Source organism: Lentzea miocenica, assembly GCF_033949945.1.
Lineage (GTDB): Bacteria > Actinomycetota > Actinomycetes > Mycobacteriales > Pseudonocardiaceae > Lentzea > Lentzea miocenica.
On sequence record NZ_JAXAVW010000006.1, the window covers coordinates 1 to 110372 of the forward strand.

Sequence of the window (110372 nt, forward strand, 5' to 3'; positions counted from 1 at the left end):
GTTTGGAGACGTGACACGGCGCATTTGGCGCTGTGTGCGGTCAAACGCGCCTTCATGTGCGCTGAAATCAATCAATTAGAGCTGAAATCGTCAGCTCACTCTTTGAAGGGCCATTCCTATGCGTACTTCTGTGTCTTCTGTTCACTCCATCCGCGAGACCGCTTGGGTGCTCGGCATCAGCCAGGGACTCGTGTTTCGGGCGATCCGGCTCGGGCTGTTGACGGCTGAGCGCCAGTACGGCCGTCTCGTCGTCCCCGGTAGCTCGCTTCGGCGAGTGCTCTCGGAGCCGGGGGTGCTTCGTGACTGATCTGCGGCTGGTCGGGATCGCCTGGTCGCTGGACGACCTGCGATGGGTGCCGACCGATGAGTTGACCGACGTCGTTCAGAGCGACGGGCTGTGCATGTGGGCGTTCACGGGGGATCCACCGTGGGCGGACGAGGAACTCACCGATCGAGAGCTGGCTGAGCGGCAGTGCTCCGGGTGTCCCGTGCGGGACGAGTGCTTGGAGCTGGAGTTGCGCACGGCCGGCGCTGAGACGGTCGGTGTGTGGGGTGCGCTGCCGGAGGACGAGCGGCGCGAGGTGCACCGGCACTGGCTTCAGCGCGGCGAACGGGCCGAGATGGGGCCGCGTTCATGAACGCCATCAGCGTCACTCCCACTCAGGTGCTGGCTGCGGTCGGTGTCCTCTTGGTTCTGGTGTTGGTCTGGCGGGCTGGCTCTCGTCGGGCGAAGGCCGCGGCGAACGCGGCGCGGACAAGCGTTCGACTGATGTCACTCGGTGGGCGCGTGGTCGTGAACGCCGTGCTGATCGTGATCGTTCAGTGGGTGGTCGTGACGCACGGCGGGAACGGCTGGCTGTTGTTCGCGGTGCTCGGAGTGCCGGCGTTGCTCGCGTCCTACACGCTGACGAAGGCACTCACGGTGACCACGTACGAGCCTCGTGGCCGTGGTGGTGATCGGAAGTGAGCGAGCCGATCGAGCGAGTTGCTGTGCAGGTGGACCGGTTGTGCTGGACCGGGATCCTGCTTGGGCTCGCGTTCACGATGACCAACGTTCAGCAGTTCGCCGCAGCTGGTGCAGCGGTGTGGTCGCTGGCCTGGTTTGCGGCGTGGCTGTTGGACCCGATGGTGTCGCTGGTGCTGCTGGCGATCCTCCGTGCCGAGCAGGTGACAGCTCGGCACGGGGTGCGGCTTGGCGGATGGGTGCGGGCGGCCAAGTGGTTCACGCTCGGGGCCACGTACGTCATGAACACCTGGAGTGCGTTCGTGGCCGGGTCCGCGGCGCTCGTGGTGTTGCACTCGGTGCCGCCGCTTGTTGTGTTCGTTGCTGCTGAGGCTGTGACGGAGTTGCGGGACAAGCTTGGGACTGCTGCGGAGGCCGTGGCACCCGCTCCGCGGACGTCGTTCGCGGAGTACCTGGCGGTGGCTCGTAAGGCTCGGAAGTCAGGGGCGAAGGTCTCGCCAGCTTGGGTCCGTGAGGTCACGGGTTGCTCGCGCGGGCTGTCCTCGAAGCTGGCAGCCGCGCTGAACGGGGACCAATGATGAGCGGGGAGCTGGTGCCTGCGGAGCAGGTCATCGAAGGGGAACTGGTCGACGAGCGTGCGGCGCTCGTCCGGCGGATCGAGACGACCTGGCGCTACTCGCGTGTGGTGCCTCCGGCGCTGAAGTCTCGGGAGGCGCTGAAGCTCGCCGCGAAGGATGCGCTCGCTTGGATGCTTCGGGCTCCACTCCGGTGTGCGAGTGCCGTCGGTCGTGGCCTGGTGGTTGCCGCGCGTGGCTGGCGGAACTGGGTTCGGGTGCGGGACTACCGCGACGCTGCCGAGCAGTCGGAGAAGCTGGCGGACAAGTTCGTTGAGATCCGCGCGCTGACGCTGTTCCGGTGGAAGGTCACCGGGACCGTGCTGCTTGCTGGTGGTGCGGTGATCACCGTGGCTTGGGTGCTCTACGGCGACGTGGTGTTGTGGAGCGTTGGAGGCGTCGGTGCGGCTGTGCTGGCGATCGTTGGACGAGCGAAGGACGGCTCACCAGGTCGGAAGTCCGTGCTCGCCGGACCGCGCAGGCTGACGTGGACGATGGATTCTCAGGTGCTGGTTGACGCGTTCCGGGATGCGAAGTTGATCGGGAAGGACGAGTCGCTGCGGCTGGTTGAGCGGGCGTCTCGGCAGGGCGCTGGTTGGGCGATCACGGTGGATCTGCCTGCTACGCGCAAGGCGGCCGACGTCGTGAAGCACCGGGAGGACCTGGCGTCGGCGCTGGCGGTGGACGAGATCCAGCTGAGTGTTGAGCGCGTGCGCGGCAATGGCGGTCATGCCGGGCGTGTGGCGATGCGGGTGGCTGATGAGGATCCGTACGCCTCACCGCCGATCGGAACGCCGTTGCTCGCGGTCGAGCGTTGGGACGCGTGGCGGCCGGTGCCGTTCGGTACCGATGCGCGTGGACGGCGGATCGACTTGCCGTTGGTGTGGACGTCGGTGCTCATCGGCGCGATTCCTCGGCAGGGCAAGACGATGGCCGAACGGTTGGCTGCTGCTGGGTTGATTCTCGATCCGTATGCGCGGCTGTACGTCGCCGACTTCAAGAACGGGAAGGACTGGCAGGCTGCGGAGCAGGTCGCGCACCGGTTCATGGCTGGCGACGACAGCGAACACGTGTTGGCGTTCCTGGACTGGCTCGTGGAGCTGGTTGCGGACGTTCAGCGGCGGTATCGGCGGATGCAGGACTTGGACGACGTGACGTGTCCCGAGTCGAAGGTGACTCCGGCGATGTCTCGTGATCCGTCGCTGGACATGCCGATCACGGCGTTGATCGTCGACGAGGTCCACATTGCACTGGAGGATCGCACTCCTGTTGTGGTGCAAGGGAAGAAGCTCACGGCAGGGGAGCAGATCGGCGAGCTGCTGACGTGGCTCGCGAAGAAGGCTCCGGCGGCCGGCCTGGTCCTGGTGCTCGCTACACAGCGGCCGGACAGCAACACGATTCCGTCGAAGTTGCGGGCGGTGCTCGGGTCGCGGTTCGCGTTGCGGGTCATGGACTGGCGGGACAGCAACATCGTGCTCGGGGAGCAGATGAACACCCGCGGGTACGACAGCAGCCGATTGCTTCCGTCGCACAAGGGCGTCGGCATTCTGCGGCCGGACGGTGAGACACAGGCTGGGGCCGATGTGCTCGCGCTGACCGTGCGGACGTTCTACATGCCCAACGAGGACTGGCGGGCGATCTGCGAACGAGGCCGTGCGCTCCGAGAGGTCGAAGGCACGTTGACCGGTCAGGCTGCTGGGCAGGACGCGCCGTTGCTCCATCGTGCGGAGGTTGTGCAGGGGAGCGGTGGGCCGAGTCGCGACGAGATCGAGTTGCCGGAGCCGTTGGCGGCGGTCGTGGACTACCTCGGTGACGGACTGGACGAGCGGGAGTTCGTGCCTACGGCCGAGCTGGTGGAGGCGCTGGACGTCGAGCCCACGACGTTCGGGAAGGACATGGGCGACCTTGGTTGCCGGCCCACGAGGCAGTACGTCCAAGAGGAGGACAGCACACGCCGCGTGCGCGGTTACCTGACGGCGGACATCCGAGCGTCGATTGTTGAAATCGGCGCATCAGGTGGATCAGTCTGATGACCTGCGGAGAAGCTGACCGGCTGCGGGTGGTCGTTCATGTTCCTGCTGATCCGCCTGTTCTCACCAGGGAGGCAAGCCGCATACTGCTGGAGATGTTGCGTGACGCAACCGAGGTCGAGGCGCTTGATGCGCCTCGGGAGAGGGGGTCGAGTGACTGTTGAAATCAGCCCGAATCCATGGGCGACGCTGGATGAACTGCTCGGTGTCGAAGTCGTTGACGCGAGGCGTGATGACGTCGGGCCGGTGGCGTTCTACGGTCGCTGTTCGACCGAGGACAACCAGGACCCTGAGACGTCGCACGCTTGGCAGTTCGGCAACGCGCAGAAGTTCGTCGAGCCCTTGGGAGGAGTGCTTATCGATGAGTTCTTCGACATCGGGCAGTCTCGTTCCGTCCCGTGGGAACGACGTCCGCGCGCCGCACGGCTCTTGGAGTCGCTGAAGGACCCGAACCGCACCTGGACTGCCCTCGTAGTGGGGGAGGGGACGCGATGCTGGTTCGGCAACCAGTTCTCGCTGATCGCTCCGCGGTTCGAGGCGTACGGCGTCGATCTCTGGGTGCCGGAACTGGGCGGCAAGTACGACCCACGCAATCCCTCGCACAAGATGCTGATGAGCGTGCTTGGCGGCATGAGCGAGTCGGAGCGACAGCACGTTCAGGCACGTGTCCGGGCAGCGATGGATGCGCAGGTGGTGAACGAGGGGCGTCACCAGGGCGGTCGTGCGCCGTACGGGTACACCGTGGTTGATGGCGGGCCGCATCCGAACCCGCGTAAAGCAGCTGAGGGCTACCGACTGCGAATTCTCGCGGTCGATGACGAGACGGCCCCGGTTGTGAGGCGGATCTTCGCGGACTACCTGACGGGTGAACTCGGGGATCGAGCGATCGCGGCTCGGCTCAACCGAGACGGCGTGCCGTGTCCGTCGGCGCATCGGCCTGAGCAGAACCGACACCGACCGGGTGACGGCTGGCAGGGGAGCACCGTGCGCGCGATCTTGGACAACCCGCGATACACCGGGTACGCGGTGTTCGGTCGCTGGCGGAAGTTCGAGACGTTGCTGGACTTTGATGACGTCGCTGCTGGCCACGTCGTCAAGTTTCGGCGTTCGACCCCTGATCAGGTTGTTCGGTCGAGAGTGCCTGCGCATCCGGATTTGGTGACTGTCGAGGACTTCACTCAGTCGCAGCTTCTGCGCCGTTCGCGGGCAGCGGGAGGAATGAGGGGACGCGCGAAGTTGGAACGCACCCGTGTGAGGGGTACACGGCCGTACATCTTCCGAGGGCTGGTGAGGTGCGGGATATGTTCCCGAAGGATGCAAGCGGCGACGATTCGGAAGAGCCACACCTACTACCGGTGCCACGCTCGCACCTTGGCGCCGGGCTCACATGCGCTGTCTGAGCATCCGCCCACGGTGAACCTCGCTGAGGAAGTTGTTCTCGAACCGCTCAACAAGTGGCTGTGCCAGATTTTCAACCGGCAGAGCATTGATCGGACTGTCGCGGGGATGGTCGCGTCCCAGGACGATCCGAGCGGAAGATCGAGCAGGGAGGTCGTAAAGAAGCGCCTGGCGGACGCGGAAGCCAAGCTGCGGCGTTTCCAGGCGGCGATCGCGGCTGGCGTCGATCCGGTCGCGCTGGTGGATGCGATCAACGAGACGGAGGAACAGCGGGCCGCGGCCAGTGCTGAACTGAACGGTCTACCCGCGCCGAACCTGGCGTCCGCGGCTGAGTTGCAGGCGGCGGTGGACTCGCTGGCGGATGTGACGGCAGTCATCAAGGAAGGTGAGCCGGAGAAGCTGGCGAGACTCTACGGAGAACTCGGGATCGAGCTGAAGTACGACAAAGCAAAAGAGGCCGTCTATGCGACGACCTCTCCGCGTGTACTTAGCGGTTGTGTCCGAGGGGGGACTTGAACCCCCACCCCCTTTCGGGGACTAGCACCTCAAGCTAGCGCGTCTGCCATTCCGCCACCCGGACGTATTCAGTTCTGCCGCAGCTCACGCCGTGGTGTGCCCATAGATTACATGATCGTCGACGCGCGCCAAAATCGGGGCGTTGGGTGGGTGTTTGTGCTGGTAGGGGCGATGTTGGTGGGCTGGTTAGGGCGGGAGAAAGTCGATCACACCGGCTGTGATGTGGGGCGGTGATCATGGCTTCGGTGGCTTGAACGCGTGGGTGAGTGAGGTGCGGCGAACAGAGGTGGCCACCGCTTGCGAGGGTGGGCCCGGTCGGGTCGTATGTCGCTGGGCGGGTGCCTGGCGCGGTTAGGGTCGCTGGGTGGGTGAGTTGACGGGGTGGTTGCTCGACTCGGATCCGGCCCTGCGGTAGCAGGTGGAGCGGGACTTGGTGCGTGAGCCTCGGGCGGTTTGGGAGGCGACGCGGGCTCGGGTTGCGGTTGAGGGGTTTGGGGCGCGGCTGCTTGAGGCGCAGGGTGCGGACGGGATGTGGGCTGGTGGGGCGTTCTTTCCCGCTGGGTTTGGAGGGGGAGGGGGTGGACAGCCTTGGACGGCTACTACGTGGTCGTTGACGTCGCTTAGGGAGTGGGGGCTCGACGCTGAGGTGTTGCGGCGGCGGCGGACGGTTGAGTTGTTGGCCGCTAATGCTCGGTGGGAGTACGAGGGGTTGCCCTATTGGGGTGGGGAGGTTGACGTCTGCATCAACTCTTGGACGTTGGCCAACGGGGGTTGGCTTGGGGCCGATGTGCGGGGGATTGCGGAGTGGTTTGGGGCGCATCAGCTTGGGGAGGGTGGGTGGAATTGTGAGTGGGTTGAGGGGTCTACGAGGTCGTCGTTTCACTCGACGCTCAACGCGCTCAAGGGGTTGTGGGCTTATGAGCAGGTGACTGGGGTGGGTGGCTCGGAGCGGGAGCAGGGGGAGGAGTACCTGCTTGAGAGGGAGTTGTTCAGGCGGTTGTCCACTGGCGAGGCGGTTGCGGAGTGGGTTGCTGAGTTTCGGTCGCCGTTCAGGTGGGGGTACAGCGTGCTCAACGCGATGGAGTACTTCCGGGCGGCTGGGCGGAAGGACCCGCGGATGGGGGCGGCGATCGAGATGATTCGGGCGGCCCGGCAGGAGGACGGGACCTGGTTGCAGGCTGGGCGGCATCCTGGGGCGGTGTGGTTTGAGATCGACGTGCCACGAGGGGAGCCGTCCAAGTGGCTCACGTTGTTCGGCACGCGGGTTCTTGAGTGGTGGGACAGTTAGATCCAGCCTCGGGCTCTTGCGAAGCGGGCGGCCTCGTGGCGGTTGGAGGCGCTGGTTTTGCCCACGGCTGAGGACAGGTAGTTGCGGACTGTGCCTGGGGACAGGGAGGCTCGGCGGGCTATTTCGTCGATGGGGGCGCCTTCCAGGGCCAGTTCCAGGACGTCGGCTTCTCTTGGGGTTAAAGGATTGTCGCCTGCGCTGATGGCTTCGGCGGCCAGGGCGGGGTCCACGTAGCGGCCTCCTGCGTGGACGGTGCGGACGACGGTGGCGAGGACGTCGGACGAGACCGTTTTGGGGAGGAAGCCGCGTACGCCGGCGGCCAGGGCTCGTTTCAGGTGGCCTGGGCGGCCGTGGCTGGTGACGATCATGGTGGAGCAGGTGGGTAGTTCGGACGACAGGGCTTGGGCTACTGAGACGCCGTCGAGGTCTGGCATTTGCAGGTCGATCACGGCCACGTCCGGGCGGACCACTCGGGCGGTGGCCAGGGCTTCGGCGCCGGTGGCGGCTTGAGCCACTACTTCCAGGTCGTCTTCCAGTGACAGCAGGGCGGCCATGGCGCCTCGGATCAGGTGTTCGTCGTCGGCCAGCAGGATGCGGATCACGGGAGCTCCACGGTCAGCACGAAGCGGTTCGGGGGTTCGGGGGTCGCGGTTACCGAACCGCCCAGGGCTGAGACGCGTTCGCGCAGGCCTGTCAGGCCGCTGCCGAAGCGGAAGCCGGACGAGGTGACACCGTCGTTGGTCATGGTGAGAACGTTGCCGCGCAACGTGATCGTGCACGTGGTGGCTTCGCTGTGGCGCAGGACGTTGGTGACGCCTTCGCGGACGGCCCAGCCCAGGGTGTCCGCGTGGTCGGCTGTGCTGACCTCGCCGATGACGCGGCAGTCGATGCCCGCGGAGTCGAGCAGCGAGCGGGCGCCGGCCAGTTCTACGGAGAGGTCGGCGGTTCGGTAGCCGCTCACCACGGCGCGCAGTTCGTCCAGCGAGTCGTGGGCGATGCGGCGGACCTCGAGCATCTCGTCGATCGCGGAGAGGCGGCCGCGGCGTGCCAGTTGGGCAGCCAGGTCGGCTTTGAGCGCTACGACGGAGAGGTTGCGGCCCACCACGTCGTGCAGGTCGCGGGCGAAGCGGAGGCGTTCTTCGGCCACGGCCAGGCTGGCGCGGATCTCGCGGGAGCGGTCCAGCTCCCACACGAGGCCCAGCATCCACAACGTCGTGCGGAACGCGAAGACCACGAGTTGCAGCATGAGCGCGCCGAAGAAGGCTTGGTCTGGCGGAGAGGTGAGGAACAGGAAGGCGCCGCCGGCCGCGGCCACCAGGACGAGAACGCGGGGACGGAGCACGGCCGAGAGGCTCGTGACCGTCAGGACCAGGAAGATCACCGCGATGCCGTTGGCCGGGCTGTCGTTCTTGCCGGGCGTCGGATGCGGGTACGCGAGCTGGCCGGCTACCAGCACGACGCAGGTGAAGATCAGCAAGGCCGCCAGCAGCCGGCGCGGGAAAGGGGCCTTGCCGAGGTGGTGCTCGATGCCGAAGTGGACGAGCGGGGCGCTCAGCGCCGTGTGGATCAGCACCGCCGCCACCAGTGCGATCAGGGCGGCGGTGCTGATCTCCGCGGTCAGGCTGATGATCAGCAACGGTGGCAGGACCAGGTAGCTGAGGTAGAACGTCGCGCGGACGTAGAAGTCGAACCGCTTCGCGTTGCCGCGGGACTGCCACCAGCCGAGCAAGGTCACCTCCTGGGATCCCAGCGGAACCACCGGCGTACAGCGTAGATCCCCAGGCCGATCCACACCGCCAGGACGATCATCGGCTGCAGCACGGGACCGTCGGCCCAGCCCGCCCGCACCAGGTCGAGCACCGGGGTCAGCGGCAGCAGGCGCACGACGGACCCGACGCCGTCAGGGAAGACCGACAGCGGGAAGAACAGCCCTGAGCCGAGCAGGCACGCGATCAGCACCGGCAGCGACGTCACCTGTGCCATCTCCACGGTCCGTGTGAACGCCGACGACACGGCGGCCAGCAACGCGAAAACGGCCACGCCACCAACAACGCCCAGCACGAGGAACCACGGCCGTGACGGCAAATCGGCACCGGTCACCACACCGACGATCACCGCGAACAACACGATCTGTCCCAACGCCACCACGACGGACGGCAGGGAAGCGCCGAACAGGATCTCCGGATCCCTCAGCTCGCCAACGCGAAGACGCTTCAGAACGAGCTCCTCACGCCGTGCCACGAAGGTGGTGACCAGGTTGTAGTACACCGCCATCAGCAGCACGAACCCGACGAGCCCCACGATCAGCGGCACGCCCTCCGCGTTCGCGGCCATCAACGCCGGCGCGATCAGCAACGGCAGCAGCAGCGAGTTGAACAGCGCGGTCTTGTTGCGCCAGAACAACGTCAGCTCGGCCTGCCCGACAGCCACGGCCCTCATGCCGCCTCCTCCGCGATCGCCAGGAACGCCTCCTCGAGAGACGCCGACCGGGCGTCCAATCCGGACAGTTCCACCGAATTGGCATGAGCCCACGCAAGCAACTCGTGCAGCGTTTCCTGCAAGTTGTTGGTCCGCACGTTCGCCCGCCCCGACGTGTCGACATCGGCCACAACGGGCAGCGCGACCCCGGCGGGAGCGAAGAACGAAATGCGAGACGGATACGCGTCCACCACCTCGGACACCGTTCCCTGTGCGACGATCCGGCCGCGGTGCATGATCGCCAGCCGATCGGCCAGCGCCTGCGCCTCCTCCAGATAATGCGTGGTCAGCAGCACCGTCACGCCCTCACGCAGCAGAGCGCGAATCAGTTCCCACGTGTTGCGGCGACTTTCCGGATCGAGTCCGGTCGTCGGCTCGTCGAGGAACAACACCTCGGGCTTGCCCAGCAACGCCAGCGCCAGATCGAGCCGCCGCCGCTCACCGCCGGACAGCTGCTTGACCCGCACCGAAGCCCGATGTGTCAGGTCGACAAGAGACAACGCTTCATCAACCGGGCGCGGGGACGTCAACGTCCCCGCCCACATCTTTGTGGCCTCGGTCACGGTCAGGTCAGGCGGGAAACCGCCTTCCTGCAGCATCACGCCCATCCGAGGCCGAACGAGAGAGCGCTCTCGAAACGGATCATGGCCCAGCACCGAAACAGTGCCCTCCGCCGGACGTGAGAGCCCTTCCACAACTTCGACGGTGGACGTCTTTCCCGCACCGTTCGTACCGAGCAAAGCGAACATCTCGCCCCGCTCGACATCAAATGAGACGCCCCGCACGGCTTCGAATCCCCCGCTGTACCGGCGCGTCAGCCCTCGCACCTCGATCACTGTCATAGGCCCAGGATCTCGGCAAACACGGGTCGAAGGCAGTGCCGTGGCACACCAGAAAGCCATGACAGATGTCATGCCCGCTATCTGAGGGGTTTCCCCGAGTCCACTCGCGACGGTCGCGCTCTCACCTAGTCTCGCCTCAGTGACCGACCCGGTCCAGCTGCGCCGCCGCGCCGGGTCAGGTCACCGCCGGGGTCCGGCGGGCGGCAGGGGTCCGCCGGTCCCCGTCCAAGCCGAGGGGAGTCGTCACGTGCAGGAACAGCTGCGCGGACGCCACGGGGAGCTCGCCGCGCTGCGGGCCGCGTTCGAGGCCGCCGCCACCCGCGGACGTCTCGCCGTGGTGCGCGGTGAGCAGGGGAGCGGTCGAACCGAGCTGCTGCGGCAGGCCGCGGCGATGTGGCGGGCGGAGGGGGTGGCGGTGGTCAGCCACCGCCCGCGATCACGCGCTGTCGTGCTGGTCGACGACGCCGACCACCTCCCGGACCCGGTCCTCACCGCGACCGCGATGAGGATGCCCGGCTGCCTCGTCGTCGCCGTCTGCGTGAACGACACCGAGCTGGCCGAGGTCGCGGACGTCGTCATCGACCTGTCAACGTTGTCGGACCATAGCCGGTCCGCTGGAACAACCGCGTCAGCTTCGCCTCCACGCTCTTCTCGGTCGTGCGCAGCACTCCGGCGAAGTTAGCGGTTCGTCAGCCCTTCCGCGACCAGCGAGGCCAGCAGCCGTTCCTGCTCGGCCGTTGTCGCCGCACGACCAGGGGTCGCGGGTGGCGTTGGCGACGGCGATGCTCACGGGTGAGTACCGCTGACGAGTGCGTCCACCACCACGGACGCAGGTTCGGACAGAGTGAGCCACGCCACGACAACGCGATGCCTCTCTCGCGAACCGCGCACCCGTAGCACTTGCACGCCATGAGGAACTGACCCTGCGAGAGACTCGGGCAACGTCGTGATGCCGGCCCCGGAAGCAACGAGTTGCAGCTTCGCCATCCAGTCACGGGCCATGTGCGCGACGGCAGGTCGTTCGTCCAGACCGGGCCACACGCCGAGACCTGGTGGCGGGCTCGCGATCCACGCCCAGCCCCGCAGATCTGCGACGTCCACGAAGTCCCTGTGCGCCAACGGATGCGTGGACGGCACGGCCAGCAGCAGCTCGCGCTCGTCGAGAACCTTGGTGCGCAGCGCCGGTGTTTCGTCGTCCAGTGGCGATTCGGACGTGAGCACCGCGAGATCAACGGTCCGGGCTCGCAGCGCGCGCACGAGTGATGCGGTGGTGCCCTCGCGTGTGGTCACCGTCAACGCCGGATGGCTGCGCCTCAACGCTGCCAGTGCCGTCGGGACGAGAGTGCCGCCCGCGCTCGTGAACCATCCGAGCCGTACGGTGCCCGCGGTCGCAGGCAGTCCGGACAACTCACGGCTCGCGGCGTCGAGTTGCGCAAGCACCAGACCTGCGTGCCGCAGCAGCACGTGCCCGGTATCGGTCAGTAGAACGCCATCACGCTGACGATCGAGCAACGGCGCACGCACGACCCGTTCGAGAGCGGCGATCTGCCGGGACACCGCGGACTGCGTGTAGCCCAGCGCGGAGGCCGCCGAGCTGAGCGTGCCCCGCTCGGCCACCTCCTGGAACACCCGCAACGCCACCAGCGGAACCGCCGTGAGATCCATGACCGCCATGTATACGGGTCACGGGTGGTAGCGCCCCAGAATTTCAGTGATCCCCCCAGCACCGTTGAACGTCAGGCGTGGCGCGTAGGGCGGCGACGACCGGTGCCGCGGTCGCGACCGGCCGAGGACGGGCTGCGTCAGGTGAGGTCGTCCAGTTGTCGCTGCACTCGCGCGGCGTCCTCGTCGCGGCCCTGGTCCCGGTACAGCTGCAACGCCTCGCGCCAGGCCGCGCGCCTGCTCGTGGCGGCCGAGCGCGGCGAGGGGATGGCCCACGCCGTCGAGGGAGTTCGCGACCTCGTAGGCGTCGCCGAGGGCGCGACGCAGGGCGAGAGCTCGGTGGTAGTCGTCGACGGCCTGGTGGTCGCCGGCGCGATGAGCGATGAACCCCAGGCTGTCCAGGGTCGCGGCCTCACCGTCGGGGTACCGGTGTTGCCGATGCAGGGAGAGGGCGTCGTGACAGCGGGCGCGAGCGGTGTCGAAGTCGCCCAGTGCCGCGGCGTACCAGCCCACCTGGTTGAGCGCGTGGGCTTCCTCCACCGGCTGGTCGGCCGCGCGGTGCAGGTCCAGGGCCTGCCGGGCGTGGTTCAGGGCCTGCCGGTCGTGTCCCCGTTGTCCCCAGGCTGACGCGAGTGCCCGGTGGCTGTGTGCTTGTTCGGCCAGGTCGCGGTGGAGCACAGCCAGGTCGAGGGCCTGATCCAGGTGTGCGACAGCCTCCTCGTGCAGACCCAGCCGGGAACAGGCGTTGCCGAGGCTTCGGTGGGCGCGGCTGCGGGCGGTGGGGTCGTCGGGCAGGTGGCCGAGCGCCGTGCGCCACACCGCGACCGCGTCGTGCCGGTGTCCCCGCCGGACGTGGAAGGTGTCCAGTGCCCAGGCGAGGTGCCACACCACGTGGTGGCGGCCGAGGGCCGCGGCGGTCCGCTGGGTCGCGAGGAGGGTGGCGTGCTCGGCGTCCAGCCAGGTCATGGCGGACGCGGCGGCGGGCAGCGGTTGCGGATGGACGCCGGGCGCCGGCGGATCGAGGTGGACGAGGGGGCGGTGAAGGTTCAGCAGAAGGTCGGCGGCGTGGGCGGTGTGCAGGTGGAAGTCCATCACCCAGGTCAGAGCGGTCAGCCGCACGTCGTTGTGGAGGTCGTGGGCGGTGGTGGCGGCGTAGGCACGGACCAGGTCGTGCATCGCGTACCGGCCGTGTGGCCGTCGCTCCAGCAGGGACGCCTCTTCCAGCACCGACAACGCTCTGCGCGCGCGGTCCGGAGGAAGGCCGGTCAAGGCCACCACGGCGGGCAGGGTCGTGTCCGGGCCGGGACTGATGCCCAGCAGCCCGAACACGGTCCGGTGTTCGTCGCTGAGCCTGCGCAGGGAGCAGGACAGCACGGCGGGCAGGCTCGCGGCGGGATCGGTGTCGTGATCGAGCATCTTGAGGCCCAGCTCACGCAGTTCGGCGGCGATCTCGGACAAGCGGATGCCGGGGCGCGAGGCGTGGCGGGCGGTGATCGACAAGGCCAGCGGGTAGCCACCGCACACGTCCAGCAGCTCTTCGACCGAATCGGGCTCGGCGGCGACGCGGTCGGTGCCGAGGCGTGCGGTCAGCAGCGCGCGTGCCTCGTCATGGGTGAGGGCGCCCAGGGGCAGGTGCCGGGAGCCGTGCCGGTCGATCAGCGAAGCGGGCCTCTGGCGGCTGGTGACCAGCACGGTGCAAGCCGCGCTGCCCGGCAGCAGAGGAACCACCTGCTCAGAGTCGTTGGCGTTGTCGAGCACGATCAGCATCCGCCGGTCCGCCACCAGGCTGCGGTACAGCGCCGCTTTCGTGTCCAGGCCGGCGGGCACGCGGTCCGGGGACACCCCGAGTGCCGTGAGGAATCCGAACAGCGCGGCGTCGGGCGCGACCGGTTGTTCGGTGGGGTTGAACCCGCGCAGGTCGGTGAACAGCTGCCCGTCGGGGTACAGGTCCGCGTGCTGGTGTGCCCACCACAGCGCCAGCCAGGTCTTGCCGATCCCGCCCGCTCCGCCGATCGCCGAGATGACCACCGTTGCGGCGCCCGGTTTCAGCGCTTCGTCCAGGCGGGCCAGTTCGGCGCCGCGGCCGGTGAACCACAGCGGCAGCGCGGGCAACTGTCTCGGCACCGGCTGGGTCGGTCTCACCGGTGCCTCGCCGGTGAGGATGCGCTGGTGGAGGCTTTGCAGAGCGGCACAGGGATCGGTGCCCAGCTCGTCGACCAGCCGCCCGCGCAGTTGCCGGTAGTGAGCGAGGGCATCGGCCGTGCGTCCGGCACGGTGCAACGCCTCCATGAACTGGCCGGCCACACGTTCGTCCAACGGCCATTGGGCGGCGCGAGCGCTCAGCGGAGCCACCAGGTCTTCGGTGTCGCCCAAGCGCAGCAGAACGTCGGTCAGATCGCACTCGGCGTTCAGGTGCTGCTGGTTCAGCCGGTCGCGTTCGGCCTCCGCCCACTCGCCCGTCACCCCGGTCAGCGGCTCGCCGTGCCACTGCTCCAGCGCCTGTTCCAGCACTGCCGCGCGCTTCCCGTCGTCATCGCAGGACCGGGCCTGCGCGCACAGATCGGTGAAGCGGTGCAGGTCGATGGTCGAGCGCTCGACCTCCAGGCAGTAACCCCCGGAGCGGCGGGCGATCACCGAAGCACCGGCGCCGGCGAGCAGCGGTCGCAGGCGGGACAGGTAGTTGAGCAACGTCGCCCTGGCGCGCAGCGGCGGGTTCTCGCCCCACACCCGCTCCATCAGCCGGTCCACCGACACCACCTGGCCCGCGTCCACCGCCAGCGCGGCCAGCACGCATCGTTGCCGTGCGGGTCCGAGGTCGAGCGCGCGGCCGCCGGTCAGCACCGCTGTTCCACCCAAAAGCAGAAATTCCATCCGGTGGTCCCCGAAGGTCACTGGTTTTGATTCGTCCTACCAGTGCTGACCAGCGGATTGTTGAAGAACGCTGAAGTTTCACGGAGATGGCCGCCCACTGTGGATCCCGCCGCAACAGACACCCGGACAGCGGGGTCACGGCGAATCCATCGGAGGGGGAGCTTCATGTTCGCAACGCTCAAGAGGACCGGCCTGGCCCTGGTGCTGGCCGCTGGTGCCGTGCTCACCGGAGCGGCGCCCGCACCAGCTACGGTGGCCGCGGAGGTCGCGTGCGACAGCTACACCCACGTGAGGGTGCCCAGCGTCAGCGGGTGGTACCTCCACGTGCCGTCGCTCGGCGCGAACTCCGGGAACTACAACTGCGTCGTGGTCCGGGGGCACCGCGGCTTCCCCGTCCTGGTGCTGCAGGAGAGCCTGGTCGCGTGCTACGGCCAGTACGTCGGCCCCAACGGCCCGGACAGCGATTTCGGCGGCAACACCGAGCACGCGGTGAGGAACGCCCAGGCGAGGATCAGCCAGCCCTCGGTGAGCGTGGACGGCCGCTTCGGCCCCAAGACCAGCTTCTACTTCTCCTTCCAGGCCTACGACCACAACAACGGCGGCAGGCACACCAGCGTGTGCTACCGCAGGTGACTCGGGGGCACGTTGCGGTCGTGAGATCGACACCGTAATGTCACGACCGTACTAAAAACCGGCGGCGAGCCGGGACGGCGGGGAGGCCGTCCGGCTCGCCGCCTTCTGCCGACGGGGGAACGAGTGACACTGGGGCTGGTCGCGGCGCTGGCGGGGTTGGCGTTGCTGGACTCGACGAGCATCGGGACGTTGTTCATCCCGATCTGGCTCATGCTCACGCCAGGACGGCTGCGGCTGTCCCGGTTCGGCGTCTACCTCGGCACCATCACGGTGTTCTACTTCGCGGTCGGCGTTCTGATCGTGCTGGGCGCCTCGCAGGTGGTGGACCACCTCGACGGCCCGGTCGCGCTGTGGGCCCAGCTGGTGATCGGCGTGTTCCTGTTCGTCGTCAGTTTCCGGTTCGACAGCAAGAAGAAGCCGAACACCGGGAAGTGGCAGAGCCGGATCAACGCCAACGGGTCGGTGGCGGCGCTGGCGGGCGTCGCGGTGCTCGCGGGCGTGGTCGAGCTCGCGACGATGCTGCCGTACCTGGGTGCGATCGGGATGATGAGCGCCGCCGACCTCGGTCCGGCCCAGATCGGGTTGCTGCTGGCCGGATACTGCCTGGTCATGATCGTGCCGGCGGTGCTGCTGCTCGGCGGGCGGCTGGCGTTGCGGAGCCGGGTCGAACCATTTCTGCGCCGGATCAGCACGTGGTTCGCGGAGAAGGGCGCGGGCATGACGGGCTGGATTCTCGGCATCGCCGGGTTCCTGGTGGCACGAGATGCCATCGCTCGGCTGTTCTTCCTGTGAACCATTTGGTCCAGTTGGCTGAACGACCCGGTTTCGTTTTTCTCCTACACTCGCGTGGATGACTCAGCTGGACGATCCCCGCAGATCGGTCCCGCGGGAGCTGGCGCCGTTGCTCCGAATGGAAGTGGCGCCGGTGGCGGTCAGCATTTTCGAGGCGATCGAGAAATCGATTCCGGAATACAGCCAGTTCAGGGACAACGTCGTCGATGGCATTCGACAGGCGTTGGTGAAGTTCGTCGACATGATCGCCGCGCCGGATTCCGAACCGGATCCGCACGACGACATCCACCGCAAGCTCGGCGCCTGGGAGTTCAAGTCCGGCCGCAGCCTGGACAGCCTGCAGGCGGCCTACCGGATCGGCGCGCGGGTCGCCTGGCGGCACGTCTGCGGGTTCGCTGAGCAGCGAGAACTGTCGCTGCGGCAGATGTCGGTGCTGGGCGAGGCGATGATCGCCCACGTCGACGAGCTGGTGAGCCTGTCGGTCGAGGGGTACGCGGCCGCGCAGGCGAGCGCGGCGGGCACGCTCGAACGCAAGCGGCGCAGGCTGATGGAACTGCTGGTCGGCGATCCGGCGAGCAACTGGCAGGCGGTGCTCGACGCGGCGCAGGCGGCGGCGTGGCCGATGCCGGACCGGCTCTCGGCGGTGGCTCTGGAGCCGTCCGCCGCGCCGGCCGACGACCTGCCGGCCGAGGTGCTGGTCAACTTCGAGGACGCGACGCCGTACCTGCTGGTGCCGAATCCGGCGGCTGTCTCGCGCTGGCTGCGCAGGGCGTTGCCCGGCTGGCGGGCCGCGGTAGGGCTGCCGGTGGCTCCCGCCGAGGCGCGCGGGTCGCTGGCCTGCGCTCGTCGCGTCCTAGCGCTGAGCAGGGAGAAGGTGCTGCCGGACCGCCCGGTTCTCGACTGTGCCGACCACCTCGTCGAACTGACCGTGCTCGCGGACGAGTTCCTGGCCCGGCAGCTGGCCGAACGGGCGCTCGCGCCGCTGGCCCCGCTGACCGACCGGCAGCGCACGAAACTCGCCGAGACGTTGCTGGTGTGGCTGTCGGCACGGGGCGGCGCGCCCGAGGTCGCCGCGCGGCTGCGAGTGCATCCGCAGACCGTGCGCTACCGGGTGAACCAATTGGACGAACTGTTCGGCGACCGAATGCACGACGCGGGAGAGCGGTTCACCCTGGAGCTGGCGCTGCGCGCGCACTATTTGTTGCAGCGCGACTGATAAATCGCACGAAGTCATTTCGTACGCGGGTGACAAAAGTGCGTTTTTTCTTGCACTGCGGAATCCGGGGTGGTTACTTTACTGGCGAGTAAAGCAACACCGCCTTCTTGCAGTTCAATGTCGTACTCAGGAGGTCCCTGCAGATGAAGACCGGATTTTTCACTCGCGCCGCCGCGGTCGTTCTGGTTGCCGGAGCGCTGAGCGTGGCGACGGCCGGCACCAGTTCCGCCGCGACCGCCTCGCTGGACATCACCTACGTGTGCGAGTTCTCGATCACGGGCGTGCACGACGTTCCCGCACTTGTCACGTCGCCGGACGTACCCGACTCCGCCACCGTCGGCGTGCCGACCGCGCCCGCGTCGCACACGGTGACCGCCACCGTGTCGGACGACATCAGGAACACCCTGTGGTGGATTGGAGGCCGCTCCGTCGACGGCACGCTGACCACCAACGTCGCGGTCGACAACGCCGGCACGGTGCAGAACCTGACGGCGACGTCGACGATCCCGAACACCGCGGTTCCCTCCTCGGGCACGTTCCAGGTCGTCGCGACGGGCACGCTGCCGTCGATGACGCTCGCCAACGCCGGCACGACCACGATCTCCCTCGGCAACGCGACCCTTTCGCTGACGCCGCGCTACGCGAACGGCGACCCGACGTGGATCGGCACCGTCAACTCGCCTTGCACGGTCAAGGCCGGTCAGGCCACCAAGTTCCACGAGTTCCAGGTGGCGTAGTGCCGGTCCCGTGATGGGATTGGCGGCATGGAGCTCCAGGATCTGGTCGACCGCATCGCCTCAGAAGTCACACCGGGTGGTGCCGTAGCCGACTACATCCCGGCGCTCGCCAGGATCGACCCGCACGCCTTCGGCCTCGCCGTCGCCACACTGGACGGCGAGGTCTTCGGCGCCGGGGACTACCGGACCCCGTTCTCGATCCAGAGCATCTCCAAGGCGTTCATGCTCGCCCTGGCGCTCTCCCAGGACGACGGCGTGTGGACGCGCGTGGGCCGTGAACCGTCCGGCTCTCCGTTCAACTCGCTGGTCCAGCTGGAGACCGAGCAGGGCATCCCGCGCAACCCGTTCATCAACGCGGGCGCGCTCGTCGTCACCGACCACCTCGGGCTCGGCGCCGCCGACCGGCTGCTGGACTTCCTGCGGCAGGAGAGCGGCAACTTCGCGCTCGACGTCGATCCCGAGGTCGCCAAGTCCGAGCTGGACCACTCCGACCGCAACCGCGCGCTCGCCCACTTCATGGGCTCGTACGGGAACATGCGCAACTCCGTCGACGTCGTGGTGCACGAGTACGTCCGGCAGTGCTCGATCGCGATGAGCTGCGCGGATCTTGCCAAAGCCACCTTGTTCCTCGCACGCCACGGTGTCCGCAACGACGGCACACGGTTGTTGGGCGTGAGCGGCGCCAAGCGGGTCAACGCCGTGATGCTCACCTGCGGCACCTATGACGCCGCCGGCCAGTTCGCCTACCGGGTCGGCCTGCCCGGCAAGAGCGGCGTCGGCGGCGGGATCATCGCCGTGGTTCCCGGAAAGTGCGCGATCTGCGTGTGGAGTCCAGCATTGGACGCGCGAGGGAACTCCGTCGCGGGAGTCGACGCGCTGGACCGTTTCACCACTCTCACGGGCTGGTCGGTGTTCTGACGGATTGGCCAAGAACTGACAGGTGGTAGGAAGACGGGGTGAGCACAACGGGGAACGCACTGGCACTGGCAGAAGACGAGGCCGTCACGCTGGTCAGCGAGCTGATCAGGATCGACACCACCAACACGGGTGATCCCGCGACGGTGGTGGGGGAGCGCGAAGCCGCCGAGTGGGTGGCCGAGAAGCTGTCCGAGGTCGGCTACGAGACCACCTACGTCGAGTCCGGGGCCAAGGGCCGCGGCAACGTGATCGCGCGCCTGGCCGGCGCGGATCCCAGTCGTGGGGCGCTTCTGGTGCACGGTCACCTCGACGTCGTGCCCGCGGACGCCTCGGAGTGGTCCGTGCACCCGTTCTCCGGTGCCGTGCAGGACGGTTACGTCTGGGGGCGCGGCGCTGTCGACATGAAGGACATGGTCGGCATGACGCTGGCCCTGGCGCGGCACTTCAAGCGCAACAACATCATGCCGCCGCGCGACATCGTCTTCGCGTTCCTCGCCGACGAGGAAGCGGGCGGGCTGTTCGGCGCGAAGTGGCTGGTGGAGAACCGGCCGGAGCTGTTCGAGGGCGTCACCGAGGCGATCAGCGAGGTCGGCGGGTTCTCGATCACGCTGAAGGACGACGTCCGCGCGTACCTGGTCGAGACCGCCGAGAAGGGCATCCGCTGGCTCAAGCTGCGGGTCAAGGGCACCGCCGGGCACGGCAGCATGATCCACCGCGACAACGCGGTCGCGAAGCTCGCCGCCGCCGTCACGAAGCTCGACCAGCACAAGTGGCCGTTGATCGTGCGTCCGTCGGTGCGGGAGTTCCTGGACGGGGTCAGCGAGATCACCGGCCTCGACTTCCCCGAGGACGACATCGAGGGCTCGATCGGCAAGCTCGGCGCGCTGTCGCGGATGATCGGCGCGACGCTGCGCGACACGGCGAACCCGACCATGTTGTCCGCCGGGTACAAGGCGAACGTGATCCCGTCGACCGCGGAGGCCACTGTGGACTGCCGGATCCTGCCGGGCCGCGAGGAGGCGTTCGACCGCGAGCTCGCCGAGCTGCTCGGCCCGGACGTCGAACGCGAGTGGGTCGGCCTGCCGCCGGTGGAGACGACGTTCGACGGCGCGCTGGTGGACGCGATGACGGCGTCGCTGATCGCCGAGGACCCCGGCGCCCGCGTGCTGCCGTACATGCTGTCCGGCGGCACGGACGCCAAGTCGTTCCAGCAGCTGGGCATCCGCAACTTCGGCTTCTCGCCGCTGAAGCTGCCCGCCGACCTCGACTTCTCCGGGCTCTTCCACGGCGTGGACGAGCGCGTGCCGGTGGAGGCGCTGAAGTTCGGCGTACGCGTTCTGGACCGTTTCCTGCGCAACAGCTGAGGAGAGTCTCGTGTCCACTGTGGACCTGACCGGTCAGGTAGCGCTCGTCACCGGTGGCGCGAGAGGAATCGGCGCGGCCGCGGTGCGCAGGCTCGCGAAGCTCGGGGCTCGGGTGGCGGTGCTCGACCTGAACGCGGCCGGTGCACAGCGGATCGCGTCCGCGGTGGGCGGGATCGCCATCACTGGTGACGTCGCCGACCCCGACACGATGCCCGCCGTCGTGGAGCAGGTGGAGAAGGTGTTCGGGCGGCTCGACGTCGTGCACCTGAACGCCGGGATCGGTGGCGGTCAGGCCGGGGTGGACGACGCGCTGGACGTCGCCCGGTACCGGAAGCTGGTCGGGGTCAACGTCGACCACGTGGTGTACGGGCTGTGCGCAGCGGTGCCGGCGTTGCGGCGGCAGGGTGGCGGGAAGATCGTGATCACCGCGTCGCTGGCGGGGCTGGCGGCCATGCCGGCGGATCCGTTGTACACGCTGACCAAGCACGCGGTGGTCGGGTACGCGCGGGCGGCGGGCAGGGCGTTGGCCGCCGACGGGATCGTGGTGGCCGCGCTGTGCCCGGGGTTCGTGGACACCTTGCTGCTCGGGGCGGCGAAGGAGGAGTTCGACTCGATGTCGTTCCCTCTGCTGACGCCCTCGGACATCGCCGACGCGCTGCAGTCGGTGCTGGCAGAAGGGGAGCCGGGGGAGGCCTGGATCATCCAGCCCGGCGGTCAGGCCTCGGCCTACGAGTTCCGCGGTGTGCCTGGGGTTGCCGGGCAGGTGCCACCCGATGTGGTGCTCGGCCGCGTTTAGATCGTGTCCTTTCGCCGTGTTGTCTCGTTAGGACGAACAGACGACACGGCGAAAGGAAACCCATGGTGCGGCTGGAGGACGGGACCGAGCTGAACGTGGTGCGCGCGGGCGACCCCGAGGCGCCGGTGACGGTCGTGCTGACACACGGCTACGCACTCGACCACCGGAGCTGGCACAAGGTCGCGGAGCTGCTCTCCACGGACTTCCAGGTCATCTCCTACGACCACCGCGGGCACGGCAAGTCCGGGCCGGCGACCAAGGAGACCGCGACGATCGACCAGCTCGGCGAGGACCTGGGGGAGTTGATCGAACGGGCCGTGCCGGCGGGTCAGGTCGTGGTGGTCGGGCATTCGATGGGTGGCATGGCGGCGCTGGCGATGGCCGAGCGCCGGCCGCGGCTGTTCCGGCAGCGGGTGCTGGGCAACGTGTTCGTGTCGACGGCGGCGAGCGGGATGAGCGAGACCTCGCTGGCGTGGCCGAAGGCGCTCGGGAAGCTCGTGCGGGAGCTGGAACGGGCGTTCGGGCCGATCGTGCGGGCGGTGCGGGAGAAGATCGAGCCGACCAAGACCGCGGGGCTGCGGTGGTGGTTGTTCGGCGATCAGCCCGACGACCAGGACGTGGAGCTGACCGCGGACATGGTGTGGGGGCACTGGCCGGAGACGGTCGCGCTGTTCCGGCCCGCGGTGGACCGGTACGACCGCGAGGCCGGGCTGACCGTGGCCAAGGAGAAGGCCGTCGTCGCCGTGGTCGGGGACGAGGACCGGCTGGTGCCGGAGACGGACGCTGTGAGGTTCGGCGGAACTTCGGTCGTTCTGGCCGATGCCGGACATATGCTCCCCTTGGAACGGCCGACTGAGCTCGCGAACCTGATCCGCGAGGTGGCCGCCAAGGCATAGCTGGGGGCTGGTGCTGAAGTACCTGGAGCCGCGGACGGACGTGCCCGCGAAGGACGACTGGTCGACGAGACTGAGTCTGCGGGACGATGGCGTCGGCACCGAGCACCGCGTCGTCGCGTTCCTCGCCGTGGTGACGTTCGCCGCCTGCTTCTTCGTGCCGTCGTCGGCCGCGAACACCGTCGCGATGGTCGTGCTGGGCTGGATCCTGCTGCTCTACCTGGTCGCGCCCCTCGTCGGCGTGGCCGGGGCCCGTGCGCTGCGGCGTGGCCTGCTGGACGAGCCGTGGCGGCGCGTGCCCGCCACCGTCGCGGAGAAGCCGGAGAACGACCCGTGCGACCGCGTGCTGCTCGACGGGCTGGTGCTCAAAGGCTCGTTCCACGACCTGCCGGACATGATCCTCGACCGGCAGGAGGTCTTCGTCTGTGGCCCGGACGCGGACGGGCGGGCGATGATCCGGGCCGCTGGGTCCGCGGACATGCGTCCCGCCGAGGTCGACGAGGGGGAGTACCCGCCTGCGGCACGGGTGGACCGCGCGCTCGGCCGTCCCCAGGACGATCCCGCGCTCCGGGAGGCGGCGCGGCTCGTCAGGGTGCTCATCCCCGGAATGCTGGGGCTGCTGACGGTCAGCCTCGTGATCGCCGGCGTGCTGGTCGCGCTGAGCGTCTCGCCGGTCGTGCCGACCGGGCTGATGGCCGCCGGCCTGCTGGTGCTGCCGACGGTGCTCGACCTGCCCGCCGGGATCGGGGCGGCCCGCCGGGCGCGCGTCGCCGCGAACGCCGTGCTGCACTCGGAGCAGTGGGTTCCGGCACCGATCACGCTGTTCCCCTGGCGGCGAGGTCACCACCTCGCCGGGATCGCCGACCTGCCGGACGGGCCCGCGTTGGTGCGCTTCCCGAACCCGGACGTGGACGTGACCGCGAACGTGGTCGACACCGGCGTCGTGTGGATCGCGGGCAGGCACGGCGACCTGATCGCGGTGGGTGTGCCGTGGACGAACTCGCTGGCGCACGCGGTCGTGTCACCGCGTCGGGCCGGCCAGCAGGCCGACCCGACGTCGTGGTTCCGGCGGTGGCGCCAGAAGGACCTCAGCGACCTGCCGGGCTCGACCGGCGTCTTCCCGGCGGGCGGCCGAAGAGCCGCACGTGCTCGTCGACCAGCCAGTCCTTCAGCGGCGCCCACTCCGGATGGTGGTTGAGCACCAGCAGGCGGTGCATCCACCAGTTCGGGTCGTCGTGACGGGGGAACGCCGCCAGCCACGCGGCGCGCCCGTCGGCCGACAGGCCCCACAGGTGGGCCAGCTGACCCTGGGCGTCGGTGTCGAGCTGGGCGGTGATCCGCCCTCCCGCGGTGTGCCATTCCGCGCGTAATTCGCGCAGCACGGCCATTGCGCGTTCGTCGCCTTCCTCAGCCGAGACGACAACTGTGTGCAGACCCTGCGCCGCGGCTTCGGCGAGCAGGGCACGGGTGGACGTTTCGTCGTGCGGCAGTGCGCTGTGCGCGACCCCGACTTCGTGCGGCACGAGCTCCATGACAACGAATCTGATCACATCTGCAACCAGTTCGGTGTATTTTATTGTTTCAGTGTTGACTGAAGTAAGCCGTTCCCCGGTTGCTCGTCCCAGTTGCACGAACGTTGTTGTACGACGCCCGGACGTCGACACCGCACAACGTTTTCGCACTACAAATGGGGCCGAGAGGGATGGTGAGGGTGTTGTTCAGCAAAGAGGCCTCGGGTCGACGCCGGGGAAGTAGTGCTCCCAGTGCCGAGTGGACAGGTGCGCCGTCGTAGTAGCGCACACGCGGGCCGCGGTCGCCTCGACGTCGATGTCCCAGATGCGGACCGTCCGGTCCGTTCCCGTGGTCGCGAGGGTGCGGTTGTCCGGCGCGAAGGCCACGCCCCACACCCGTTCCGTGTGACCGTGCAGCACTGCCCGCACCTGGGGGTTGCGGGGATCGCGCACGTCCCACACGCGAACGGCGTCGTCGGTCGTCCCGGCGGCGATGTGGGTGCCGTCGGGGGAGAAGACGAGGCGTTGCAGCGGTCCGCCGTCGTTCGGCAGGGAGCCGAGCTTGCGCGGCTGTGCGGGATCACTGATGTCGTACAGCGCGCCGCTGCTGCCCATGTTCGCGAACGCCATGACGGTGCCGTGGATGACGACGGTCATGACCTCCTCCCGCCCGGCCTGCCCGCCGCGGCGGATGGGGTCGGGGTTGTCGTCGGTGCGCAGCGCCGGGTGGGCGCGCGGCTTGGCCGGATCGCTGACGTCCCACAGCTGGAGCTCGCGGCTGCCGTTGGCGACGACGAGCGTGCGGTCGTCCTGGGAGAACTCGATCTGCCACACGGTGTCGGCCTTGCGGACGGCGAAGCTGCCCGTCTGCACCGGGCGGGCGGGGTCGGTGACGTTCCACAGCCCGATCAGGCCGTTGTCCTCGGAGACGGCGAGCGTCCTGCCGTCGTGGCTGAAGGTCGCGGCGACGAGCGGTGACGTTCCGGTGATCGCCCTGCTGAGCTCGCGGGGCTCGGCGGGGTCGCGGACGTCCCACAGGACGCTCGCGGAGTAGGTCGAGGCGAACAGGAGGTTTCCGTCGGGGCTGATGTCGACGGTGGCCGCCTCGTCGCCGGGGGTGAGCTTCGGCAGGGTGGAGATCTCCTGGGCGTGCCGGTCCTCCGGCCGCCACAGCTTGACGGTGCCGTCGGAGGAGGCGGTGGCGAAGAACTTGCCGCCCGTGTCGTAGTCGAGCTTCCACGTCGTCCAGTTGTGGCGCGGGTAGTTGAGGTTGGCGACGTCGAGCACGCGGACCTCGGCGTCGGTGGTGGCGGTGACCATCTGCCGGGAGTCGGGGCTGAACGCGACGGACCAGACGGAGTCGGTGTGGCCGGCCAGCCCCGCGGCCAGCCGGATCGACCGCGGGTCGGTGATGTCCCAGAGCCGGGTGCTCTTGTCGCCGCCGCCGGTGGCGAGGAACCTGCCATCGGGGGAGAAGGCGACCGCGTGGACCGAGGAGTCGTGCCCGCTGGCCGTGCCGAGCAGTGCGGGGTTGCGCGGGTCCTTGACGTCCCACAGCCGCACGCCCTCGTTCTCGGCGCCGGTGGCGAGCATGCCGCCGTCTGGGGAGAACGCGACGGCGTCCGAGGAGAAGTTGGTGGGGGAGAGGACGATCGTGGCGAGGTGGTCGCCGGTCGCGAGGTCCCAGATCTTGGCGGTGCCGTCCCAGGACGAGGACGCGATGGTGGTGCCGGCCCGGTTGAGCGCGACGGCGTGCACGAGCTTGTCGTGGGCCTGGATGGTTCGCACGAGGGTGGCGGGGCCGGAGATGTTCCAGATCCGGATGGTCTTGTCCTCGCCGCTGCTGACGAGGGTGCGGCCGTCCGGGGTGAACTGGACCGCCTGGACCTGGCCGTTGTGGCCGGTGATGCGGGCCTTCTCGACGGGTTTGCGCGGGTCCGTGAGGTCGTAGAGGCGGATGAGGCCGTCCCAGCCGGCGGTGGCGAGGGTGCGGCTGTCCGGGCTGAACGCCATGCCGTGGATGGCGTCGTCACCGGCGGGCACGCGGCCGAGTTCGGCCGGGTGGTAGCGGTCGGAGAAGTCCCAGATGATCAGCATCTTGTCGTCGGCGGCCGTGGCCATGAGCTTGCCGTCGGGGCTGAACAGCGCGAACGAGGTGGCGTCCGCGTGCCCCCTGGCCACGGTGACCTGGGGTTTGGTGAACGTGCTGAGCAGGCTGTCGCGGGCGGCCGGCAGTCCGGTCAGGCGGTAGGCGGCCAGCCGCAGCTGGCTGGCGAGGCCGGGATCGCGGTCCTGCAGGCCGTTGGCCTCGGCGATGGCCTTCTGTGCGAGCGCGTTGGTGCGCTGCTCGGTGGTCTGCCGTTGCGCGCGTACGGCGAACACGGTCGCGGTGGTGGCCACGAGCAGCAGTACGGCGAGCAATGCGACCACGCGACGCAGGTTGGTGGTGCGGTGCTTCTCGGTGGCGAGTTCGTGTTCGGCGGCGGCCTTGCTGGCGTCGAGGAACGCCTGCTCCTGGGCGTTGAGGGCGCCGGGTTCGCGGTTGGCCCAGTCGGTGGCCTGGGTGAGCGGGACGCCCCGGTAGACCGAGCCGGGGTCGCGGTCGTGCGCCTCCCAGTACGCGGCGGCCGCGGTGAGGCGGCGGTGCACGCGCAGGTCGTCGCGCGCTTCGGCGAGCCAGTCCTTGAGGCGGGGCCAGCTGCGGATGACGGCTTCGTGGCTGATCTCGACGCTGTCGTCGTCGACGGTGAGGATGCGGGCGTTCGCGAGGTGTTCGACGACCTCGTCCGCCGCGAGTTCGGACCGCTTGACGCGGCGTTTGGTGTCCTCTGTGGTCTGCCCGGGGGTGACCAGGCGGAGGAACACTTGGCGTGCTTGGGTTTGCTGGTGTTCGTCGAGGCCGGTGTAGGCGTTCTCGGCGGTGGTGGCGATGGCGCGGGCGATGCCGCCGCTCTCGTGGTAGCTGGTGAGCGTGAGGGTGTTGCCGCGCTTGCGGTGCCACGTCTCGAGCAGTGCGTGGCTGACGTGGGGGAGTACGCCCGGTTCGCCGGTGGCGTCCGCGATGAGCCGCGCGACGAGTCCGGTCTCGAGTGCGCAGCCGACCTCGACCGCGGGCTGGGTGATGGCCCTGCGCAGTTCGTCGGTGGTCATCGGGCCGACCAGGACCTGCGCGTCCTCGACGGCGTCGACGAGGTCGGGGTAGCGGGCGCAGTGACCGTAGAAGTCGGCGCGCATGCCGATGACGGTCTTGTGGGCGCGCTGCGTCAGGTCCGCGATGAACTCGTCGCGGTGGGGAAGCTGGAAGATCTCTTCGAACTGGTCGATGACCAGCAGTTTCTCGGTCCGGGGGAGAGTGCCGTGGGTGCTCGGGGTGATCAGCTCGCCGTCGTTGCGGGCGAGCAGGCCGGCCCGCAGCAGCGAGGACTTGCCTGAGCCGGACGCGCCGACGACGAGCACGGTGTCGTGGTGTTCCAGCTTGCCCAGCAGCTTGCCGACGAGGCGTTCCCGGCCGAAGAAGCGGTCGGCGTCCTGTTCGGTGAACGCCTTGAGGCCGACGTAGGGGGAGTCCGGGGCGGGTTGGTCCGCGTCCTGCTGGCCGATCTCGCGCCAGCGTCGTTCCCAGGTCTCCTCGTCGCCACCGCAGGACCGGACGAACGCGAGGGTGACGGCCAGGCTCGGGAGTCGCTGGCCGCGGGCGGCGTCGGCGAGGGTGCTGGCGGAGTAGTGGCTGAGCCTGCCGAGTTCGCGGTAGCCGGGGGAGCCGGCCTTCTCGCGGAGCTTGCGCAGGTCGAAGGCGAACTGTTCGACAGGCCCGGCGAACGGGTCGAGCGGTCGTTCCGGGCGAGGCATGACGGCGATTCTTCCATCCGGTCTTGGCTCGTCATGCTCTATAGCTTCAGTGTTGACTGAAGTAGGCCATCAAACGGTGTTCGGCTTCTCCTGCCAGGTGCAGCGTCTCGAACACGAGGAGGTGAGGGCCCCAGCGCTCGGTGCCGGTGGTGGGAGGGAGCGAGGCGGCGGAGTTGTACCGGTCGGTGAAGGCGGTGCCGGCGGTGATGGACAGTTCGAACGCGAGTGCCGCCGCGGCGTGGTCGCCGAGGTCCGCGGCTGCCCGGAGTGCGGCGGCGCGGTCGTTCGCGATCTGGTCCCAGTCGGGGTAGTGGGCCTTGGCGTCCTGGCTGAAGGCGAAGCGAACGAGGTTGGGTTCGTCGTCGAGGCCCGAGATCTCGCGGAACCGCTCGGTGCACGCCAGGACGTCGCCCGCGGGACTGAGCACGCAGGCGGCGTTCGGTTCGAGTGCTTCCAGTGTCATGAGGACGGTCGGCCGCAGCTGTGGGGGACCGGGTGGCGCGCAGGTGCTGTCCGCCTTGATCAGGCGGTACAGGTGGACGCGTTCGTGGGTGGTCAGCGCGAGCGCGTCGGCGAGGGAGGCGAGGACCTGGCCGGAGGGGGAGCGGTCGGTGCCGCGTTCGAGGCGGGTCAGGTACTCGACGCTGATGCCCGCGCGATCGGCGAGTTCGCCGCGCCGGAGTCCCGGGGTGCGGCGGCGCTGTGCTGCGGTGTCCGGTGGGGTGGTGGCTTCGCGGCGGGCGCGCACGAACCGGCCCAGTGCGTTGTCGGCCATGACCGCCGAGTTTAGAGGGGCCCTGAGCGGGACTCCCTCCGTTTTCGCTCGGCGGTGATGCTGTGGATCATGCGATATCGGTTGTTCGGGCGGACGGGTCTGCGGGTGTCGGAGTTGTTGCTGGGCACCATGACGTTGCGCTCGGAGGAGGACGCGCGGCGGGTGATCGACGTGTACGCCGACGCCGGCGGGAACTTCCTGGACACGGCTTCGGCGTACGGGGAGAGCGAGGAGGTGCTCGGCGCGGTGCTGCGGCGGCGGGACCGGTTCGTGGTGGCGACGAAGTACACGTTGTCGCGGGACGTGCGGGATCCGAACGCGGGCGGGAATCACCGCAAGAACCTGGTGCTGTCGCTGGAGCAGTCGTTGCGGCGGTTGCGGACGGACTACGTGGACGTGCTGTGGGTGCATCTGTGGGATCGCCACACGCCGGTCGAGGAGACGATGCGGGCGCTGGACGACGTGGTGCGGGCCGGGAAGGTGCTCTACGTCGGGGTGTCGGACGCGCCGGCGTGGTTCGTGGCGCGGGCGAACACGCTGGCGGAGTGGCGGGGCTGGACGGCGTTCGCGGGGTTGCAGGTGCCGTACAACCTGCTGCGGCGTGATGTGGAGCGTGAGTTGCTGCCGATGGCGTCGGCGTTGGGGATGAGCGTGGCGGCGTGGTCGCCGTTGGCCGCGGGAAAGCTTTCCGGCGGTACGCAGCGGGCGGGCCGGCTGACCGAGCGGGAGGAGGGTGCGGCGTGGGCCGTGCGCGCGGTCGCGGAGGAGCTGGGCGCGACGCCGGCTCAGGTGGCGCTGGCGTGGGTGCGGTCGTCCGGTGTGCTGCCGTTGGTGGGCGCGCGGACGCCGGAGCAGGTCGCGGACTGCCTGGGCGAGGTGGTGCTGCCGCCGGAAGCGGTCGCGCGCCTGGAGGCGTCGGCCCCGTTCGAGCGGGGCTTTCCGGCGGACTTCATCGCGGAGTGCGAGGCGAGTCCGTTCGCGTTCGGTGAGGCGGTGGTCAGCTGACCGGGGTCAGGTGATCAGTCCTGGTACCAGTGCCGGCTGGCGCTTGCGGCGCAGCCAGATCTTGCGGGAGCCGTCGCCGTAGAGCAGCGTGCGGGACAGTTCCCAGCCGGCGAACTCGGCGTGGATGGCCAACTGCGTGGTCGCGGTGCGGCGTGAGATTCCCGGCGGCAGACGCAGCGGCCGGTACTCCCAGTCCCCGTCGATCACCCCTTCGTTCATGGCGAGATCACCTGTATCCCTCCGTTGTCGCCGGACGTGACCGTCACACGTCCGGAGTCCTGGTCGACGCTGACCGTGTTGGGCTGACGCACGGTGGGGAACCGGTGCTTCTCGGTCGGTTCGCCACCGGCGACGTTGAGTCCGACGACCTCGTTGCGCTCGGTGAGCGTGATCCACGCGATGTCGCGCTTGGCGTCGTAGGCGATGCCATAGGGCGAGCCGGGCACGGGGTAGCGCTGGCGCATGATCAGCGGGTTGATGGAGAACGCGATGAACTCGCCGCCGCGGGTGTCGACGACGAGCAGCCGTCCGAAGCGGTCCGGCACGCCGTTGGTGGCGCCGTCTCCCGCCCGGATGCCGGCGCCCCTGGTCTCGGTGCCCTTGTCGTCGGTGGTCATCTCGAACACCGCGCTGCGCAGCCGGTCGAGCTCGACGTTGCGGCCGTTGACCTGGAACTTCAGCGTGGTGTCGCCCTCGGTGAACGTGCCGCCGGGCGTGATCTGGCCGGGCGGGGTGGCGTTCTGGGCGGGGGAGTGGGCCGGTTTCGCGGCTTCGAGGGTCTCGGCTACCTGCAGCGGATCCTGTGACCCCTCGCTCTGGCCGCACGCTGCCAGCGTGGCGGTGGTCAAGATCAGAGCTACGAGCCGGCGCAAGATCGGTTCCTCTCCCAAGGTCGTGGACTTCCAGCATCCCTGACGAGCGGTCACAGGTCACGCAAGGGGTCGGGTGAAACCTCGGTTGGCCGAATCCGTTGGTTATCTCTATCGCTTCAGTGTTACCTAAAACTAATGTTTTTCAAGTTCAACCACCCTGCCCGAACTCAAGTCGTAAGAAGCCGCAATGAGACCAAGGGCGTTCCTGGCCATGGCCGTGCGGATGATGACGCTGCGTTCTTGCAGGATCTCGGCGGTGCGGAGGGCTTGTTCGGCGACGCACGCGGCGAGGAACGCGCGGTCGTCCGGGTGTGGGGCCGTGGCGCGGACGGCGGGTTCGATGGTGCGGACGAGCGTGCTGATGTCGCCGGTGACGTGGCCTTTTCCGCGGATGACGTCGATGGTGGCGCTGACGGCGCCGCAGCCGGCGTGGCCGAGGACCACGACGAGGGGAACGTGGAGGTGTTCGACGGCGTACTCGATGCTGCCGATGACGCTCGAGTCGAGGACTTCGCCGGCGGCGCGGATGGTGAAGATGTCGCCGAGGCCGTCGTCGAACACGATCTCGGGTGGCACGCGGGAGTCGGCGCAGCCCAGGACGCAGGCGAAGGGGTGCTGGCCGTCGACGAGTTGTTCGCGCCAGTGGCCGGTGGCGTGGGGGTGGATCTGGTGGCCTTCGACGAACCGGGCGTTGCCTTCGAGGAGGCGGTTCCAGGCGTCGTCGGCGGCGCGGGGCTGGGCGCCGGCTGCGGGTGTGCTGACCAGGGCGGTTGTGGTGAGGCCGACGAACGCGCGTCGTGTTAATCCGGGCACGGCGCGCAAGGTAGACCTACTCCGTTCGGCCTAATGTCCCGGGGTGTGTGTCAGGGCATGGGGCGTTCGGGATAGCCGAGTTCGATGGCGCTGACGTCGTCCAGGGCCGCGCGGATCGCGGGTGGCAGCGTCAGCTGCTCGGCCTCCAGCGAGGCGATCAGCTGGTTCGTGTCGCGTGCTCCCACCACGGGTGCGACCACGCCGGGCCGGTCGCGCACCCAGGCGAGGGCGACGCACAACGCCGAGGTTCCGAGCCCGTCGGCGGCGGTGGCGACGGCCTGGACGATGCGGGCCGCTCGCTCGTTGCGGTGCTGTTCGACGTACCCCGCGAAGTGCGCGGACGCGCCGCGGGAGTCCGGTGGGGTGCCGTTGCGGTACTTGCCGGTGAGGACGCCGCGGCCGAGGGGTGCCCATGGGAGCAGTCCGAGTCCGTGGTGCAGGGCGGCGGGGGCGACTTCGCGTTCGATGCCGCGTTCCAGCAGGGAGTACTCGACCTGGGTGGAGGTGAGCGGGTACGTCGAGGGGGTGAGGACGGCGGTGGCGAGTTGCCAGCCGCTGTAGTTGGAGATGCCGGCGTAGCGGACCTTGCCGGAGGAGATTGCCTGGTCGAGGGCGGAGAGCGACTCCTCGATCGGCACGTTGACGTCCCAGGCGTGCAGTTGCCACAGGTCGATGTGGTCGACGCCGATTCGTCGCAGGGAGCCGTCGAGGGCGGACAGCAGTGCGCCGCGGGAGGCGCCGCCGCCGAAGGGGCCTTCGGTGCGGCGGGCGACGGCTTTGGTGGCGATGACGAGTTCGTCGCGGGGGACGATTTCGCCCAGGAGGCCGCCGAGGATGCGTTCGGCTTCGCCTTCGGTGTAGACGTCGGCGGTGTCGATGAGGGTGCCGCCGGCGTCGGCGAAGGCCATGAGCTGGGTGGCGGCCTCGTCCGCGTCGGTGTCGCGGCCCCACGTCATCGTGCCCAGTGCCGTCCTGGACACGCGGAGGCCGCTGCGGCCGAGGTATCGCTGTTCCACGTGCGCGATGCTAAGGGGTGATCATCGGCTGAGCCTGGCAATCGGTGTTACTGACCGGTAGGGTCACGGCTCGTGAAGCTCGGACTGAACCTCGGATACTGGGGCGCCGGCAACGACGCCGCGAACCTTGAGCTGGCCAAAGAGGCCGACCGACTCGGTTTTTCGGTGGTGTGGGCCGCGGAGGCCTACGGTTCCGATGCGCCGACGGTGCTCGCGTGGGTGGCCGCGCAGACCGAACGGATTGACGTCGGTAGCGCGATCTTCCAGATTCCGGCGCGGACGCCGGCGATGGCGGCGATGACCGGGGCCACTTTGGACACTTTGTCCGGTGGCCGGTTCCGGATGGGTCTCGGCGTGTCGGGTCCGCAGGTGTCGGAGGGCTGGCACGGTGTGCGGTTCGACAAGCCGTTGGCGCGCACGCGTGAGTACGTGGAGATCGTGAAGAAGGCTCTCTCGCGCGAGAAGTTGCGTTATGAGGGTGAGCACTACACGTTGCCGCTTCCGGATGGTCCCGGTAAGGCGTTGCAGCTGACGGTGCACCCCGTGCGGGACCAGATTCCGATCTACCTGGCTGCTGTGGGTCCGAAGAACCTGGAGCTGACGGGTGAGATCGCGGACGGCTGGCTGGCGATCTTCTTCTCGCCGGAGTACTCGGCGGAGTCGCTGGCGAGTGTGAAGGCGGGCCGGGAGAAGGCCGGGCTGACGATGGACGGGTTCGACGTCGTGCCGACGGTGCCGTTGATCGTCGGTGAGGACTGGAAGGCGTGTGCTGATCCGGTTCGTGCGTACACGGCGCTGTATGTCGGCGGTATGGGTTCGCGCAAGCAGAACTTCTACAACAACCTGATGGTGCGCATGGGTTTCCCGGCTCAGGCCGAGGAGATCCAGGAGAAGTACCTGGCGCGTGACTACGCCGGTGCGATGGCCGCGATTCCGCTGGAGTTCCTGGACGCGACGTCGTTGCTGGGCCCGAAGGAGCGCATAGCAGACAAGATGAAGGCGCTCGCTGCCGCGGGGGTCACCACGCTGTCCGTTTCGCCGATGCTGCAAGATCTCGAGCAGGGGATCGCGGGCCTTCGCACCGCGGCCGAAGCTTTGGATCTGGCAGGAGTGGGTAGTTGAGCTGGTTGCAGGCTCTGGTCCTCGGACTGGTCCAAGGACTGACGGAATTCCTGCCGATTTCCAGCAGTGCGCACCTGCGCATCACGTCGACGCTGTTCTTCGGCAACGACGCGGGCGCCTCGTTCACCGCGGTCATCCAGCTGGGTACCGAGGTGGCGGTGCTGATCTACTTCGCCAAGGACATCGGGCGCTTCATCAGCGCCTGGTTCCGCGGCCTCTTCAGCGCGGAGGCGCGCAAGGAGAAGGATTACAAGCTCGCCTGGTACGTGATCATCGGTTCCGTGCCGATCTCTGTTCTCGGTTACCTGTTGAAGGACGAGATCCGGACGTCGGCGCGGAACCTGTGGATCACGGCGACGATGCTGGTGGTGTTCGGTCTGCTGCTCGGTCTGGCGGACCATCTGGCCAAGCATCAGCGGGACGAGTTGCGGATGAAGGACGCGATCGGGATGGGGCTGGCGCAGGCGCTGGCGCTCATCCCGGGCGTGTCCCGTTCGGGTGGCACGCTGACGGCGGGTCTGTTCCTGGGGTTGAACCGCGAGGCGGCGGCGCGGTACTCGTTCCTGCTGGCGATTCCGGCGGTGTTCGGGGCTGGGTTGTTCTCGATCCCGGACGTGCTGGAGCGCTCGGGTGGTGGTGAGCAGGCGTCGATTCCGCAGATGATCGTGGCGACGCTGATCTCGTTCGTGGTGGGTTACGCGACGATCGCGTGGTTGTTGAAGTACGTTTCGAAGCATTCTTACTCGGCGTTCGTGTGGTACCGGTTGATGCTGGGTCTCGTGCTGATGGGGCTGCTGTCGATGGGGTTGCTGCAGCCGATCTAAGGTGGGTCCGTGGCCACGGTGATCCTGCTTCGACATGCTCGTTCGACCGCCAACGGTTCCGGTGTGCTCGCCGGGCGATCTCTCGGGGTCGGGTTGGACGAACGCGGTCAGGCTCAGGCCACGGCTCTGGTGGGCCGGTTGAAGGACATTCCGGTCGCGGCGGTGGTGTCGTCTCCGTTGCAGCGGTGTGAGGAGACGTTGGCGCCGTTGCTGGCGGATCGGTCGCTGGCGGCGGTGGCGGAGCCGGACGTGTCCGAAGTGGACTACGGCGAGTGGACCGGTAAGGCGTTGAAGGACCTGTTCAACGAGCCGTTGTGGGCTGTTGTGCAGCAGCATCCTTCCGCCGCTGTTTTCCCCGAGGGTGAGGGCCTCGCGCACGTGCAGGCTCGTGCGGTGGCGGCTGTGCGCGCGCATGACGCCCGGATCACCGCGGAGCACGGTCCTGGTGCGGTGTGGGTGCTGTGCTCGCATGGTGACGTGATCAAGGCCGTGCTCGCTGACGCTCTGGGTGTGCACTTGGACGGTTTCCAGCGGATCGTCGTCGATCCGTGCTCGATCTCGGTCGTCCAGTACACGCAGACGCGGCCGTTCGTGTTGCGGGTCAACGACAACGGGGGCGATCTGGCGGGTGTGGTGCCCGCGGCGCCGCCGCAGGAGGAGCCGTCGTCGGACGCTACCGTGGGTGGCGCGACCGGGAGCTGAGGTAACGCCGCTCCGGCACGCTCAGCGTCAGCTTCGCCGCCTTCTCGTACTCCTGCTTCGCCGCGTCGTGTTGTCCTTGCAGGTCGAGGAGATGTGCTTTGACGGCGTGTACCCGGTAGTGGTCGAGGTCCAGTGTGGACAGTTCGCCGAGTGCTTGCTTCGGGCCGTGGACCATGGCGACGGCGACGATCCGGTTCAGTGCGACCATCGGGCCGGGCGCGGTGACGGTGAGCAGGTCGTAGAGGCCGAGGATCTCGTGCCAGTCGGTGTCTTCCGCGGTCTTGGCTTCCGCGTGGACGGCCGCGATCGCCGCCTGCAGCTGGTACGGGCCGATTTTCGCGGTGTTGAGGGCGTTCTGGATGAGTTCGGTGCCCTCCGCGATGGCCTGCGGGTCCCATTTGGCGCGGTCCTGCTCGGCGAGTGGGATGAGCGCGCCCTGTTCGTCGGTGCGGGCGGGCCGGCGGGCGTCGGTGAGCAGCATCAACGCCAGCAACCCCGCGAGTTCGCCGTCCTGTGGTCGTCTGCGGTGCAGCTGGCGGGTCAGCCGGATGGCTTCGGCGGTGAGGTCGACTCGGACGAGGTCGTCGCCCGAGCTCGCGGTGGAGCCTTCGGTGAAGATCAGGTACAGCACGTGCAGGACGGCGGTGAGGTCCTGTGGTGCGCGGAACTTGGCGCCTTTGACCTTCTGCTTCGCGCGGCTGATCCGTTGCGCGACCGTGGCTTCCGGGACGAGGAACGCCCGGGCGATCTCGGCGGTGGTCAACCCTCCGACGGCTCGCAGGGTGAGGGCGATCTGCGAGGCCGTGGTGAGGCTTTCGTGGCAGCACATCGCGAGGATCGTGAGCGTGTCGTCCTGGGCCGGCGCCGGATCCGGCGGTGCGGGGGTGAGCGCGACGACCTTCTCCTCGCGCTGCCGTCGTGCGGTGTCGGACCGGTACTGCTCGATCCACCGTCTGCTGGCCGCGGTGATGAGCCAGCCCTTGGGGTTGTCCGGGACGCCCTGCACCGGCCACTGCTGGGCGGCGCCGAGCAGGGCTTCCTGCACGGCGTCCTCGCAGACGTCGAACTGGCCGTGGCGGCGGACGAGCACGCCGAGGACCTGCGGCGCGAGTTCGCGCAGCAGGCCCTCCAGGTGAGGCGTCACATGTCGTCCAGCATCAACATGTCCCACACCGGCCGGACCTCGATGCCGTCGTGGTGGGCGTCGGGCAGTGTGGCGGCGTGGGCGATGACCTGGTCGATCGTGTCGGCCTCGACCAGGTAGAACCCGGCGAGGTACTCCTTGGCCTCCGCGAACGGCCCGTCGGTGACCACGACCTCGCCGTCGCGGATGCTCACGCCCTTGCCGGTCTCCGGTCCGGGGAGGCCTTCGCTGACGATCAGCTCGCCGGACGCGCGGAGCTTGTCGCTGAGGTCGTAGTGGTCCTGGCCGAACTTCATCTGCTGCTCGTCGGCCAGCTTCTCCCAGGCGGCCCGCGACTTCGGGTTGCTGTAGATCAGGATCAGGTACTTCACTCCCTGCCTCCATCTCGTCGGCTCGAAAAAATCTTCTCACCGCCATGTCGAGACCGCGGGTCGTGTCTCGACATCGGTGTGTCAGCCAACTTGACGGAGGTTTCGAGATGACGCACACGCTGGTGCAGGACGAGGTCGCGATCCGCGCGTTGTTCACCGAGTTCGTGGAGGGCATGCGGGAGCGGTCGCCGTCCCGGATCGTGGCGCGGTACGCGGAGGACGCGGTGACGTTCACGCTGGCCCCGCCGCTGCGCAACACGGGTCTGGACGCCCGTGACCCGGAGGCGCTGGCCGGGTGGATGGCGGGGTTCGACGGGCCGATCACCGTCGAGCACCGCGACCTGGAGATCGTGGTGTCCGGTGACGTGGCGTTCGTGCACGGGTTGTCGCGGATGGCCGCGGTGCCGGTGGGATATCCGGAGGGGTTCTCGATGTGGATGCGCACGACCGTGGGGCTGCGGCGCCGTGACGGACGGTGGCTGGTGACGCACGAGCACCAGTCGGTGCCGTTCTACATGGACGGGTCGTTCCTGGCGGCGACCGACCTGGAGCCCTGAGCGTCGAGGACGCTCGAGGGTGTCGCCGATCTCGTAGTCCCGCGGGGTGACGTGTCCGAAGTGGAACCGCGCGGTGTGGTCGCTGACGTGCCCGCGGCGCGGGCACGTCAGTTCGCGGAGCTTGGGGTGGTTGTACATCCCCATGGGCACAGCAGATCAGGCGCCGTGGGTGTTCGCGACAGAACTGTGCCGAGGCCCGGACCGTGCAGGGGGTCGGTCCGGGCCTCGGCGCTCGTGGGGCGGCTACTTGACGTTGACCGCGGCCCAGGCCCGGTTGACCGCCGCGTACTCGGGCGACGAGGCGCCGTAGAGGTCGGCCGCGGCGGCGAGGGTGCCGGTGCGGGCGGCGGCGTACTTGGTGCTGGAGGTGAACTTGGTGGTCAGCGCGCGGTACCAGATCTTCTCGGCCTTGGCGCGGGTGATGCCGGTGACGGGCTGGCCGTCGACGGTGGGGGAGTCGTAGGCGACGCCGTTGATCGTCTTCTGGCCGCTGCCCTCGGAGAGCAGGTAGAAGAAGTGGTTGGCGATGCCGGAGGAGTAGTGCACGTCGACGTTGCCCGCGGTGGAGGACCAGTAGTCGAGGCTCTTGCCGTCCTTGGAGGGCTTGTCCATGTAGCGCAGCGGCTTGCCGTCGCCGCGGATGTCGATCTTCTCGCCGATCAGGTAGTCGCCGGCGTCGGCGGCGTTGGCGGCGTAGAACTCCGTGGTGGAGCCGAAGATGTCGCTGGTGGCCTCGTTGAGGCCGCCGGACTCACCGGAGTAGACCAGGCCCGCGGTGGCCGAGGTGACGCCGTGTGACATCTCGTGCGCGGCGACGTCGAGCGAGGTCAGCGGCTTGCGGTTCTGGGCTCCGTCGCCGTAGGTCATGCAGAAGCAGGAGTCGCTCCAGAAGGCGTTGCTGTAGTTGTTGCCGTAGTGGACCTTGCTCAGGGCGCCCACACCGTTGTTCTTGATGCCGCTGCGGCCGTGGATGTTCTTGTAGTAGTCCCACGTCTTCGCGGCGCCGAACGCCGCGTCGACTCCGGCGGTGGCCTTGTCGGTGTAGGTGCCGTTGCCCCACTTGTTGTCGGCGTCGGTGAACAGCGTGCCGGTGCCGGAGCTGTTGTTGAGGTTGTTCACGGCCTGGTTGCCGCGCGCGGGGTCCTTGAGCTGGAACGTCGAGCCCGACTGGGTCGTGCTGAGCGGGACGGTGCCGCTGAAGGTGGACTGGCCGGTGCCCTCCGCGACGTGGATGTCGTCGTAGGACAGCAGCGTCTCACCGGTCTTGGCGTCGGTGAACGTGTGCAGCTCGCTGGGCGTCTGGTCTTCCTTGACGCTGTGCTTGACGGTCTCCCACGCCAGCACGGGCGCGTGGTCCAGCGCGAACACGACGAGCTTCGCGTCGGCCTGCGCGGTGGCGGGCGCCGAGGTGTCGAGGCCGGCGAGGGAGGCCTCGGACGCCTTGGCGACGCTGCTGATCCGGCCGGCCTTCTGCGTGACGACGAGGTCGCCGCCGATGACCTTCAGGCCGTTGAGGGTGCGGTCGAACCGGAGGTGGTGCGTGCCGTCGGCGTCGCGCACGACGTCGCGGGGGACGAGCTGCTCGCCGCCGGAGAGGCCGAGGGCGGTGGAGATCGTCCCCGCCTGCTCGGCCGCGCTGGCTCCGAACGTGCCCGTGGCGGCCAGGGCCGCCGCGGACACCAGGGCGGTGGTGATGCCCATGGTTTTGCGCTTCATGAACGCTCCTTGTTCCGGTGCAGGGAGTGATCGCTCCGGCGTTACAGGGGTGCCGGGTCGAACACCGTGGAACATCCCGACCATCGTCGATGACCGGGCGTGGTGATCGTATTGCTCTCAGTGCATGCGACCAGCCACTCCCAGAATGCGAGATTGCTTCACGAATCGAGCTGCTTGCCTGGTCAGGAGATCGGAATTTGTCCGAATGGTGGAACAAAAGAGCAGCTCAACCACTGTGGAAACACAACGGAAACTTCCGGGTTCGACCGTGCCGACGGCCTAGCCCGCTGCACCGTTTGGTGCAGCCCTACCGGCGGGGATCTTGTTTAGAGTTAACCGCCCGCGCTGAGACCTGGGTCACAAGATCACAGGCCCAGGCGGGTCACGGCGTTGTCCTCGAGCGGGTTCGCGGTCCGGATGTAGCGGTGCACCGTCCGCGGATTCGTCCACCGGCCCTGCCGCATGATCTCCCGGTCGCTCGCCCCGCCCAGCGCCGCCTGCGTCGCGAACCCCGCCCGCAGCGAATGCCCGCCGAACAACGCCGGATCCAGCCCCGCCTTGAGCGCGTACCGCTTCACCAGCTCCGCCACCGCACGCCCCGACATCGCCTTGGTCCCGATGCCGCCGTGCCGGTTCACCACCGGGAACACCGCGCCCGTCCGGCGGGTCATCTCGTAGCCGTGGCAGCGGTGCAGACCGGTCTCGGCGATCTCCCGGCCGTCCAGCACGTCCGTCCAGTCCGCGAACGCGCACACCGGGCACGTCGGCCGGCGGCTCCCGCGCGGCAGCACCACCGACTGCTGGTGCTTGCCCGTCTGGTCCGTCTTCGTCGTTCCCAGCCGGATCAGCAGCAACGGCTCGTGCGTGCGCGGATCCACGTCCACGCTGACGTCCTCGAACTCGATCCGCGCCAGCTCGCTTCGGCGCAACGCGCCGGCGAACCCCACCAACAACAGCAGTGCGTCCCTCGCGCGCGCCGGACCGTCCTGCGGTCGTTCGTTCAGCAGCGCTTCCAGCGTGTCGAGCAGTACGGGCCGTTTGCGCCTGGGCTGCGCCTTGCGGCTACGGCGAATACCTCGCAACGTCAGCCGCACGACATCACTGCGCGTCGGGCTCGGCAACCCGTTCGCCGCGTGCACCGCCGAGATCGCCGCCGACTTGCGTTCCAGCGTCGACGCCCCGAACGCCGGCGACCCGTCCGGCTTGACGGTGTCCGCCGCGGCCGCCAGATAGACCGCCACATCGAGGGGATCCGCCGGCAACGCCTGCCGTCCCTCCGCCTGGCACCAGCCCGCCCACGCGATCCAGTCCGACCGGTACGCCCGCACCGTGTTCGGCGACTGCGCACTGCGCAGGTAGTGGCTCAGCGAGGCCGCCTGCTCGTCGTCGAACCGCTCGCGCACCCTCGCGAGCGCGTCGACGTCGATCAGCACCGAGTGCGAGACCCGGACCAGCGCGTGCTGGACGGGTTCGGGCAGGCTCACACCCGCGATGGTAGTCCTCTGATCAACTCCGCGACCTCCCGCGGCGCGAAGTCCAGCCCGCTGATCCCCACGCTCACCTCGAACGCGCACCGGCGCGGATCAGGATTGGACCGCGCGTACAGGAACAGCTTGATCCCCGTGTCCTCCACGAGCTTCCGCGCGGCCTGCTCGGCGTCCTGCTTGGACATCGGCAGGTGGACGTGGAACAGGGGAGTGGCCGGCACCTCCGGCGTGGTGTGCGCGAACCCGTCGTCGTTGATCGCCTTCGCCAACGCCCGCGCGTGGGCCCGGAACTCGCGCATCCTCGGCAGGTTCTCGTCCATGCCCATCAACGCGATCGCCGCCAGCGGCCACGCGTCCACGATCGCCCCGCCCAGCCTGCGCCGCCACACCGCGGCATGCTCGATCGTCTCCGCGTCACCGGCCAGCACCGCACCCCGCGCGCCTTCGAGTCCTTTGTAGAGCGACACGTACACGGTGTCGAACAGGCCCGCGATCTCCGCGAGCGACGCGTCGTACCCGGTCTGCGCCTCCCAGAGCCGCGCACCGTCACAATGCGCCGCCGCACCCTGCTCACGAGCCCACCGGGTCTGCGCCTGAAGGTCCTCGAACGCGGGCAACCGGCCGCCGATGTCCCGCTGCGGCAGTTCGATCACCACCGCCGCCAGCGGTTCGCCGACGGACTTCAGGTCGTCGAGGGTGAGCAGCGCGTGGCGGTCACCGGCCGGATGGAACCTCAAGCCGTGCACCGCGCTGTAGCCCTGGTTCTCCCACACGTGCAGATGCGTCTGCGGATGCCCCGCGAACGCGTGCCGGCCCGTCCGCTCGGCGTGCACCCGCAGCGCGCTCTGCTGCGCCATCGTCCCCGACGGGAAGAACAACGCGCGTTGCTTGCCCAGCAGGCCCGCGACCCGTTCCTCCAGCAGCCGCACCGGATCCTCCGGCCCGACCTCCGGCGTCATCCACTCGGTCAACCGCCGCAACACCTCGTGCGGCGACCGGCGCGGACCCGCGTAGCTCGACAACGAACGCAGGACGTCCATCAGGCGGCCGCACTCAGCCGCGCGTCCAGCTCCGCCTCATCGGCGACGAACCACAGCTGCCGGCCCTTGTTCGACTCGTAGACGAAGTCGCGCAACGCGGTGCTGGCCTCGACGTACCCGGCGATGTCCCCGACCACCACCACACGGAACCCGTACTGCTGGAACTTCTGCACCACCGCGCCCGCCACCCGCGTGCGCAGCACGAAGAAGTCCTCGGTCAACCGCTGGGCCGGCAACACCAGCCACTGCACGTCCTGCCCCCACAACGTGCCGATCAGATCCACAGCGGACTGCTCGTCGGTGATCGGCGGCCCGTCCGGCGCGCACATCAGGACCGTCGCGCCGTGGCGCGTCCGCACAACATCAGACATGACACCGAAACCTAGTAGCGCCACCCACCGCCTGTCGCCGCCAATTCCTGCGACGGAAGGGATCACCGCTTGATAGGGTCCCCGCACGCGATCGACCGGAGGAGGTGAGTCCCATCAACGCGGTGAACCCAGGTGGGCGCTCCTCCACACGTACGGCCTGACGCGTTCGACGCGCGTCGCCACGGGAGCGCTCCACGCATCCCGAAAGGCGAACGACCATGCGCTTCCTCTCCGAATCCACGTCCGACGGCGCCACCGAACGCGAGTTCGTCCACGACGGCGTTCCCGGCATCCTCTGGACCCCGGCCGGCACCGGCAGCCCGTCACGACTCGTGCTCGGCGCACACGGCGGCGGCCAGCACAAACGAGCCCCCCGCTCGGTGCAGCACGCCTCACGTTGCGTCGCGGCCGGTCTCGCGGTCGTCACCCTCGACTCGCCAGGCCACGGCGACCGGCCCCGATCAGCGCAGGACGATCAGTTCATCACCGACATCCGGTCCGGCATCGCCGCGGGCCAGGACGTCGCCGCGCTCCTGTCCGAGTACAACGCCCTGATGGCCGCGCGAGCGGTCCCGGAGTGGCGGTCCGTGCTGGACGCACTGCTCGGCCTTCCCGAGATCAGCGGCGACGGCACCGGGTTCTGGGGCATGTCGATGGGCAGCGCCATCGGCATCCCGCTCGTCGCCGCCGAACCCCGCATCCGCGCGGCCGTGTTCGGACTCGTCGGCGCGTCCGGCACCCTCGTGAACGCCGCGGCACAGGTGACCGTCCCGCTGCGGTTCCTGCTGCAGTGGGACGACCAGCTGATCGCCCGCGACGCCGGACTGGCGTTGTTCGACGCCTTCGGGACACGCCAGAAGACCCTGCACGCCAACCCCGGCGGACACCACGACGTGCCCGAGTTCGAGATGGACAGCGCCGTGCGGTTCCTCGCCCGGTAGCGCGGCAGCGCGCGGGAAATTGCCAGGCGCACGCGGGCGGGCCTGGGTAGCGTCGCGCCACATGCGCGATCTTGTGACGTTGCCCAAAGCCCACCTGCACGTGCACCTGGAAAGCACCGTGCGAGCGGACACCCTCACCGAACTCGCCGACCACCACGGTGTCGACGTGCAGGCGCGCACCGGGTCGTTCGACGACTTCACGCAGTTCGCCGCCCACAACGGGGCAGTGCGGGACTGCCTGCGGCGAGCCGAGGACTTCCACCGGATCGCGTACGAGTTCTGCGCCGAGGAAGCAGCGCAGGGGACCCGCTACGCCGAGGTCACGTTCACCGCTGCAGCGCACGGAGAACGGCTCGGAGATCCGGACATGCCGCTCGAGGCGGTGTTGTCCGGGCTCGCCGCAGGACAGACCGCCCACGGCATCGAATGCCGTGTGATCGTGGACCACCCCAGGAAGAGGTCGGTCGAGCGCTTCGAGGCCTCGCTTCGGCTCGCGACAATGCACCCACAGGTCGTGGCGATCGGGATGGCGGGAGCGGAGGACTACCCGCTGACGCCGTTCGCCGCTGTGTTCCGTGCCGCGCGAGAAGCCGGGATCGGGCTCGTGCACCACGCCGGGGAGTGCTGCGCGGCACCGAGTGTCGCCGAAGCCGTGACCGTCGGGCTCGCCGACCGGATCGGCCACGGGTTCCGCGCACTCGAAGACCCGGAGGTCGTCGCGCTGCTGCGGGACCGCGCCATTCCGCTCGAAGCGTGTCCGTCGTCCAACGTCGCGTTGGGACTGGTCGACTCACTCTCCTCTCATCCGTTGCCACTGCTGATCGACGCCGGGCTGACCGTCACGCTCAGCACCGACATCCCGTCCTCGACCGGCACCACGCTCACCGGCGAGTACCAGGTGCTGCGCGACGTGCTCGGCTTCGACGACGACACCATCACCGCGATCGCCACCAACGCCGTCGACGCCTCCTTCGCACCCGAGGACACCAAGACGGCGCTGCGTCAGGACATCGCCACCTGGCGCGCCGGCTCGTAACACACCAGGCCGTGCCGCGAGGCCAGCAACGCCACCAGATCCAGCACCTGCCGCTGACCCGGCCACACCACGTGCACGATCACCGCGTCCGTGCCCACCGTCAGCGCCTCGTTCCACGACACCGACGACGACGGATCCGGTGACGTCTGCCGCAACTCGCGCACGAACGCCGCCACCGCCGTGTCGAACGCGCCCAGCGGCGAGGACCGCAACTCCGCGTACCGCGCCGCCGCCTCCGCGAACGACGCCGGGCCAGGAGCCCGCCACACCACCACGTCCACCGGCACATCCCCAGGAACATCCACTACGGGAACATCCACGACTGGGACATCCACCACTGGGACATCCACCACTGGGACATCCACCACTGGGACATCCACCACTGGGACATCCACCACTGGGACATCCACCACTGGGACATCCACCACTGGGACATCCACCACTGGGACATCCACTTCGACGTCCATCACGCCACCTTCCCGAACAACGCGCCCAACCGCGGAACCCGCGCCGCGATCTCCGCCGGATCCGCGAAATCCCACTGCTCACCCGCCGGATCCGGCGACGCGAGCAGCTCACATCCGCGCTGCGCCAGCACCGGCTCCAGCTCACCGCCGAACGCCTCGGCCGCCACGTAGTCGAGGCCCTCCCAGTCCGGCCAGTCCGCATCGGCCCACGCGTGCACGCCACCACGCGACGCCAGCACCCGCACGTGCGGCAGATCCGCCAACGCGTCCGGAGACCCGACCACCGACTCGAACACCTCCCGGCCCTGACCGACCAGCCACGCCTGGAAGTAGAAGAACCCGTCGTCCGAGCACAGCCCACCGCAGATCACGTCGGCCGCCTGCCAGTGCGCCCACGTGTCCACCCGCCGCCGCACCTCGTCCAGGCGCAGCGCGAACTCCAGGGCTTGCTCGCCGGCCAGCGCGGCGGTCAGCCACTCCAGCCGCTCGTCCTGGCCGGAGGTCTCCACAGCGGACCTCTCGACCAGGGCCCAGAACGCGTTCAGGTCCATGTGAAGCACGCTAGCGAGAGGGTCTGACAATTTTCGAAGCCCGGCTTCCGGCGCAGCTCAGGCGGCCTCCTCGAACCCCTGAGCCAGCTCCCACAACCGCGGCAACCGCACCGCGGCCTCCAACGGCGAGTCGAGATCCCACACCGCACCCGAGAACGGCCCCGCGTCCGTCACCGGCACACACCCCAGCACCGCCAGCGCGTTCGCCAGCGACCGCCCGGTGGCGGCGAAGAACGCCTCCCGCGCCACCCGCTCCAGCCCCTCCCACACCGGCCACGCCGCGTCCGGCCACGACTCCGCCCCGACCGCCAGCAACGTCCGCACCGCCGGCACCTCCGCCAACTCGTCCGGACAGCCCGCCACCGCCCCCAGCACCCCGCGCCCCAGCCCGATCAGCCACGACTGGAACGCGAAGAATTGCTCCGCCGAACACAACCCATCACACAGAACATAAGCCGCGTGCCAGTGTGAGAACGTGTTCACCCGACCACGAGTCGCACTTAACAACACCTCGAAACCAACAATGTCGCCCGGCAGCAGCGCGGCAAGCCGAGAGGTCAGCCACACGCGGCGTTCCTGCTGGTCAGAGGTAACGCGAGCCGACTCGTCGAGCAGGTCCCAGAAGACGTCGAGGTCCATACCCGCAACGCTATCGGAGGGGTCTGACAATTTCCGGAGTGCGCCGATCGGGCGAGCACGCACAATTCACGGGACAACAACACGCGAGCACGCAATCCACAGTGCGATACCGGCGAACGCCGAGGCACGCACCGTCCAGCCGCCATGGCCTGCTCCGGCGGCGGAGGTGACGGGGCCGGCCGATATTGGCGCGAACGATTTGAACGTCCTGACTATCCTTGAGCCCAAATGGACACCCCGCTCGCTGAACTGCACAAACGCCTGCCCGAGCTCATGCCGCGTGATCAACGCCGGCTCGCCAGGCGCCTCGACGGCGTACGCAGGGTCAAGGACCCGCTCGCCCGCAAGAAGATCACCGAGGAGATCGCCTCCGAGATCGACGAGGCCGCCCTCAAGGTCGAGGTGCGCCGGGAGTCCGTTCCCAAGATCACCTACCCGGCCGAACTGCCGGTCAGCCAGCACAAGGACGACATCAAAGAGCTGATCGCGAACAACCAGGTCGTGATCGTCGCCGGCGAGACCGGGTCCGGCAAGACCACCCAGCTGCCCAAGATCTGCCTGGAGCTGGGCCGCGGCGTCATCGGCCAGATCGGGCACACCCAGCCGCGCCGGATCGCCGCGCGCACCGTCGCCGAACGCGTCGCCGAGGAGCTGAACACCAAGCTGGGCGACGCCGTCGGCTACAAGGTCCGGTTCACCGACCAGTCCGGCGACGACACCCTGGTCAAGCTCATGACCGACGGCATCCTGCTCGCCGAGATCCAGACCGACCGTACGCTGTCGCGCTACGACACGATCATCATCGACGAGGCCCACGAACGCAGCCTCAACGTCGACTTCCTGCTCGGCTACCTCAAACAACTCCTGCCGCGCCGCCCCGACCTCAAGATCGTGATCACCTCGGCCACGATCGACCCGCAGCGGTTCAGCCAGCACTTCGAGAACGCCCCGATCATCGAGGTCTCCGGCCGCACCTACCCCGTCGAGACCCGCTACCGGCCGCTGGAAGAGGACGACGACCAGACCCAGGGCATCATCAACGCCGTCCACGAGCTGCAGGCCGAAGGCCCCGGCGACGTGCTGGTGTTCCTGTCCGGTGAACGCGAGATCCGCGACACCGCCGACGCCCTCAAACAAGAGGACCTCCGCAACACCGAGATCCTCCCGCTCTACGCGCGGCTGAGCGTCGGCGAGCAGCATCGGGTCTTCCAGCGCCACACGGGCCGGCGGGTCGTGCTCGCCACCAACGTCGCCGAGACCAGCCTCACCGTGCCGGGCATCAAGTACGTCATCGACCCCGGCAACGCCCGCATCTCCCGCTACAGCCACCGCCTCAAGGTCCAGCGCCTGCCGATCGAGCCCATCAGCCAGGCCAGCGCGAACCAGCGCAAGGGCCGCTGCGGCCGCGTCAGCGAGGGCATCTGCATCCGCCTGTACTCCGAAGAGGACTTCGAGGCCCGCCCGGAGTTCACCGACGCGGAGATCCTGCGCACCAACCTCGCCAGCGTCATCCTGCAGATGACCAACATCGGCCTGGGCGACGTCGCGGCGTTCCCGTTCATCGACCCGCCGGACTCGCGCAACATCAACGACGGCATCGGCCTGCTCCAAGAGCTCGGCGCCATCAACGCGGCCGAGAAGAAGCTCACCGCGACCGGCCGCAAACTCGCCGCGCTGCCCGTCGACCCGCGCCTGGGCCGCATGGTGCTCGAAGCCGACACCACCGGCTGCCTCAAAGAGGTCATGATCATCGCCGCGGCACTGTCCATCCAGGACCCCCGCGAACGCCCCGCCGACCAGCAGGAAGCCGCCACCCAGCAGCACGCCCGGTTCGTCGACAAGGAATCCGACTTCGTCACGTTCCTCAACCTGTGGCAGTACCTGAAGGAACAGCAGAAGGAACTGAGCGGCAACCAGTTCCGCAAGCGCTGCAAGGCCGAGTTCCTCAACTACCTGCGCGTGCGCGAATGGCAGGACATCTACCTGCAGCTGCGGCAGGTCGCCAAGCAGATCGGCATGCACCTCAACGAGCAGCCCGGCGACCCCGGCAACATCCACATCGCGCTGCTGTCCGGCCTGCTGTCCCACATCGGCGTCAAGGACGTCCTCAAAAAGCAGGCACCGGGCGACAAACGCCGCCCCATGACGGAGTTCCTCGGCGCCCGCAACACCAAGTTCGCGATCTTCCCCGGCTCCGCGCTCGCGAAGAAGCCACCGCAGTGGGTGATGGCCGCCGAACTCGTCGAGACCAGCCGCCTGTGGGGCCGCATCGTCGCCAAGATCGAACCCGAATGGGCGGAACGCCTCGGTGAGCACGTCGTCAAACGCCAGTACTCCGAACCGCACTGGGAGACCAAACGCGGCTCCGTCGTCGCCCTGGAGAAGGTCACGCTCTACGGCGTGCCGATCGTCGCCGGCCGCAAGGTCAGCTACGGCCGCATCGACCCCGAGCTGAGCCGCGAGCTGTTCATCCGCCACGCGCTCGTGCAGGGGGAGTGGACCACCCACCACCGGTTCTTCCACACCAACCGCGCGATGCTCGAAGAGGTCGGCGAGCTGGAGAACCGGGCACGGCGGCGCGACATCGTCGTCGACGAGGAAACGCTGTACGAGTTCTACGACAAGCGGGTCGCCGCCGAGGTCGTCTCCGCGCGGCACTTCGACTCCTGGTGGAAGAAGCAGAAGGACAAGAACCTCCTGACCTTCACCAAGGAGATGCTGGTCAACGACCGCGCCGACGTCAGTCCCGAGGCCTACCCCGACCAGTGGCGCCAGGGCGAGCTCACGCTGCCGCTGAGCTACCACTTCGAACCCGGCACCAAGAACGACGGCATCACCGTCCAACTGCCGCTGCCGGCGCTCACCAGCCTGGACGACGACGCGTTCTCCTGGCAGATCCCCGGCCTGCGCCACGAACTCGTCGTCGCGCTGATCCGGTCGCTGCCCAAGCAGATCCGCCGCAACTTCGTGCCCGTCCCCGACGTCGCCACCGCCGTCCTCGCCCGCATCGACCCCAAGGACACCAGCCTGCTGACCGGTGTCGAACGCGAGCTCCGGGCGCTCACCGGCGTCACCGTGCAGCGCGAGGACTGGCAGTTCGACGCCGTCCCCGACCACCTCAAGCTCACCTTCCAGGTCGTCGACGAGCAGAACCGCACCCTCGCCGAGGGCAAGGACATCGCCGCGCTCAAGGAGAAGCTGCGCGACGAGGTCCGCGAGTCGCTGAGCCAGGCCGCCGGCCACCTCGAACGAACCGGCCTCACCACCTGGGACTTCGACGCCCTGCCCCGCACCATCGAGCAACGGCAGTCCGGCATCACCGTCACCGCCTACCCCTCACTCGTCGACCAGAGCTCGGCCGTCGCGATCAAGGTCCTCGACACCCCCGGCCGCCAGGCCCACGCCCACCGCCGCGGCGTGCGCAGACTGTTGCTCCTGGGCATCAACTCCCCGGTCAAACACCTGCAACGCCACCTCGACAACGCCGCCAAACTCGCCCTCACCCGCAACCCGCACGGCGGCGTCGCGGCCCTGCTCGCCGACTGCATCATGGCCGCCGTCGACCGGCTCATGGGCGACCCCGCCTGGGACGCCAAGTCCTACGCGGCACAACTGAAGAAGGTCCAGGCCGCGCTCAACGACACCACCTGGGTCGTCGTCCAGGAAGTCCGCAAAGTCCTCGAAGCCGCCCACGAGGCCGAGCTGAAACTGACCGCCCTGAAAGGCGCCCCGGACTCGGTCGCCGACATCCGCGCCCAGCTCAACTCGCTGGTGTACAAGGGATTCGTCACCCGCACCGGCTACGACCGGCTGCCGGACCTCGTGCGGTACCTCAAGGGCATCTCGCGGCGCATCGAGAAGCTGCCGGAGAACCCGCGCCGCGACCTCGACTGGACCGCCAAGGTGCACCAGGTCCACGCCGAGTACCGGGAGCTGCGCGCGCAGACACCGGCCGACGAACCCGCGCCCGAGCTCGACGAGATCCGGTGGATGATCGAGGAACTGCGGCTGTCGTACTTCGCGCAGACCATCGGGACGCGGTACACGGTCAGCGACAAACGCATCTACAAAGCGCTGGACGCCGTGCCGTTGTGAGCGGGCTACCGTGGAGCATGAACTTCACGGAGGATTCCACGTGGGTGATCTCGAGCGGCGACGGCGGCACGTTTCCCCTGTTCGTCCGTGACGCACTGGGCATCAGCACACCGATGGCGGACTCGATTCCGCGCCTGGCACCGCCGGTCCCGCGCCTGACCGGCGTCGAGGTGCCGGGGCTCGCACAGGGCTGGGACCGCTGGTGGCTCGAGTGCGCCACTGGGTCCAGCCACGAGCCGGTCGGTGTTCCCAACCACCTGCGCGCCGCCTATACGCGATGGAGCGACCCGCGGTCACTGCAGTCCACATACATCAGGGACGAGGTCCGCAGGACCTTCTCGGCCTCGCTGCACGAGGTGGTCACCGAGCTCCAGGAGGAACTGGGGCGCCAGCTGGTCTTCTCCCTCGACGTCCTGCAGATCCCCGTCGAGGGACAGTTCTGGCGGCGGCTCCAGCGCGACAGGGTGCTCGTCTCGGAAGAACTGCTGCTGTCTCGCAACGTCATCGCGCCGCTGGAGTCAGTGATCCGCGAGCTCGCTCAGTAGCGCCTCACCCGTCCGGTACAGCTCGACCAGCAACGGCCGCAGCAACAACCCCTTCGACGTCAACGCATACGACGTTCGCACCGGGAAGCCGGGGGAGCGGGAGCACGACACCACACCCTGCGCCACCAACGAGTCCAGCCGCTCCGTCAACACCTTCGCGCTCAACGACGGCAAACCGGCCCGCAGCGCCGAGAACGACCGCGGCCCGTCCATCAGGTCGCGCAACACCAGCGTCGCCCACCGGCCGCTGATCGCCGCCAGCGCCACCTCCACCGGGCAGTCCGCTGTCGGACGGTCCCAGGTCACCGTTTGGTGACCCACTTCGGCGCGGGCGACGCTGTCGGCATGCACCCGTCCAGTGTGGCCCACGCGTTCGCCGAAGCGTTCAACGCCAAAGACACCCACGCCGTCGAGGCCGTCTACGAACCCGGCGGCCTGTTCGTCCCCGAACCCGGCCAGACCGTCACCGGAGCCGCCCGGCAGGCCGCCAACCAGCGGTTTCTCGACCTCGGCCTGCCCATCGACGTCAAGCCCCGGCACGTCTACGAGCACGACGGCATCGCGCTGCTCATCGTCGACTGGACCATCGGCGACGTGACCGGCACCGCCACCGACGTCGCGCGCAGAGGCGCGGACGGCCGGTGGCGGTACGTGATCGACAACCCCTTCGGCACGGCCTAGTCGCGGCCTAGTCCGGCGCCTGATCCGCGGTCGGTTCCGAGGTCGAATCCGATGTCGAATCCGGTGGTGGTTCCATCGCGCCGGTCATGATCGCCACCGCGTCCGACATCGACACGGACTTCGGGTCCACCACCGCCTTGCGGCGCCCGAGCCGCTGGATGTGGATGCGGTCGGCCACCTCGAACACGTGCGGCATGTTGTGGCTGATCAGGATCACCGGCAGCCCGCGGTCGCGCACCTGCAGGATCAGGTCCAGCACCGCGCGCGACTCCCGCACGCCCAGGGCGGCGGTCGGCTCGTCCATGATCACGACCCGGCTGCCGAACGCCGCCGCCCGCGCCACCGCCACCGCCTGGCGCTGGCCGCCGGAGAGGGTCTCCACCGCCTGGCCGGGGTTCTGGATGGTCATGATGCCCAGCGCGTCGAGCTGGCGGCGGGCCTCCTCGCGCATGCCGTTGCGGTCGAGCATCCGGAACACCGAGCCCAGCACGCCGGGACGGCGTCGTTCGCGGCCCAGGAACAGGTTCGCGGCGATGTCGAGCGACGGCGCCACGGCCAGCGACTGGTGCACGGTCTCGATGCCGGCCTCCCGCGCGTCGATCGGCGTCGAGAACGACACCTGCTGACCGTCGACGAAGATCTCGCCCTCGTCCGGGATGACCGCCCCGGACAGGGCCTTGATCAGCGACGACTTGCCCGCGCCGTTGTCGCCGATCACCGCGAGGATCTCGCCGGGCAGCAACTCCAGGTCCGACCCCGCGAGCGCGGTCACCTTCCCGTACCGCTTGACCAGGCCGCGGGCCTGCACCACCGGCGTGGTCATGCCTTCACCTTCCTGATCCACTGATCCAGCGACACCGCGACGATGATCAGCACACCCACCGCCATCGTCTGCCACAACACGTCCACACCCGCCAGCGCCAGGCCGTTGCGGAACACCCCGACGATCAACGCGCCGATCAGCGAGCCCACCACCGCGCCGCGGCCGCCGAACAACGACGTACCGCCGATCACCACCGCGGTGATCGAGTCCAGGTTGTCGGTCTGGCCCGCCTGCGGGCTCGCGGAGGCGATGCGGCCGATCAACGTCCACGCCGCCACCGCGTAGATCAGCCCCGCCATGGCGTACACCGACAGCAGGACCCGCGCGGTCCGGATGCCCGACAGGCGGGACGCCTCGAGGTCGTCACCCGTGGAGTAGACGTGGCGGCCCCACGCGGTGTTCTTCAGCACGAACGCCATCGCGCCCACCAGCAGCACCAGCATGATCGAGCCGTAGGTGATGCGCGTACCGGCCACGTTGATGGTCTGGCCGGTCCACAGCAGCAACGACGGCATGTCCGTGCCGCGGATCGTGGCGCTGGCCGAATACCAGAGGTTCAGCGCGAAGAACACGTTCAGCGTGCCCAGCGTGACGATGAACGGCGGCAGCTTCAGCCGCGTCACCAGCAGCCCGTTGAGCAGGCCGCACAACGTGCCCACCAGGAACCCCAGCAGCAGCGCCGGCAACCCCGGCAGCCCAGTCTCGGACGCCACCTTCGCCATCACGATCGACGTCAGCACCATGATCGCGCCGCACGACAGGTCGATCCCGGCCGTCAGGATCACGATCGTCTGCCCGACCGCGAGCGTCCCGACCACCGCGACCTGCTGCAGGATCAGCGAGATGTTGCCCGGCGTCAGGAACCGTTCCGACAGCAACGCGAACACGATCACCGACGCCAGCAGCACCACCGCCGGTCCGATCGTGGCCTGCGCGTGCAGCACGTGCTGCACGCGGGTCAGCAGCGAGCGGTCCCGCTCCTCCACCACGGCTGTCATCGCTCAGCCCCAGCAGTTCTGCAGGCCGAACGCCGAGTCCTTCGACTCGACCCCGTCAGCCGGCTGGTCGGTGATCAACGTGACGCCCGTGTCGGTGTTCTGCGGCTTCGAGCCGTCCTTCGCGAACTTCGTGACCGCCTCCACGCCCAGCTGCGCCATCTTCAGCGGGTACTGCTGCGACGTCGCACCGATCACCCCGGCCTTGACGTTGTTCACGCCGGGACAGCCGCCGTCGACCGAGACGATCACGACGTCCTTCTCCTTGCCCGCCGCCTTCAACGCCTCGTACGCGCCCGCCGCGGCCGGTTCGTTGATCGTGTAGACGAGGTTGATGCCGGGATCCTTCTGCAGCAGGTTCTCCATCGCCGTGCGGCCGCCCTCCGGCGCGCCGTCGGTCACGTCGTGGCCCACGATCCGCGGATCGGCCTCGTCACCGATGCGGTTCTTGTCCTTGACGTCGACGCCGAAACCCTCCAGGAAGCCCTGGTCGCGCTGCACGTCCACCGACACCTGGTTCGGGTTGAGGTCCAGCAGCGCGATCTTGGCCTGCTTGCCCTCCTTGGTGAACTTCGCCTTCGCCCACTGCCCGATCAGCAGCCCTGCCTTGTAGTTGTCGGTCGCGAACGTCGCGTCCGCCGCGCTCGCCGGCTCCAGCTGCGTGTCCAGCGCGATCACCAGCAGACCCGCCGCCCGCGCCTTGTCCACCGACGGCACGATCGCCTTCGAGTCGCTCGGCGTGATCAGGATGCCCTTCGCGCCGGAGGCGATCAGGTTCTCGATCGCGTCCACCTGCGACTGGTTGTCGCCGTCCTGCTTGCCCGCGAACGACTGCACCGTCGCGCCCGCCGACGAGGCCGCCTGCTGCGCGCCCTCCTTCATCTTCACGAAGAACGGGTTCGTGTCCGTCTTCGTGACCAGGCCGACCAGCGTGGCGCCGCTCGACGAACCACCACCGCCGTTCCCGCACGCCGCCACTGTCAGCGCCAGCAACGCCACCGCCGTCAGACCGAACGCTCTGCGCGACATGACTCCTCCTACGTCAACGTTGACGTAACCGGCCGCGCGTCGGAACTCGTGGTGAAGTGGGCGCGGTTACGCGGGTACTCAAGCCGAGTAGTGCTAAAGATCCTGGTCGCCCCTGCCCGTTCGAACCAGGCGGGAGAGAACCGGGGATTCCATTACGTCATCGTTGACGCTAGCTTTCCGGGAGAAGACGCGACAAGCGGCCGTTACGCAAGCGTTACCCGAGGCAGGCGGACATGGATCAAGCAGGCGCAAGACGCGAACCCACGATGCGCGACGTCGCGGCGCTGGCGAAGGTCAGCACCAAGACCGTCTCCCGCGTCATCAACGGACTGCCCGGCGCCGGGCAGGAGGTCGTCGACCGCGTCCGCGCCGCCGCCCGCACCCTCGGTTACCGCCCCAACCTCACCGCCAGCAGCCTGCGCCGCTCCGACCGCCGCAGCGCCACCATCGGCGTGCTGTTCGAGGACCTCTCCAACCCGTTCGACTCCGCCCTGCTGCGCGCCGTCGAGGACCGGGCCCGCCAGGGCGGCGTCCTCGTGCTCGCCGGCAGCAGCGAGGACGACCGCGCGCTGCAGGGCGAACTGCTCATCTCGCTGTCCGCCCGCCGCGTCGACGGCGTCGTCGTCATGGCCGCCGGCGGCCACCAGGACGCGCTGCAGCAGGAACGCGAACGCGGCACCCCGATGGTGCTCGTCGACCGGCCACCCACCTTCGGCGGCACCGACTGCGTCACCACCACCAACCGCGACAGCTCCCGCGAAGCCGTTCTGCAGCTCGCCGCACTCGGGCACCGCGACATCGCGTTCCTCGGCGACCGCCGCACCCTGTGGACCAGCCAGGAGCGCTACACCGGCTACCTCGAAGGCCTCGCCCAGGCCGGGCTCACCCTGCGCGAGGAACTCGTCCGCACCGACCTGCACGGCGCCGACCTCGCCGAGACCGCCACCACCGCGCTGCTCGACCTCGACCGCCCGCCCACCGCCCTGTTCACCGCCCAGAACCTCGTCACCGTCGGCTCCATGCGCGTGCTGCGCGCCCGCGGCCTGCACCACCGCGTCGCGCTCATCGGCTTCGACGACTTCCCGCTCGCCGACATGCTCGAACCCGGCATCACCGTCGTGCGCCAGGACGTCCCCGGCATCGGCCGCAAAGCCGCCGAGCTCATCTTCGCCCGCATCGACGGCGACACCTCACCACCCGTGCACGCCGTCGTCCCCGCCGCACTCGTGCGCCGCGGCTCCGGCGAGATCGCGCCGTCAGCGCACTGACAGCACCGCGTCGACCACCTGCGGACCCGACAACAACACGTCGTCGTTGTGATCGGCACCGGAGATCTCGATCAACCGCGCCCGCGCCGCCGTCGCCACCTCGCGGCTCTGCGCGGGCGGCACCACCGAGTCCGCGGTCCCGAGCAGCACCACCGTCGGAACGTCCACCCCGGACACCCGTTCGACCAGGGGATACTTGTCCTGCAACAGCATCTTCACCGGCAACCACGGATAGTGGTGCGACCCGACCGCCGCCAGCGACACGAACGGTGACCGCAGCACCAGCCCGAGCGGCGCGCGGTAGGTGGCCAGTTCGACCGCGACGGCGGCACCCAGCGACTCGCCGAAGTAGATCACCGGCCCGTCGATCAGGTCCAGCGCCGCCCGCGCGTCGAAGGTCAGCCCCTCCTCGGTGGGCTTGCCCGGGTTGCCGCCGTAGCCGCGGTAGTCGAACAGCAGCACCGACAACCCGCGCGAGATCAGCTCCCGCGCCAACGGCACCCGCCCCAGCCGGTTGCCGCCGTTGCCGGGGAACACGATCACCGTCGCGGGCGCGTCCGGCAGCTCGAAGTGCCACCCGTCGAGCAGCAGACCGTCCGCCGTCACCAGCCGGACGTCGCGCCCGCCGGGCACGACCTCCTCGGCGGACGGCAGCGGACCGGGGGAGGGGAAGTAGACCAGCTTGCGCTGAAAGGCGAAGACCACGGCGACGATGGTGACAACCACCGCCACCGCGATCAACACCGGCCTCCACATGGAGACAATTTCAGCAGCGCTTGTCCGTGTTCGCGAAGTACGCGTACTCCGGGTTGTCCACCATGTGCCCCTGCGCCTGAGTGCACACCGACAACGTGTCAGTGCCCTTCGACCACACCTCACGGTCCCGGTTGGCGCCCTTCACGTGCCCCGTCGAACCGGGAGCGAGGATCGTCGCCGTGACGTAGTAGCTGTTGCCCTTGTTGTGGTACGAGTCCCACACGTACACATACGCCCAGTTCCTGCCACAACCCTTGAACTGCTTCACCGACGCCACCGGGCCACCGCCCTCGTCGATGTAGGCGGTCCTGCCGATCTGCGTCACCGGACCACACCCCGGCGCCGACTCGGCGTGCGCGACACCGGACGACAGCCCGGTCAGTGCGAATGCGGCCACCGCCGCGACAGAAACGAATCTCACGCCCCGACGGTGCCGCGCTCCAGTTGGTCAGCGGTAAATCAGCTGTGCCCGGTCATCCGGCGGCCACCGCGTACAGGAACCACGTCGAGTGCGGGATCCACTGCTCCAGCCACCGCCAGTCCGTGTTCGGGCCCGACGACGCCACCCCCGGATCCCACTCGATCCCACGCCCGTCCGCCGCACGCCCGGTGATCCCGTTGACGATCCCGCCCGCCGCCCGGATCCACTGCCACGACCCGGCCTCCGAGCCCTCCGGATACTCGAGGTAGATCGGCGCCGTCCGCCCGCTGCCCTCCAGCATGCACACGTCGAACGGGTTGCAGCCCACGATCCAGTTCAGCTGATCCGCCGCGTACGACCGCAACCGGGCCGCGAACGCCGCGTCGAACCGCGGTGCCGCGAGCCGGGCCGCGGCCGCGAGAGACGCCAGGCGGGCGTTCTCGCCCTGCCACCACGTGCCGGCCGCGTCGTGCGGGAAGAAGAAACCGTCGAACCGGTCGCCCGCCGCCGTCTGCACCGCCTGCCGCGCGTAGCCGAACGGGTTCGGCACCGCCGAGGTGATCGACAGCTCGAACTCCAAGGACTTCCGCACCGCCGCGAGCACGTCGGAACCCGCGATCGACGAGTACGCCAGCAGCGCCACGACCGGCATGCCCGCGTCCGACGGGTGGAAGTACGGCCGATCCCCGTCGTCCGCCCGGAAGTGGCCCCTGGGCATGATCCGCGAGACCAGGGCCGCGGCCCGCTTGTCCGCCTCCGCCCGGTACGAGACGTTCGACGTCGCCTTGAACAGCTCCACGGCCGCGAGCAGCACGTTGTAGTCGTCCTGGATGTTCTCCTTGCCGTCGTTGGTCAACCGCACGTTGTTGACCTGCAAGAACGAGAACGCCGCCTCCGCCGCCGCCAGATACCGCGACCGCGGGAACTCCCCGTCGACCGTGCCCCGCGCCGCACGGGCCAGAGCCGCGATCGCGACACCACAGCCCTCGCGGTAGTTCAGCGGACCGCGACGCAGGAACCGCTTCGACGGGTCGATGCCGATGTCGTCCTCCTGCGGCTGCCGCACCGACCCGTAGAACGACCCACCCGGCATCCGCACCCGCACCAGGTAGTCGGCTCCGTACAGCGCCTCGTCGTGCAGCAGTTCGCGCAGGTGCACGAAGTCCGGCACCGCACGCCGCGTCAGCTCGTCGTAGGACGCCCACAACACGTACGCGGTCAACGGCAGCTGCAGCGTGTTGCAGAACGAGTACCGCGACAGCTGTGTGAAGTGTTTGGACCAGTCCGCCGCCGCGTCGTACCAACCGCCGTGCGCGTCCACCCGCAGAGCAGGATCACCCTCGTACGGCAGCGACCGGTCCACACGGTCGTACTCGCCGAGCGACCGTGAGTCCTTGAAGAACCGCACCACGTGCGGCAACGTCCGCCGCTCCAGAACGAGCGGCTCGATCACGAACGGACGGGACACCCCGCCGTCCGTCGACAGCACGAATTCACCAGAACGTGTGAACTTCGAGAAGTCCGCGACCGAGTAGAACGACGGCACCGCGGGGAACTGGTTCGCCTTCCAGTCCGTCACCGGGCCCGCGAACCGTGCGGTGCCGCGATGCACCACGGCACCTGTGCCGTGCTCCACGAGCGAGAACTGGTGCACGCCCGGCGTCGAACAGGCGATCACCGCCCGCTTCGAGCCGGCGGCCTCGTACCCGACGTTGTTCGTCAGCACCCACGTCACGCGACCAGGAGCAGCCGAAGCCGTCCCGGCAGCGGCCAAAGCACCCGCCGTGCCCAGCAGGAACCCGCGCCTACCTGTGCCCATCCCGTACGCCTCCAAAGCACTACGGAGGGCGGCGGCGTCGCTACTCTACGGCGCGAGGGGTGAACGGCACCAGCACGACGGTGATGTTGTCGTGGCCGCCGGCTTCCAGGGCGACCTTCACGAACTCCTCGGGCCCGCACGGCAGCAAGGGCTGCAGGTCCTCGGGCTGCGGGCGGTAGTTGTGCAGCCCGTCCGAGCACAGCAGGAACACGCCGGGCCCGGTCGGCTGCAGCGTCACGACCTGCGGAACCACCTGTCCCGCGTCGGCGCCGATCCAGCGCGACAGCACGTGCGCGCGACGGTCCGTGCGGGCCTGTTCCTCGGTCAGCACGCCCTCGAAGACGAGCTGCGCGGCCCAGGTGTCGTCGGTCGTGAGCTGCTTGGAGCCCTCGTCGGCCAGCCAGTAGGCGCGCGAGTCGCCGACCCAGCCGATCGTCACCGAGTTCTCCGTGACCAGCGCCGACACGAACGTGCACGACGGCGCGACGCCCCGGCCGCCCGCCTCCATCGGCTCGGCTTCCACGAGCTGCTCGACGGAGAAGCAGGACGCGGCGACGGCGTCGATCATCGCCTGCTCCGGGTCCGCGGTGTCGATCAGCGCGTTCAGAAGCACGTCGACGGCAGCGTCGGCGGCGGCCTGGGAGGCCTGCTCCGCCCGTTCGGACGAGGCCACGCCGTCGCAGACCACGGCGGCGACACCCTTGCCCGCGACGTGCCCGAACGCCATCGAGTCCTCGTTGCGCGCGCGCCGCTTGCCCCGGTCGCTGACCCCGGACACCGCGCCGAGGGTGTACTCGACCCGGTCACGCGCCGATGGCTGGTGCCGGCCGCACTGGGTGCAGTAGTCCTCGTCATCGATGTCCGGCGAGCCGCACAGGATGCACGAGGCCTGCGCGGGACCGGTCGGTCCGCCCAGCGGCGTGCGGCGGACCAGCAGGTTGCGTCCGCACGCCTCGCAGAACCGGTCCTCCGGCGCGACGGGCGCGAAGCACTCCGGGCACTTCAGGGTGTCCATCAAACCAACGTCCTAGGCCTTACCGCGTTCGCGCGGTCCACCAATGCGATCCGTTCCTCCGGCGTGGCCGCGAACCGGGCCAGCGTGCGGTAGCGCGCCTCTAGACCCAGCCGAAGCTCGTGTTCGGAGAGTGCACAGTCCAGCACCTTGCCCTCGGCGGCCTGATTGCGGGTCACGTAGTCGTACGCCGCCTCCAGCACCTCCGCCGACAGCTGGGTGTGCGAATGAACGTCGATGTCCAAGGCGTGCAACCGTTCCCCGGCCGCGACGAGGTCCTCGGCCGCGCAGTCGCCGAGCTGCGCGCGCACCGCCGCGATCTGCGCGGCGAGATGTTGTGAAGACGTGTCCGGAACGGACAGCAGCACCTCGACGGCCCGTGACCGGTCCCCGCAGGCGAGCAGCACCCGCGCCAGGCCGAACGCCGCCGACACGTACGCGTGGTCGGTCCGCCACACCAGCTCGTACCAGCCCGCCGCCGCCTTCAGATCATCCGTGGCCTCGTAACAGACGCCCAGCGCGAGCTTCGGCGCCGCCTCACCGGGCACGGCCGAGCACACCGCGTCGAAGAACCCCAGCGCGTCCCCGGCCCGTCCGTCGGTCAGCGCGGCGAGACCCCGGTACCAGTCGGGCCGCCAGTCCTCGGGGTCGATCTCGGACTCGTCGAACATCGACGGCGCCGTCAGCGCCTCCAGCTCGCGCAGGGCGGCCTCGGTGTCACCGGACTCGATCAGCACCCGCACGATCCGGAACCGCACCTCCACGGTGAACTCCGGCGCCTTGCGCAACCCCGCCGGATCCGACGTCGTCGCCGTGGCCAGCCAGGAGGCGGCCGCGTCGGAGGTGTTCACGCTCGGTGCCGGCAACGCCAGCGCCACCTCGGGCAGGTCGAGCGCGCCCTCCACGCCGAACCGGCGGCGTTCCGGCGTGAACTGCCGCGACGGGCCCGGCCGCTGCACGCCGTCCTCGATCGCCAGCACCTCGCGCAGCACGCCCGTGAGCTGGTCGGCCATGTCCTCCGCCGAGGAGAACCGCAGCTCGGGGTTCGGGTTCGTGGCGCGCAGCAGCAGCCGGTGGAACGACTCGAACCGGCCCAGCAGCGGTTCCTCGTCGACCGTCGGCAACCGGTCCTTGCAGCGGCCGCGGAAGTCGAACGGGAAGCTCATCACCGCGAGCGCCCGCCCGACGGTGTAGATGTCGGAGAAGATCGACGGCCCGATCGTGCCGATCTCCGGCGCCTGGTAGCCGATCGTGCCGTAGATGGGGGAGTGGTGGTCGTCGACGCGCCGCACCGCGCCCAGGTCGATCAGCTTGAGCTGCTCCTCGGTGTGGATCATGTTGTCCGGCTTGAAGTCGCAGTACAACAACCCCACGCCGTGCAGGTAGCCGACCGCGGGCAGGATCTCCAGCACGTACGCGATCGCCTGCGCCAGCGGCAACGCCTCGTCGCCACGGCCGTCCCGGCGCCGGCGCGTGATCATGTCCTTGATGGACTCGCCGCCGACGTACTCCATCACGATGTACTCGACGAGCTTCTCGCTGTCGCCGCTCTCGTGCCGGATGAAGTTGTGGATCTTCACGATGTTCGGGTGCTCGACCTCGGCGAGGAACCGCCGCTCGGCCAGCGCCGCCGCCATCGCGTCCGCGTCACCCGAGTCGAGCAGGCCTTTCAGCACCACCCACCGGTCGCTCACCGCGTGGTCCAGCGCCAGGTAGAGCCAGCCGAGACCGCCGTGCGCGAGGCATCCCAGCACCTCGTACTGGTCGTGCAGCACCTCACCCGGCGCCAGCTTCGGCGTGAACGAGTACGCGTGCCCGCACTGCGGGCAGAACCCCTCCACCCGGCCCGGCTTGCCGTCCTTGCGCCGCCCGACCTTCTTGCCGCACTTCGAGCAGAACCGCTTGGCCTCCGGGACCTCCGGGTTCTCCAGCACCGCGGTCTTCGGATCCCGGTACGGCACCCGCGGCACCTCGACCAGCCCGGCGCCCAACCGGCCACGGCTCATCGACCGCGCGCTGCCCCGCCGCGACCGCCCCGATCCGGACCGGGACGCCTCCTGCGACACCGACCACGGCGCGGTCCCCGGCGACGTCGCGGGCCCGGTCGCGGGCAGATCCAGTTCCTCGCTCGTCTCGTTCATCAGGCGACCCCTCCCTAATCCCGATAACGAGCGACAGGCGGCACTGGTGCCGGACCCAGCGTGCTGAGCCAACGACCGTAGATCACGCCCCACGTGCCGTCGGCGCGCATCCGCTCCAGCACGCCGTTGACGAACCTGACCAGGTCCTCCTGGCCCTTGGGCACGCCGACGCCGTAGGGCTCCTCGGTGAACCGCGCCCCCACGACCTCGGTGTACGGGTCCTGCGCCGCCAGCCCCGCCAGGATCGTGTCGTCGGTGGAGATCGCGTCCGCCTGCCCCTGCTGCAGCATCACCAGGCAGTCGGTCCAGTTCGGCACGCTCACCGTCGTCCGCACCCGGTTGATCACGTTGTTGAGCGACGTCGACCCGGACGCCACGCACACCTTCTTGTCCTGGAGGCTGTCCACCCCGGTGATGCCCGAGTTGCGGCGCACCAGCACGCGTTGGCCGGCCTGGTAGTAGACCTGCGAGAAGTCCACGTCCTTGAGGCGGTCGCAGGTGATCGTCATCGTCCGCACGACGACGTCGACCTCGCCGCGTTGCAGCATGCCGATCCGTTCCGCGGCGGTGACGACCTTGAACTGCACCTTCTTGTCGTCACCGAAGACCGCCTTCGCGATCTGCCGCGCCACGTCGACGTCGAAGCCCTCGATCTCGCCGGTGAACGAGTTGCGGAACCCCATCAGGTACGAGTTCTGGTCCACCCCGGCGATCAACCGGCCGCGCTTGAGGATCCGTTCCATGTTCGACCCCGCCGGCATCTGACCCGCCGCCGGCAACGCGCCCGGCCGCAGGCTCGCCGTGGGGTCGCACGACGGCGCCGGGGCCGCTGAGCTGCTCGGTGCGGCCGTGACCGTGCTGGCGTTGGCCGGTTGGGGCGCGGGAGCGGTGCGCGGCACTATGTCGCTCGGCGCCGGTCCCGCCGAACACGCACTGAGCAGCATGATCGCCGCGAGTGTCAGTCGCCTCACCGGTACTCCTTGAGTCGCTGCCACAAGCCCATCGTCGACCCGATCGCGCTGATCACCGCCAGCACCAGCACCCCGACCACCGTGCCCGCCAGCGACGCCCGCGCCACCGCCACCTCGTCGCTGAAGTCCTGGCGGGCCTCCCCGATCGCCCGCACCAGGTCCTGGTCCAGCGAGTCGAAGTACGGGTTGTCGATCAGCGCCACCGCGTCGTTGTACTGGCCGGCGTCGTCGGCCTCGCGGATGCGTTGGTGCACCTGCTGCCACTGCCGGAAGTGCCGCATCGCCTGGTCGACGGCCTCGGTGCTCTCCAGCTGTTTTGCCTGGTCCAGCTGCCCCTCCAGGCGTTCGGAGACCTCGACGAAGTTCTTCTCGTACGCCTGGCCCGCACCACGCGCGACCAGCGTCAGCGTCTCGTCGCCGCGTGCGGTCAGCGTCGCGATCCGCGCCTGCGCCAGCACGTCGGCCTTCTCCGACGCCGTGCGGGAGTCCGCCACGTCGTTCATCACCAGCACCGACACCGTGGTGACCCACAGCAGCGACACCACCGCCGCGCCGGTCGCGATCAGCAGGCCGACGTTGAGCAGCCGGTTCGTCTTGCGGGTCAGATACCGCTGGGTGAGGAACAGCGCGACCACGAACGCGAGCGCGACCGACACCGAGCCCCACGGGAAGTCCGCCTCGTCCTGGGCCCGTGCCACCCGGTCCGTCTCCGCCCGGTACAGCTCCTGCGCCGCCGGCAGCAGCTGCGCGCGCATCAACCCCGAGGCTTCGCGGAGATACGCCGCGCCCACCGGGAAACCCTGCCGGTTGTTCGAGCGCGCCGTCTCGATCAACCCCGTGTAGACCGGCAGCTGGGCGGCCAGCGTCGCCGTCAGGTCGGGGGAGGAGGCCGTCGCGACCGAGAGCGCGGCCTGTGCCTGCGCGATGTCCGCCTCGTAGCGTTCCCGCAGCTTGGGAGGCTCCAGCCCGCCGGACAGGAACGCGCTCGCCGCCGTCGCGTCGGCGTCCTGCAGCGCCCGGTAGACCTCCTGCGCCGCGTGCGCGAGAGGCTCGGACCGCGTCGCCAGGTCCTCCAGCGCCTGCTCCTGCCGGACCACGCTCCACGTCGTCAGCGCGCCGCTCACGAGACTCGCCAGCGCCAGCACCACGATGATCAGGCTCAACCGCCCCGGTGTCGACCGCGCGAGACCGGTGACCCGGCGCACCAGCGCCTGCCGGGGCTGCGAGTCCATCACCACGAGCAGGCCTCCCACGGTGGCGAGTTGATCGGCGTGGCGTAACTGTAGGCACCCGGAGGACACCGCGTGGGAATTAACGACGCATCCCGCCAGGTGTCACTCAGGTGTTACTGGCGCCGCGACTCGATCAGGCGATTGACGCCGTCCAGGATCATCTCCAGGCCGAACTCGAACGAGTGCTCCGGGCTGAACGCGCTCTGGTGCGCCTCCCCGACGGCGCCGCCGACCCGTGCCGCCACCGGATACCGCGCAGGGTCGAACACCGTCATCAGGAACGGCGCCGCCGCGTCCCACCACTGCTGGTCGGTCAGCCCCGTCTCCTGCTCGGTCACCGCCGCCGCGGTCAGCCCGCGGGCCGAGTTCTGCACGTGCCCCAGCACCAGGTTGAGCACCGAGTCCAGCTCCACGTCCGACAGGCCGACGCCCTCCAGCCCGCGCAGCTCGAAGTCGTACTTCGCCGCCACCTGCGGACCCAGCACCGTCCGCGACGGCGCCACCTGCAACAACCACGGATGCCGCCGGTAGAGCGCCAGGTTCTCCCGGGCCACGTACGTCAGGTGCGCGCGCCAGTCCTCGGCCACCTCACGGCCGGTCGCGGCCTGCACGGTGTCGACCATGACGTCGATCAGCTCGCCCTTGCCGGGCACGTAGGTGTACAGCGACATCGTGCCCACGCCGAGCGACTCGGCGACGCGGCGCATCGACAGGGCCTTGAGCCCGTCCGCGTCGGCCAGCGCGATCCCCGCCTGCACGATGCGGTCGACGCTCAGGTCCGGTTTGCCCTTGCGCGAGACCCGCTCCTGGGTACGCCACAGCAACGCCAGCGTCCGCGCCGGGTCACCGCTGCCCGTGTGTTCGATCACGACCGCCACCCTAGCGTACCGTATGGTGTACGGTACAGAGTATGTTCGTGCCTGCGGACCCACCCCGCCTCGGCCAGTTCAACGGAAAACCCCTGTTCGAAGCCTTGCCTGACGCGCTGCACGACGACGGTTACTGGGGAGTGGCCACCGCGACCGCGCTCAACCTCGTCGCCCGTGGCCGGATCGTGCCCGGCGTGACGGCCGGCAACCACGACACGTGGCGCATCGGACCGCTCGACCACGCCGACGAGCTCCACCTGCGCCGGCTCGCCGCGCACGGCGACTACGAGCAACTCCGCCAGTTCCTCGACGCCGTCGCGGACACGCTGCCCCGGTCCGGCGACGGTCCGTTCGCGAGCCCCGAACCCCACGACGTGCCCGAGCTCAAGGCGTGGGCCGACGAGCAGATCAAGCTGTCACTGCGCATCGAGACCACCGACGACCTGCGGTTCCGCGCGATCGTCCAGGTCCGCGCCATCACCGACGCCTATCCGCGGGACGTCCGCGGCTCCGGTCGCGAACTCGACGCCATCAAGGCCATCGGCCGCGCCACCTGGCCACCTCTGCAACGCCTGCTCGACCAGGCCGAGCTCACCGATGGCGAGGTCGCCGAACTCCTCGACACCGACATCGAGGTCCACTGGCCCAAGAACCTCACCACCACGCTGTCCGCGAAGGCGGTCATCGGCGAACCCGGCGGCCAGTTCCAGGCCGACGACCTGCTCACGTTCAACTGGCGGCTCGCGCTCGGCGACGACGAGCTGACCGACGCCGAGATGGACGTCGTCGCCGAGGCCAGCCGGCCCGTGATCAGGCTGCGCGACCAGTGGGTCCTCGTCGACCCGAAGCTCAGGAAGAAGGCCCGCCGGCAGCTCGCCCCGATCACCGCGGTCCAGGCCGTCACCGCCGCCCTCACCGGCACCGCGATCATCGACGGCGAGCACGTCGACGTCGCCCCGCACGGCCTCACCACCGCCATCACGACCGTCCCGCAACTCCCACAGCCGTCCGCGCTCAAGGCCCACCTGCGCGACTACCAGCTGCACGGCCTGAGCTGGCTCGCCCACATGACCGGACTCGGCCTGGGCGCCTGCCTCGCCGACGACATGGGCCTCGGCAAGACCATCACCCTCATCGCCCTGCACCTGCACCGCCGCCACGAACACCCGACGCTGGTCGTCTGCCCCGCCTCACTGCTCGGCAACTGGGAACGCGAGATCCAGCGCTTCGCCCCGGGAACCCCGGTCACCCGCTACCACGGTCCACAACGGACCCTCGCCTCCGAAGGCATCGTGCTCACCACCTACGGCACCATGCGCCTGGACGCCGAATCACTGAGAAACCACACGTGGGGCATGGTCGTCGCCGACGAGGCCCAGCACGTCAAGAACCCGCATTCCGGCACCGCCAAGGCACTCCGCGGCATCCCGGCAGGCGCGCGCGTCGCCCTGTCCGGCACCCCGGTCGAGAACTCGCTGTCCGAGCTGTGGTCCATCCTGGACTGGACGACACCCGGCCTGCTCGGCACGCACCGCGCGTTCCGCACCCGCTGGCCGGAACCCGACGACACCCTCGCCAAGGTCGTGCGGCCGTTCCTGCTGCGCCGCCGCAAGTCCGACCCCGGCGTCGCCCCCGAACTGCCCGCCAAGACCGAGACCGACCGGTTCGTCTCGCTCAACACCGAGCAGGCGGCCTTGTACGAGGCGCTGACCAGGGAAACCCTCGACCAGATCGCGAACAGCGACGGCATCGCCCGCCGCGGCCTAGTGCTCAAGCTGCTGACCGGCCTCAAGCAGATCTGCAACCACCCGTCGCACTACCTCGGCCACGACGCGCCGCAGGGCACGTCCGGCAAGCTCGAACTCCTCGACGAACTGCTCGACACGATCATCGCCGAGGACGGCTCGGCGCTGATCTTCACCCAGTACGTCGGCATGGCCCGCCTGCTCGAACAGCACATCAAGCAGCCCACCCGGTTCCTGCACGGCGGCACGCCCATCCCGCGGCGCGAGCAGATGGTCGACGACTTCCAGCAGGGCAAGGCACCGGTCTTCCTGTTGTCTCTCAAAGCCGCCGGCACCGGCCTCAACCTCACCAGGGCCGACCACGTGATCCACTTCGACCGCTGGTGGAACCCCGCCGTCGAGGACCAGGCCACCGACCGCGCCTACCGCATCGGCCAGACCAGGCCCGTCCAGGTGCACAAGCTCGTCACCGAGGGCACCGTCGAGGAACGCATCGCCGCGCTCCTGCAGGACAAGCGCGACCTCGCCGACGCCGTCCTGCACGGGGGAGAGGCCGCGTTCACCGAGCTCACCGACGCCGAACTCGCCGAACTCGTCCAGCTCAGGAGCGTTTGATGACCGCACGCGGATTCGCCGCGTTCCCCAAGGTGAAACGCCGCGTCGCCACGACGTGGTGGGGCAAGGCGTGGGTGAAGGCGCTGGAGGACACCGCGCTCGACAACGCCATGATCCGCCTCGGCCGCCGCTACGCCCACGCCGGCGTCGTCGGCCCGATCACCGTGAGCCCCGGACTCCTGCACGCCCAGGTCCACGACGACGACACCGTCTACAGCACCACCGTCCGCGTTCCCGCCCTGTCCGAAGTCCAATGGGGACGGTTCCTCGACCGCGTCGCCGAACAGGCGGGCCACATCGCCGCCTTGCTGGACAACAACATGCCGCGCGACCTCGTCGCCGCCGCCGAAGAGTCCGGTGTGGACCTGCTGCCCGGCATCGGCGACCTCGAACCCGACTGCGACTGCGACGGCTGGGAACTCCCGTGCCGCCACGCCGCCGCACTCGCGTTCCAGGTCGGCTGGCTGCTCGACGCCGACCCGTTCGTCCTGCTGCTGCTCAAGGGAAAACCGGAACAGGAACTCCTCGACGCGCTGAAACAACGCGTCGCCGGACCCGTCGGAACCAGAACACCTGTGGTGGTCTCGCACGAACCCGCAGGTCAACTGCCCGCCCGTCCCACCCTTCCGGCCACCACACCTGTGGTGCTCGCGGTCGAACCGCCACCCGGATTCGACGCCGCGGACCTCACCGCGTTGATGGAGATCGCCGCGAAGAGAGCACGCGCGCTGCTGCGTTCGGGCACTCTCGAAGGGTGATCACCGAGAAGCAGAAGATGATGACCGGCCGGCTGTACAAGGACTCCGACCCCGAACTGGTCGCCGAACGCCGGCGCGCACAGCAACTGGTGGACGAGTTCAACGCCACCCGCTCCGACACGGTCATCAAGGAACTCTTCGGCTCCATCGGCGAGGGCTCGTGGGTCATGCCGCGGTTCCAGTGCGACTACGGCTACCAGGTCCACCTGGGCTCCAACAGCTTCCTCAACTACGACGCCATCCTGATGGACTGCGCCACGATCACCATCGGCGACGACGTCTCCATCGGCCCCCGAGCCCAGCTGCTCACCGCCCTGCACCCCGTCGAGGACCACGAGGCCCGCCGCCAGCGCTTCGAGTCCGCCGCGCCGATCACCATCGGCGACAACGTGTGGCTGGGCGGTGGCGTCATCGTGTGCGCGGGCGTGACCATCGGCGACAACGCCGTGATCGGCGCGGGCAGCGTCGTCACGCGCGACATCCCGCCGCGCGTGCTCGCGGTCGGCAACCCCTGCAAGGTGATCCGTGACCTGTGAGCGCTCCGCCACCGAGCCGTTGATCCTGCTCGCCCTGACCGCTGCCGCCCTGGTCGTCTCGGGCATCAACCCCCACGACCGCGCCACCTGGTACCTGGAGGTGGCACCGGCCGTGATCGGCGCCGCCATCCTGATCGCGACGTACCGGCGGTTCCGGCTGACACCGCTGCTCTACCGCCTGATCTTCGTCCACGCGCTGGTCCTGATCCTCGGCGCCCACTACACCTACGCCCGCGTGCCCGTCGGGTTCTGGGTGCAGGACCTGTTCGACCTCGCGCGCAACCACTACGACCGGTTCGGCCACTTCGTCCAGGGCTTCGTGCCGGCTCTGCTGGCTCGCGAACTGCTCGTCCGCAAGACGCCGCTGCGGCCGGCCGGGTGGCTGTTCTTTCTCGTGGTGTGCGTGTGTTTGGCGTTCAGCGCCAGCTATGAGCTGCTCGAGTGGGGGTCGGCGGTGCTTGGCGGTTCGGCCGCGGATGATTTTCTCGGGACTCAGGGCGATGTGTGGGACACCCAGTGGGACATGTTCATGGCGCTGTTGGGGGCGATCATCGGGCTGGTGACGTTGGCGCGCGTGCATGACCGGGAGCTCGCCCGTGGGGTTTGAGCAGGCGATCGCGCACGTCGCCGCACGGTCGACCGGCGGTCCGCTGTCACGTGACCTGCGCGTCACGCTCAACTTCCACCCCGGACGCGGCGTCCTGGAGAGGCTTGCTCATGACGGCGTCTACCGCTCGCAGTTCGAGACCGGAACCAGCAACGGCGGCCTGACCGCCCACCCCGGCGGCGCTCGCTGGGAGTGGGAGAGCCGGCTCTTCGGTGGCGCCTACGACGACGCTCCGCCCTCCGACAGACCCAAGTACGGAGCGCTCAACCATCTGGGCCGTGAGCACGGCGGCGCGCCGAGGTTCGGCTCAGCCCACCTGCGGCTGCGCGAAGACGTGCTGGACCGCACCACGTTCTGCTACCCCGACAGCGTGTTCGATCCCGTCGACTTCGGCACCGCCCAGCGCTTCGCCCTGCTCGACCTGGTCGACGACCGCGACCCGCTGGACAACTACGTCGAGGCCCACATCCACGGCCCGGTCACGCTGGACGACGTCGAAGCGCTGGTCCTGGACCCGAGCTTCCCCGACGTCGACCTGCCGTGCCCGGTCGAGCGCCACGCCGGGTTCCGGCTGTCCACAGAGGATCTGCTGCGTCACGCGGACTACCGCACACCGGAGTCCGTCGCGTTAGGACTGGCGATCGCGCAGGACGGGTTCATCGACCCGCACATCCTCGAGAACGCGGACGCGGCACCACAGGTCGTGAAGCACCTGTGGCACCACCTCGCGCGCTACGGGATCACGTGTCCTGGATCTCGTGGAGCTGCAGGTGCCGGCCACCCACCCGCCAGTTGCGGCAGGTAGATCGACGCCAGCCGACGCACCGCCTCCGCGACCTCCTCGCGCAGCTCGGCGGGCGCCAGCACCTCGACCTCGCCGCCCATCCGCAGCAGCATCCCGGCCGCGTGACCGATGGACTCGATCGGAATCGTCGCCCTGATGTGCCCGCCGTCGTCCACCGCGGACTCCCGCGCCGCACGAGCCACGACAGGCAGCACGTGGGACGAGAACGACTCCCAGCCACGCGGCGAGAGCCTGATGACCGCCTCACCGGTGTACTGCCGCGCCTGGAAGTCCTCCAGCGACGCCGCCCAGTGCGTCGCCAGGTCGAATCCCGCCGGCCGCTCGAACGACTCGTCCAGCACCTTCACCGCCTGGATCTGCGCCACCCGGTACGTCGAGATCCGCGACGACCCCTGCGCCACCAGGTACCAACGCCCGGCCTTCAACACCAGCCCCAACGGCCGCAGCATCCGCGTCACGTCCTCCGGCGACTGCCAGCGCCGATAACTGACCTCCAGCAGCCGCGAACGCCACACAGCGTCCGCCACACGCTCCAGGAACGGCGACCGCTCCGGGTCGTAATACCAGGCAGGCGCGTCGAGGTGGAACCGCTCGGCCATGTGCGAAGCCCGGTCCCGCATCGACGACGGCAACGCCGCCATCAGCTTGAGCTGCGCCGCCGACACCGCGTCCCCGAGCCCCAGATCCGCCGCCGGCCCCGGCAACCCGGCCAGGAACAGCGACTCCGCCTCCTGCTCGTTCAACCCGGTGAGCTTGGTCCGGTAACCGTCGAGAAGCTGGTAACCGCCGGCCGGCCCCGCGTCGCCGTAGAGCGGCACACCGGCCGCGTGCAACGACTCGACGTCGCGGTAGATGGTGCGGATCGACACCTCCAGCTCGTCGGCGAGTGCCTGCGCGGTCATCCGCCCCTTGGTCTGGAGCAGGAGGAGCAACGACACCAATCGACTCGCGCGCACGCGAAGACACTGTCACAGGTTGTCAGTGACCCACGCGCGTACCGGCTGGAACGCCAACGACGTCGTTCACTAGCAGGTGTAGATCGAGGTGCACGACGCGGGCGCGGACGCGTTGTCCATGATCATCAGCGCGATGAACAGGGCAGCGGCCGCGACCGGCACGATGACCAGCATCGACATGAGGATGCGGCGAATCGAGTGCAGAAGGATCACTGCTTCGGTCGTTGCCTGCACGCCCGCTTCCTCGATCGTTGCGAAGGCGCGGATACGCCGCAGTGACCCTGCGGGATACGGGTTCTGCCAATCTGGGCCTGTGCCAAGACCAGTCGCCTTCTGCACGTACGGCTGGAACGCGCCGACTTCGGGATCGACCTCGGGCTCATCGGACACGGTGTCACCTCTCGTCTGCCGCCGAACGACGTGCTGCCGAACGGACGGACTGTCGCACCGCGCCGTCGCCGCGTTACCCGGCCGTGCATCCCCCACGACAGATCATGAAGACACTGACACACCCTGTCAGGGTTAGCTCATACGTTCGACCTATGGCTTTTTACGAGAAGGAGCTGGCGGTGCGGGAACCGCTGGTCATCGCGGGCAGGCACGTCAAGCGCTACGAGGTCGTCACCCCCGGCCTGGAGATCACCGACGACATCCGCGCGGCCGCCTACGAGTTCCTGCCCAAGATCTACCCGGACTTCGCCGACCCGACCCCGCCCGCCACGGTCACCGTGCTGCACCGCAGTGCCGCGGGCATGTACCTCAACGCTTACAACTGGGTCTGGGACAACGTCCTGCACTGCCGCACCGCCGTGTCGGGTGACCAGCCGTTCCTCGGCTCGACCGATCCCGACCTCACGCACTTCACGGTCATCCCGAAGGACCTCATCGGGTGTGTGTGGGAGCTGCCGCCGCTGGCGCACGAGCGCACGGCGTGGGTGCGGCATGTGCTGGAGCCCGACGTGCCGGACTTCGACGGGTACCTGAACGACGTCATGGCCGAGGGTCTGGTGGGCCGATGACGGAGTGGCAGGGCGCGCCGTCGCGCTGATAGCCGTTGAGGGCCGCTGAAATCGGATGGACGGCGGCGTTAGGTTCGCAGGCATGACCACTCCGGAGACCGTTGTGCGCGCGCTGGCCGAACCGACGAGGCTCAGGGCATTCGCCGCCGTCGTTCTCGGCGCGGGGACCCTGGCCGACATCGCCGCCGCCTCCGGACTGCCGGTCAAGGACGCCGGGACGGCGTTGCGCAAGCTTCGGGAGGCCGGGCTGGTCGAGGGTGAACCGGCCCGGGCCGCCGACCTCAAGCCGCTGGCCGCGACGCTCACCGAGCAGATGCCGTCGGACGGGCTCGCGCCGTTCGTGCGGGGCGAGAAGCTCATCTCACTGCCTGTTGCGCACGAACGGCGCCGCAAGATTCTTGAGCACGTTGCTTCGCACGCCTTCACCCCGCAGACCTACTACGAGGAGAAGGAGATCAACGAGCGGCTCCACGCGTGGTGCGACGGGGGAGAGGTCGACCACGTGACCATCCGCCGCTACCTCGTGGACTTCGGGCTGCTCGAGCGCGGCGGTGGCCTCTACCAGGCTCAGCCCCTGCCGATGTAGGGCATGGTCGTGGCCATCACGGTCATGAACTGCACGTTGGCGTTCAACGGCAGCTGAGCTTGGTAGAGCACGGCGTCGGCCACGTGCTGCACGTCGAACGTCGGTTCCGGTGCCGTCGAGAAGTTGGCCTGCAGCACGCCCTGCGACATGCGTTCGGTCAGCGGGGTGGCGGCGTTGCCGATGTCGATCTGGCCGCACGCGATGTTGTGCGCGCGGCCCTCCAGCGACAGTGACCTGGTCAGACCGGTCATGGCGTGCTTGGTCGCGTTGTACGCCACCGCGTGCGGGCGGGGCACGGTGGCGGAGATCGAGCCGTTGTTGATGATCCGGCCGCCGCCGTGGGTCTTCATCACCTTGAACGCCTCGCGGGCGCACAGGAACGCGCCGGTGAGGTTCACACCGACGACCTTCTCCCACGCGCTGAGGCTGAACTCCTCCACCGGCGTCGCGCGGACGTTCGTGCCCGCGTTGTTGAACAACACGTCGACGCGGCTCCACGCCGAGACCACCGCGGAGAACAAAGAGACGACGGAGTCCTCACGCGACACATCGGTCGGTACAACGAGCGTGGAGTCGGGAAAGCCCTCTCCGGTCTCGGTCAACGCGTCCTCGCGCCGGCCCGCCAGCGCGACCTGGAAACCCGCTGCCAGCAGGGTTCGCGCCGCCGCCCGGCCCACCCCGGAACCCGCTCCCGTCACGATCGCGACTGCCATCGGTGATCTCCCCTCGATCCAGCGATTGCCCGAAGTGTCCGGTGTGGAGTAATTACCTTGCGTGGAGTGCGAAGAGGACACCTGCCTGCTGTGCGAGGGGTCCGGAACCATGTCGTGGAAGCAACCCGTGCCCGGCCCTCAAGGCCTTGTGCTGCACGAGATGTCGCATCCGTGCCCCCGTGGTTGTTCTGGCTGGTGGAAGCTTCCGAACGGTGAACGCGGAGGCATCGTCGCAGGCAATGTCTCACGTGCCAACGAGATCCCGGCCGGACCGTCCACCCCGGTGTGATCACCGAGCGTGAACGATGGGGGTCACCCATTATTGCCGTTCGGGTCCCTGCTTGGCGGATGCGTCCACTTGGAGTAGAAGCGGACACTGTTCTTCTGTGAAGGAGTGCAGCCGATGCCTTGGTTCTGGGCTCAACGAGGACCGGACCGCCTGCCGGGTGTGCGGTGGGCTCGGACAGGTCCCCGATCGCTAGCCCTTATTTCTTCGTCATCAAGGTCGGGCCGAGGATCCGCCGGGCGAGCCGCCTGGTGAGCGACTTGCTCTGACGGGCGGACGCCGCAGCGGCCGCCGTGGCGGGTGTGGCCGCTGTCGGGGCTGCCGGCGCCGGCGTGACCGGCGTCGTCGCCGGCACCGTCGCTTCCTCGATCGTGATCTTCGCGAACACCTGGGTCGCCGGCTCAACACTGCCGGACTGCTGCTGCTCGATCGGCACGCGAAGATCTTGCCATCGCTGTCATCCACGCCTGCCGCGAGGGGCTACTCCCCGGTACCGAGTGACCCGCGTCACGCAGCACACTGGGCGGTGGCGGCCCCAGGCGGAGTGTGATGACTGAAACGACCGAGCGAGCGGGCACGAGCCCGCCGCCGGACACACGGCTGTGGGAGCTCATCGCCGAGGGCAACCACGCCGCGTTCACCGAGCTGTTCGAACGCCACGCCGAGGCGGTGTGGAACTACGCCTACCGGCTCACCGCCTCCTGGTCGCAGGCAGAGGACCTGCTCTCCGCCACGTTCCTGACCGCGTGGCGCAAGCGCGGCGAGGCCCAGCTGGTGCGCGACTCGGCACTGCCCTGGCTCTACACCGTCACGGCGAACCGCGCCCGCACCGAATGGCGGGCATCCCGCAGAGCGCTGCGGCTGGTCACCAGGCTGACCCCGCAGGACGAACGCGACCACGCCGACGAGGTCGCCGCCCGCACCGACGCCCAGCGCCGCCTCGCGCTGGTCGTGGCGGCCATCGCGAAGCTGCCGCAGTCCGAACGTGAGATCGCCCAGCTCTGCCTGCTCGGCGACATGTCCACCGCCGACGCCGCCACGCTCCTCGGCATCGCCGAGTCGAGCGTCCGTGCCCGCGTCTCCCGCACCCGCGCCCGCCTGCGCGACCTGACACCCGAGGACAACGGATGATCGACCAGCTGCCCGAGAACCGCACCCTGCCCGACGACGTCCGCATGCGCGCCCGCCGCCGCGTCAGCGAAGGCATGAACCCCTCCGCCCGCAACGGCAGGCCGATCCTGATCGCCGCCGGTGTGAGCATGCTCGCCGCGGGCGCCGTCTTCGCAGGTCAAACCCTCTACGGCGAGAACGCAGAGGTCGCCGGCCCGTCGTATCAGCAGAACGGGCAGTTCGTCGGCAAGGACCGCAACGTGGTCAACCACGTCGAGCCCGGCAAGGTCGCCCCCGACGCGCTGGCCCGCTGCACCGCAGCCGCGGAGGCGCACCCGCCGGCCGAGCAGTGGCGGACGATCGCCACCAGCCACAAGAACGGCACGGTCCTCACGGCGTTCCGCGGTCCGACCGGCGTGTTCTTCTGCGCGAACACCGCCACCACCACGACGATCTCGGACCCGAACCCGGTCAAGATCGAGGACGGCCGCCGCAAGGTGAAGATCCTGTTCACCACGCCGAGCGGCACGATGGCGGGCCTGGTCTCGCCCGACGTGAAGTTCCTCAGCCTGTCCCGGATCGCCGACTCCGGCCAGAACAACACCATGCCGGCGCTGATCGACGGGCTGTTCCTCGCGCCCAGCGGTTTCCAGAAGGCGGAGACGGGCACGAAGGCGCTGGTCAACGGTGAGGACTTCGCCGTGCGGGGCGTGCAGAAGCCCACTGCGTCCGTCGTCGACCGGCCACTGCCGCCCGCCGTCCGCGACACCCCCGAGGCCGCGCGGCTCGCCGACTGCCTCCAGGACCGGGCCGTGCCGGACCCCGACCAGTTCGCGCTCGGTCTCACAGCCGAGGTCAGCGCCACCGACACGATCATCACGGGCCGCTTCGGCGACCTGCTGCTCTACTGCCGGGAGTCCGGCCACGAACCGACGCCGGGCATGGTGTTCGACGTCGACGACCTGGACGAGGTCCGCGGCGAGACCATCGCGGCGATGCCCGCGTTCTACGACTTCAAGCCGTTCAAGGTGAACGACAAGGGGGAGTACTACGACGGCGGAAGCACTGGTTACGCGGCCGTCGGCCTGGTCCGCGACCCGCGGGTCGCCTCGATCACCTACGTCCGGCCCGGCTCCGCCGACGTGCCCGCCCAGCTCGCCAACGGGACGTTCGTGCTGGTCGCACCCCTGATCGACCGGCACCCCGACGCCCGTGTCGTCGTGCGCGACGCCGCCGGCACCGTGCTGGAGACGATCAAGCCGAAAGACGTCCCGTAGACAGACCACGCTGGGCCCGTTGACAGCGACGATCCGTCGGCGGGGCGTTCCAGGTGGCGGCGGTCGCGTCGCTGATGTGCGGTAAACCGGTGGACGACCGGGGCACGATTCGTTCGTGGAAACCGAACGCCTGACGCTGCGCCCGCTCGGGCCGTCCGATGTGGACGAACTGCACGCGCTGCACGCCGACCCCGAGGTCATGAGGTACCTCGACCCCGAACCGGTCGAGCACTTCCTCGGCGACAGCTTCCTGGCCGCTCACGAGAAGTCGACCGGGCGGTTCGTCGGCTGGTTCGAGTTCAAACCCGTCGGCGACGGCGTGGTCGAGCTCGGGTACCGGCTGCACCCCGAGTTCTGGGGCCGCGGGTACGCCACCGAGGGCGGGAAGGCCCTGATCGAACGCGGGTTCGCCGAGGGTGGCGTGCAGCGGGTCGTCGCGACCACGATGTTCGTCAACGCCGGATCGCGGCGCGTCATGGAGAAGTGCGGGCTGCGGCACGTCCGCACGTTCCACGTCGACTGGGCCGACCCGTTGCCCGGCAGCGAACACGGCGAGGTCGAGTACGCGTTGACCAGGGGGAACCGCATGTGGCAGACGGATCTCGTGGACCTCGACGCGTACTTCGCACGCACAGGAGCGACCGCGTCGAGTTCGCTGACGGAGCTGCACGAGGCGCATGTGCGCGCCTTCCCGTTCGAGAACATCGACGTCATGCTCGGCCTCGTGCCGTCGCTGGACCTCACCGACATCCAGGACAAGATGATCGCCCGGCGCCGCGGTGGCTACTGCTACGAGCACCAGTTGCTGTTCACCGCCGTGCTCGAACGTCTCGGGTACACGGTCGCGCGCAGGATGAGCCGGGTCATGACCGGGCCGCGCACGCACTTCATGTCCCTCGTCGACAACCACCTCGTCGACGTCGGCTTCGGCGCCGGGATGCTGCACCCCATGCCGCTCGTCGACGGCGCGATCGTGGACCAGGCCGGGTGGCCGCACCGGTTGCGGCGCTCCGAAGGCCGGTGGGTGCTGGAGAAGCAGGCCGCGCACGGCTGGGAGCACATGCACGCGTTCGAACCAGATGTCGAGCAACGGCCCGTCGACTACATGGCCGCCAACTACTACGTCGCCACGCACGAGCGTTCGCCGTTCAGCCGCCAGCTCGTCGTCATGCGTCTCGAACCGGGCCTGAGCCGCCGGCTGGTCGGGTCGAAGTTCACCGTCGAGCGCGCGGGTGCGGAACCTGAGATTTCTCAGGTCGAAGATCTCGCCGAAACCCTGAAATCGCTGGACATTACGCTTACCGAGGGGGAGCTGAGTCACATCAGCTCAACTTCGGGAACACCCGTGGAAGCGCGTTCGTAGTACCAGGTGTAGGGGATCGCACTTCGGAGGTGTTGCACATGACCACCGCGACTCCGTTTGCCGCAGGGGCCAACGCAGGCGTCAACGCTCTGCCCACGCCGCCCACGGGCTGGCCGATCGGTTCGTACGGCACCTACGAAGAGGCGCAGCGAGCCGTCGACCACCTGGCGGACAACGACTTCCCGGTCGCCGACGTCACCATCGTCGGCGTCGAGACGATGATCGTCGAACGCGTCACCGGCCGTCTGACCTGGGGCCGCGTCCTCGGCGCGGGCGCCGCGTCGGGTGCCTGGTTCGGTCTGTTCGTCGGTCTGCTGCTGGGCCTGTTCTCGACCGGCGGCGCCATCGCCCCGATCATCACGGGCCTGGTCGCCGGTACGATCTTCGGCCTCGCCAGCGCCGCCGTCCGGTACGGCGCCCAGCGCGGCCGCCGCGACTTCGCCTCGACCACCCAGCTCGTGGCCGGTCGCTACGACGTGCTCAGCAACCCGCGCAGCGCCGAACGCGGCAAGGAGATGCTGACCAGCCTGGCCTGGCGGTCATGAACTCCCCGCTGACGGTCGACGAACTGCGGTCCGCGCTCGAGGACATCAGGCAGACGACCGCCCGGCTGGGTGCCTCCGCGACGTCGCTGGCCTCGCGGGCCGACCGCGACCTGGGCCACGACGTCGCCGAGATCGTCAAGGACCTGCGGGCCGCCGCCCGTCAGCTGCGGGTCACGCAACTGCTGCTCGAACCGGCCGGTGCCGATCTGGCAGCCTGAAGACCAGCTCCCACCACACAGGAAACGCCGTCCCGGATCGGGGCGGCGTTTCCGCGTTCGGAGATACTGCGCGCATGGCCGATCTGGGGGCTTCTTCGGGCGTGGCGAGGAATCAGCGAACACGGGTGGTCACGGGGCTGATCGTGCTGGGGCTGGTGGTGTGGTTCGTCGTGCCGCGCGCACTGGACTGGTCCGGGCCCTGGGTGCCGTCGTTCGTCGAGACGTTCTGGCTCCTGCCGCTGCTCGTCGCGGTGGTCCTCGGAGCCGGTCTGCTCGTGGAGGGGCGGACGGTCCTCGTGCTGGTGTTGCCGGTCCTGGTGGTCGGCGGGTTCGTGGCCGGGGGCTTCGTCGCCGTGATGCGGATGGAGGCGCCGCCCGGTGACGAGGGCGTGGTGCCGGGTCCGCCGGGGTTGCAGGTGGCCGAAGGGCGCATCGGGTGTGGTTCCGGTGGTTGCTGGCGTGAGGTCGACGCGACCGGGGACAGCGCGCGCGAGGTGATGCGCACGCACCTCGACTCACGCGGATACGCCCCGGCGAGTTCGCTTTCTCCCGGCGCCGAGCGGATGTGCCGGCGGACCGGGCTCGTGGCGGCGCACGAGGTGTGCGCGGAGCTGAAGGACGTGTCCGCTGGCAGCGTGCACGTCATCTGGTACGTCAACTAGGCGCGGCCAGGACGTGCCAGGCGGTGGCCGGTTCGATGTGCGCTGCCTGCCTGCTCGCGCCGCGGAGCACTGGTTGCCTGATCGGCCGAACGGGTTGATCACGCCAAATCGGAGTTTCGTCCCGGTGGCGGGCTGCGACAGTCGGTTCGTGACCGGACAGAAGACCGTCGACCCCGCCATCGAGGCCGCCCGGATCACCCGGCGCGGTGCCGTGACAGCCGCCCTCATCACCGCGTTGATCGCGGGCGCCGCAACCGGCGTGAGCGCCTACTACGCGGGGCGCAAACAAGGGACGGACTCCGCCGCGGTGACCGTCGTCCGCACCGAGACCGTGACCGTGTCCGGTGGCGCGCCGGTGCAGCAGGCCGTCCCCGGCGGCAAGTCGCTGCTCGACCTGAACCCCGTGGAAGAGGCGGGGGTCAACGTCGTCGGGGCCCGGCGGGTCGACACCAGGGACTACCAGCGCACGATCGCCATGGTCATGGGCGCCTGCGGCAGGTCGGGCTCGCTGGCCTCGCGCACGTACCACCTCGACCGCAAGTTCAAGCGGCTCCGGGTCAAGGCCGGGCTCGACGACGGGTCGAAGAGCGGCCACAGCGTCGAGTTCCGCGTCTTCGTGGACGACACGAAGATCGACTCGGCCACCTTCCAGCTCGGACTGGGGCAGGTGCGCGACCTCGACGTCGACGTGACCAACGCGCTGAGGATCCGGCTGGAGGCCGCCTTCCTCGGCGGTTCCTGCTACAGCGAGCAGCAGGTCAGTGCGGTCTGGATCGAGCCGGCGCTCAGCTGACACCCGTTTCCGTAGACCGTACGGTATTGTTTCCGTATGGCCTACGGAAATGGGGTGGACGGATGGCCGCCGAACGCAGCGGCGGGGGAGACCCGGTCAGGACGCTCGCGTTGCTCTGGCGCACGCCGCAGCAGCCGAAACCGGTCGGCAGGAAGCCCAAGGTGAGCGTCGACCAGATCGTCACCGCGGCGATCGCGGTGGCCGACCGCGAGGGGCTCGGCGCGATGTCGATGGCCCGCGTCGCGCAGGAACTGACCGTCGGCACCATGTCGCTCTACACGCACGTGCCCGGCAAGGCCGAGTTGATCGACCTGATGGCCGACATCGTGTTGCAGGAACGCGATCTCACGCCCGAGGGCACGTGGCGTGAGCGCATCAGGCACTACGCCGACCGCACCCGCGCGGTCTACCAGGCACACCCGTGGATGCGGGACGTGTCGATGGTGCGCCCGCCGCTCGGGCCAGGCCTGATGGACGGCCAGGAGTTCGTGCTGGCCGCGCTCGCGGATTCCGGGCTGGAGCCGCGGCACGTGACGGTGGCGCACATCGCGGTCGAGGGGTTCGTGCACGGCGCGGCGGCGTCCGAAGTGGACGATCAACAGCTCGCGGAGAAGACCGGCGAGTCCGGGGACTCGTGGTGGGGCGCGCGGCAGGTGTTCTGGGACGACTACTTCGACGTCGAGCGGTACCCGACGATGACGAACCTGTGGAACGCCGGTGCGTACGACACCGGGGGCACGCTCGCGGACAACATGCGCGGCTCGTTCGACTACGGGCTGGAGAAGTTGCTGGACGGAATCGAAGGGGGAATCCGATGACGATCCTGGTGACCGGTGCGACGGGCCACGTCGGCCGGCTGGTGGTGCGGGGACTGAAGACCGACGTCCGGGCCATCACCCGCAACCCGGACAAGGCGAACTTCCCGGGACACGTGGAAGTCGTCAAGGCCGACCTCGACGACCCGGACAGCCTCCCGTTCGACGGCGTGGACAAGCTGTACCTGTTCGTGCACCCGCCGACCGCTCAGGAAGTCGTGGACCGCGCGGTGAAAGCCGGCGTGCGCAGGATCGTGACGTTGTCCTCGGGTGCGGTGACCTACGGCTACGACACGACCCACCACCTGCCGGTCGAACAGGCCGTCGAGGCGTCCGGCGTCGAGTGGACGCATCTGCGACCCGGCGAGTTCGCGGTCAACAAGATCGACCTGTGGGGGCCGTCGATCCGCGAGGACGGCACGATCGTGCACCCCGGCCCCGACGAGTTCGGTCAGCCGATCCACGAGGCCGACATCGCCGACGTGGCGATCAAGGCGCTCACCGAGGACGGCCACGCGGGCAAGGCCTACAACCTGTCCGGCCCGCCGCAGATCACCCAGCGGGACATGGCCAGGGCCATCGGTGAGGCGATCGGGCGCGAGCTGACGTTCCAGGACGTCACCCGGGACGAGGCGCTTGCCTACTACGTGAGCGTCGGCTGGCCAGAGGAGATCGCCAGCTACATCCTCGGCATGAGCGGCTACGAGGGCGGCGACCCCGACGACTTCGCCGACTACGAGTTCGTCGTGTCACCGGACTACGAAAAGCTGACCGGCAGGCCGTACCGGACGTTCGCGCAGTGGGCGCGTGATCACGCGGCCGACTTCACGGCCTGATCTTCGCGTCGATTTCGGCACCTCCTCGTTCGACGTCCTCACAAGGGGAGCGAACGAGGAGGTCCGGTGCGGTTCATGGTGTTCGTCAAAAGCCCGAAACCGTTGGCCGCGCTGCACAGGGACCCACTGCTGCGCGCGGGTGTTCTGCTCGACGCGGGTGATCTGGTGCCGGACGCGTACGGGGTGTCGGGGTACTGGCTGATCGACGTCCGCGACCACGAGGAAGCAGTCGAACGCGTCCGGCGGATCCCCCTTCCGGCGTGCGTCGTGGAAATACGTCAGGTGCCTGTGGTCTGATGCCCCCATGGGGGCTACAACCTCGGTGCACCGCACCATCGACGCGGTCTGGCGGATGGAGTCGGCGAAGGTCATCGCCGCACTCGCCCGGTACACGCGCGATGTCGGTCTCGCCGAGGAGATGGCACAGGACGCGCTGGTCGCGGCGCTGGAGCAGTGGCCGGAAGAAGGCGTGCCGCGCAACCCCGGCGGGTGGCTGATGACCACCGCGAAACGGCGGTCCATCGACCAGATCCGGCGGCGCGAGAACTTCAACCGCAAGGTCGAGGAGATCGGCCGCGACGTCCAGGAGGCCACGCCGGACGCCAGCGAGGGCATCGAGGACGAGATCGGCGACGATCTGCTGAGCCTCATGTTCACCGCCTGCCACCCGGTGCTGGGCACCGAGGCACGGGTCGCGCTGACGTTGAAGATGCTGGGCGGCCTCAAGACCGAGGAGATCGCCCGCGCGTTCCTGGTCAGCGACGCCACCGTCGCGCAACGCATCGTGCGCGCCAAGAAGGCCCTGGCCGACGCCGGCGTGCCGTTCGAGGTCCCCGAAGGCCCCGAACTCGCGCCCCGGCTCGCGAGCGTCCTCGAGGTCATCTACCTGATCTTCAACGAGGGCTACTCCGCCACCCAGGGCGACGACTGGCTGCGCCCCGAACTCTGCACCGAGGCGCTGCGGCTCGGCCGCGTGCTCGCCGAACTCGCGCCCAAGGAGGCCGAGGTCCACGGCCTGGTCGCGCTGATGGAGATCCAGGCCTCCCGCACCAAGGCCCGCACCGGCCCCGGCGGCGAACCCGTGCTGCTGCTGGAGCAGGACCGCAGCAAGTGGGACTGGCTGCTCATCGGCCGTGGCCTCAAAGCCCTCGAACGCGCAGAAGCACTCAACCAGCCGCCCGGCCCGTACTACGTGCAGGCCGCCCTCGCCGCGTGTCACGGTCGCGCGCGCAAGGCCGAGGACACCGACTGGCAGCGCATCGCCACGCTCTACCAGGTGCTCGCGCAGATCTCGCCGTCCCCGATCGTCGAACTCAACCGCGCGGTGGCGTTGTCGATGGCCTTCGGACCCGCCGCCGGTCTCGCGCTGGTCGACGAGATCGCCGGCGCGAAAGCGCTGCAGGGCTACCACCTGCTGCCCAGCGTGCGCGGCGACTTCCTGGCGAAGCTCGGCCGCACCGAGGAGGCGAAGGCCGAGTTCGAGAAGGCCGCTGCACTGACCCGCAACGAACGCGAGAAGACGCTGCTGCTGGAGCGTGCCGCGGCCTGCGGCTGAGAACCCCGGCCAGGTGTTCACGTCAGGGCGAGCTTCGCGCCCAGAGCGGCGAACGAGGCCGCGAAGAACCGGCGCAGCCACACCATCACGCGCGGCCGGGCCAGCACCCGGTCGCGCATCGACGCCGCGAACACCCCGTACACGGCGAAGACCACGAACGTCAGCGCCATGAACACCGCGCTGAGCTGCACCATCTGCCCGAAGCCCGTCGCGAACTGCGGCAGGAACGCCACGAAGAAGATCGTCAGCTTAGGGTTGAGCAGGTTGATCAGCACCGCCGACACCACGACCTTGCGCGCGGACGCAGGCGCGGTCGCCGCGTCCACCACCAACTCGCTCTTGTCCCGCAACGTCATCCACGCCAGGTACACCAGATACGCGACACCGAGGTACTTCACGATCTCGAACGCCAGCGCGCTCGTGTGCAGCAGCGCCGCCAGACCCGTCACGGTGGCCAGCACGTGCGGCACGATCCCGAGCGTGCAGCCGAACGCGGCGATGACGCTCGCCTTCCGGCCGTGCGCGAGACCGGCCGAAAGCGTGTACAGCACACCGGTGCCGGGCGTGGCGACCGCGATCAACGTCGTGACCAGGAATGCGAGGCTCATGCCGGTGACTCTGCCGTCAAAGCGGTCCAGAAAGCAGAGCCAAAACTCGGCTTCGAAGTTGGACCACTTTCGAGGTAGAGATGATCCCGCCGGCACCGTCCCAGGGGTACAAAGCAACCAGGAGGCACACGAAGTGGCAATCAGGAGCATGCACCACCTCGGCATCACCGTCACCGACCTCGCGGCCGCCGTGGCGTTCTTCCAGGAGCTCGGCATGGAGCTGGAAGGCAAGGCGCACATGGAGGGCGAGTTCGTCGACGGCGTCATCGGCCTCGACGGCTCCCGGAGCGAGATCGCGATGCTGCGCACCCCGGACGACCGGTACCGGATCGAGTTCAGCGAGTTCCAGACCCCCGAGAGCATCGACGGCAGCTCGCACGCGCCGATCAACGCCCTGGGCCTGCGGCACGTCGCGTTCGTCGTGGACGACCTCGACGACACCCTCGCCCGCCTCGAGCCGCACGGCGCCGAGGTGGTCCGCAACGTCGAGAACTACCAGGGAATGCTCAAGACCTGCTACGTCCGCGGCCCTGAGGGGATCCTCGTCGAGCTGTGCGAGTACTTCAGCTGAGCGCCCGCGCGTAAGCCGTTGGAGTCACTCCAACAGTCTGGGTGAAGTCACGCACGAGGTGGGCCTGGTCGCTGTATCCGAGATCAGCGGCCAACCGGGCCCACTCCACCTCGGACTCCGCGCGTTCCAACGCCTCGTGGATCCGATAACGCAGGATGACCCACTTCGGGCTCACCCCGACGTAGTCCGCGAACAGCCGTTGCATCGTGCGCACCGCGACGCCCTCGGCGCGCGCGAAGTCCGCGACCCGCCGGATCCCCCGGCCGTCACGGATCCGTTGGACCAGCTCCATCGCGTTCGTCGCCTGCGGGTCGGGCACCGGCCCCATCCCCAGCAGGAACGCGTCGAGCGCGGCGACCCGTTCGTCCTCGTCCTCCACATCGAGCACCAGCGCGGCGGGAACATCGAGCCGCACGTGCCTCCCGGTCCAGTGCGACACCGGCTCGGCACGGAACGGCCGGAACCCACCCGGCCGGAACTGCGTGCCCGCCACGCGAATCCGCCCGTCCAGCACCCGGCTGAACAACCCCAGCCCGACGCCGGCGATCTCCGGGTGCGCGTGCCCGTGTTCGAAGACGACGTTCACGGACGGATGCGGCACGACGTGTGTGGTGTAGGGCGAATCCAGCTCACCGTCGATCAGCCAGTAGTGCTCCAGGTACGGCTGCAACTCGGCGCACGGCATGCGGCGCCGGAACCGCACACGAGAGAAAAGCTCGCGCGCGTCCACGATTCCCCGAGTGTCCCGACGCGGCCCTTGCACGGCGCAGATCGTACGTAGGACAGATCCTGGGTTGGCGCGTTTCTTCAAGAACGCCGAACCGCATGAGCCATAGCGTCAGCAACCATGAAGCTCAGCGTCCTGCTCGACCGCGCCCGCGACCACGCACTGCCCGTCATCGCGTCCATCAGCGACGACGACCTGACCAAGCCCACCCCGTGCGCCGACTACGACGTCCGCGCGTTGCTCGACCACCTGATGCACGTCGTCGTCGAGTTCCAGAAGCTCGCCGCCAAGCAGGACGCCGACTTCAGCCACACGCCGTCCTACCCGGACTGGCGCGCGCAGTTCCCGGCCGAGACCGCGAAGCTCGTCGAGGCGTGGGGACAGCCCGGCGCGGACGAGGGCATCGCGGGCAACATGCAGATGCCCGCGCAGACCGTCGGCGGGCTCGTGCTGCTCGACCTCACCATCCACATCTCCGACCTCGCGCAGGCGACCGGTCAGAAGTTCGAGCCCGACCCGGAGGTGTTCGCCGAGGTCAGGAACCTCGTCGAGCAGATGGGGCCGATGGCCATCGAGATGAACGTGTTCAAGGCACCCGTCGACGCACCGGCCGACGCCTCGCCGCTGGAGCAGCTCCTCGCCGCCACGGGCCGCGACCCGCGCTGGAGTGCTTGACTGGGGCCCATGCAGACGATCGGCATGCTGGGCGGAATGAGCTGGGAGAGCAGCGCGGAGTACTACCGGCTGGCGAACGTGCTGGTGCGGGAACGCGCCGGCGGCCTGCACTCGGCCAAGGTCGTGCTGCACTCGGTGGACTTCGCCGAGATCGAACGCATGCAGGTCGAGGGCCGCTGGGACGACGCCGGCAAGGCGCTCGCCGAGGCGGCCACCGGCGTGCAGGCCGCGGGCGCGGACTTCCTGCTGATCTGCACCAACACCATGCACAAGGTGTTCGACCAGGTCCAGGCCGCCGTCGACATCCCGGTGATCCACCTCGGTGACACGACCGCCGCCGCCATCCGGGCAGCGGGCCTGACGACGGTCGGCCTGCTCGGCACCGGGTTCACGATGGACCAGGCGTTCTACCGCGAACGCCTGGAGTCGCACGGGTTGCGCGTCCTGCTGCCGTCCACGGAGGACCGTGCGACGGTGCACCGGATCATCTACGACGAGCTGTGCCTGGGCATCGTCCGCGACGAGTCCCGCCGCGCCTACCAGGACGTGATCTCCCGGTTCGAAGGGGCGGAAGGCGTCATCCTCGGCTGCACCGAGATCGAGCTCCTGATCACCCAGGCCGACGTGCCGCTCCCGGTGTTCCCGACCACCCGCCTGCACGTCGAGGCGGCAGTCGAGCGAGCGGTTCTGTGAACCGTTGATGTGACCTGGCGTACAACGCGGCCACTGTGGGGAGGGTCTTAGTCACTGAGGGCTACGGCCTCCACAGTGAACCCAGGGGAGTTCGCGTTGAAACGATCACACATCGCCGCAGGACTGACGGCTGTCGTGGTTGCCGCCACGGCAGCCGTTCCTGTTTCAGCGGCACCGCAACAGGAACAGCAGGTGCGCGCGGACGGGCTGACCACCAAGGTCACCCTCGTCACCGGTGACGAGGTCGTCGTCGCCGACGGAAAGGTCCAGGCCAGAGGCGCCAAGGGCAGGGAGAACGTCGGCTTCCGGACGTTCAAGGACCCGCGGGGCGACCTCCACGTCGTCCCGCTCGACGCCCAGGCCGGGCTCAACTCCGGCGTGCTGGACGAGCGGTTGTTCGACATCTCGCTGCTGGCCAGATCCGGCTACGACGACGCGTCCAGCAAGACCGTCCCGCTGATCGTGCAGGGGCAGGGGATCAGCGCGGCGGGTGCGGAGTCGTTGCCGAGCATCGGCGCGCACGCGGTGCGCGTCGACAAGAACAGCGGTTTCTGGTCCGGTGCCCTGGCGGCGGGCACCGGCAGGATCTGGCTCGACGGCAAGGTCACCGCGTCGCTGGACCGCAGCGCCGCGCAGGTCGGCGCGCCCGAGGCGTGGGCGAAGGGCTTCACCGGCAAGGACGTCACCGTCGCGATCCTCGACACCGGCGTCGACGAGACGCACCCGGACCTCGCGGGCGCCGTCGTCGAGTCCAAGAACTTCAGCGACAGCGACACCACCGACGACCGCGTCGGCCACGGCACGCACGTCGCGTCCACCGTGACCGGTGACGGCAAGTACAAGGGCATCGCGCCCGACTCGAAGATCGTCAACGGCAAGGTGCTCGGCGACTACGGCGGCGGCCGGGAGAGCGACATCATCGCCGGCATGGAGTGGGCCGCCACCAAGGCCAAGGTCATCAACATGAGCCTGGGCAGCTCGTGGCCCGACGAGGGCACCGACCCGATGTCGCAGGCGCTCAACCGGATCACCGAGCAGACCGGCGCGTTGTTCGTGGTCGCCGCCGGCAACTCCGGTGGCGCGATGGGCTCACCCGCGTCCGCCGACGCCGCCCTCACCGTCGGCGCCGTGGACCGCGACGACAAGCTCGCCGCGTTCTCCTCACGCGGCCCGCGCTGGTACAACAACGCGGTCAAGCCCGACATCACCGCGCCGGGCGTCGACATCGTCGCCGCCAAGGCCAAGAACGGCCAGATCGGCACGCCCGTCGGCGACGCGCACGTCGCGTTGTCCGGCACGTCGATGGCCACGCCGCACGTGGCCGGCGCGGCGGCGATCATCGCCGCGCGGCACCCGTCGTGGAAGGCCGCCGACATCAAGGCCGCGCTGATGAACTCGGCCAGGCCCAACCCGTCGCTGAGCATCTACGAGCAGGGCGCCGGACGCCTCGACGTGGGCCGCGCGGTGTCGGCCGGAGTGTCGACGTCCGCCGGCAGCCTGACCTTGGGCACCGCGGCGTGGCCGCACGACGACGACCAGCCCATCACGCAGAAGCTGACCTACCGCAACAACGGTGCGTCCGCCGTGACTCTCGACCTGAGCGTCGCCGAGGTGAAGCCCGCCGCTGCCGGTCTCTTCAGCGTGTCTCCGGCGGAGCTGACCATCCCCGCCGGTGGTTCGGCGGACGCCATCGTCACCGCGGACACCCGCGCGTCGGTGCCGGACGCCGTCTACGGCGCGGTGGTGCTGTCCTCCGACGGTGTGCGGGTGCCGGTCGGCGTGGTGAAGGAGGTCGAGAGCTACGACGTGAAGCTCACGTTCCTCGACCACGACGGCAGGCCGACGCCGAACTACAACTACCGCTTCGTCGACGTGAACAAGCCGCAGGCGCACTTCCGCTTCGACGAGTCGGGCACGATCCTGCAGCGCCTGCCCAAGGGCACGTTCTTCCTCGACGGCTCGATCTACACCCGCAACCCCGACCCCACGAAACGTGGCACGACCACGGTCCTCACCGAACCGGCGATCGAGGTCACCGGCAACGCCGACATCGTGTTCGACGCCCGGCAGGGCAACCAGCCGTCGATCAAGGTCGAGCAGGAGGCCGCACCGGCGAGCTCCGAGCTGGTGTTCGACATGAAGGCGAACTGGGGCGAGACCGGCGGCTCCTGGATCCTGAACGACTTCGAGGGCCTGTTCGTGCGCCCGTCGAAGACCTCGTGGCCGAAGTTCGAGTTCGGCGCGTCCAGCGTGATGGCCAAGCCAGACGGCAACGGCACCTTCCACCTGAGCCCGTACCAGTACCACGTGCGGATCGCCGAGAAGACCCGCGTGCCGGAGAACGTCCAGCGCACCGTGAAGGACCGCGACCTGGCCCGCGTGGACTCGGTCACGCACGCCCGCGTGCCGGGCTCGGTCGGCCAGCGCGACAACGGCGCCTCAGGCCCGCTGCCGTTGCGCCTCAAGGAGTTCTACACGCCCGACGTGCCGTGGTCCGGCTCGCTGACCGAGTTCACGAAGCTCGGCGAGTACCCGAGCCTCGGCTACCAGTTCACCGGCGTCCAGCGGTCGTTCCAGCGCGGCAAGGTCACGCCGGAGCACTGGAACAGCGCCGTGTTCGGCCCGGCCGTGCCGAACGACCCGCGCTACGTCCGGTTCGCCGGCCGCGTCGGTGACCTGCTGCGCCTGGATGTACCGATGTTCAGCGCACCCGGCACCACCGGCATGTCCGACAGCACCGGCAAGACCGTCGTGACCCTCGACGGCAAGGTGATCTTCGACCAGCCGTACGCGGGCTCGGCCTACCTCCCCGGCGTGCCGGCGGAGAAGAAGCGCTACCAGGTGCACACCGAGGCGACCCGCGACTCGCAGTCGTCGAAGGTCGTCACCGACTGGACCTTCACGTCGTCGCACGTCGACGGCGAGGAGTACCAGTCAGTCCCGATCCTGGCCGTGCGGTTCGCGCCGGAGCTCGACGACCAGAACCGGGCACCCGCCGGTCGCGCGTTCACGATCCCGGTGACGGTGGAGCGCAACGGTTCCTCGTCTGTCGCCGACGTGAAGAAGCCACAGGTCCAGGTGTCCTACGACGAGGGCAAGACGTGGCAGGCGGCGCCGGTGTTCAAGGTGCGCGGCAAGTACCTGGCCACGCTGCTGCACCCGCGGCACGCGAAGTCGGTGTCGCTGAAGGCGAAGGCGAGTGACGCCAACGGATCCGTCGAACAGACGATCATCCGCGCGTACGACCTGAAGTGACGGCGTGAGGGGCCGGGTTCGCCGGCCCCCCACCGCTACTTCTCGTACGGCGCCAGCGTCTCCGGATCCACATCGGGCGCCCCCATGATCGGGTGCACCTCGATCGGCTGGTTCAGGACCTTCCCGCCGGGCCCAGGACACGCCGAGGCCTTCCGGGCGATCTCCAGCAACCGTTCCTGCGAGTCCACGTCCACCACCCAGTACCCGGCGATGACCTCCTTGGACTCCGCGAACGGCCCGTCCACCACGACCGGCCCGTCGTCGGACCCGCGCACCACGAACGCCCGCGCCGGCCCGCTCAGCCCCTCGGACTGCAGCAGCTCACCGGACGCGCGCAGTTCGGCGTCGAGGTCTCGCATGTAGGCGATCATGCGGTGCATGTCCTCGTCCGACCACGCGGCGAGACCCTCCCAGTCCTCCTGGCTGCCGCCGTAGCTGACCAGCATGTACTTCACTTCCACTCCCCACCGGTCGCGCGGGCCTTGATCTCCTGCACGGCCCAGCTGTTGCCGTCCGGGTCGTCGAAGAAGATGAACGACCCTCCGTCCGCCTCGTTCATGCGCACGATCTCGCCGACCTCGACGCCGCGCTCGATCAGTTGCGCGCGGGCCTTCTCCAGGTCCGACACGACGAGTTGCACGCCCTTCAGCGTGCCCGGCTCACCCTTGACGATGCCCTTGCCCAGCACGATCGAGCAGCCGGAGCCGGGCGGGGTGAGCTGCAGGACGCGGGTGTCCTCGTTGAACGTCGTGTCGTGGTCGACCTTGAAGCCCAGTTGTTCGGAGTAGAAGTGCTTGGCGCGGTCCAGGTCCGACACCGGCACCACGATGACTTCCAGAGTCCAGTCCATCGTTCTTTCCTCTCAGCGGCTGCCTTGTACCGACCCGTCGAACCGCTCAGACCCTTTTCGACACGGGGTCCCGGCCCACATACCCGAGCAGCCGGTCCTGCAGTGGTGCGTCGTCGGGCACCTTCACCTCGCGGCCGTAGACCTCGATGCCGGGACCGAACGCGCCGGGCGTGCGGAACCGTTCCATCAGCTCGGCGGGCACGGAGGTGGCGGTTGCCCACAGGCGTTCCACGTCCGGCGCGGGGATCGTCTCGTCCTGGCCCGTCGCGCGGGCGAGGTCCCAGCCGTGCAGCACCAGGTCGTCGCTCACGACCTGGTCGATGTGGTCCTCCAGCGTCATCGGGCCGCCGGGCGTGGTGACCTCGTCGCGCGCACGGTCCGAGGCCAGCGCCTCCTGCACCTGACGCCGTGCCTCGCGAAAGTCCGTCAGCGGGTCCTCGGTGCGTGGGATCGCGACACCCAGCATCACGCCGTGCATCTCGATGATGTGGTCCACCACCTCAAGCGCGGTCCACTTCGCACACGGCGACGGGTTGTCCCACTGGTCCGCACGCACGTTCAGCACCTTCGCCTCGAACGCGTCCGCGCGAGCCCTGTACCTGTCCGAAATCGCGGAGATCATGGCCCTCACTCCTCGACGGCGCCGCCGATCTTGCGCAGATGCTCGCGGAACGTCAGCCCGCTCGCCAGGTAGTCGTCGAACCGGAGCTGGCTGCGCAGGGACTCACCCTGCCTCACGCGCTCGGCTTGCGCGCGTTCGACATCACGAATGCTCGCGGCCTTCGCGAGCAGAACGTCCAAATCGGACGCGGGCACGAACAGCACGCCGTCGTCGTCACCGAACACGACGTCATCGGACGTGACGGTCCACTGGTCGATCTCGGCCGTCGAGAGAGCCTCGGGCGCACGGTCGCGCAGGCTCAACGGGCCCGTGGGGTTGGCGCCGAGGCTGAACACCGGCAGCCCGATGCCGCGGATGTCCTGGGTGTCGCGGTGCAGACCCCAGATCACCACGCCGGCCAGCCCGGCCTCGCGTGCCTCCAGCACGATCAGGTCGCCCACGCAGGCTTCGTCGGTGCGGCCGTCGTTGTCGACGACCAGCACGTCGCCGGGCCGGCTGCGTTCGACGGCCTCCAGGAAGATGTCGACGCTGCCCGCGTGCCGGGCGGGCAGGACGCGGCCGGACGTCCTGGTGCCGGGGATGACCGGCGACAGGGTGACCGTGCGGACCGGGATGTTGGACCGGATGCAGGCGTCGGCCAGGTGTGCGGTGGTGAGATCCAGTTCGGCGAGATCCATGGGCACAGTCTCTACGGGAGGCACACGCCGACAAAGCCGCGATCAGTGCGCGGCCACGCGTTCCTCAGGAACTCGGCCGCCGCACACCAGCCGGCAACACCGCGATCAGTGCGCCGGCACGCGCTCCTGCGCGGGTTCGGGCCGCAGCACGCCCGCCGACAGCGCCGCGATCACGCAGAACACCACCGGCAGCAGGAACGCGATGTTGAGCGGCATGACGTGCGTCATCCACCCGATCACCGCGGGTCCGGCCAGCACGCCGAGGTAACCGAGCCCCGCGACCCGCGACACGTTCGCCGCCGCCGCACCCGGTTCCGCGTGACCGGCCGCGCTGAACAGCTGCGGCACCGTGCCCGACAGGCCGATGCCGGCGATCGCCCAGCCCACCAGCGCGAGCCAGATCCACGGCGAGAGCGCCGCGGTCGCGATGCCCACCGCCCCGACCGCCGAGCCCCAGCGCAGCACCGCCACCGAGCCGACCTTCGCGGTGATCCGGTCCGCGAGGAGCCGTCCGACCGTCATGGTCGTCGCGAACGCGCCGTAGCCGAACGCCGCGATCTCCGGCGACGCGTCGAGGATGTCCTGCAGGTGCAGCACGCTCCAGTCGTTGGCGGCGCCTTCCGACAGCATCACCAGGCACGCCAGCAGCGCCATGATCCAGATCCGGCGCGGCGCCTTGCGCTTGCCGGTCTGCGCGGACGCGTGCTGCTCTTCCTTCTCGTTGAGCAGCAACCTCGCCGTGACGAGACTGACGACGACACCGAGCGCCGCGGCCGTGCTGAGCGTGACGGCGGGGGAGAGGTCCCAGCTCAACGTCCGTGCGCCGGTCAACGCCGCCGCCACACCGCCGAGCGACCACGTTGCGTGGAACGCTGACATCACCGGGCGCTTGTAGTGCCGTTCCACCACCACGGCGTGTGCGTTCATGCTGACGTCGATCAGCCCGTTGCCGATGCCGAAGATGAGTAGAGCCGCACCGAGCGTGCACTGGTTGAACGCCACACCCGGCAACAGCGCGGACACGCTGCAGAACACGCCCGCGGCGGGCACGACCAGCTTCACGCCCACGCGGTCGGTGAACTTGCCTCCGAGCCGCATGCCGATGAACGCGCCCAATCCGAGCAGCAGCAGCAACCGGCCGAGTTCGGCGTGGTCGATGCCGGTGCGCTGCTCGACGGTCGGGATGTGCACGAGCCACAGTCCGAGCAGGAACCCGTTGAGGGCGAAGTACGTGAAGGTGGCCACCCGCGCGGCCTTGAGAGCGTTCACATGCTTAACGCTAACGAACAAATGTCGTGTTCGAAAGCTTGAGTATCGAACACAAATGTTGTTCAATCACGGCCGTGTCCCGACTGAAGCAGATCAGTGAGGCGGTCCGTGATGCCGGCTCCCTCGGTGTGGCGGAGCTGGCGAGCCTGACCGGCGCGTCCGAGATGACGATCCGCCGCGACCTGGTGGCCCTCGCCGCACAGGGCGTCCTGGAACGCTACCGCGGCGGCGCCCGCAGCCTGCTCCTGCGCGGCGAGGAACCCCCGTTCGCCCTGCGCTCCGACGAGAACATGGCCGCCAAGCGCCGCATCGCCGCGGCCGTCGTGGGTCTGCTCGCGGACGGCGAGTCGGTGGTCCTGGACAGCGGCACCACGTGCCTCGAAGTCGCGCGCCTGCTGCACGACAGACGCATGACCGTCATGCCGTTGTCGCTGCACTCCGTGAACGCGCTGTCTTCTTCGACAACGCTCACGCTGCTCGTGCCCGGCGGCCACCCACGCCCCGGTGAACTCGCGCTGACCGGTCCGCTGACGCTGGCTTCGGTGCAGGCCCTGCGCTTCGACACCGCGGTCATCGGCTGTTGCGGCCTCTCGGCCGAGCACGGCATGACGGCGTTCGACCTGGAGGACGCGTCGGTGAAACGCGCGGCCATCGCGTCGGCCCGGCGCGTGATCGCCGCCGTCGACGCCTCGAAACTGACCCGCACGGCGCTGGCCCACGTGGCTCCGGTGTCCTCTTTGGACGCCGTGGTGACCGATGCGGACGGAGACCACGGACTGGAGGCGGCGGGCGTGACGGTGGTGAGGGCATGATCGTGTTGTTCGACATGTTCGGGGTGATCGCCCGCGACCAGTCGGCCGAGGTCATGGCCACGATGAGCACGTCGCCCGACTTCTGGGACGCCTACTGGGCGCACCGGCCCGGCTACGACCGCGGCGACCTGACGGCCGAGGAGTACTGGCGGCTGGTGGGCCACCCGCCGCTCGTGGAGAAGGACGTCGCGAGCTGGAGCCGGGTCGACTACGAGATGGTCGCGCTGCTGCACGAACTGCACAACGCCGGCCGGCGCATCGCCCTGCTGTCCAACATCCCCGAGGACCACGCGCGGAACTTCGAACGCACCTACGAGTGGCTGGACCTGTTCGAGGTGCGCGCCTTCTCGTGCCGGATCGGCTACGCGAAGCCGGAACGCGGCGCGTTCGAGTGGTGCCGGGACCGGCTGGGCGGCGACGACATCCTGTTCGTCGACGACAAACTGGAGAACGTGCGGGCCGCCGAACTGGTCGGGATGCGCGGGCACCACTTCACCGGCATCGACGGCCTGCGCACGTTTCTCGGGCTGCACTCAGGCGCCGGCGCCACCGTCGACCGGCACTAGCGCCCCGGTCACCATCGAGGCGCGGTCGCTGAGCAGCCACGCGGCGACCTCGGCCACCTCGCGGGGCTCCGCCATGCGGCCCAGCGGGGTCGTCGCGGTGATGCGGTCCACGATGCCGGGCGTGGCCGCCTCCCACGCGTCGATCATCTCCGTGGCGGTGCCGCCGGGCGTGATGCCGTTGACCCGGATGCCCTCGCGAGCCCAGGTCACGGCCGCGGTCTCGGTGATGCTGTTGAGCGCTCGAGCGCCGGGCTTCGTGATCTCGGCCGTGTTCGAGGTGCTCGCGTGGAACGACCTCATGGCCGCGCTGATGGAGGACTTCGGAGGACTCGACCCGAAGGACCGCAACCTCGCCCGTCGCGCCTTCCTCGAGCCCGCCCGGCCCGAGCCGCTGTACGGGATCTCCGACGCCTCCGAGTTCCGCCACCACGTCGTGATGGAGCTCCGCGCCACCCTCGCCCGTTACCCGGCGGATCCCGCGGTGACCGGCCTCGTCGACGAGCTCCACGCCAGCCCCGACTTCGCCCGGCTCTGGGAACGGCGCGACGTGCAGGCCGCGCCGACCCTCAGGAAGACCTTCCGCCACCCGGTCGTCGGGCCGGTCACCGTGGACTGCGACTCGCTCGTGCTCACGGACCGCGACCAGCACCTCGTGCTCTACAGCGCGCCGCAGGGGTCTCCCGATGCCGAAGCGCTCGCCCTGCTGAACGTCCTCGGCCCTCAGGCGACCGCTGCGGTGCCGCGGTGACCGACTAGCCCGGATGGAGCCACCCGCATCCCCGCCGGATGCCCGTGGTCGGCGATCCGCTCTCCTGAACCCGGTAGCCGCCCCGTCACCCCGTGGCGTGTGCAAGTACCACCAACTCAACATCAACAAGCACTTTCCTACTACCAACAGCCTTGGGTGTGGTGGACGGCGATTCGATCAGGAGTTGGTGGTACTTGCACACGTCCCACCAGCCAGCGGCGACCTGTCTAGACGAGCGACGACCAGTAGAACCAGAACGCCTGCAGCACCCCGGCCACGATCACCAGGTACCACAGGATGAGCACGACGCTGTGGTACTGGAACGTCGGCCGGATGTTGCGCAGCGTCGTGTACCAGAAGATCGGGATCATCACCGCCCACACGACCATGCAGTACGGGCACAGCGCCCCGATCTCGTACAGCGACTGGACGATCAGCCAGTGCACGAACAGCACGCCGAACGTCACGCCGACCTGCAGCCCGATCCACACCCACCGCGGCAACGACACGCCCGACACCAGCAGGACGCCCAGCGTCGTCACCACCGCGAACCCCGCGATGCCGAGCAACGGGTTCGGGAACCCGAACACCTCCGCCTGGGCCGTCTTCATGATCGAGCCGCAGCTCAGCACCGGGTTGATGCTGCACGTCGGCACGTAGAACGGGTCCTTGAGCAGCGCGATCTTCTCGATCGTCAGCACGGACGACGCGATCAGGCCGACGAACCCACCGACCGCGAGCACCCACGCGACCAACCGGTTCACGAGAGCACCTTGCCGATCGCCGCCTTCAGCGCGTCGTACGTGGGCGCGCCGGTGAACTTGGTGCCGTTGATGAAGAACGTCGGGGTGCCCTGCACCCCGGCCTTGCTGCCCTCGGCCCGCTGGGCGAGCACCCGCTCCCGCAGCGCCGGGTCGGCCAGCGCCTGCTCGAACGCGGCCTGGTCGAGCCCGAGCTGCTGGGCGAACCCGAGGAACACGGCCTGCTGGGACGTCTGCTGCCCGGCCCATTCCTGCTGCGTGTCGAACATCAGCCGGAACATGTCGTCCCGCTTGCCCTGCGCGCCCGCCGCCTCGACGGCGACGGCGGCCAGCTCGGCGTTGCGGTGGCTGGGAATCGGGAAGTGCCGCACGTCGAACGTCACGCGGTCGCCGTACTCGGTCTTGAGCCGCTCGACGCCGGGGTAGGCGGCGCGGCAGGACGGGCACTCGAGGTCGAGGTACTCGACGACGGTCACCTTGCCGTCGGCGGACTTCGGCGCCGCGGTCGTGTTGTTGTTCTGGCTGAAGAAGATGAATCCGGCGACCACCACCGCCACGACGGCGACGATGATCAGGGACAGCCGAGCGTTCTTGGACATGACGAAGAGACCTCCACGAAGGCGAAAAGGACCGAACCGCAGAACGGGTTCGGTCTAGGCGCGCAGCACGCAGAGCTGCGCCAGCCGTACTTCCAGCCGATGTGACGGACGAGACCACACGGGCAAAGGCACCAGACGCGCCGGCACGGATCCTGTCCGCCGCAGCACGGCGAACCCGATCAGCACCGCGAGCGCCAGCACGAGACAGCAACCCGCGACCAGAATGCCGTCGAGCAACGCCGAACCGTCCTCCACCTGATCGGCCACGTAGGCGATCGCGGAGGTGCTCGACGTCGGGCACTGCGCGGTCCAGGCGAACTCCGTCTCACACGGGGTGCCCTGCATCATCGCGACCCCGGCGACCAGCGCGAGCACAGCGAAAACCCGCGCGAGATACGCGCGGGTTCGCGAGCTGCGGGTGCCGGGCACGTGATCCAGCGTAGCGACCCGCCGCGCACGCTGGACGACATGGGGGGAGAAGCTGCCAGAAGACGTCCGGCAGCGGGCCGAGACGCTCAGACCCCGGCGAAGGCCGGCGTCTCCTCCGAACCGTCCCAGTTCACCTTGAACGTGAACGCCTCCGTGAGCGCCTGCCGGTACTGCTCGCCCCGCGCCTCGGTGATGGTGCCCGCGGAGACCAGTGACTCCATCCGCATCGGGAACGCCGCCGCGACCGGCGTCGCGGACATGATCGGCTACGGCTTCCACCACGTGCTGGAGGGCGCCGACCACCTGCTGTTCCTGATCACGTTGCTGCTGGTCGCGCCCGTGGCGCTCACCGCGGGCCGGTGGCGCGGCCGCAAACCGGTCGCCTCCACCGCGCGGTCGCTCTTCGGCGTCGTCACGGCGTTCACCGTCGGCCACTCCCTGACGCTCATCGCCTCCGCGCTCGGCTGGATCTCCCTGCCCAGCGCCCCGGTCGAGGTGCTGATCGCCGTGTCGGTGGCGGTAGCGGCGATCCACGCCATGCGCCCGCTCGCGAAGCACGGCGAGAACGTCATCGCCGGCGCGTTCGGACTGGTCCACGGCCTGGCGTTCGCCGGCATCCTGAGCAGCCTCGGCCTCGACGGCACACCGTCGTTGCTCGCCCTGCTGGCGTTCAACGTGGGTGTCGAGCTCGCCCAGCTGGCGACCGTCGCGCTGCTCTTCCCGTCGCTGTACGTGCTGTCGGGCACGCGCTGGTACCGCACGATCCGGCTTGGCGGAGCGTCCTTCGCACTCGTCGCCGCCACCGCGTGGGCGCTGGACCGTCTCGGCGTGCTCGGCAACCCGCTGGCGGCCGCGGAGGAGTACCTGATCAGCCACCCCTGGTACGTGGTGGCCTGCCTCGCCGCGGCCGCCGTCCTGTCAGCGGTTCCAGAACTCAAGCCGGTGCTCGGCCGCGTAGTCCACGCGCCCGATCGCGCCCGGAGCCAGTGACCGCACGTACCGGCCCTCGGAGAACTTCGGCCATCCCGGCGTGCCGGTGCGGGCGAAGTCCGTCCACGCCTTGATCATGTGGTCGGACAGTCCGCGGTCCTTGGCGAAGCCGGCGTCCGGGAACAGGTAGTCGATGTCGGACGAGTGGTTCGCGCCGTGCAGCTCCGCCGGGAACTCCGGGTTCGTCGCAGCGTTGCGGTCCGCGAACTCGAACGCGTACACAGGCGCCTTTGCGGCGTACAACGTGTTCTGCCGGAACGTCGCCCGCGCCCACACACGATCCGTCAACACCGTGGCCCACGCCTGCTTCGGCGACGCGTAGGCACTCACCGGGTACTCACGCTCGATCTCAGCCACGCGGTCCGGGAACGCCTCCCGCAGCAACCGCGAGTAGTCCTCAGTGGACATCGGATCCGGCCGGAACAGCCCGACGAAGCTGTTGTGCTCGTCGCGCGTGGCCCCGACGAGGATCGGCACGTCCGAGAACTCGCCGGCCTCCAGCGACTCACCGGGCAGTCTCGGCAGCAGCTCCCCGCCGTACCCGACCGACTGGAAGATGTTCATGATCTGCGGGTACTCCAGCAGCTTCTCCACCGGTAGCCGCCGCAGGCACTCGACGTCCGCGCACCCCAGCTCACCGCTGATCATCGCGCCGATCTCCTGGATCTCCGGCACCGGCCGCCACGCGAGCGACGGCAACGCCTCCAGATCCGGGTACCAGGCACCCTTCGGCACGTCCACCATCGTGAACGAGCTGTGCATGATCGCCTTGTGGAACAACGGTTTCTGCCCGATGAGGTGCGCACCCACGGCCGTGGCGCCGAACGACACCCCGAACAACGTCACGTTGCCCGGATCCCCGCCGAACGCCGCGATGTTGCGCTGCACCCACTTCAGCGCCGCCCGCTGGTCCAGCAACCCGAACTCCCCGGAGTGCGCCAGCCCCGGCAGCCCGAACCCGCCGAACACCCCCATCCGGTAGTTGAACGTCACCACGACGACATCCCCTTGCCGCGCAAGACGTTCGGCGTGGAAGTAGTGCCCGGCCCCGACCGCGCCGTCGCCGTGCACCCAAACCAGCACCGGCTTGCGCCCGGCCGTGGACGGCGTCGTGACGTTCGCGAACAGGCAGTCCTCGTCGGTGCTCTTCTCCGATGAGTAGCTGGACCCGACCTGCGGACATGGACTGCCCGGCTGCAACGCGTCCATGACCCCGCTCCACGCGACAGCACGCACCGGCGGCTCCCAACGCGCCGCGCGAGCGTAAGGAATCCCCTGGAACACCAGGTGCGAGTCCCGCACCTCACCCCGAACCTGCCCGGTATCGGTCGCAACGACGTCCGACGGCACCGCTTCCCCCTTCCCGCACGCGCTCACGAACAGCAATGCGGCCAACAACAACGTCCCCCGACGCATGTCTAACCCCCTGTAGCCAGCTCGACGGCCGCGATCAACTCCCGTTCGCAGACGTCGAGATCGAGTGCCCCGGACCGCAGCACGACGCCGTTGCGCATCGCGAGGACGAACACCGCCATCACGTCCGGGTCGAACGCGCGGAACTCACCGTCGCGCTGCCCCTGCCTCAACAGCTCGGCGAGCGCCACGTGATCGGAGTCGGCGATGCCCCCGTCGGTCACCGCCGCGTGCGCCCTGATCCGCAGGAACGCCACCATGTCCGCACGGTGCTCACGCAGGAACGCGATGTTCGCGACCAGGAAGGCCCGCAACTCGTCTCGCGCCGTGCCCTGCCCCATGCGCGCGCTCACGAACGCCCCGAACCGCTCCAGCACGTCCGCGAACACCACGTCGACAAGCTCCTGCTTGTTCCTGAAGTGGTACGAGATCAGCCCGGTGCTGCTCAGCCCCGCCCGCGCCGCGATCGCCTTGAACGACGTCTCCGCGTAGTCCAGCTCCGCGATCGTGGCAATGGCGGCCGCCACGATCTGGGCCCGCCGAGCCTGCTCCGTGACCGACTTTGCTCGCATGAGCAAAAATTAGCACAGCCGAGCAAACCATGCCCGAGTCTGACCCGTCAGTCGAGGTCGGAGAGGTCGAGGACGAACCGGTAGCGCACGTCGCCGCGTTCGAGCCGGTCGAGCGCCTCGGTCACGCGGGCCGACGGCAGCACCTCGACGTCGGCGGTGATGCCGTGGGCCGCGCAGAACTCCAGCATCTCGGCGGTGGCGGCGAGGCCTCCGCTGCCACTGGACGTCAGCTTCTTGCGGCCGAGGAGCAGGTCCATCGTCTCCACGGTCATCGTGCCGAGGTGGCCGACCTGGCTCAGCGTCCCGTCCATCGCCACCAGGCTGAGGTAGGGGCTGATGTCGTGCGGCACGGGAATGGTGTCGATCAGGACGTCGAACCGGTCGCGGGACGCGGCCGTGCTGTCCGGGTCGGTGGAGACGACGACGTCGCGAGCACCGAGCCGCATCGCATCGCTCGCGCGGTCCGCCGACCGGCTCACCACCGACACCTCGGCACCCATGGCCGCGGCGATCTTCACCGCGAGGTGGCCGAGCCCGCCGAGGCCGGCCACCGCCACGCGCATCCCCGGGCCGACGCCCAGAGCGCGCAGCGGCTCCCACACGGTGATCCCGGCGCACATCAACGGCGCCGCAGCCGCCGGGTCCAGCCCAGGCGGCAGGGGATAGGCGAACTTCTCGCGAACGACGTACTCACGGGAAAAGCCACCGAGTGTCGTCGTCCCGTCGTGGCGATCGGTACCGCCGTAGGTCAGCACGGGAAACTCACGGCAGTAGTTCTCCTGGCCCGCCACGCACATCGAGCACACGCCGCAGGAGTCGACGATGTTGCCGACGGCGACCGGGTCCCCGGCCCGGAACGCCGTCACGTCCGGACCGGTCTCGATCACCACGCCGGTGAACTCATGACCCGGCACGAGCAGGTCGTCGCCCTTGTGACCACGAACGGCGTGCAGGTCGGTGTGGCAGACGCCGCAGTGATCGACGCGCACCGCGATGTCGTCGCGGCGCAGGTCACGGCGGGGGATCTGCACCTCCCGCAGCTTGGTGGTGCCTTCGGCTTGCCAGCCGGTGGTGCTGCGCATGACGCTCCTTAAACAGACTGTTCGGTCTATTTGACCGTAGGCCTGCGCGGCCAAAAAGTAAACCGAACGGTCTGTCGGTACAGTTCGGGCATGTCCGACCAGCAGCTGACGGCCCGCGGCGAGGCCACGCGGCAGCGCATCATCGACGTCGCCACCCAGGAGTTCGCCGAGTACGGCATCGCCGGGGCCCGCATCGAACGGGTCGTCGCCGCGGCACGCACGAACAAGGCCCAGCTCTACGCCTACTTCGGCAACAAGGAAGGCCTGTTCGACGCCATCTTCTTCGGCTCGCTGGACCGCATCGTCAACGTCGTCCCCATCGACGCCACCGACCTGGCGGAGTGGGCCGTGCGGCTGTACGACGAGTACCTGGAACGCCCCGACCTCATCCGCCTCGCCACGTGGGCCCGTCTCGAACGACGCCCGACCGGCCTGCTCGTCGCCGACACCGAACGCCGCGACGACGTCAAACTGCGGGCCATCGCCGACGCGCAGAAGGCCGGCCTGGTCCGCGACGGAGACTCCTTCGACCTCATGGCGATGGTCATCGCGATGTCGATGGCGTGGTCACCGGTCAGCAACGTCTACGCGGCCACGATCGATGAACCCGCCGAGGTTCACGAGCGCCGCCGGGAGTTGTTGCGCGAGAGCGTCCGCCGCGCTGTCGCGCCGAGCTGAACGAGTTTGGAAGACCGCCAAACAGCATGCTTTCAGGTTGATCTGCGGCGAATGGGTGGAGCCAAACGGATCACCGGTTCTACCGTCCCCGCATGCCATTGCGGAGATCCACGGTGCGCGGCCGCGAGTTCGGCGACGCGATACGGGCGCTGCTGCGGGCGGCCAACCTCACCAACCGCGCCGCCGCCGAGTTGCTGGGCTGGCAGGAGGCCAAGGTCTCGGAGCTCGTCAACGGCAAGGAAGGCGTCTCGGACGTCGACCTGGCCAAGCTGCTGGGTTTGCTGCGCACGCCGCCTGACGAGTTCGACCATCTGATGGCCCTGCACCGCGAGACGAACGTCCGGGATTGGTTGCAGCCCACCAAGTCCGGCATGACGGACCGAGCGCGCACACTCCGCGAGCACGAGAAGATCGCCTCGGACATCACCGGCTGGTCGATGAACGTCGTGCACGGTCTGCTTCAAGTTGCCGAGTACGCCCGGCATGTCGGCGAGGCGCTGGCCAAGGTCGGCAAGGACGACCTTCAGACTTACGTCGAAACTCGCATCGCACGGCAGAAAGCGGTGCTCGACGGATCTCGGACCGTCACGATCTTCATGCACGAAAACGCGATCCGCCTACCGGTCGGCGGCCCCGAGGTCATGGCTGAGCAGCTTCACCATCTGCTGCGGCTTTCAGTGCGGCCCTACCTCGTGATGAGGTTGATCCCCACGGCGTTCGGGCCACACGCAGGCCTCGCTGGTGACTTCGACCTGTTGAAGTTCAAGAAGATCCCGCCCCTCGTCTACGTGGAGAGCGAGGGGGCTAACGTGTTTCTGGAGGATCAGCCTTCCGTTGGCCTCTACGACACGGTGTTGGAGTCGCTGAAACGGACGGCGTTGGATGAGGCGCAATCCAGGAAGCTGATCACCGACATCATCGGTGAGGAGTCTCGTCATGACCAGCTGGCGGAAGAGTAGCTACAGCAGCGATGGCAACTGCGTGGAAGTGGGCCGTGGCGTCGGCGTCCGGGACAGCAAGGCGCCGTCCGTTCGGCTTCCTCTCACGGCCCACCAGTGGACTCAGCTACTGCGCTTGGTCAAGTCGAGCTAGAACGCACACTCGATGTGGCTGCCGCCGTCCGGCAGCAGGTTGTTGCGGGTCCAGCCTTTGACGTTGGTCGTGACGTTGTGCAGGTAGGTCCAGTCGTAGCCGTCGTTCCCCCGCGTCTTGCAGTAGAAGGTCAACCGGTGCGACGGCTGGATCGAACCGCGTCCGGTGCACCCCGTCGACGACCCGGTGCGGATGCGCGCTCCGGCCGCGCCGCCGGTCCAGGTGAAACCGTCGCTGAACGATCCGTTCGTGCCGCACGGTGCGTGCTGCACGCCGATCTCGGAAGCCTGAGCGCTCGCGATGCCCGTTGCCATCAACACCGCTGCCGCGACAGGCGCGAGCAGCATCCCCAGTGACTTCATCTTGATTCCCCTCAGATACGCGGTTTGCGCCCCCCGAGGGCATCGGATCATGGATCGGCCACGGCCGCTACAGCTCTACGGCAGGATGGCCGTGTGGAGCCGAACGAAGTGCGCAACGCGCTGTACTCCGATCAGGTGCGTGCTCCGGTCGTGCAGGCAGGCGACATCCACGGCGATGTGCACCTGCACGCGCCCGGCGGTACTCCGCTCGACCTTGCGGCCCACGAGCTCGCGACCGCTGTGCGCAGGCAGTGGACGACCGAAGCGGAGAACCGGTCGTTGCGGCAGCCGGCGCCGCTGCAGGTCCGGTTCTGGAGCACGGCCGACAGCCGGCAGGAGCCCGTCAGGGGAGACGTGCGGCAGATCGCCTCGATGTTCCGCGGGCTCTCCCGCCGTCAGCTCGTCGTGCTCGGTGAGCCCGGCGCGGGCAAGACGGTCGCGGCGCTGCTGCTGACGCTGGAGTTGCTGGAGAGTCCGCGCCTCGGCGAGCCGGTGCCGATCCTGCTGGCCGCGGCGTCGTGGGATCCCACCGCCGAGCACTTCGACGTCTGGGCGATCCGGCGGCTCACCGAGGACTACCCGGCGCTGGGCGGTCAGGACACCGCCCGGCTGGTGGCCGACGGTCGAGTGATGATCGTGGTGGACGGACTGGACGAACTGCCGGTGCACCTGCACGCGCCCGCGCTGGACGGCGTGAACAGGGCGTCCGGGATCCGTCCGGTCGTGGTGACGTGCCGCACCGACGAGTACCACGCGGCGGTGGCGCAGTTCGGGACCTTCCTCAGCGGTGCGGCGGTGGTGCAACTCGCGCCGGTGCGTGCGGATGCCGTGGCCGCGCACATCGCCGAGACCAGTCTCGACGTGCGGTGGCGGCCGGTCACCGAGGTGCTGGTCGCGGAGCCGTTCGACGACGTCGCGGAGGTGTTGTCGAGTCCGCTGATGGTGTATCTCGCACGCACCGCTTATGCGTCACCGCGCACGGAACCTCGCGAGCTGCTGGCGTTTCCGACGCGCGCGGCGATCGAGCAGCATCTGCTGAACGCTTACATGCCAACGGTTTACGGGCCACGTGTTGACGTCGTCGACATGTATCGGCCGCGGCGCCGGTCCTCCCGCTGGCCGATCGAGGACGTGGTGCGCTGGCTGGCGTTCCTCGCGAAGTGGCCGGGACAGGAGTTCGCGTGGTGGCACCTGGCGCTGGCCACACCACGCTGGGCCACCGGCGCCGTGGTGAGCCTCGCGGTGCTGGCGGTCGGGTGCACGCCGATCCTGTACGGGCGGCCGAGTTTCTGGCCGGCGCTGGTGGCCGCGGCGGTCAGCTTCGTCGCGATCACCTCACGTACCAGGCCGATCGCCCCAGCGCGGCCGACCGTGACACGACCGAATCCGCACCACCTGTTCCGCACGATCACGTGGATCGCGGCGTTCGTCATCACGCCAGTCGCCTACCACACGGCAGTCTTCGTCTTCGGCAACACAGTGCTGTTCGCCGTCGAACTCTCGGCTGCGGTGGGTGCCGGCGTCCTGACGTGGATCGGCGGCATGGTGGTCGCGGAGAGGTTCCGCCCGCGTGGCGTCACGCTGCTCGACAGCCGGATCCTGCTGCGCGAGGACCGCAGACTGTGCGTTCTGTGGCTCGCTCTCGCGGCAGCGGGTTTCGCGGTGTTGCTGTGCAGCGACAGCTGTTCCGTCGTGCCTTTGCTGTTCGCGGTCGTCGCGGGATGCGTCGGCGCCGCGGGCCGCACGGCGTGGATGTCGTACCTGGTGGCCAAGACATGGCTGGCGCTGAGAGCGGAAGTCCCGTGGCGGCTCATGACGTTCCTCGACGACGCACGCCAACGTGGTGTCCTGCGGGCGAACGGGCCTTCCTACCAGTTCCGGCACGTCCGTCTGCGGGAACACCTCGCCAGCCGCCGGTGCCACAATTGACCGATGGAGGAGGCCGATGACTTCCGCAGCCGGCTCGTCCCCGGTGCCGACCTTCGCGGAGTCACGTTTCCGTCGTTCGACAACCTGGATGGAGTAGATCTGCACGGCGCCGACCTCCGTGGCGCGGACCTTCGCAAGGTCAACTGGTGGGGCGAGGGCGAGGTCCAGCTTTCCAACACCGACTTCTCCGGTGCGGACCTTCGCGGGGCCTGGCTCGGAGCGCCGATCTTCGACGGAGCCAACCTCAGCGGCGCCAACCTTTCCGGGCTTGATCTCAAGCGTGGTCAGTTCGCTGCGACCAGCTTCGCCGGTGCCGACCTCACCGGGGCTGATCTGTCCCACGTCAACATCAGCGGCGGCACCTTCGACGGCGCGGTTCTGGACGGAGCCAACCTCGACGGCGCGGTGCTCACCTCCTGCACCCTGCGCAACGCCAGCCTGGTCGGCACCAGTCTCATCGGAGCCAACCTGCGGGAGTCCACCCTCACAGCCGCCGACCTGCGCGGCGCGAACCTCACGAGTGCAGCGCTCCCTGATGGCCCCTCCGCATTCGCTGCCGCTCGTTTCGACGCATCCACGCAATGGCGCGAGGAAATGCGCTCGAAGGCTCAGGCCAACTCGGTCGCCGGACCCGACGGCACTCATGTGATCAACTCACCGCCACCGCCAACGCCCGCATTACCCGCCCAGCAGTCGGGGCACATCGGGAAAGTGGTGGGGCGCGTGGCCGCGGTTCTGTTCGGTGCCGGCCTCACGATCTACGCCGTGCTGTACCTGACCGGCCATGTCAGCACCTTGGGCCGTTTCGAGGCCAAGCCCGATGTACTCGACAACGCAGTGGTCGGGATGTTGTTCACCGTCGGGGCAGCGAGCCTCCTGGGCGGGATCGTCGGGCTTTCCGAGGAGTCGCGGAGCAGTAGCCGGCGCTCTCGCGGCGACACCGACTTCGACGGTGACAGCTGCGGCATCGACGCCGACTGAGAGGCGGGCGACGTAGCGAACGTCGTTCATGCGTGCGGCAACGCGAGGAACGCCATGAGCCCTCACGGGACACAGGTCAGGACGACTCGGGGCGTTTCGCCGGGGGCTGCCAGCCGCCGGTGACCTCCTTGGTGGGTTTGTGGGGGAAGCGGCGTTGGGCGTGTGCCTGCGCGGGTGAGCCCGGCAGGACGTAGAGGGTCTCCGTCTTCTCCTGCAGCGGCCGCAACACGGTGTCCATGAAGGTCTTGCGATCGTCGAGGTACGGGCCCAGCACGTCCTCGCCGGCGGGACAGACGGCCAGGCAGTAGCCGGACTTGTAGCCCGGCGGGGAGGCGAGGCTCTGCCACATGGAGGCGCTTTCGGAGTCGGTGACCCTGGAGCGGTAGTCGGCGGCGTCCTGGCTGTCGGCCACGGTCTGCACCCAGTCGGTGAACCCGCTCATGAACTCGCGGTAGTTGTGCGTGGCACAGCCCAGCGCGTCGAACGACCCGTCTTTGCGGATGGCGCCGATCGGGCAGGCGGCGACGCACAACTTGCAGTCGATGCACGGGTTGTAGTCCAGCGCCTGGCCGTAGGCGCTCACCTCCGCGTCAACCAGCACAGTGGCCAGGAGCACGAAGCTGCCGAACTTCGGGTGGATGACGTTGCGGTGCAGGCCCATGACGCCGAGTCCGGCGGCCACCGCGACGGTCTTGTGCGCGACCACCCAGATCCGCCCGGGATAGCGGTCCATCTCCTGAGGGAAGCCGACTGACGGGTTGAGCGCGCGGTAGCCGGCGTCCTGCAAGGCCTGGGTGACGGTGCGGGCGGCGTGGTTGGCGTGCTCGTCGGTCTGGTGGAACTCCTGATTCGCGACGCTGCGAGCGGGGGAGCGGCAGTTGTCGCGGTTCATCCGGAACACCATCGCGATCAGGGAGCGGGTGCCGGGCAACGCGCCCAGCACGTGCTCGCGCTCGCCGGCCAGGTCGGCGTGGTCCAGGCTGACCACCGCGGCGTCGTCCGCGCCCGCCGCGAGGCACAGTTCGCGCAGCCAGGCCGCGTCGATCACCTCAGGCGGGCTCACCGCCTGCCTGGCGAGCACGGCCTGCACCGACGGGTGAGATGCCAGCTTCGCCGGAAGTTTGGCGGTCATGCGACCGCGTCCAGCAGGCCGGCCGGCACGTCCGGCCGTTCCAGGGCGATGAAGTGGCCGGCGTTCGGCACCTGGGTGAACTCGGCGCCGGGCAGCAGTTCCCGGTTGGCCTGCCGGTCCGAGGGCCGGGACCAGTCCTTCTCCCCGTAGATGAGGTGGACCGGTGCCTTGACCTCGGGGTAGCGGGCGCGGGCCGCGATGAGGCTGGGCAGGTTGCGGTAGACGCCACGGGCGACGGTCGAGTAGCCGGGGTGGCGGCCGACGGCGAGGAGTTCGTCCAGGTAGTCCTCGCGCAGTGCGGAGGTGTCGACGAGGCCGCCGGACAGGATGGCGCGCATGACGTCCTCGGGTTCCAGCCGGGCGAGCAGCGGACCCACGCCAGGGGCGATGACGCCGCTGATGATCAGTCGGGCCAGGAGGCTGGACCTGGCGATGCCGCCGGCGAAGTCGTAGGCGTTCACCGCCACGACCCGTCGGACGCGGTCGGGGAGGTCGGCCGCCGCGGTGAGGGAGAGCACGGCCCCCATCGACTCGCCGAGCAGGGTCACGTCGTGCAGGTCGAGCTGGGTGATGAGCCGGGTGACGGCGGCGCGCATGGCGGGTTCGTCATAGGACGCGCCGGGCACGATCTGCGAATGGCCCATTCCCGGCAGGTCCAGCGCGTACACGGTGTACCGCTGCTGCACCAGCGGGATGAGGTGGCGGAAGTGCTCGGCCTGGGTGCGCACGGTGTGCAGCAGGACCAGAGGCGCGCCGCTGCCGCCGGTGAGGTAGCGCAGCCGGCCCTGGTGGCCCGGTTCGGTCGCCTCGAGGAAGTGGCTGTCCGTTCCGGGGACGCTGATCCCGGATCGGGTGTTGCTGATCATCGACATGGCCGTCCGCACCTCATGGCAAGTGTGTTGCGTTTTCCAACCGACTGGCGGTGACAGTAGAGCAGTCGGTTGGAAAACACAACACACTGGACTAGGCTGGGGTGATGACCGATCCCGAACCGCGGCCCGGCGTCCGCATGGCCGACCTGCCCCTGGGGGTCCGTCCGTGCTCACTCGCAGCTGCGCTGGACGTCCTCGGCGAGCGATGGTCGCTGCTGGCTCTCCGGGAGATCGGCTACGGCGTGCACCGCTTCGCCCGCATCGCCGGTTACACGGGCGCGTCCCGCGACCTGCTTGCCGACCGGCTGCGCAAGCTGGAGGCCGCCGGGGTCGTCGAACGCCGGCCCTACAGCGATCATCCGCCGCGCCACGAGTACCACCTCACCGAGGCCGGGCGGGAGCTGTTCCCGGTGATGCTCGCCCTCACCCAGTGGGGCGACAGGTGGGCGGTGGACAGCCCCGTGCTCGTTCGCCGGCACTCCTGCGGCGAGCCGGTCGAGGTCGACCTGGTCTGCCACCACTGCGGTCAGCCGATCACCCACGACACGATCCACGCCGAGCTCGGCGACGTCTCACCTACTGGCTGACGCCGACGTCGTTCCAGGACGCCCGCACGACGTTCGCCACTTCGGTCCCGAACAGCGCCTGAGCCGATGCCACGGTCGCGGCAGCCGCCTCGGCGAAGTGCGAGTTGACGCGGAGCTTGGTGGTGAGCGCGTCGTACCAGACCTTGCCCGCCCGGTCCCAGGCGTTGCCGCCCAGCCGGGTCGCGGTGAGGTGGAAGGCCTTGTTGGGGATGCCGGAGTTGATGTGCACGCCGCCGTTGTCGTTGCGCGGGTTGCCGTCGTCGGGCAGGTCGACGTAGGAGCGCATGTGGCCGGGCTGGCGGTCGAGCTGGTGGGCGGTGCCTGGGTTCTTCATCGACCTCAGCGCGACGCCCTGCAGCTGCGTGCCGAGGATGCCCGCGCCGATCAGCCAGTCGGCCTGGTCGGCGGTGTGGCCGAGCGCGTGTTGCTTGACCAGCGAGCCGAAGACGTCGGCCATGGACTCGTTCAGCGCGCCGGACTGCTTGCGGTAGCGCAGGCCCGCTGTGTACTGCACGACGCCGTGCGTGATCTCGTGTCCCACCACGGAGATGTCGCGGGCGAGCGCGCCGGGCTGGAAGACCTTGCCGCTGCCGTCGCCGTAGACCATCTGGGTGCCGTCCCAGAAGGCGTTGTCGAAGCCGCGGCCGAAGTGCACCGACGACACGAGCTTGAGGCCGTTGCCGTCGACACTGTGGCGGCCGAGGACGTCGCGGTAGAAGTCGTAGGTCTTGTCGGCGTTGTCGAAGGCGTGGTTGACGGCGGGGTCGTTCGAGGCGCCGTCGCCTTCCTTGCGGAGCAGGACGCCGGGCAGGGTGCGTTCGTCGCCGCCCTGGACGTCGTGGACGGCCTTGAACTCGGCGGCCGGGCCGCGTAGCTGGGCCGCGTTGAGGTCGAGGAACTGGATGGCCTCGGTGAGCGTGTCGCGCTGGGCGCGCAGGGCGGCCGAGGCGAGCAGCGTCGGGATGGTGTCGCGGATGTCGACGCTGCCGGTTTCCGCGAGCTCGATCAGCAAATGGGCGGGCAGGATGAAGCAGACCACGTGTCGTTCCCCCTCTGAATTCCCTGGTACCAGGGGAGAGGGCGTCCTCGGCGCTCAAATACACGCCCTCCGGTTCGCGCAACTAAAAGTTGCGCTTGCGCGACGCGCCGGATAGGTTGACGTGCAACCTATGGTTGCATTTGAGCCGAGGAGGAGCACGTGGAGTACGGAAGCATCGAACGGGAGCTGCGCATCGACGCCACCCCGGAGGTGGTCTACGAGGTGGTCAGCTCTCCCGAGCACCTGCGCGAGTGGTGGCCGGACGACGCCGAGCTCGATCCGGTGCCCGGTGGTACCGGCCGGATCGTCTTCGGTGATCCGGCGTCGCCGGACGCGAAGGTCGAGCAGCTGACCGTCGTCGAGGCGGACCCGCCCCGCCGGTTCGCGTTCCGCTGGGTCTACGACAAGGGCGAGTCCGCCGCACCGGACAACTCGCTGCTCGTCACCATCGACCTGGTTCCGTCCGGCGACGGCACGTTGCTGCGCTTCACGGAGTCCGGATTCCGCGAGCGCGGGTGGGAGGCCGCCGTGCTGGAGAAGGCCTACGCCGAGCACGTCCAGGGCTGGGACCACTTCCTGCCGCGCCTCGTCGCACGTGCCAACAGCCTGGTCGCGCGGCCGTGAGCACCGCGATCGACGACGACCTCTGGTCCGCGGTCGGTGACCCGACCCGGCGGCGGATGCTCGACCTGCTGCTGAGCGACGGGGGCGGTACGGCGACCACGCTCAGCGAGCGGCTGCCCGTCACCCGCCAGGCGGTCGCCAAGCACCTCGGTGTGCTGGACCGCGTCGGGCTGGTGCATGCGCAGGCCGCGGGCCGCGAGCGCCGCTACGAGGTGGACGAGGTCCAGCTCGCCCGTGCGGTCGCCCAGCTCGCCGCGGTCGGCTCGACCTGGGACGCCCGGCTGCAGCGGATCAAGCGCATCGCCGAGCGGATCCAGCGGGAAAGAGCGGATCGAGAGACAGGACCGGGTCACTCATGACGACACAGGCGCCGCGCACCGAGCGCGGCTACTCCACCTCATACATGGTCGAGCAGTCACCGGACGAGGTCTTCTCCGCTGTCCTGGACGTCCGCGCGTGGTGGACGGGCGAGATGGAGGGGCCCACCGACGAGCTGGGCGCCGAGTTCACCTACCGGCATCCTCCGCAGCACTACAGCCGGCAGCGCGTGACCGAGCTCGAGCCGGGCCGCCGCGTGGCCTGGCGGGTCGTCGACAGCCATCTGTCGTTCGTCTCGGAGCCGGCTGAATGGACCGGCAGCGAGATCGTGTTCGACATCGTCCCCGCCGCCGGAGGCACCGAACTGAGGTTCACCCACGTCGGCCTGGTGCCGGACGTCGAGTGCTACGGCGCGTGCTCCACGGCCTGGCTGCACTACGTCAACGCCGGCCTGCACAGCCTGATCACCACCGGAAAGGGCCTGCCCGACCCGTGGTGACCACGACCGATGGACAGGAGAGCACGATGTCCGATCAGGCCGCGAAGGCCGATCTCCTCCGTTCGCTGCACGTCCCCGGCGACCCGCTCGTGCTGCCGAACGTCTGGGACGTCGGCAGCGCCCGCGCCGTCGTCGAGGCGGGGTTCCCGGTGATCGCGACCGCGAGCAACGCGATCGCCGCGGCGCTCGGCCACGACGACGGCGAGGGTGCCCCGCGCGACGAGATGATGTTCGTCGCCGCGCGGATCGCGGCGTCGGTCGACGTCCCGGTCACGGTCGACGCCGAGGCCGGGTACGGGCTGGCTCCGGCTGAGCTGACCGAGTTGCTCGTCGGCATCGGAGCCGTCGGCTGCAACATCGAGGACACCGACCACGCGAACGGCGGCCTGGTCGACGTCGACGTGCGCGCCGCCTATCTCGCGCAGATGCGGGCGGCCGCGAACCGGATCGGGGTGCCGCTGGTCATCAACGCCCGCGTCGACTCCTACTTCCCGGCCTCGCCGCACCGAGGCGACCAGCGACTGGCCGACGCCATCGGCAGGGCCGGCGCGTACTGGTCGGCGGGCGCCGACTGCGTGTTCGTGCCGGCGGCCGGGCCGCAGGACCTCCGCGTGCTCGTCGCCGAGGCCGGCGCTCCGGTGAACGCCGGACTGCCGCTCAAGGGAGGATCGCTGGACGATCTCCGTGCGGCCGGTGTCGCGCGCGTGTCGGTCGGTCCACAGCTCTACCGCAGCGCACTCGACCACCTGCGGGCCGATCTCCAGCCGCTCCTGGTCAGGCGGTGACGATCGAGGTCAGCCGTGGGCCCACTGCGTGACGACAGGGGTTCCGTCGGCCGCCGTCACCCGGATCCGGACCATCCCGGGAGGGATCTCGGTGGCGGTGAACCGGCCGTCCGCGATCGGCACCGCACGGCGTGAGCGCGGTGTCTCCACCACCGCCTCACCCTCGGCGCCGGTGACCAGCCCGCGCACGACGTCGTCGTCGATCTCCAGATTGACCGTGACCCGCACGGACTCGAAGGCGAGCGTCACCGGTCCGTCGCCGCGCACCAGGGCCTCG

Annotated in this window: 121 protein-coding genes, 1 tRNA gene and 1 pseudogene (1 of these 123 running past the window's edge); 63 read left to right on the plus strand and 60 right to left on the minus strand. The window is 69.0% G+C overall.

Features of this window, described 5'->3' with window-relative positions; translation table 11 throughout:
* The first annotated feature begins 299 nt into the window (after positions 1-299).
* From SK803_RS08675 to SK803_RS08695, 5 genes are all read left to right on the plus strand, one after another.
* Complete coding sequence (locus SK803_RS08675) at positions 300-638, plus strand: WhiB family transcriptional regulator (protein WP_406601503.1); 339 nt, start codon at positions 300-302, stop codon at positions 636-638.
* A gap of 131 nt (positions 639-769) precedes the next feature.
* The gene (locus SK803_RS46490; protein WP_406601504.1) at positions 770-967 is read left to right on the plus strand and encodes a hypothetical protein; all 198 of its coding nucleotides are present in this window, start codon (positions 770-772) and stop codon (positions 965-967) included.
* Positions 964-1542, plus strand: a complete 579-nt coding sequence (locus tag SK803_RS08685; protein WP_319965297.1) for a hypothetical protein — start codon at positions 964-966, stop codon at positions 1540-1542. The genes SK803_RS46490 and SK803_RS08685 overlap by 4 nt, the downstream gene beginning before the upstream one ends.
* Positions 1542-3608 carry a cell division protein FtsK gene (locus SK803_RS08690; RefSeq protein WP_319965298.1) on the plus strand — a complete coding sequence of 689 codons (2067 nt, stop codon included), beginning with the start codon at positions 1542-1544 and terminating at the stop codon, positions 3606-3608. The genes SK803_RS08685 and SK803_RS08690 overlap by 1 nt, the downstream gene beginning before the upstream one ends.
* 153 nt (positions 3609-3761) lie before the next feature.
* Positions 3762-5522, plus strand: a complete 1761-nt coding sequence (locus SK803_RS08695) for a recombinase family protein (RefSeq protein WP_319965299.1) — start codon at positions 3762-3764, stop codon at positions 5520-5522.
* On the opposite strand, the gene SK803_RS08700 is transcribed toward SK803_RS08695, so the two are convergent.
* A tRNA-Leu gene (locus SK803_RS08700) sits at positions 5504-5586 on the minus strand. The genes SK803_RS08695 and SK803_RS08700 overlap by 19 nt on opposite strands.
* Before the next feature lie 546 nt (positions 5587-6132).
* Here SK803_RS08700 and SK803_RS08705 point away from each other — a divergent pair.
* On the plus strand, positions 6133-6810 hold the full coding sequence (locus tag SK803_RS08705; RefSeq protein ID WP_406601505.1) for a squalene cyclase: 678 nt from the start codon (positions 6133-6135) through the stop codon (positions 6808-6810).
* Here SK803_RS08705 and SK803_RS08710 read toward each other — a convergent pair.
* The 4 genes from SK803_RS08710 to SK803_RS08725 are packed head-to-tail and all read right to left on the minus strand — an operon-like array spanning position 6807 to position 10130.
* A complete protein-coding gene (locus tag SK803_RS08710; protein ID WP_319965301.1) occupies positions 6807-7412 on the minus strand; it encodes a response regulator transcription factor in 606 nt (201 codons plus the stop codon). The two genes, SK803_RS08705 and SK803_RS08710, sit on opposite strands and share 4 nt — an antisense overlap.
* Positions 7409-8569: a sensor histidine kinase gene (locus SK803_RS08715; RefSeq protein ID WP_319965304.1), complete on the minus strand. Its 1161-nt coding sequence runs from the start codon at positions 8567-8569 to the stop codon at positions 7409-7411. The genes SK803_RS08710 and SK803_RS08715 overlap by 4 nt, the downstream gene beginning before the upstream one ends.
* Positions 8542-9249 carry an ABC transporter permease gene (locus tag SK803_RS08720; protein WP_319965305.1) on the minus strand — a complete coding sequence of 236 codons (708 nt, stop codon included), beginning with the start codon at positions 9247-9249 and terminating at the stop codon, positions 8542-8544. Before SK803_RS08720 ends, SK803_RS08715 begins: the two co-directional genes overlap by 28 nt.
* On the minus strand, positions 9246-10130 hold the full coding sequence (locus SK803_RS08725) for an ABC transporter ATP-binding protein (RefSeq protein WP_319965306.1): 885 nt from the start codon (positions 10128-10130) through the stop codon (positions 9246-9248). Before SK803_RS08725 ends, SK803_RS08720 begins: the two co-directional genes overlap by 4 nt.
* 139 nt (positions 10131-10269) lie before the next feature.
* Here SK803_RS08725 and SK803_RS08730 point away from each other — a divergent pair, with 139 nt between their 5' ends.
* Complete coding sequence (locus SK803_RS08730) at positions 10270-10812, plus strand: AAA family ATPase (RefSeq protein WP_319965307.1); 543 nt, start codon at positions 10270-10272, stop codon at positions 10810-10812.
* A gap of 104 nt (positions 10813-10916) precedes the next feature.
* Here the strand turns inward: SK803_RS08730 and SK803_RS08735 are convergent, their stop codons facing one another.
* Both SK803_RS08735 and SK803_RS08740 read right to left on the minus strand, forming a co-directional pair.
* Entirely contained in the window at positions 10917-11795 is an 879-nt protein-coding gene (locus SK803_RS08735; protein WP_406601506.1) for a LysR family transcriptional regulator, read from the minus strand.
* Between the two features lie 18 nt (positions 11796-11813).
* The gene (locus SK803_RS08740; protein ID WP_319965309.1) at positions 11814-14663 is read right to left on the minus strand and encodes an AfsR/SARP family transcriptional regulator; all 2850 of its coding nucleotides are present in this window, start codon (positions 14661-14663) and stop codon (positions 11814-11816) included.
* A 165-nt stretch (positions 14664-14828) separates the two neighbouring features.
* On the opposite strand from SK803_RS08740, the gene SK803_RS08745 reads away from it, so the two are divergent.
* From SK803_RS08745 to SK803_RS08785, 9 genes are all read left to right on the plus strand, one after another.
* Positions 14829-15296 (plus strand): peptidoglycan-binding domain-containing protein, encoded by a 468-nt coding sequence (locus tag SK803_RS08745; protein ID WP_319965310.1) that lies wholly within the window; start codon positions 14829-14831, stop codon positions 15294-15296.
* A gap of 123 nt (positions 15297-15419) precedes the next feature.
* Positions 15420-16088: a GAP family protein gene (locus SK803_RS08750; RefSeq protein WP_319965311.1), complete on the plus strand. Its 669-nt coding sequence runs from the start codon at positions 15420-15422 to the stop codon at positions 16086-16088.
* 58 nt (positions 16089-16146) lie between these two features.
* Entirely contained in the window at positions 16147-17304 is a 1158-nt protein-coding gene (locus tag SK803_RS08755; RefSeq protein ID WP_319965312.1) for a PucR family transcriptional regulator, read from the plus strand.
* Positions 17305-17447: 143 nt separating this feature from the next.
* The gene (locus SK803_RS08760) at positions 17448-18041 is read left to right on the plus strand and encodes a DUF6801 domain-containing protein (protein ID WP_319965313.1); all 594 of its coding nucleotides are present in this window, start codon (positions 17448-17450) and stop codon (positions 18039-18041) included.
* Positions 18042-18068: 27 nt separating this feature from the next.
* Positions 18069-18959: a glutaminase gene (locus tag SK803_RS08765; protein WP_319965314.1), complete on the plus strand. Its 891-nt coding sequence runs from the start codon at positions 18069-18071 to the stop codon at positions 18957-18959.
* Positions 18960-18997: 38 nt separating this feature from the next.
* Positions 18998-20323 (plus strand): M20/M25/M40 family metallo-hydrolase, encoded by a 1326-nt coding sequence (locus SK803_RS08770; protein ID WP_319965315.1) that lies wholly within the window; start codon positions 18998-19000, stop codon positions 20321-20323.
* Positions 20324-20333: 10 nt separating this feature from the next.
* Positions 20334-21119, plus strand: coding sequence for an SDR family oxidoreductase (locus SK803_RS08775; RefSeq protein ID WP_319965316.1), 786 nt, complete (start codon positions 20334-20336; stop codon positions 21117-21119).
* Positions 21120-21181: 62 nt separating this feature from the next.
* On the plus strand, positions 21182-22015 hold the full coding sequence (locus SK803_RS08780) for an alpha/beta fold hydrolase (RefSeq protein ID WP_319965317.1): 834 nt from the start codon (positions 21182-21184) through the stop codon (positions 22013-22015).
* Between the two features lie 10 nt (positions 22016-22025).
* Positions 22026-23210 carry a hypothetical protein gene (locus tag SK803_RS08785; protein WP_319965318.1) on the plus strand — a complete coding sequence of 395 codons (1185 nt, stop codon included), beginning with the start codon at positions 22026-22028 and terminating at the stop codon, positions 23208-23210.
* Here the strand turns inward: SK803_RS08785 and SK803_RS08790 are convergent.
* From SK803_RS08790 to SK803_RS08800, 3 genes are all read right to left on the minus strand, one after another.
* Positions 23101-23562, minus strand: coding sequence for a hypothetical protein (locus SK803_RS08790; RefSeq protein WP_319965319.1), 462 nt, complete (start codon positions 23560-23562; stop codon positions 23101-23103). The genes SK803_RS08785 and SK803_RS08790 overlap by 110 nt on opposite strands.
* A 168-nt stretch (positions 23563-23730) precedes the next feature.
* Complete coding sequence (locus tag SK803_RS08795) at positions 23731-27372, minus strand: nSTAND1 domain-containing NTPase (RefSeq protein ID WP_319965320.1); 3642 nt, start codon at positions 27370-27372, stop codon at positions 23731-23733.
* A 46-nt stretch (positions 27373-27418) separates the two neighbouring features.
* Positions 27419-28147: a helix-turn-helix domain-containing protein gene (locus tag SK803_RS08800; RefSeq protein ID WP_319965321.1), complete on the minus strand. Its 729-nt coding sequence runs from the start codon at positions 28145-28147 to the stop codon at positions 27419-27421.
* A 69-nt stretch (positions 28148-28216) separates the two neighbouring features.
* On the opposite strand from SK803_RS08800, the gene SK803_RS08805 reads away from it, so the two are divergent.
* Positions 28217-29152 carry an aldo/keto reductase gene (locus SK803_RS08805; RefSeq protein ID WP_319965322.1) on the plus strand — a complete coding sequence of 312 codons (936 nt, stop codon included), beginning with the start codon at positions 28217-28219 and terminating at the stop codon, positions 29150-29152.
* A 6-nt stretch (positions 29153-29158) separates the two neighbouring features.
* On the opposite strand, the gene SK803_RS08810 is transcribed toward SK803_RS08805, so the two are convergent.
* From SK803_RS08810 to SK803_RS08825, 4 genes are all read right to left on the minus strand, one after another.
* Positions 29159-29371 (minus strand): DUF5703 family protein, encoded by a 213-nt coding sequence (locus SK803_RS08810; RefSeq protein WP_030475146.1) that lies wholly within the window; start codon positions 29369-29371, stop codon positions 29159-29161.
* Positions 29368-30000 (minus strand): YncE family protein, encoded by a 633-nt coding sequence (locus SK803_RS46495; RefSeq protein WP_406601507.1) that lies wholly within the window; start codon positions 29998-30000, stop codon positions 29368-29370. The genes SK803_RS08810 and SK803_RS46495 overlap by 4 nt, the downstream gene beginning before the upstream one ends.
* Before the next feature lie 156 nt (positions 30001-30156).
* Positions 30157-30837 (minus strand): carbonic anhydrase, encoded by a 681-nt coding sequence (locus SK803_RS08820; protein ID WP_319965604.1) that lies wholly within the window; start codon positions 30835-30837, stop codon positions 30157-30159.
* Positions 30838-30887: 50 nt separating this feature from the next.
* Positions 30888-31853 carry an aldo/keto reductase gene (locus SK803_RS08825; protein ID WP_319965323.1) on the minus strand — a complete coding sequence of 322 codons (966 nt, stop codon included), beginning with the start codon at positions 31851-31853 and terminating at the stop codon, positions 30888-30890.
* 72 nt (positions 31854-31925) lie between these two features.
* Between SK803_RS08825 and SK803_RS08830 the strand changes: the two genes are divergently transcribed.
* The 3 genes from SK803_RS08830 to SK803_RS08840 are packed head-to-tail and all read left to right on the plus strand — an operon-like array spanning position 31926 to position 34501.
* Positions 31926-32975, plus strand: coding sequence for an LLM class F420-dependent oxidoreductase (locus SK803_RS08830; protein WP_319965324.1), 1050 nt, complete (start codon positions 31926-31928; stop codon positions 32973-32975).
* On the plus strand, positions 32972-33799 hold the full coding sequence (locus tag SK803_RS08835; RefSeq protein ID WP_319965325.1) for an undecaprenyl-diphosphate phosphatase: 828 nt from the start codon (positions 32972-32974) through the stop codon (positions 33797-33799). The genes SK803_RS08830 and SK803_RS08835 overlap by 4 nt, the downstream gene beginning before the upstream one ends.
* Positions 33800-33808: 9 nt before the next feature.
* A complete protein-coding gene (locus SK803_RS08840) occupies positions 33809-34501 on the plus strand; it encodes a histidine phosphatase family protein (protein ID WP_319965326.1) in 693 nt (230 codons plus the stop codon).
* Here SK803_RS08840 and SK803_RS08845 read toward each other — a convergent pair.
* The gene (locus tag SK803_RS08845; RefSeq protein ID WP_319965327.1) at positions 34473-35645 is read right to left on the minus strand and encodes an RNA polymerase sigma factor; all 1173 of its coding nucleotides are present in this window, start codon (positions 35643-35645) and stop codon (positions 34473-34475) included. The two genes, SK803_RS08840 and SK803_RS08845, sit on opposite strands and share 29 nt — an antisense overlap.
* On the minus strand, positions 35642-36016 hold the full coding sequence (locus SK803_RS08850) for a YciI family protein (RefSeq protein ID WP_319965328.1): 375 nt from the start codon (positions 36014-36016) through the stop codon (positions 35642-35644). Before SK803_RS08850 ends, SK803_RS08845 begins: the two co-directional genes overlap by 4 nt.
* A gap of 107 nt (positions 36017-36123) precedes the next feature.
* Here SK803_RS08850 and SK803_RS08855 point away from each other — a divergent pair, with 107 nt between their 5' ends.
* Positions 36124-36573 (plus strand): YybH family protein, encoded by a 450-nt coding sequence (locus tag SK803_RS08855; RefSeq protein ID WP_319965329.1) that lies wholly within the window; start codon positions 36124-36126, stop codon positions 36571-36573.
* A 243-nt stretch (positions 36574-36816) separates the two neighbouring features.
* On the opposite strand, the gene SK803_RS08860 is transcribed toward SK803_RS08855, so the two are convergent.
* From SK803_RS08860 to SK803_RS08875, 4 genes are all read right to left on the minus strand, one after another.
* A complete protein-coding gene (locus tag SK803_RS08860; RefSeq protein WP_319965330.1) occupies positions 36817-38289 on the minus strand; it encodes a M4 family metallopeptidase in 1473 nt (490 codons plus the stop codon).
* Between the two features lie 365 nt (positions 38290-38654).
* Positions 38655-39773: a site-specific integrase gene (locus tag SK803_RS08865; RefSeq protein ID WP_319965331.1), complete on the minus strand. Its 1119-nt coding sequence runs from the start codon at positions 39771-39773 to the stop codon at positions 38655-38657.
* Positions 39770-40816: a threonine aldolase family protein gene (locus SK803_RS08870; RefSeq protein WP_319965332.1), complete on the minus strand. Its 1047-nt coding sequence runs from the start codon at positions 40814-40816 to the stop codon at positions 39770-39772. Before SK803_RS08870 ends, SK803_RS08865 begins: the two co-directional genes overlap by 4 nt.
* Positions 40816-41187 carry a DUF4180 domain-containing protein gene (locus SK803_RS08875; protein WP_319965333.1) on the minus strand — a complete coding sequence of 124 codons (372 nt, stop codon included), beginning with the start codon at positions 41185-41187 and terminating at the stop codon, positions 40816-40818. Before SK803_RS08875 ends, SK803_RS08870 begins: the two co-directional genes overlap by 1 nt.
* A 218-nt stretch (positions 41188-41405) precedes the next feature.
* On the opposite strand from SK803_RS08875, the gene SK803_RS08880 reads away from it, so the two are divergent.
* On the plus strand, positions 41406-42128 hold the full coding sequence (locus tag SK803_RS08880) for an alpha/beta hydrolase (protein WP_319965334.1): 723 nt from the start codon (positions 41406-41408) through the stop codon (positions 42126-42128).
* A gap of 61 nt (positions 42129-42189) precedes the next feature.
* Entirely contained in the window at positions 42190-43164 is a 975-nt protein-coding gene (add, locus tag SK803_RS08885) for an adenosine deaminase (protein ID WP_319965335.1), read from the plus strand.
* On the opposite strand, the gene SK803_RS08890 is transcribed toward add, so the two are convergent.
* From SK803_RS08890 to SK803_RS08905, 4 genes are read right to left on the minus strand one after another with little or no spacing between them, the layout of a single operon-like run.
* Positions 43131-43445 carry a hypothetical protein gene (locus SK803_RS08890; protein WP_319965336.1) on the minus strand — a complete coding sequence of 105 codons (315 nt, stop codon included), beginning with the start codon at positions 43443-43445 and terminating at the stop codon, positions 43131-43133. The two genes, add and SK803_RS08890, sit on opposite strands and share 34 nt — an antisense overlap.
* Positions 43446-43468: 23 nt before the next feature.
* Positions 43469-43615 carry a hypothetical protein gene (locus SK803_RS08895; RefSeq protein WP_319965337.1) on the minus strand — a complete coding sequence of 49 codons (147 nt, stop codon included), beginning with the start codon at positions 43613-43615 and terminating at the stop codon, positions 43469-43471.
* A 15-nt stretch (positions 43616-43630) separates the two neighbouring features.
* Entirely contained in the window at positions 43631-44182 is a 552-nt protein-coding gene (locus SK803_RS08900) for a DUF4240 domain-containing protein (protein ID WP_319965338.1), read from the minus strand.
* Between the two features lie 57 nt (positions 44183-44239).
* Complete coding sequence (locus SK803_RS08905; protein ID WP_319965339.1) at positions 44240-44821, minus strand: DUF4240 domain-containing protein; 582 nt, start codon at positions 44819-44821, stop codon at positions 44240-44242.
* A 228-nt stretch (positions 44822-45049) separates the two neighbouring features.
* On the opposite strand from SK803_RS08905, the gene hrpA reads away from it, so the two are divergent.
* Positions 45050-48916 (plus strand): ATP-dependent RNA helicase HrpA, encoded by a 3867-nt coding sequence (gene hrpA / locus SK803_RS08910; RefSeq protein ID WP_319965340.1) that lies wholly within the window; start codon positions 45050-45052, stop codon positions 48914-48916.
* Between the two features lie 17 nt (positions 48917-48933).
* Entirely contained in the window at positions 48934-49461 is a 528-nt protein-coding gene (locus SK803_RS08915; RefSeq protein WP_319965341.1) for a hypothetical protein, read from the plus strand.
* On the opposite strand, the gene SK803_RS08920 is transcribed toward SK803_RS08915, so the two are convergent.
* Positions 49435-49812, minus strand: coding sequence for a winged helix-turn-helix transcriptional regulator (locus SK803_RS08920; RefSeq protein WP_319965342.1), 378 nt, complete (start codon positions 49810-49812; stop codon positions 49435-49437). The genes SK803_RS08915 and SK803_RS08920 overlap by 27 nt on opposite strands.
* Here SK803_RS08920 and SK803_RS08925 point away from each other — a divergent pair.
* Entirely contained in the window at positions 49807-50142 is a 336-nt protein-coding gene (locus tag SK803_RS08925; RefSeq protein ID WP_319965343.1) for a YybH family protein, read from the plus strand. The two genes, SK803_RS08920 and SK803_RS08925, sit on opposite strands and share 6 nt — an antisense overlap.
* Positions 50143-50149: 7 nt before the next feature.
* Here SK803_RS08925 and SK803_RS08930 read toward each other — a convergent pair whose 3' ends face one another.
* The 3 genes from SK803_RS08930 to SK803_RS08940 are packed head-to-tail and all read right to left on the minus strand — an operon-like array spanning position 50150 to position 52989.
* The gene (locus tag SK803_RS08930; protein ID WP_319965344.1) at positions 50150-50965 is read right to left on the minus strand and encodes an ATP-binding cassette domain-containing protein; all 816 of its coding nucleotides are present in this window, start codon (positions 50963-50965) and stop codon (positions 50150-50152) included.
* Positions 50962-51963 carry an ABC transporter permease gene (locus SK803_RS08935; RefSeq protein ID WP_319965345.1) on the minus strand — a complete coding sequence of 334 codons (1002 nt, stop codon included), beginning with the start codon at positions 51961-51963 and terminating at the stop codon, positions 50962-50964. The genes SK803_RS08930 and SK803_RS08935 overlap by 4 nt, the downstream gene beginning before the upstream one ends.
* Positions 51964-51966: 3 nt before the next feature.
* Positions 51967-52989, minus strand: a complete 1023-nt coding sequence (locus SK803_RS08940) for a sugar ABC transporter substrate-binding protein (RefSeq protein ID WP_319965346.1) — start codon at positions 52987-52989, stop codon at positions 51967-51969.
* A gap of 233 nt (positions 52990-53222) precedes the next feature.
* On the opposite strand from SK803_RS08940, the gene SK803_RS08945 reads away from it, so the two are divergent.
* Positions 53223-54257, plus strand: coding sequence for a LacI family DNA-binding transcriptional regulator (locus SK803_RS08945; RefSeq protein ID WP_319965347.1), 1035 nt, complete (start codon positions 53223-53225; stop codon positions 54255-54257).
* On the opposite strand, the gene SK803_RS08950 is transcribed toward SK803_RS08945, so the two are convergent.
* The 8 genes from SK803_RS08950 to SK803_RS08985 form a co-directional block, all read right to left on the minus strand.
* Positions 54246-55013: an alpha/beta hydrolase gene (locus SK803_RS08950; protein ID WP_319965348.1), complete on the minus strand. Its 768-nt coding sequence runs from the start codon at positions 55011-55013 to the stop codon at positions 54246-54248. The two genes, SK803_RS08945 and SK803_RS08950, sit on opposite strands and share 12 nt — an antisense overlap.
* Before the next feature lie 10 nt (positions 55014-55023).
* Entirely contained in the window at positions 55024-55434 is a 411-nt protein-coding gene (locus tag SK803_RS08955) for a hypothetical protein (protein ID WP_319965349.1), read from the minus strand.
* A gap of 52 nt (positions 55435-55486) precedes the next feature.
* On the minus strand, positions 55487-57253 hold the full coding sequence (locus SK803_RS08960) for a glycoside hydrolase family 9 protein (RefSeq protein WP_319965350.1): 1767 nt from the start codon (positions 57251-57253) through the stop codon (positions 55487-55489).
* A gap of 40 nt (positions 57254-57293) precedes the next feature.
* On the minus strand, positions 57294-58268 hold the full coding sequence (locus tag SK803_RS08965; protein WP_319965351.1) for a PP2C family serine/threonine-protein phosphatase: 975 nt from the start codon (positions 58266-58268) through the stop codon (positions 57294-57296).
* A complete protein-coding gene (locus SK803_RS08970) occupies positions 58268-60406 on the minus strand; it encodes a serine/threonine-protein kinase (protein ID WP_319965352.1) in 2139 nt (712 codons plus the stop codon). Before SK803_RS08970 ends, SK803_RS08965 begins: the two co-directional genes overlap by 1 nt.
* Before the next feature lie 14 nt (positions 60407-60420).
* Positions 60421-61377, minus strand: a complete 957-nt coding sequence (locus SK803_RS08975; RefSeq protein WP_319965353.1) for a glutamate ABC transporter substrate-binding protein — start codon at positions 61375-61377, stop codon at positions 60421-60423.
* The gene (locus SK803_RS08980) at positions 61374-62630 is read right to left on the minus strand and encodes a hypothetical protein (RefSeq protein ID WP_319965354.1); all 1257 of its coding nucleotides are present in this window, start codon (positions 62628-62630) and stop codon (positions 61374-61376) included. Before SK803_RS08980 ends, SK803_RS08975 begins: the two co-directional genes overlap by 4 nt.
* 92 nt (positions 62631-62722) lie before the next feature.
* Entirely contained in the window at positions 62723-63478 is a 756-nt protein-coding gene (locus SK803_RS08985) for a TetR/AcrR family transcriptional regulator (protein WP_319965355.1), read from the minus strand.
* Between the two features lie 41 nt (positions 63479-63519).
* On the opposite strand from SK803_RS08985, the gene SK803_RS08990 reads away from it, so the two are divergent.
* From SK803_RS08990 to SK803_RS09010, 5 genes are read left to right on the plus strand one after another with little or no spacing between them, the layout of a single operon-like run.
* Positions 63520-65838, plus strand: a complete 2319-nt coding sequence (locus SK803_RS08990; RefSeq protein ID WP_319965356.1) for a DEAD/DEAH box helicase — start codon at positions 63520-63522, stop codon at positions 65836-65838.
* Positions 65838-66596 (plus strand): SWIM zinc finger family protein, encoded by a 759-nt coding sequence (locus SK803_RS08995; protein WP_319965357.1) that lies wholly within the window; start codon positions 65838-65840, stop codon positions 66594-66596. The genes SK803_RS08990 and SK803_RS08995 overlap by 1 nt, the downstream gene beginning before the upstream one ends.
* 17 nt (positions 66597-66613) lie before the next feature.
* Positions 66614-67132: a sugar O-acetyltransferase gene (locus SK803_RS09000; protein WP_406601511.1), complete on the plus strand. Its 519-nt coding sequence runs from the start codon at positions 66614-66616 to the stop codon at positions 67130-67132.
* On the plus strand, positions 67122-67739 hold the full coding sequence (locus SK803_RS09005) for a DUF2238 domain-containing protein (RefSeq protein WP_319965360.1): 618 nt from the start codon (positions 67122-67124) through the stop codon (positions 67737-67739). Before SK803_RS09000 ends, SK803_RS09005 begins: the two co-directional genes overlap by 11 nt.
* Complete coding sequence (locus SK803_RS09010; protein WP_319965361.1) at positions 67711-68544, plus strand: DUF3626 domain-containing protein; 834 nt, start codon at positions 67711-67713, stop codon at positions 68542-68544. The genes SK803_RS09005 and SK803_RS09010 overlap by 29 nt, the downstream gene beginning before the upstream one ends.
* On the opposite strand, the gene SK803_RS09015 is transcribed toward SK803_RS09010, so the two are convergent.
* Together SK803_RS09015 and SK803_RS09020 are read right to left on the minus strand one after the other, a co-directional pair.
* The gene (locus tag SK803_RS09015; protein WP_319965362.1) at positions 68472-69500 is read right to left on the minus strand and encodes a helix-turn-helix transcriptional regulator; all 1029 of its coding nucleotides are present in this window, start codon (positions 69498-69500) and stop codon (positions 68472-68474) included. The two genes, SK803_RS09010 and SK803_RS09015, sit on opposite strands and share 73 nt — an antisense overlap.
* Positions 69501-69569: 69 nt before the next feature.
* Positions 69570-69890: a hypothetical protein gene (locus SK803_RS09020; RefSeq protein ID WP_319965363.1), complete on the minus strand. Its 321-nt coding sequence runs from the start codon at positions 69888-69890 to the stop codon at positions 69570-69572.
* Positions 69891-70042: 152 nt separating this feature from the next.
* Here SK803_RS09020 and SK803_RS09025 point away from each other — a divergent pair, with 152 nt between their 5' ends.
* Together SK803_RS09025 and SK803_RS09030 are read left to right on the plus strand one after the other, a co-directional pair.
* On the plus strand, positions 70043-70519 hold the full coding sequence (locus SK803_RS09025; RefSeq protein WP_319965364.1) for a hypothetical protein: 477 nt from the start codon (positions 70043-70045) through the stop codon (positions 70517-70519).
* 82 nt (positions 70520-70601) lie between these two features.
* Positions 70602-71105, plus strand: a complete 504-nt coding sequence (locus tag SK803_RS09030; protein WP_319965365.1) for a DUF2087 domain-containing protein — start codon at positions 70602-70604, stop codon at positions 71103-71105.
* Here the strand turns inward: SK803_RS09030 and SK803_RS09035 are convergent.
* Together SK803_RS09035 and SK803_RS09040 are read right to left on the minus strand one after the other, a co-directional pair.
* On the minus strand, positions 71087-71818 hold the full coding sequence (locus SK803_RS09035; protein WP_319965366.1) for an SDR family oxidoreductase: 732 nt from the start codon (positions 71816-71818) through the stop codon (positions 71087-71089). The two genes, SK803_RS09030 and SK803_RS09035, sit on opposite strands and share 19 nt — an antisense overlap.
* Before the next feature lie 485 nt (positions 71819-72303).
* On the minus strand, positions 72304-72540 hold the full coding sequence (locus SK803_RS09040; RefSeq protein ID WP_319965367.1) for a hypothetical protein: 237 nt from the start codon (positions 72538-72540) through the stop codon (positions 72304-72306).
* Between the two features lie 113 nt (positions 72541-72653).
* Here SK803_RS09040 and SK803_RS09045 point away from each other — a divergent pair, with 113 nt between their 5' ends.
* The 11 genes from SK803_RS09045 to SK803_RS09095 all read left to right on the plus strand — a co-directional run bounded on the left by SK803_RS09045 (position 72654) and on the right by SK803_RS09095 (position 81278).
* Positions 72654-73235, plus strand: a complete 582-nt coding sequence (locus tag SK803_RS09045) for an RNA polymerase sigma factor (RefSeq protein ID WP_319965368.1) — start codon at positions 72654-72656, stop codon at positions 73233-73235.
* On the plus strand, positions 73232-74491 hold the full coding sequence (locus tag SK803_RS09050) for a hypothetical protein (protein WP_319965369.1): 1260 nt from the start codon (positions 73232-73234) through the stop codon (positions 74489-74491). The genes SK803_RS09045 and SK803_RS09050 overlap by 4 nt, the downstream gene beginning before the upstream one ends.
* A gap of 115 nt (positions 74492-74606) precedes the next feature.
* On the plus strand, positions 74607-75854 hold the full coding sequence (locus SK803_RS09055) for a GNAT family N-acetyltransferase (protein ID WP_319965370.1): 1248 nt from the start codon (positions 74607-74609) through the stop codon (positions 75852-75854).
* A gap of 38 nt (positions 75855-75892) precedes the next feature.
* Positions 75893-76399, plus strand: a complete 507-nt coding sequence (locus SK803_RS09060) for a general stress protein (protein ID WP_319965371.1) — start codon at positions 75893-75895, stop codon at positions 76397-76399.
* Entirely contained in the window at positions 76396-76617 is a 222-nt protein-coding gene (locus SK803_RS09065; protein ID WP_319965372.1) for a hypothetical protein, read from the plus strand. Before SK803_RS09060 ends, SK803_RS09065 begins: the two co-directional genes overlap by 4 nt.
* Before the next feature lie 74 nt (positions 76618-76691).
* Positions 76692-77279, plus strand: coding sequence for a hypothetical protein (locus SK803_RS09070; protein WP_319965373.1), 588 nt, complete (start codon positions 76692-76694; stop codon positions 77277-77279).
* A 148-nt stretch (positions 77280-77427) separates the two neighbouring features.
* On the plus strand, positions 77428-78072 hold the full coding sequence (locus tag SK803_RS09075; protein ID WP_319965374.1) for an NPCBM/NEW2 domain-containing protein: 645 nt from the start codon (positions 77428-77430) through the stop codon (positions 78070-78072).
* Positions 78073-78134: 62 nt separating this feature from the next.
* Entirely contained in the window at positions 78135-78890 is a 756-nt protein-coding gene (locus SK803_RS09080) for a TetR/AcrR family transcriptional regulator (protein ID WP_319965375.1), read from the plus strand.
* A complete protein-coding gene (locus SK803_RS09085; RefSeq protein ID WP_319965376.1) occupies positions 78887-79723 on the plus strand; it encodes an NAD(P)H-binding protein in 837 nt (278 codons plus the stop codon). Before SK803_RS09080 ends, SK803_RS09085 begins: the two co-directional genes overlap by 4 nt.
* 66 nt (positions 79724-79789) lie before the next feature.
* A complete protein-coding gene (locus SK803_RS09090) occupies positions 79790-80020 on the plus strand; it encodes a YciI family protein (RefSeq protein WP_319965377.1) in 231 nt (76 codons plus the stop codon).
* Between the two features lie 7 nt (positions 80021-80027).
* A complete protein-coding gene (locus SK803_RS09095; protein WP_319965378.1) occupies positions 80028-81278 on the plus strand; it encodes an RNA polymerase sigma factor in 1251 nt (416 codons plus the stop codon).
* Positions 81279-81295: 17 nt separating this feature from the next.
* Here the strand turns inward: SK803_RS09095 and SK803_RS09100 are convergent, their stop codons facing one another.
* Entirely contained in the window at positions 81296-81886 is a 591-nt protein-coding gene (locus SK803_RS09100; RefSeq protein WP_319965379.1) for a LysE family translocator, read from the minus strand.
* Positions 81887-82019: 133 nt separating this feature from the next.
* Between SK803_RS09100 and SK803_RS09105 the strand changes: the two genes are divergently transcribed.
* On the plus strand, positions 82020-82457 hold the full coding sequence (locus SK803_RS09105; protein WP_319965380.1) for a VOC family protein: 438 nt from the start codon (positions 82020-82022) through the stop codon (positions 82455-82457).
* Here the strand turns inward: SK803_RS09105 and SK803_RS09110 are convergent.
* On the minus strand, positions 82450-83220 hold the full coding sequence (locus SK803_RS09110) for a helix-turn-helix domain-containing protein (protein ID WP_319965381.1): 771 nt from the start codon (positions 83218-83220) through the stop codon (positions 82450-82452). The genes SK803_RS09105 and SK803_RS09110 overlap by 8 nt on opposite strands.
* Positions 83221-83304: 84 nt before the next feature.
* Here SK803_RS09110 and SK803_RS09115 point away from each other — a divergent pair, with 84 nt between their 5' ends.
* From SK803_RS09115 to SK803_RS09125, 3 genes are all read left to right on the plus strand, one after another.
* A complete protein-coding gene (locus SK803_RS09115; protein WP_319965382.1) occupies positions 83305-83859 on the plus strand; it encodes a TIGR03086 family metal-binding protein in 555 nt (184 codons plus the stop codon).
* Positions 83860-83868: 9 nt separating this feature from the next.
* The gene (locus SK803_RS09120) at positions 83869-84552 is read left to right on the plus strand and encodes an aspartate/glutamate racemase family protein (RefSeq protein ID WP_319965383.1); all 684 of its coding nucleotides are present in this window, start codon (positions 83869-83871) and stop codon (positions 84550-84552) included.
* A 96-nt stretch (positions 84553-84648) separates the two neighbouring features.
* Entirely contained in the window at positions 84649-87807 is a 3159-nt protein-coding gene (locus SK803_RS09125; RefSeq protein ID WP_319965384.1) for a S8 family peptidase, read from the plus strand.
* Between the two features lie 35 nt (positions 87808-87842).
* On the opposite strand, the gene SK803_RS09130 is transcribed toward SK803_RS09125, so the two are convergent.
* The 5 genes from SK803_RS09130 to SK803_RS09150 all read right to left on the minus strand — a co-directional run bounded on the left by SK803_RS09130 (position 87843) and on the right by SK803_RS09150 (position 91225).
* A complete protein-coding gene (locus SK803_RS09130; RefSeq protein ID WP_319965605.1) occupies positions 87843-88253 on the minus strand; it encodes a YciI family protein in 411 nt (136 codons plus the stop codon).
* Positions 88254-88258: 5 nt separating this feature from the next.
* Positions 88259-88657 carry a VOC family protein gene (locus SK803_RS09135; protein WP_319965385.1) on the minus strand — a complete coding sequence of 133 codons (399 nt, stop codon included), beginning with the start codon at positions 88655-88657 and terminating at the stop codon, positions 88259-88261.
* 46 nt (positions 88658-88703) lie between these two features.
* Positions 88704-89279, minus strand: a complete 576-nt coding sequence (locus SK803_RS09140; RefSeq protein WP_319965386.1) for a TIGR03086 family metal-binding protein — start codon at positions 89277-89279, stop codon at positions 88704-88706.
* Positions 89280-89284: 5 nt separating this feature from the next.
* Positions 89285-89956: an RraA family protein gene (locus SK803_RS09145; RefSeq protein WP_319965387.1), complete on the minus strand. Its 672-nt coding sequence runs from the start codon at positions 89954-89956 to the stop codon at positions 89285-89287.
* Positions 89957-90061: 105 nt separating this feature from the next.
* Entirely contained in the window at positions 90062-91225 is a 1164-nt protein-coding gene (locus tag SK803_RS09150) for an MFS transporter (RefSeq protein WP_319965388.1), read from the minus strand.
* 74 nt (positions 91226-91299) lie between these two features.
* Here SK803_RS09150 and SK803_RS09155 point away from each other — a divergent pair, with 74 nt between their 5' ends.
* Complete coding sequence (locus SK803_RS09155) at positions 91300-92037, plus strand: DeoR/GlpR family DNA-binding transcription regulator (RefSeq protein ID WP_319965389.1); 738 nt, start codon at positions 91300-91302, stop codon at positions 92035-92037.
* Positions 92034-92603 carry an HAD family hydrolase gene (locus SK803_RS09160; RefSeq protein WP_319965390.1) on the plus strand — a complete coding sequence of 190 codons (570 nt, stop codon included), beginning with the start codon at positions 92034-92036 and terminating at the stop codon, positions 92601-92603. Before SK803_RS09155 ends, SK803_RS09160 begins: the two co-directional genes overlap by 4 nt.
* On the opposite strand, the pseudogene SK803_RS09165 reads toward SK803_RS09160, so the two are convergent.
* A pseudogene (locus SK803_RS09165) lies at positions 92571-92846 on the minus strand (SDR family NAD(P)-dependent oxidoreductase); the annotation flags it as partial. The gene SK803_RS09160 and the pseudogene SK803_RS09165 overlap by 33 nt on opposite strands.
* A 25-nt stretch (positions 92847-92871) precedes the next feature.
* On the opposite strand from SK803_RS09165, the gene SK803_RS09170 reads away from it, so the two are divergent.
* Positions 92872-93351, plus strand: coding sequence for an MmyB family transcriptional regulator (locus tag SK803_RS09170; RefSeq protein WP_406601508.1), 480 nt, complete (start codon positions 92872-92874; stop codon positions 93349-93351).
* Between the two features lie 227 nt (positions 93352-93578).
* On the opposite strand, the gene SK803_RS09175 is transcribed toward SK803_RS09170, so the two are convergent.
* The 4 genes from SK803_RS09175 to SK803_RS09190 form a co-directional block, all read right to left on the minus strand.
* Entirely contained in the window at positions 93579-94115 is a 537-nt protein-coding gene (locus SK803_RS09175) for a vitamin K epoxide reductase family protein (protein ID WP_319965391.1), read from the minus strand.
* Positions 94112-94711, minus strand: a complete 600-nt coding sequence (locus SK803_RS09180) for a DsbA family protein (protein ID WP_319965392.1) — start codon at positions 94709-94711, stop codon at positions 94112-94114. The genes SK803_RS09175 and SK803_RS09180 overlap by 4 nt, the downstream gene beginning before the upstream one ends.
* A 54-nt stretch (positions 94712-94765) precedes the next feature.
* The gene (locus SK803_RS09185) at positions 94766-95140 is read right to left on the minus strand and encodes a hypothetical protein (RefSeq protein WP_319965393.1); all 375 of its coding nucleotides are present in this window, start codon (positions 95138-95140) and stop codon (positions 94766-94768) included.
* Between the two features lie 86 nt (positions 95141-95226).
* Positions 95227-95400 (minus strand): hypothetical protein, encoded by a 174-nt coding sequence (locus SK803_RS09190; RefSeq protein WP_319965394.1) that lies wholly within the window; start codon positions 95398-95400, stop codon positions 95227-95229.
* Here SK803_RS09190 and SK803_RS09195 point away from each other — a divergent pair.
* Positions 95399-96130 carry a HupE/UreJ family protein gene (locus SK803_RS09195; RefSeq protein WP_319965395.1) on the plus strand — a complete coding sequence of 244 codons (732 nt, stop codon included), beginning with the start codon at positions 95399-95401 and terminating at the stop codon, positions 96128-96130. The two genes, SK803_RS09190 and SK803_RS09195, sit on opposite strands and share 2 nt — an antisense overlap.
* Here the strand turns inward: SK803_RS09195 and SK803_RS09200 are convergent.
* From SK803_RS09200 to SK803_RS09210, 3 genes are read right to left on the minus strand one after another with little or no spacing between them, the layout of a single operon-like run.
* The gene (locus tag SK803_RS09200) at positions 96059-97546 is read right to left on the minus strand and encodes a carboxylesterase/lipase family protein (RefSeq protein ID WP_319965396.1); all 1488 of its coding nucleotides are present in this window, start codon (positions 97544-97546) and stop codon (positions 96059-96061) included. The two genes, SK803_RS09195 and SK803_RS09200, sit on opposite strands and share 72 nt — an antisense overlap.
* Positions 97547-97548: 2 nt before the next feature.
* The gene (locus SK803_RS09205; RefSeq protein ID WP_319965397.1) at positions 97549-98115 is read right to left on the minus strand and encodes a TetR/AcrR family transcriptional regulator; all 567 of its coding nucleotides are present in this window, start codon (positions 98113-98115) and stop codon (positions 97549-97551) included.
* A 47-nt stretch (positions 98116-98162) separates the two neighbouring features.
* Positions 98163-99197, minus strand: coding sequence for an NAD(P)-dependent alcohol dehydrogenase (locus tag SK803_RS09210; RefSeq protein WP_319965398.1), 1035 nt, complete (start codon positions 99195-99197; stop codon positions 98163-98165).
* A 90-nt stretch (positions 99198-99287) separates the two neighbouring features.
* Here SK803_RS09210 and SK803_RS09215 point away from each other — a divergent pair, with 90 nt between their 5' ends.
* From SK803_RS09215 to SK803_RS09225, 3 genes are all read left to right on the plus strand, one after another.
* A complete protein-coding gene (locus SK803_RS09215; RefSeq protein WP_319965399.1) occupies positions 99288-99875 on the plus strand; it encodes a TetR family transcriptional regulator in 588 nt (195 codons plus the stop codon).
* Between the two features lie 92 nt (positions 99876-99967).
* Positions 99968-100834, plus strand: coding sequence for a helix-turn-helix domain-containing protein (locus SK803_RS09220; protein WP_319965400.1), 867 nt, complete (start codon positions 99968-99970; stop codon positions 100832-100834).
* Positions 100812-100967 (plus strand): DUF397 domain-containing protein, encoded by a 156-nt coding sequence (locus SK803_RS09225; protein ID WP_319965402.1) that lies wholly within the window; start codon positions 100812-100814, stop codon positions 100965-100967. Before SK803_RS09220 ends, SK803_RS09225 begins: the two co-directional genes overlap by 23 nt.
* On the opposite strand, the gene SK803_RS09230 is transcribed toward SK803_RS09225, so the two are convergent.
* Positions 100964-101329, minus strand: coding sequence for a hypothetical protein (locus SK803_RS09230; RefSeq protein ID WP_319965403.1), 366 nt, complete (start codon positions 101327-101329; stop codon positions 100964-100966). The genes SK803_RS09225 and SK803_RS09230 overlap by 4 nt on opposite strands.
* A gap of 93 nt (positions 101330-101422) precedes the next feature.
* Here SK803_RS09230 and SK803_RS09235 point away from each other — a divergent pair, with 93 nt between their 5' ends.
* A complete protein-coding gene (locus SK803_RS09235; protein WP_319965404.1) occupies positions 101423-103258 on the plus strand; it encodes a hypothetical protein in 1836 nt (611 codons plus the stop codon).
* A gap of 3 nt (positions 103259-103261) precedes the next feature.
* Entirely contained in the window at positions 103262-104239 is a 978-nt protein-coding gene (locus SK803_RS09240) for a pentapeptide repeat-containing protein (RefSeq protein ID WP_319965405.1), read from the plus strand.
* A 76-nt stretch (positions 104240-104315) separates the two neighbouring features.
* Here the strand turns inward: SK803_RS09240 and SK803_RS09245 are convergent, their stop codons facing one another.
* A complete protein-coding gene (locus tag SK803_RS09245) occupies positions 104316-105371 on the minus strand; it encodes a 4Fe-4S binding protein (protein WP_319965406.1) in 1056 nt (351 codons plus the stop codon).
* On the minus strand, positions 105368-106243 hold the full coding sequence (locus SK803_RS09250) for an alpha/beta fold hydrolase (protein ID WP_319965407.1): 876 nt from the start codon (positions 106241-106243) through the stop codon (positions 105368-105370). Before SK803_RS09250 ends, SK803_RS09245 begins: the two co-directional genes overlap by 4 nt.
* A 104-nt stretch (positions 106244-106347) precedes the next feature.
* On the opposite strand from SK803_RS09250, the gene SK803_RS09255 reads away from it, so the two are divergent.
* Complete coding sequence (locus SK803_RS09255) at positions 106348-106830, plus strand: winged helix-turn-helix transcriptional regulator (protein ID WP_319965408.1); 483 nt, start codon at positions 106348-106350, stop codon at positions 106828-106830.
* Here the strand turns inward: SK803_RS09255 and SK803_RS09260 are convergent.
* A complete protein-coding gene (locus SK803_RS09260) occupies positions 106820-107869 on the minus strand; it encodes a M4 family metallopeptidase (protein WP_319965409.1) in 1050 nt (349 codons plus the stop codon). The two genes, SK803_RS09255 and SK803_RS09260, sit on opposite strands and share 11 nt — an antisense overlap.
* Positions 107870-108028: 159 nt before the next feature.
* Between SK803_RS09260 and SK803_RS09265 the strand changes: the two genes are divergently transcribed.
* The 4 genes from SK803_RS09265 to SK803_RS09280 are packed head-to-tail and all read left to right on the plus strand — an operon-like array spanning position 108029 to position 110095.
* The gene (locus SK803_RS09265; RefSeq protein ID WP_319965410.1) at positions 108029-108493 is read left to right on the plus strand and encodes an SRPBCC domain-containing protein; all 465 of its coding nucleotides are present in this window, start codon (positions 108029-108031) and stop codon (positions 108491-108493) included.
* Positions 108490-108852: an ArsR/SmtB family transcription factor gene (locus SK803_RS09270; RefSeq protein WP_319965411.1), complete on the plus strand. Its 363-nt coding sequence runs from the start codon at positions 108490-108492 to the stop codon at positions 108850-108852. Before SK803_RS09265 ends, SK803_RS09270 begins: the two co-directional genes overlap by 4 nt.
* Positions 108849-109310: an SRPBCC family protein gene (locus SK803_RS09275; protein ID WP_319965412.1), complete on the plus strand. Its 462-nt coding sequence runs from the start codon at positions 108849-108851 to the stop codon at positions 109308-109310. Before SK803_RS09270 ends, SK803_RS09275 begins: the two co-directional genes overlap by 4 nt.
* Before the next feature lie 26 nt (positions 109311-109336).
* Positions 109337-110095, plus strand: a complete 759-nt coding sequence (locus SK803_RS09280; RefSeq protein WP_319965413.1) for an isocitrate lyase/PEP mutase family protein — start codon at positions 109337-109339, stop codon at positions 110093-110095.
* 9 nt (positions 110096-110104) lie between these two features.
* On the opposite strand, the gene SK803_RS09285 is transcribed toward SK803_RS09280, so the two are convergent.
* Positions 110105-110372: the 3' portion of a hypothetical protein gene (locus SK803_RS09285; RefSeq protein ID WP_319965414.1), read on the minus strand. The gene runs 140 nt beyond the window's last position; only the last 268 of its 408 coding nucleotides appear in the window; its start codon lies off the right edge, out of view — the gene reads right to left on this strand; the stop codon is at positions 110105-110107.

Bases quoted from the DNA above. Each gene is read 5' to 3' on its own strand.
- SK803_RS46490 (WP_406601504.1), top strand. From the start codon at position 770: ATGTCACTCGGTGGGCGCGTGGTCGTGAACGCCGTGCTGATCGTGATC.
- SK803_RS08690 (WP_319965298.1), top strand. From the start codon at position 1,542: ATGAGCGGGGAGCTGGTGCCTGCGGAGCAGGTCATCGAAGGGGAACTG.
- SK803_RS08720 (WP_319965305.1), bottom strand. From the start codon at position 9,249: ATGAGGGCCGTGGCTGTCGGGCAGGCCGAGCTGACGTTGTTCTGGCGC.
- SK803_RS08725 (WP_319965306.1), bottom strand. From the start codon at position 10,130: ATGACAGTGATCGAGGTGCGAGGGCTGACGCGCCGGTACAGCGGGGGA.
- SK803_RS08735 (WP_406601506.1), bottom strand. From the start codon at position 11,795: ATGGATCTCACGGCGGTTCCGCTGGTGGCGTTGCGGGTGTTCCAGGAG.
- SK803_RS08740 (WP_319965309.1), bottom strand. From the start codon at position 14,663: ATGGAATTTCTGCTTTTGGGTGGAACAGCGGTGCTGACCGGCGGCCGC.
- SK803_RS08745 (WP_319965310.1), top strand. From the start codon at position 14,829: ATGTTCGCAACGCTCAAGAGGACCGGCCTGGCCCTGGTGCTGGCCGCT.
- SK803_RS08755 (WP_319965312.1), top strand. From the start codon at position 16,147: ATGACTCAGCTGGACGATCCCCGCAGATCGGTCCCGCGGGAGCTGGCG.
- SK803_RS08760 (WP_319965313.1), top strand. From the start codon at position 17,448: ATGAAGACCGGATTTTTCACTCGCGCCGCCGCGGTCGTTCTGGTTGCC.
- SK803_RS08765 (WP_319965314.1), top strand. From the start codon at position 18,069: ATGGAGCTCCAGGATCTGGTCGACCGCATCGCCTCAGAAGTCACACCG.
- SK803_RS08780 (WP_319965317.1), top strand. From the start codon at position 21,182: ATGGTGCGGCTGGAGGACGGGACCGAGCTGAACGTGGTGCGCGCGGGC.
- SK803_RS08795 (WP_319965320.1), bottom strand. From the start codon at position 27,372: ATGCCTCGCCCGGAACGACCGCTCGACCCGTTCGCCGGGCCTGTCGAA.
- SK803_RS08800 (WP_319965321.1), bottom strand. From the start codon at position 28,147: ATGGCCGACAACGCACTGGGCCGGTTCGTGCGCGCCCGCCGCGAAGCC.
- SK803_RS08805 (WP_319965322.1), top strand. From the start codon at position 28,217: ATGCGATATCGGTTGTTCGGGCGGACGGGTCTGCGGGTGTCGGAGTTG.
- SK803_RS08810 (WP_030475146.1), bottom strand. From the start codon at position 29,371: ATGAACGAAGGGGTGATCGACGGGGACTGGGAGTACCGGCCGCTGCGT.
- SK803_RS08855 (WP_319965329.1), top strand. From the start codon at position 36,124: ATGACGCACACGCTGGTGCAGGACGAGGTCGCGATCCGCGCGTTGTTC.
- SK803_RS08860 (WP_319965330.1), bottom strand. From the start codon at position 38,289: ATGAAGCGCAAAACCATGGGCATCACCACCGCCCTGGTGTCCGCGGCG.
- SK803_RS08870 (WP_319965332.1), bottom strand. From the start codon at position 40,816: ATGGACGTCCTGCGTTCGTTGTCGAGCTACGCGGGTCCGCGCCGGTCG.
- SK803_RS08875 (WP_319965333.1), bottom strand. From the start codon at position 41,187: ATGTCTGATGTTGTGCGGACGCGCCACGGCGCGACGGTCCTGATGTGC.
- SK803_RS08880 (WP_319965334.1), top strand. From the start codon at position 41,406: ATGCGCTTCCTCTCCGAATCCACGTCCGACGGCGCCACCGAACGCGAG.
- add (WP_319965335.1), top strand. From the start codon at position 42,190: ATGCGCGATCTTGTGACGTTGCCCAAAGCCCACCTGCACGTGCACCTG.
- SK803_RS08895 (WP_319965337.1), bottom strand. From the start codon at position 43,615: ATGTCCCAGTGGTGGATGTCCCAGTGGTGGATGTCCCAGTGGTGGATG.
- SK803_RS08900 (WP_319965338.1), bottom strand. From the start codon at position 44,182: ATGGACCTGAACGCGTTCTGGGCCCTGGTCGAGAGGTCCGCTGTGGAG.
- SK803_RS08905 (WP_319965339.1), bottom strand. From the start codon at position 44,821: ATGGACCTCGACGTCTTCTGGGACCTGCTCGACGAGTCGGCTCGCGTT.
- hrpA (WP_319965340.1), top strand. From the start codon at position 45,050: ATGGACACCCCGCTCGCTGAACTGCACAAACGCCTGCCCGAGCTCATG.
- SK803_RS08915 (WP_319965341.1), top strand. From the start codon at position 48,934: ATGAACTTCACGGAGGATTCCACGTGGGTGATCTCGAGCGGCGACGGC.
- SK803_RS08925 (WP_319965343.1), top strand. From the start codon at position 49,807: ATGCACCCGTCCAGTGTGGCCCACGCGTTCGCCGAAGCGTTCAACGCC.
- SK803_RS08930 (WP_319965344.1), bottom strand. From the start codon at position 50,965: ATGACCACGCCGGTGGTGCAGGCCCGCGGCCTGGTCAAGCGGTACGGG.
- SK803_RS08935 (WP_319965345.1), bottom strand. From the start codon at position 51,963: ATGACAGCCGTGGTGGAGGAGCGGGACCGCTCGCTGCTGACCCGCGTG.
- SK803_RS08940 (WP_319965346.1), bottom strand. From the start codon at position 52,989: ATGTCGCGCAGAGCGTTCGGTCTGACGGCGGTGGCGTTGCTGGCGCTG.
- SK803_RS08945 (WP_319965347.1), top strand. From the start codon at position 53,223: ATGGATCAAGCAGGCGCAAGACGCGAACCCACGATGCGCGACGTCGCG.
- SK803_RS08950 (WP_319965348.1), bottom strand. From the start codon at position 55,013: ATGTGGAGGCCGGTGTTGATCGCGGTGGCGGTGGTTGTCACCATCGTC.
- SK803_RS08960 (WP_319965350.1), bottom strand. From the start codon at position 57,253: ATGGGCACAGGTAGGCGCGGGTTCCTGCTGGGCACGGCGGGTGCTTTG.
- SK803_RS08965 (WP_319965351.1), bottom strand. From the start codon at position 58,268: ATGGACACCCTGAAGTGCCCGGAGTGCTTCGCGCCCGTCGCGCCGGAG.
- SK803_RS08970 (WP_319965352.1), bottom strand. From the start codon at position 60,406: ATGAACGAGACGAGCGAGGAACTGGATCTGCCCGCGACCGGGCCCGCG.
- SK803_RS08990 (WP_319965356.1), top strand. From the start codon at position 63,520: ATGTTCGTGCCTGCGGACCCACCCCGCCTCGGCCAGTTCAACGGAAAA.
- SK803_RS08995 (WP_319965357.1), top strand. From the start codon at position 65,838: ATGACCGCACGCGGATTCGCCGCGTTCCCCAAGGTGAAACGCCGCGTC.
- SK803_RS09000 (WP_406601511.1), top strand. From the start codon at position 66,614: ATGATGACCGGCCGGCTGTACAAGGACTCCGACCCCGAACTGGTCGCC.
- SK803_RS09010 (WP_319965361.1), top strand. From the start codon at position 67,711: ATGACCGGGAGCTCGCCCGTGGGGTTTGAGCAGGCGATCGCGCACGTC.
- SK803_RS09025 (WP_319965364.1), top strand. From the start codon at position 70,043: ATGGCTTTTTACGAGAAGGAGCTGGCGGTGCGGGAACCGCTGGTCATC.
- SK803_RS09030 (WP_319965365.1), top strand. From the start codon at position 70,602: ATGACCACTCCGGAGACCGTTGTGCGCGCGCTGGCCGAACCGACGAGG.
- SK803_RS09035 (WP_319965366.1), bottom strand. From the start codon at position 71,818: ATGGCAGTCGCGATCGTGACGGGAGCGGGTTCCGGGGTGGGCCGGGCG.
- SK803_RS09045 (WP_319965368.1), top strand. From the start codon at position 72,654: ATGACTGAAACGACCGAGCGAGCGGGCACGAGCCCGCCGCCGGACACA.
- SK803_RS09050 (WP_319965369.1), top strand. From the start codon at position 73,232: ATGATCGACCAGCTGCCCGAGAACCGCACCCTGCCCGACGACGTCCGC.
- SK803_RS09060 (WP_319965371.1), top strand. From the start codon at position 75,893: ATGACCACCGCGACTCCGTTTGCCGCAGGGGCCAACGCAGGCGTCAAC.
- SK803_RS09065 (WP_319965372.1), top strand. From the start codon at position 76,396: ATGAACTCCCCGCTGACGGTCGACGAACTGCGGTCCGCGCTCGAGGAC.
- SK803_RS09070 (WP_319965373.1), top strand. From the start codon at position 76,692: ATGGCCGATCTGGGGGCTTCTTCGGGCGTGGCGAGGAATCAGCGAACA.
- SK803_RS09080 (WP_319965375.1), top strand. From the start codon at position 78,135: ATGGCCGCCGAACGCAGCGGCGGGGGAGACCCGGTCAGGACGCTCGCG.
- SK803_RS09085 (WP_319965376.1), top strand. From the start codon at position 78,887: ATGACGATCCTGGTGACCGGTGCGACGGGCCACGTCGGCCGGCTGGTG.
- SK803_RS09095 (WP_319965378.1), top strand. From the start codon at position 80,028: ATGGGGGCTACAACCTCGGTGCACCGCACCATCGACGCGGTCTGGCGG.
- SK803_RS09100 (WP_319965379.1), bottom strand. From the start codon at position 81,886: ATGAGCCTCGCATTCCTGGTCACGACGTTGATCGCGGTCGCCACGCCC.
- SK803_RS09115 (WP_319965382.1), top strand. From the start codon at position 83,305: ATGAAGCTCAGCGTCCTGCTCGACCGCGCCCGCGACCACGCACTGCCC.
- SK803_RS09120 (WP_319965383.1), top strand. From the start codon at position 83,869: ATGCAGACGATCGGCATGCTGGGCGGAATGAGCTGGGAGAGCAGCGCG.
- SK803_RS09130 (WP_319965605.1), bottom strand. From the start codon at position 88,253: ATGCTGGTCAGCTACGGCGGCAGCCAGGAGGACTGGGAGGGTCTCGCC.
- SK803_RS09135 (WP_319965385.1), bottom strand. From the start codon at position 88,657: ATGGACTGGACTCTGGAAGTCATCGTGGTGCCGGTGTCGGACCTGGAC.
- SK803_RS09140 (WP_319965386.1), bottom strand. From the start codon at position 89,279: ATGATCTCCGCGATTTCGGACAGGTACAGGGCTCGCGCGGACGCGTTC.
- SK803_RS09145 (WP_319965387.1), bottom strand. From the start codon at position 89,956: ATGGATCTCGCCGAACTGGATCTCACCACCGCACACCTGGCCGACGCC.
- SK803_RS09160 (WP_319965390.1), top strand. From the start codon at position 92,034: ATGATCGTGTTGTTCGACATGTTCGGGGTGATCGCCCGCGACCAGTCG.
- SK803_RS09180 (WP_319965392.1), bottom strand. From the start codon at position 94,711: ATGTCCAAGAACGCTCGGCTGTCCCTGATCATCGTCGCCGTCGTGGCG.
- SK803_RS09195 (WP_319965395.1), top strand. From the start codon at position 95,399: ATGATCGGCTACGGCTTCCACCACGTGCTGGAGGGCGCCGACCACCTG.
- SK803_RS09190 (WP_319965394.1), bottom strand. From the start codon at position 95,400: ATGTCCGCGACGCCGGTCGCGGCGGCGTTCCCGATGCGGATGGAGTCA.
- SK803_RS09200 (WP_319965396.1), bottom strand. From the start codon at position 97,546: ATGCGTCGGGGGACGTTGTTGTTGGCCGCATTGCTGTTCGTGAGCGCG.
- SK803_RS09205 (WP_319965397.1), bottom strand. From the start codon at position 98,115: ATGCGAGCAAAGTCGGTCACGGAGCAGGCTCGGCGGGCCCAGATCGTG.
- SK803_RS09210 (WP_319965398.1), bottom strand. From the start codon at position 99,197: ATGCGCAGCACCACCGGCTGGCAAGCCGAAGGCACCACCAAGCTGCGG.
- SK803_RS09215 (WP_319965399.1), top strand. From the start codon at position 99,288: ATGTCCGACCAGCAGCTGACGGCCCGCGGCGAGGCCACGCGGCAGCGC.
- SK803_RS09220 (WP_319965400.1), top strand. From the start codon at position 99,968: ATGCCATTGCGGAGATCCACGGTGCGCGGCCGCGAGTTCGGCGACGCG.
- SK803_RS09225 (WP_319965402.1), top strand. From the start codon at position 100,812: ATGACCAGCTGGCGGAAGAGTAGCTACAGCAGCGATGGCAACTGCGTG.
- SK803_RS09230 (WP_319965403.1), bottom strand. From the start codon at position 101,329: ATGAAGTCACTGGGGATGCTGCTCGCGCCTGTCGCGGCAGCGGTGTTG.
- SK803_RS09240 (WP_319965405.1), top strand. From the start codon at position 103,262: ATGGAGGAGGCCGATGACTTCCGCAGCCGGCTCGTCCCCGGTGCCGAC.
- SK803_RS09245 (WP_319965406.1), bottom strand. From the start codon at position 105,371: ATGACCGCCAAACTTCCGGCGAAGCTGGCATCTCACCCGTCGGTGCAG.
- SK803_RS09250 (WP_319965407.1), bottom strand. From the start codon at position 106,243: ATGTCGATGATCAGCAACACCCGATCCGGGATCAGCGTCCCCGGAACG.
- SK803_RS09255 (WP_319965408.1), top strand. From the start codon at position 106,348: ATGACCGATCCCGAACCGCGGCCCGGCGTCCGCATGGCCGACCTGCCC.
- SK803_RS09275 (WP_319965412.1), top strand. From the start codon at position 108,849: ATGACGACACAGGCGCCGCGCACCGAGCGCGGCTACTCCACCTCATAC.
- SK803_RS09280 (WP_319965413.1), top strand. From the start codon at position 109,337: ATGTCCGATCAGGCCGCGAAGGCCGATCTCCTCCGTTCGCTGCACGTC.